Source organism: Flavobacterium soli DSM 19725 (genome assembly GCF_000422705.1).
In the GTDB taxonomy this organism is placed as follows: Bacteria; Bacteroidota; Bacteroidia; order Flavobacteriales; family Flavobacteriaceae; genus Flavobacterium; species Flavobacterium soli.
The window spans coordinates 1-115,343 of the sequence record NZ_AUGO01000003.1; the positions used below are offsets into that span (position 1 = coordinate 1).

Sequence of the window (115,343 nt, forward strand, 5' to 3'; positions counted from 1 at the left end):
CCATTCCTTTCCTTCATGCTTAGAGGCAGAATCCTGACTGGAATTCTATGTTTGATCCTGCAGATTACGCTAATAGGATGGATTCCGGCTGCAATATGGGCGGTTCTTTCTTTGCAAAACGCTCGTGCCGAACGTAGAAACAGGGAATTGATTAGGGAACTGAGGAGAAAATAAAAAATGAAGTGCTTAAATTTAGCATCATAAATAAAAACAGCAAAATGTCTCCTATCACAATCACCAAAATAACACTTACTGCTATCGACCAACTGCAAAAGATTGGGAGACAAACTTTTTATGAAACCTTTTCGGAAGGAAACAGTGAGGAGAATATGCAGGACTATTTAGACACTGGATTTTCGCTCGAAAAACTAACTGCTGAACTCAATGACGAGCATACAAATTTCTATCTGGCTCAACTTGAAGGTGAGGTTATCGGTTATCTAAAACTGAACTTTGGAACTTCGCAAACGGAACTACAAGATGAAAAGGCAGTCGAAATTGAACGTATCTATGTATTGAAGGATTTTCATGGCAAGAAAGTGGGGCAACTACTCTATGACAAAGCCATTGAAGTGGCCCGAGAAAGAAATGCAGAGTATGTTTGGCTAGGAGTTTGGGAAGAAAACAAGAGAGCGATACAGTTCTACAAAAAAAATGGTTTTGTTGCCTTTGATCAGCATGTTTTTAAATTAGGCGATGACGAACAGATTGATATCATGATGAAATTGGAATTGAAGTAGTAATAAAAATTTATCCAACATGAAAAAAATTCTACTTATTCTTTTTTTCGCTCTCAGCAATAGTAGTTTTGCCCAAGAGCTTTTTCTTTATGAATTTGACGAAACACTTACATTAGAAATCCCAGACGATGCCGAAGAAGGCGAACTACAAGATGTAACTTTTGTTAGAGGGCTAATTGATGACGGTTATATCACTGTCACAAAAGACAAATTAACTACAGGTGTTGTTGACCTAAAAGACTTTAATAATGAGGCCTTTTTTGAAGGAATAAAAAACGGTGTTTTAAAGAAAAGCAAAGGTGCAATCCTTAAAGACGCTATAATGGAAATAGATGGTGTAAAAGTGCTACACTTAACTTTTTCCTTAGAGATGGAAAAAGAGCTAAAAGTAGTAGAAATGTTTGCTTTTGTAAAAAAGCATTCTAGCTACCTCATTCAGCTTTTAGAATTTAAAAAAGATTCTGATACATTTAAAACAACTAAAGAAAGGATTGTCAACTCCATAAACATACAATAATTTAGAACTTAATAAGACTCTCTTTTTAACTAAATATGAACCTACTAAAAAAAATTGCCGGAATCATTTTAATCCTTTTTGCTTGAATTCTTTCTCTAGCGGCTTTAGTATCTTTTATTAATGCGATTACAGCAACTATTGACACAATGGAAAAATTAGCTTCTGAAGGTATCGGTTATGCATTTGGTTCCTTATTTGGAATAGTACTAATTGGGGTTATCATTTATTTTATGTTTAAGATGGGATTGAAATTAATTAGCAAGAAAAAGATTGAAATGGAATCTATAGATAAAATGGAACTTGATGCTGCATTCTAGTAGTCACTTTTCATTGAAGCTGTTACCATTACCTCTATTAAAATTATAACCATGAATAAAAAAACACTCCATTTCATTATTGGCTTAACTTTTCTTTTTAATGCAACACATGCACAAGATTTCAAGAAAGAGTTTGATAATTTATTTCAAAAGCAAGACACCCTGGCACAACAACTTCTACTAGAAAAATGGGAGAAGGTAGCTCCTAATGATGCGGAACTATTTGTATCCAATTTTAATTTCTATGCAAATAAAAGTCGCAAAGAAGTAATAGCACTTGGACAAGATCCACAAGGTGATACTGTTTTTCAACTTATGGATCAAGATTCTACCAAAACCGATCCTGTTGGTTTTATATATGGAGAAGCCTATTATGATCAACAAGTAGTTCAAAAAGCATTTGAATGGATTAGGAAAGGAGTCAAAACACATCCTAACCGATTGGATATGCGATTTGGAGAGATTTATTTATATGGAGAACTAGAAGATTACTCCTCTTTCACTACTGCAATTATAGAAACACTAGATTACTCCAACAAAAACCAAAATAAATGGATTTGGTCGAACAACAAACCGCTCGATGATGCAAAGGATTTCATGTTAGGATCCATTCAGAGTTATCAATTACAGCTTTATAATACAGAAAACAACGATCTACTTAATAACATGAAGCAAATTGCCACAGCTGTACTAAAGTATTATCCAGACAACATTGAGAGTTTATCAAATATTTCAATTGTATTCATGATTCAAAAAGAATACGACAAAGCACTCGAATCTCTTCTAAAAGCAGAAAAATTGAATTCTAATGATCCGATTGTTCTGAGTAATATTGCACATGCTTATAAACTAAAAAATGATACTGCAAGTGCTATCAAATATTATAAAAAAACCATTGAACTAGGTGACGAACAAATGCAAGAATTTGCAAAGAGACAAATCGACTTGCTTCAAAATAAATAAATAGTAGACAAATCGATTTGATGTACTTGCCAGCATTATAAAAAAAGTTAAATCATGAATAAACTATTATTTCTATTTTGTTTCATCACAACCTTTCAAGTAAAAGCAGATTCTTGGATTGATCCGTCTTGGAAAAAAATGCTAGACGATTCAGATCAAATTGCTTTAGTAGAATATTCTTCAGATGGAGAATTTAGAGCCAATGCAAAAGTAATAACGACTTACAAAGGAACACTAAATGAAGGGGAAGAAATTTGGATTTCAGGATTTAGCAATCGCTACGGCCCGATTGACAAAATGACTAAAGGAAGCCGGTATTTAGTTTTTCTAAACTTAAACAAACCTAACAAGGAAAATCTTGATTATTGGAAAGAAAAATTAATTGAAGAGCCTGACTTGAAAAATTTTGTCAATGCCTATAAAAATAAAAAATCGTTTTATGTCTGGTCACCAACATCGGGGGATTTAAAGGTAGAGGATAAAAAAATCCAGTATGATTTAATTCAAACAACTTATTATAAGGGACAAACCTACTATTCCCTAAAAGAATTTGAGGAATTTTTAAAATTCTATTACAAAACAAAGGGCAATCAAGGGTTTTTAAAAAAACTAACTACAGCAATTGAGAATGTAAATGAATCTGATTTAAATTCTCAGTATTTGATGATGCTGTATTTATTGGAGTATACTAAATATATTGACAGCTATGAATCATATATCAAAATACAAAATCCTTCTTCAAAATATGCCCTTGTTCAGATTATGGGCAATATTAAAACAGAGCAATCAAGAAATGTATTAATAGCATTACTTGATGATGAAAATACAATCGTACAAGGAGAAGTTGTTAGACAACTTAAAAATGAAAATATAGAAATTGTAGCACCCATCTTGTTGAATAAGTTGAAGTCTTCCGCCGAAGGAAATTTTGGCCCTTCAAGCCTCATGGATCCTGTGATGAACAGAATTGACGGAGGTAAAACAGAAATCATTGCAACACTTGGAGAATGGAAATACAAACCAGCAGTTCCAGAACTGTTATTATTGCTTGACACGGATGATGAGGAACAGTTTAATCTTGTGATTGCTGCAATTAAAAAAATTGGAAGTAAGGAATACATAAAGTATATTAACAAACATCTGGATAATAAGAATGACAAATTAATTTTTCAAATATCCATGATGATTGCTGACGATAATTTGACAGAATGCTTGCCAAGCTTTAAAAACTACATTTCAACTTGCAATAGAAACAAGCATTCTAGTCCAGATTATACGATATCTATCTGCTGTGGTATTGGAAAGTTTAACGATGATGCTACAGTTTCATTTTTACTAACCGATTATGAAAAGTTTTTCACTTACAAAGATACTCTTGACAGCAGAAATCAAAAAAGCTGGCACAATCAGTACATACAAACATTTGCTACATTAAAAATCAAGGAAGCTAGACATAGTATATATAAATCTATTTTTGATTGGCATGGAATAAATGAAGATTTTGGGAAAAGTAAAATACTTTTCGAGATTAAAAAGAATTCAGAGGAAAGTTTTAAGAAAAATTTTTCTCCGAGTTTAAGCAAAAATGGATATGAACTCACTCATGTTATAGCATTTATTGAAAACACAAAAGAAGTATTGGCTGGAAAAAATCCTCAACTAAAATTTCTAATAGAGGTAAGAATCCCTTCAAATCATCAGGTGAAAATTAATTTTCAAGAAATTATCCAAGAAATTAAACTGCCAGAAGCAAACATTTCTTTTCGATATAATGATGGCGTATATCACGATGATATAGAAGATAGATTTAGCAAGAGTATCTCGTCCACACCCTTAACAAAATTCATTGAATATGCCCAACTAATGCCTAATCAAATGGATGTAGATTTTTTCCAAAATATTATAGATAGTAATTTTTACATTGGCGACCTAAAAGACGACATTGTCAAAGCAGTAACAGAAATAAAAAAACAATTAGCAAAATAGTACCTATTGCAAATTATAAAAACTATCATAGAAAATTTATAGCTTTACAATACACTAAAAATCATTAAACAACTTCAACCTATCAAATTAAAATTGGCAAACATGAATACGATTAAATTTAAGAAACAATTTATCACCTTTATTTTAGCACTAACATGTTGCTTATCATTCGGACAAAACTTTGAGGGTTGGATTACCTACAAACTAGAAGCTCTAAATCCAAACCCAGAAATGATTCCTGACAGTACTTGGCAAAAAGGCATTAAAGAGCAGTTTGGAGAACGAGGCTATATCCTTCAAAAGTATTTTTACAAAAAAGATAAATATGTATCTCAAATGGAAATAGGAACTCAAAAAGGATTTCAAGCGTTTAATCCTAAAGATAAATTACTCTACTCTTGGGGAATGAATTCAGACACAGCGGTAACCGTTGACAGTAAAATGTACCTTGACGCTTTTAAAGAAATCCTCGAGAGTGACAAGACCGAAACTATATTAGGAATACCATGCAAGTCTGTTATCGTCAAGTCAAATATGGGAGAAATGACACTCTGGTACAATCCTAATTATTTTAAAATGGATGCTGTATTATTCAAAGGACACAAATACGGACATTGGGAAGAAATCTTAAAAAAGATTGGTTGTCTACCTTTAAAAATGGAGCAGAAAGGTTTTATGGCTCATACAGTGCAAACCATATTAGAATATAAAGTAGAAACTCTCGATGACGCTTTATTTACTATTCCAAAATTCAAGGAACTCATAAAAAACCCTATGAATTAAAAGCTATATTAAACCCTCCAAAAATGGAAAACACACGAATATTTAAAATGGCTTTCGCCAAAGTATATCCGATGTATATCAACAAAGCAGAAAAAAAGGGCCGAACGAAAGAAAAAGTCGACCAGATCATTTACTGGCTGACGGGATATGATGAAAAAACCTTTCAAGAACACCTCGAAAAAGAGACTGACTTTGAAACTTTTTTTGCACAAGCACCACAACTCCATCCAAATGTATCGAAAATCACAGGTGTCATTTGTGGCTATCGTGTCGAGGATATACAAGATCCGCTGATGCAAAAAATCCGATACCTCGACAAATTGATTGACGAACTGGCTAAAGGAAAAACGATGGAGAAGATACTGAGGAGCTAAGCTTCCTTTCCTAATCAGCATTTATAGTACATAATTCAACTACACAACCGCAAAAATTCTTTGCGGTTTTTTTATTGCCACTTTCTTCCATCTCCCATCTTCCAACTTCCCTCCCCAATATTTTCTCCCAAGTATGATATATATCATATTTTACCCCGAACCTCAACCCTAACTTTGCTGAACACAAACTAGAGGTATGAGTGTCATTTATCTATTAATCTCCATCAGCATCGTTGTAGCCATAGGCTTTTTTATCGCTTTTATCACGGCGGTAAAAACAGGGCAGTATGACGACGATTATACGCCATCGGTCAGAATGCTTTTTGACGATGAGCTAAAAAAGAACAACCAAAAACAAATACAAACAACAGCAGAAAAAAAAGTTTAACCATGGAAATGCAACAATTTTATTACGACAACAAAATTGTAAAGAAGTTCATCTATGCTACGATCCTTTTCGGGGTGGTAGGGATGGCAGTTGGGCTATTATTGGCCATCCTCTTTTTATTCCCTAACCTCACCGACGGAATTTCGTGTCTGAGTTTTGGGCGATTGCGACCTTTACACACCAATGCAGTAATCTTCGCCTTCGTTGGGAATGCGATGTTTGCCGGAATCTATTATTCGCTTCAGCGATTATTAAAGGCCAGAATGTTCAGCGATTTCCTGAGCAGTCTGCACTTTTGGGGTTGGCAATTGATTATTGTAGCGGCAGCTATTTCACTTCCTTTAGGCTACACCTCATCAAAGGAATATGCCGAATTAGAATGGCCAATCGATATTGCAATCGCTCTCATCTGGGTGGTTTTTGGTATCAACATGATTGGAACCATTATCAAGAGAAGGGAACGCCACATGTATGTCGCGATCTGGTTCTACTTGGCCACTTTTGTAACCGTTGCCGTTTTGCACATCTTTAATAGTTTGGCTTTGCCTGTTTCGGCTCTAAAAAGCTACTCTGTTTATGCAGGTGTTCAGGATGCCTTGGTGCAATGGTGGTATGGTCATAATGCGGTTGCCTTTTTCCTGACCACACCCTTCCTTGGGTTGATGTATTATTTTGTTCCGAAAGCTGCCAACCGTCCGGTGTATTCTTATCGGCTTTCTATCATTCACTTCTGGTCGTTGATTTTTATTTACATCTGGGCTGGACCTCACCATCTTTTATATTCGGCTTTGCCTAACTGGGCTCAAAACCTAGGAGTGGTATTCTCAATCATGCTAATTGCTCCATCTTGGGGTGGTATGATCAACGGATTATTGACTTTGAGAGGGGTTTGGGATAAGGTTCGTGTAGAGCCTGTTTTGAAATTCTTCGTGGTAGCCATTACCGGTTATGGTATGGCGACTTTTGAAGGACCGATGCTTTCGCTTAAAAACGTAAACGCCATCGCCCACTTTACCGATTGGATCGTAGCACACGTTCACGTTGGGGCCTTGGCCTGGAATGGTTTCTTGGCTTTTGGTATGATTTATTGGTTGATTCCGAGAATGACAAAAGGACCTTTGTTTTCAACAAAACTGGCTAATTTCCACTTCTGGATCGGAACATTGGGAATCATTATTTACACCCTTCCGATGTATGTTGCCGGATTTGCTCAGGCTTCTATGTGGAAACAATTCAACCCAGACGGAACCCTGATGTATGGCAACTTCTTGGAAACCGTGACGCAAATTATGCCAATGTATTGGATGCGAATGATCGGTGGATGCATGTACATCTTCGGGATGTTTGTCTTGGTGTATAACATCATTCAAACCATGAGAGCCAATAGCACGGTAGAAGACGAATTGGCGGAAGCTCCAGCGTTGCAAAAAATCAGCAAAGGTAGAATCAAAGGCGAAAAATTCCACCCTTGGTTAGAAAGAAGACCAATCCAATTGACCATTTTAGCTACTGTTGCCATCTTGATTGGTGGTATCATTCAGATTGTTCCTACGATCATGGTCGATTCTAATATCCCTACTATTGCCAGTGTGAAACCCTATACACCGCTTGAACTGGAAGGTCGTGATTTATATATCCGTGAAGGTTGTGTGGGATGCCACTCTCAAATGGTTCGCCCTTTTAGAAGCGAGGTCGAACGTTATGGACCACAATCTAAAGCGGGAGAATTTGTATACGATCATCCTTTCCTTTGGGGTTCTAAAAGAACAGGTCCGGATTTGTTGAGAGTCGGACAAAAATACAACGACAACTGGCACTTCAACCACATGTGGGATCCACAAAGTACCTCATCAGGTTCCATAATGCCTGGTTATAAATGGTTGTTTGATAATGAGGCAATGGACATCTCGGATATCGAAACCAAGATGAAAACCATGCAAAAATTGGGTGTTCCCTATTCTGATGCTGAGGTTGCCAATGCAAAAAGCAGTATTCAGAAACAGGCAATCGCCATCGAAAAAAACTTGTACAGTGATCCTGATTTTGTAAAAAGTTATGAAAACAGCAGAAAATCGGCTGCAGCCAAAGGTGAAGCATTTGTTCCTATGCATCAAAGGGAAATCACAGCCTTGATTGCCTATTTGCAACGATTAGGTACTGATATTAAAATAAAAGACAACATTAAAAAACAATAGCTATGTTCGAAGCAATCAAACACAATATGGAAACCATAGCAGGAGTAGAAATCTATCCGATCCTTTCCTTGCTGATCTTCTTTCTGTTCTTTTTGGCACTTGGCATCTGGGTGTTCTCCTATAAGAAAGAAAAAATCGAAGAGCTGAGCCAGATTCCACTGAACCATAAATAATCAAAGTCATGAAAAAAATACTTCCAGTATATGTTAGGGTTCCCGTAATTTTCTTTGCGGTTTTCGGGGCGATGGAGTTCTTTATCGAATCTGGCGACCGACCTGCCTTTATCAAATATCCGATGCTGACACTGTTTCTGTTTGTCTTTCTGTTTATACTGATAGCGATAGAGATCACGATGAGTGCGGTAGATAATGTGACGTACAGCATCATGACCGACGAGCAACGGAAGCAATTGGACGACGCCACCAGCCTCGGCTTGACCGAAACCGAATGGTACAAAAACCTGATGAAAAGATTGACCAAATCTGAACCCATTGAAAACGAAGCCAATTTGTTATTGGATCACGATTATGATGGTATCAAGGAGTTGGACAACAACTTACCGCCGTGGTGGGTATATCTTTTCTATGGTTGTATAGGCTTTGCAGCGGTCTATTTGGTTCGCTTTGAAATCATGGGAGCTGATAATCAAGAAATGGAATTTCAGAAAGAGATGGCTCAAGCCAAAATTGATATTGAAGAATATAAAAAGACGGCTCCCGATTTGATGGACGAAAAAACCGTTATCCTCCTGACCGATGCAAGCGAATTGGCAAAAGGTAAAGCTATTTACGAAACCAATTGTGTTGCCTGTCACCGTCCAGATGGTGGAGGACAGATTGGGCCAAACCTTACGGATGACAATTGGATTCTAGGTGGAGGCATCAAAAACATCTTCCATACGATAACCAATGGAGGCCGTGACGGAAAAGGAATGGTGGCATGGAAAGGCAACTTGAAACCTACCGAAATTCAACATGTAGCAAGTTATATCATCTCGCTAAAAGGAACAAATCCCAAAGATGCAAAAGCTCCAGAAGGGGATGTTTGGGTAGATGATACAGCAAAAGAAGTAGCTCAAAAATAAAACAAAGAAATTATGTCTGACGTAGGAGATGATGAAGCGTTTAGGGATACCATCGGGACGATAGACGAGCAAGGAAAACGCAAGTTTATCTTCCCGAAAAAGCCCAGCGGAAAATTCTATGAATACCGGAAATATGTAAGCTATGTTTTGCTGGCCATTTTGGTCGCCAATCCGTTTATCAAGATCAACGGCAACCAGTTCATGATGTTCAACGTCTTGGAACGTCGTTTTAATATCTTGGGATTTCCGTTTTGGCCACAGGACTTCTATCTTTTTGTGATTTTGATGATTACCGGAATCGTGTTTGTGATTCTTTTTACGGTCGTTTATGGTAGGATTTTCTGTGGATGGATTTGTCCCCAAACGATATTTCTGGAGATGGTTTTCAGAAGAATCGAATACTGGATAGAAGGCGACCGAGGAGCTCAAATGCGTTTGCACAAACAGGAATGGAATGCCGAAAAAATCCGCAAGAAAGGAATCAAATGGACGATCTTTTTTATGGTTTCTTTTTTAATTGCAAATGTTTTTCTGGCGTATGTTGTTGGAAGCGACCAGCTCTATTTGATGATAAAGGAAGGTCCGTTACAGCAGTCGAGTAACTTTATTGCATTGTTGATTTTTACCGGAGTTTTCTATTTTATTTTTGTTTGGTTTCGCGAGCAGGTGTGCATTATCGCTTGTCCTTACGGCAGATTGCAAGGCGTTCTTTTGGACAATAAATCCATCAATGTGGCCTACGATTTTGTTCGGGGTGAAAAGGAAGAAGGTCGGGCGAAATTCAACAAAAAAGAGAACCGAAGCCTTACTGGAAAAGGAGATTGCATCGATTGCAAACAATGTGTAAATGTTTGCCCGATGGGAATCGACATCCGAAACGGAACACAACTGGAATGCACCAATTGTACGGCTTGTATCGACGAATGCGACACGATCATGGACAGTGTTGGCTTGTCAAAAGGCCTCATCCGATATGCCTCTGAAGATGAAATCGAGAAGAAAGAGCCGTTCAAGTTCACGACCAGAATGAAAGGCTACACAGCTGTTTTGCTTATCCTAATTGGAATCTTCATCGGAATGCTCTTTTTGAGAAACGACATGGAAGCTACCATTTTGCGACTTCCAGGACAATTGTTCCAGCATAAAGGAGAGAAAATCAGCAATGTTTATACCTATAAAATCGTCAACAAGACGGTAAAAGATTACAAGGATGTTTATTTTAAATTGATTTCTCACAAGGGAGAGATTAAAAAAGTAGGCGACTCACATTTCAAAGTGATGAATCAAGGAATGACACAAGGAACGTTGTTTATAGAAATCAATCAATATTTGCTGGAAAGCGACAAAACCCAACTGGAAATCGGAATTTATAATGGTGATGTGTTGCTCGAAACTACAACGACTAATTTTTTAAGTCCGAGGAGTTTTAATTAAAATAATAATAAATAATAAAGAGATGAAAATCAACTGGGGAACCTCAATCGTAATTGCCTTCGGGTTGTTTATGGCCTTTATACTGTTCTTTGTTTTCAAAGTACAATCGAATCCCGAATATGACAACGAACTTGTAGTGGAAGACTATTACAAGCACGATGCCCGTTTTCAGGAAGAGATGCAAAAGATTCAAAGTGCAGAAGATTTGACTGTGAAACCAAAAATAGAAGCTTTTGAAAAAGGTATAAAAATTACATTCCCCTCACAATTCAACCCCAAAAACATCAAAGGAAAAGTATCCCTATACCGGCCGTCTAACCAAAAATTGGATTTCGAAATTCCGATTTCGTTGTCTGATTCTACTTTGCTCATACCTGAAAACAAGTTGGTAGGCGGTCGATGGGATATTACTTTAAATTGGGAATATGAAGGGAAGGAATTTCAGTTTAAGGAAGTACTTTATTTGCAATAAGTTTGGAAGATGGAAGATGGGAGATGGAAGAAAAAAGTAATTCAGGACTCTTCTTTCCATCTTCCCGCTTCCATCTTCCCGCTTCCATCTCCCATCTTCTAGCCAAAAATAAAAACAAAATGCTCTCCACTGCTCTACTTTTCGGCCTTATCAGCAGTTTCCATTGCATCGGGATGTGTGGTCCCATCGCGATGATGTTACCTGTGGAACGAAACAATCCTGCGAAGAAAGTCACGCAGATCATCACCTATCATTTAGGGAGATTAACCGCTTATAGTTCTATCGGATTGCTTTTTGGAATGATTGGCAGAGGATTTTATTTGGCCGGAATACAGCAACAACTTTCTATTTTCATTGGGCTTTTGATGATACTCGTGGTATTGATACCCGAAAAAATTTTTGCAAAATATAATTTCTCGAAACCTATTTTCAGGTTGATTTCCAAAATAAAAACCGCACTAGGAAGCCAGTTCAAAAACCGAAGCTATAAATCCCTTTTCACCATCGGATTACTCAACGGACTATTGCCTTGCGGAATGGTCTATGTGGCCTTGTTCGGAGCTATCGCCATGCAAAATGCCGGTCTTGGCGTTTTATATATGGTTTTGTTTGGCCTGGGAACCATACCAATGATGAGTGCCGCGGTGTATGTACAATCCTTTATCACGGTTTCTTTTCGAAATAAGATCCAGAAAGCGATTCCGTATGTAGCGGTTTGTATTGGGGTTTTGTTTGTTTTAAGAGGTTTGGGACTTGGAATTCCTTATGTTTCGCCTTCGGGGATGAGTTTGTTTGTTCAGGAGAGGGGGAATTGTCATTGATGGAAAAAAGGCAAGAAGCAAGAGAAAATACTTAGTTGTGAATAATAATTTGATGTTCGGAACATCAAATTTAATGTTCAGAGCATCAATTACCATACTCGGAACTTCATCGATGAGGCAAATAACGTCGTCGATGAGGTTATTTACTTGATTTATCATATTCGGAACATCAATTACCATGCTCCGAACTTCTTCGATGAGGCAAATAACGTCGTCGTCGAGGTTATCAACGTGATCTTTTAGGTTCGGAAGGTGACCGATGAGGTAAATAACCTCTCAGTCGAAGTAATTTACATGATTTACCATGTTTGGAACATCAATTACCATACTCTAAACCTCTTCAACGAAGCAAACAACCTGACGGATGAGGTTATAGGGTGATTTATTACACTTCGAACTTTATTAAAAAGAATATTCTCAATTAATTATGGCAAGCATGACTTAAAATATTCTGGATAAAACCTAATCACACCGTCAACGAAAACAACTCCCTCTCCGGAGCCTTCCGCTTCAAGCGTAAATCAAACGCCATACAAATGTTTCGCACAAAAGGTTTTCCAGCTTCAGTAACCTTGATAGAGTTCTCATGGATACTAATAAGACCATCCTCTTTCATTTCGGCCAATTGCAACATCACTTCAGGAATCTCTTCGAAATAAGTACCTTTTTCTTCCCAGGATGTTTCAAATTTACACATCAAATTCAGGATGTGTTTTCGAATGATTAAATCTTCGTCAGTCAGGATATGACCTTTAAAAACGGGTAGTTTATCCCATTCTAATAGCTGATAATAATCCTCCAAATTCTTTACATTTTGAGCAAAACCATACCAGCTGTCGCCAATAGAGGAAACACCCAAGCCAATCATCAACTGCGTTTTGGAAGCACTGTAGCCCATGAAATTTCGGTGCAGGTTGCCGTTTTCAAAGGCTTTGTACAAGCTGTCTTTTTTCAGGGCAAAATGATCCATCCCAATTTCATGGTAGCCGTTTTTATCGAGCAAGGTCTTCCCTATTTCGTAAAGCATTCTTTTTTGTTCGTCACGGGGTAAATCTTCATCCTTAAAACCGCGTTGTCCGTTTCCTTTAATCCACGGCACATGGGCATAACTGTAAAACGCCAAACGGTCCGGAAGTAGCGATTTTGTCTTTTCGATGGTATCTACCACATCCAAAACCTCCTGAAAAGGCAACCCAAAAATAATATCGTGACCGATAGAAGTATACCCAATTTCACGAGCCTGAAACGTTACTTTCGCTACATTTTGAAAAGGCTGTACCCTATTGATGGCTTTTTGCACCTTTAGTGAATAATCCTGAACACCAAAGCTCACACGCCTGAAACCGAGATTGTAGAGTTTCTGCAAATGTTCGCGTGTTGTATTATTGGGATGGCCTTCAAAACTCATCTCACATTCAGCATGTTTTGTGGCATGCGAAAATATACCATTGATGAGGTCTTCCAAGTTTTTGACAGAAAAAAAAGTCGGGGTTCCTCCACCCAAATGCAACTCCTTCACGATGGGTTTCTCGCCTAAAATTTTGCAATACAAATGCCATTCCTTCAAAACCGCCTTGATGTAAGGATCTTCCAAAGAATGATTTTTTGTGATACGTTTGTGGCAACCACAAAAAGTGCACATGCTTTCGCAAAAAGGCAAATGGATATAAAGACTGATGCCTTCGGAAGTATTGCTTTCGGCAAAAGATTTCTTAAGTGAAGCCACCCATTTATCATAGTCAAAATCGGCTTCATTCCAATACGGAACCGTTGGATAACTGGTGTATCGAGGTCCTGGAACATTGTATTTTTGGATGAGGGAATGTTTCATAATGCATTATTTTCAGTATTCAAAAGTAAAACGGAAGGGGAAAATTTAAAATGACAATTATCATATAAGGGATAAAACTTTGCGACTTTGCGAGATATGATTTCACGCAAAGTCGCAAAGCCTAAATTTATTCTTAAGCGATACGGTTCAGTTCATTTTCGATTCTTTGTAATTCCATTGAATGCAATTCTTTTTTCAAATCATAAAAAGCCTCAAACATGCTATCTTTCTCTTTTTTGAAATAAATGCTATCCAGAAATAAATCTTCGTAATATTCGATTCCATTTAAAAGATTGGCTTTGAAATTCTGCCATTTTTTTAATTGTCCGGCAGTTGCTTCAACTGTATTTTTGATTTCCTTTTGCAGATAATCTACATACAATTGCAGTTCTTTCACGAACATATTTGGGCGGTTTTCGTTCAGCATCACATTGGCATTGCCATAAATATGTTGTGTCATTTGCAGAAACGAAACCTCCTTATCGAAATAGGCCATATTCGGTCCCGGACAAATAACAACGCCTTGAGCTTCGCCTTTTATCTTGATGTGATTTTCGATGTAAGAGGAGTTAGTTAATCCGACACAAAGACATGCTTTTTCGGTGATTTCGTTTTTCTTTTTCTCGTATAAATCGGTTGAAATTGTCAGCTTTTCTTCTTCCAAAGCTTCCAGTTTTTTCTGTTGGAATTTTCTCGAAGCCGTGCAAATTCCCTTTGCATCATATTCTCGGCTCAAGGCCAAAAACTTCTTCGGACACGAGCTTCCTGCTTTATTTTCGGCAATTCGGTGTTGCTTAATCGCTTCGTTGGTCGTGCCTTTTATCGTGTTAAACGGAATTCCAAGTGGCGAAATATGACTCAAATACAAATCTTTTTCTTCGGTTTTCGCCAATAAATCACGGGTTTGCTTATCGACACAAGTGGCTTCGGGAACCAACAAGAAAGGCGAACCCCATCCGATAGAATCGACCTTATAGTGTTCCAATAAAAAAGAATGTTCTTCGGAAGTTCCAACGCCACCTTGAACGGTTATCTTCAGATGTAAAGGTTCATTCGGAATTGGAAAACCTTTCTGTTCTAATGCTTTTACCATCAATTGATGAGCTCCAGAAATCAATTCGCCTTTCTTATTTTTAAATTCTTCCATAATCGGACCAAGAAGAAAACCATCGGTAGCAAAGGCATGACCTCCACAATTCAATCCTGATTCTATCCTATATTCTGAAACCCAAAGCCCTTTTTTCGCCAAGAAATTTCCCTGAATCATAGCCGAACGAAAATCGCTTACTTTGAGGATTATTTTCTTTTTGAGGACATTATTTTCATCTGGGAAGAAATCTGGAAAGTTTTCAAAATAGCTGTACAACCTCGGATTCATTCCAGCCGAAAGTACGACCGAAGAATTCAGATTACTTTTTGCAAAACCACGAAGAGCCGAATGAGCATCGTTGAACTCGACAGGCAAGGCTTCGTTTTTAATGAAGTTTTCCTTGTCGACTTTCGTCATAATGTTCACATCGATTTCGCCTGGAGAAAGATGCTTTTCAAGATAATGCAACACTTGTTCTTTTACCAAAGTGCCCTCTTCGATAAAGTTTTTCAGTCCTTTTTTTATAGCAGATTGATTCGGAAGCATTGCCATAAAATCAGCAATGGCTTGTTTGCTTTCAGAAAGTTCATTTTTAAAATGCTCGAATTTTTCCTTTACGATTTTATCGACCAAATTCAAATAGGAAGTAATTCTTTCCGCTCGATAATCATGGATTTTTTGAGTAATTTCCTGATACGGCAAGTCGAATTTCTTGCTGTAAAAAGCATTCATCTTTTCGATCAATTCATCATCCACAATCGAAATCACCGATGAAATTCCGAAATGGGCCACCCGAATCGGGCTGTCAATCGTATAGGCAAGTCCCATCACGGGAATATGAAAAGTGTGTAACGGTGTGTTTGCAGTCATAATTTAAAATTGAATAACTGCAAATATTAGATTTGAAATCCTGATAAAATATGATAAAAATCATGTAGAAGAAAAGTGCGATTTTAAGACACACTTCGACTCTGCAGCATCTTCGTTTCATTAATCAGATAAATATAATGGAACATGCTCCAGGCCGCGACAGCCCCGAAAACGTGCCATAGGAAATGGGTTCCGAAGTCGAGCCAATCCCATCGGTCGGCAATTCTGAAAAACAAGGCCACTACAAAAGAGAATAATCCCAAGCCAACCCAGATGCCATTTTTAAATTTGGTATACGCCAAAAAAGCAAGCACCGGAAACAGCACCAACGCTCCAAGAATTCCGTAATTGATATTGATAAAAAGATTGGCATCGATTTCATGTCGAAGGTAAAATGTGAGTCCGATATAGATGAACACCACACCTATTGCAAAATACCATCTGGTGATTTTTGCCAAGAAATAAACTCCAGCAGAGATACAGATTAGTGCAATCGGCAACCAATCCATCATGATAAAAAAGCTCCATTGGCGTAAACCGTGGTAAATTGTTCCTCCAATTCCACCAATATATAAAAGGAAAACGCAAGCCGACAAAAACAGATGTTGCCTGAATTGTCCTTTCAATTTGAAGGTCCAATAACCTGCCAAAAACAGAAAGAAAATCGAGGTAATGGCGTTTAGTGGTTCTGGAAAAATATATTCCATATTGGTTTCAGTATACGGCAAACCTCCGTCTGGCGGAGTAACATTTAAAGACATATTGGTTGGGTTAGGTATTTTATAAATTTACGAAAATAGTGTTGTGGTAGTTCGGATTTAGTAAAAATTTATAAAATTAAATCGTCCATTCTTGTAAATCCGCACTTTCCTATTGCATCCTAAATACCTATATTTGCACTCACAACAACACAATTACAATGAATTACTTTTCGTCCGATTTCAAACTCGGTATTTTAGGCGGAGGCCAATTAGGGAAAATGCTTTTGGCAGATACCCGAAAATTCGATATCCAAACGTATGTTTTAGACCCAAGTGCCGAAGCACCAAGCCGAATGGCGTGTAATAAATTCTTTCAGGGAAGTTTGATGGATTTTGACACGGTCTATAATTTTGGAAAACAAGTGGATGTTTTGACTTTCGAAATTGAACTTGTAAACCTAGAAGCTTTAGAAAAATTAGAAGCAGAAGGCATTAAAGTTTATCCTTCACCAGCCACACTTCGAGGCATTCAAAACAAAGGAAGACAAAAAGCTTTTTATAAGGACAATAACATTCCAACTTCTAATTTCAGATTGTTTGAAAACCTAAAAACATTGGTTTTAAATTGTTTGGAAGGAAAAATTCCGTTGCCATTTGTATGGAAAAGCACTGAATTTGGGTATGATGGAAATGGCGTAAAAGTCGTTCGTTCGGTTGTAGATTTGGAAAATCTTCCGGATGTGGAATGTATTGCAGAAGATATGGTGCCATTTAAGAATGAATTGGCGGTAATTGTGGTAAGAAATCCAAAAGGCGACATCAAGACCTATCCTGTTGTGGAAATGGAGTTTCATCCAGAAGCTAATCAGGTAGAATATGTGATTTGTCCTGCCAGAATCGACGATGCCGTTGCGGTAAAAGCACGAGCCATTGCACTTGAAGTTTCGGAGAAATTCAATCACGTCGGACTTTTGGCTGTGGAAATGTTTCAAACCGAAGATGATCAAATCTTGGTAAATGAAGTTGCTCCAAGACCCCATAATTCAGGACATTATTCTATTGAAGCCAGCTATACTTCGCAATTTGAAAATCATTTGAGAGCGATTCTGGATTTACCTTTAGGAAATACCGATAGCAAAGTGGCTGGGATTATGGTCAATTTGGTTGGAGCCGAAGGTTTTTCTGGTGATGTGGTCTATGAAAATATCGAAAAGATATTGGCAATTGATGGTGTGACGCCTCATATTTATGGCAAGCGTGAAACACGACCGTTTAGAAAAATGGGACATGTTACGATTGTAGATGAGGATATTGTTAAGGCTAGGAAGATTGCTGAGGAAGTGAAGGGATTGATTAGAGTGGTGAGCTCAATTAGATAATTTGAAAATTAGTCAATTTGAAAATGACAACAAAACTTATAAAATTCAGTATCTATTCAATTATACTATTTTGTACGGTTTCTTCTTTATCATTTTTATTTTCTGCTATAAGCCACAAATCAAACAATACATTTCCAAATTTTGAAATTGGGTTTCCTTTCAAAATTTATTATCAATTTCAAGTAAAAAATGAATGTGGATTTGAATTACAACACGGAAGTCACATCAACCATTTAATTTATAATTTATTGTTCTGTTTATTATTAATGATAATTCTAAGCAACTTTAAACTTTTAAACCTTAAACAACTAAACAAAAAATAATGAAAGTAGCTATAATAATGGGATCCATTTCTGACATGCCAGTAATGCAGGATGCCATCGACATATTAAAGGAATTCGGAATCGAAACAGAAGTTGATATCGTTTCGGCTCACAGAACTCCAGAAAAACTTTTTGATTTTAGTATGAATGCCCACAAAAGAGGAATTTCGGTTGTAATTGCCGGAGCTGGTGGTGCTGCACATTTACCAGGAATGGTCGCTTCGATGTCGCCACTTCCTGTGATTGGCGTTCCCGTAAAATCGAGCAATTCCATTGATGGTTGGGACAGTGTTCTCTCTATTTTGCAAATGCCAGGCGGTGTTCCTGTTGCAACTGTCGCTTTAAATGGAGCTAAGAATGCTGGGATTTTAGCTGCACAAATTATTGGAAGTGCTGATAAAGCGGTTCAGGATAAAATGATAGCCTATAAAAATGGATTGAAAGAAGCTGTTCTTAAAGCTTCAGAAGGTTTGAAATAGTTTTTTAACCACAAAGAACACATTTACGCCAAGTTCGCAAAGCTTTGTGTTCTTTGCGTTAACAACTTCGCTTCCCGAGGCTTTGGGATTGTGGTTAAATTACCGAACGTTTTCATAACGACCTTTCAATTAAATCAATATTTCTATATTTTTGATAAAAAAAAACTATGTCAGTTCTACTTCATAAATTCACTACAAAAAACGATACAGCTCCTTTTTCTCAAATCAAAACCGAAGACTATCTTCCTGCTTTTAAAGAAGGGATTGCAAGTGCTAAGGCAGAAATTGATGCTATCGTAAACAATCCAGAAGCTCCTACTTTTGAAAACACGATTGAAGCTATGGCTTTCAGTGGTGCGACTTTGGATCGAATTTCAAGTATTTTTTTCAATTTGCATTCGGCAGAAACGAATGACGAATTGCAACATATTGCACAGGAAGTTTCGCCTTTGCTTTCAGAATTTGGCAATGATGTCCGTTTGAATGCTGACTTGTTTAAACGAGTGAAATCGGTTTATGATGCCAAAGCATATTTGAATTTAACGACTGAACAACTTACATTATTGGATAAAAAATACAAGAGTTTTTCCAGAAACGGTGCCAACTTATCCGAAGAAAAGAAAAATCAATTGCGAGAAATCGATAAGGAATTATCCAAAATAAGTCTTGAATTTGGCGAAAATGTTTTGGCCGAAACCCACGCCTTTCAATTGCATATTACAGATGAAAAAGACCTTTCAGGATTACCCGAAGGAACGATTGAAGCGGCAAAAGAGATAGCGAAAAGCCAAGAAAAAGAAGGCTGGGTTTTCACTTTGGATTATCCTAGCTACGTTCCGTTTTTGACCTATGCCGATAATAGAGAGTTGCGTAAGAAAATGGCAATTGCCTTTGGAGCAAAAGGTTTTCAGAAAAACGAACACGACAACGAGCAGATTGTTTTGGATATTGCACGATTGCGTTTTGAACGTGCAAAGTTGTTAGGTTATGCTTCTCACGCTCATTTTGTTTTGGAAGAAAGAATGGCTGAAAATCCAGAAAAAGTAACGACTTTCTTGAATGATTTATTAGAAAAAGCAAAACCTGCTGCGAAAAAAGAATTTGACCAATTGTCCCAATTTGCAAAAGAGTTGGACGGAATTGAAACGCTGGAAAAATGGGACGGAGCTTATTATTCGGAAAAATTAAAACAGCAATTGTTCAATTTGGATGATGAAAAACTGAAACCTTACTTTAAATTGGAAAATATTCTGGAAGGAGCTTTTACGGTTTCAAACAAATTATTCGGATTGACTTTCGTCGAGGTAAACGACATCGAAAAGTACCATCCGGATGTAAAAACATACGAAGTAAAAGACATCAAAGGCGATTTGGTTTCGATTTTTTATGCCGATTTCTTTCCGAGAAAAAGAAAACGAAATGGTGCTTGGATGACTTCCTATAAATCGCAATATGTTTTAGGTGGAAATAATGAACGTCCTCATGTTTCGATTGTATGCAATTTTACAAAACCAACAGAAACAAAACCTTCATTATTAACTTTTAACGAAGTAACGACATTATTCCACGAATTTGGTCACGCTTTACACGGAATGTTGGCCGATACGGTTTACCCAAGTTTATCAGGAACAAGTGTTTATTGGGATTTTGTTGAATTACCAAGTCAGATTTTTGAAAACTGGTGTTATGAGCCGGAAGCTTTGGCTCTGTTTGCCCATCATTATGAAACTGGAGAAGTGATTCCAACCGAATACATCCAAAAAATTAAGGAAAGTGCAAGCTTCCAAGAAGGTTTGGCTACGATGCGACAATTGAGTTTCGGATTGCTGGATATGGGTTGGCACGGACAAGATCCAACCGGAATTACTTCGATTAAAGATTTTGAAACCGAGCAATTTGCCTCTACAAAATTATATCCTGATGTGAAGGAAAATGCGATGAGTACTTCGTTTTCGCACATCTTTCAAGGCGGATATTCTTCAGGATATTACAGCTATAAATGGGCCGAAGTTTTGGATGCTGATGCTTTTGAATATTTCAAGGAACAAGGCATTTTCAATTCGGAAGTGGCTCAGAAATTCAAAGAAAATATCCTTTCAAAAGGTGGAACCGAACATCCGATGGTTTTGTACAAACGCTTTCGCGGAAGCGAACCTAAACCAGACGCTTTGTTGAAAAGAGCAGGGTTGTTGAAGAATTAACAGACAACATACACTTCTATCTTTAGACTATAGAAAATGGATTGCTGGACTTATTCTTGGCAATCCATTTTTATTTTAAAATAACTTTCAATTATTTTTGAAACTTTAAAAATAAAGTTATATCTTTGAACTATGGAATTCAAGGAAGCAAAAAATAAATTCATTCAAACCTGGGGAGCTTTAGGTTCTCAATGGGGAATCAACAAGACGATGGCACAAATTCATGCCTTGTTAATGGTATCGCCAGAATCGCTTTCTATGGAGGATATTATGGAAGAATTGCTAATTTCCAGAGGAAACGCCAGTATGAATTTACGTGCGTTAATGGATTGGGGAATTGTGTACAAGGAATACAAATCAGGTGAACGAAAAGAGTTTTTTACGGCAGAAAAAGACTTGGATGAATTAGCCGTGAAAATTGCCCAAGAACGAAGCAAACGTGAAATCAAGCCTGCATTGAAAGTGTTGAAAGACGTTTCTTCAATCGATACAACCAAATCTGCCGAAACCAAACATTTTGTAGAACAGACTTCTAAATTATATGATTTTGTCTTGAAAGCCGATAATATGATCGACAAGGTTACCGAGTTTAAAGACAATTGGATTGGCCGTTTGGTTATGAAGATTATGAAATAATAGAATAAAAAAATTTGAATAAAAGTTTCAATTTTTTCTGAAAGTTTAAAAATTTATAGATTATGAATGCATTACAAAAAATCAATATTATTGGATTATCAATACCTTTGATTGTCTACTTAATTGGGTTTATAATCAGAGAAGATTTATTAATTCTTGCCTTATTATCAACAATGATTACAGGATTAATCCAATTAGTAATCGGATTGAAATTGTTGGAAAATTATTCAAAACACCCTTTGCTTCAATTATACTTTGTGGTAGTCGTTTTGTTTTTTATCCTATGGTTTACAACTTACTGGGATTTCCTTTGGGTATTGCCTGTAGCTTTAGCAATTTACATGACTTATATTTTACATCTTATTAATCCAAAAAATTAAAAAATGAAAACGCTTGACAACCAAACCCTCCTCTACGACGAAGATTGTCCGCTTTGCAGTCTCTACACAACTGGGTTTATAAAAGCTGGAATGCTCGACGAAAACGGAAAGAAACCTTTTTCATGTTTGACAAATGAAGAGCAAATCTTTATCGACATCAACAAAGCTTCAAATGAAATTGCTTTAGTTGATAACAAGAACAAAACCGTGATGTATGGAATTGACAGTCTCTTGAAAGTCATCGGGAATTCATTTCCTTGGATAGAAAAAATCGGAACTTTTTCTCCTATAAAATTCTTCCTTAAAAAACTATACTCTTTTGTTTCTTATAACCGAAAAGTGATTATTCCGAATAAAAAAGAGAATGGAAAAGCTTTACAATGTGTGCCAAGTTTCAATTACAAATACAGAATTTTATATATCGCTTTTGCAACGTTTATTACAAACATCACACTTTTCAATTTTTCAGAATTGATTCCAAGTTTACCTAAAGGAAATTTCAGCAGAGAATTGATTTTGGCTTTGGGACAGATCGTTTTCCAAAGTATATTTCTATTAAAACTTGATAATAAAAACATTTTGAATTATGCAGGAAACTTGATGACCGTTTCATTATTCGGTTCTTTGATTCTCACTCCGATTTTAATGCTGAACCAATTCATTAATATTCCAGAAATTATAGTTTTAGGTTGGTTTGGGATGACTGTTCTACTAATGTTTATGGAACATTTTAGAAGAATCAAACTATTGGAACTTCCATTTTATCTTTCTTATACTTGGGTACTATATCGAATAATTGCCTTAACAGTCATTTTGAATTTATAAAATAATTAGCCACAGGTTACAGCATTAAACGGATTAAAATCTGTGAAAATCATTTAATCTGTGGCAAAAAAAGCAAAACAATGAAAAAGCTAATCATCGTTGCAGGAACTGGATTTTTAGGACAAGTTTTAGTGAATCATTTCAAGGATAAATTTGAAGAAATAATAATCCTGACAAGAGGAAATTCTGAAACTAAAAACGGAATCCGATATGTAAAATGGAACGCCAAAACTTTTACAGGTTGGGAAAAGGAATTGGAAAACACCGATTTGGTCATCAATCTGGCAGGAAAATCTGTGGATTGTAGGTATACAGAAGCCAATAAAAAAGAAATCTTAGATTCTAGAATCGAAAGTACCAAGATTTTGAATCTTGCCGTTTTGAATTGTAAAAACCCTCCAAAACATTGGATGAATTCTTCTACATCAACCATCTACAGACATTCTTTAGATAAGCAAATGGATGAAACTGATGGTGAAATTGGCAATGACTTTTCTATGAATGTTGCCAAGTCTTGGGAAAAAGCATTCTTTGAAACCGAAACTCCTAACACAAAGAAAACCGCCTTGAGAACTTCAATTGTTCTAGGAAGAAATGGAGGAGCTTTTCTTCCGCTTAAAAATTTGACAAGGCTAGGTTTTGGCGGAAAACAAGGAAAAGGAAACCAATTCATCAGTTGGATTCACGAAAAAGATTTTGCTAGAGCTGTCGAGTTTATCTACAAAAAAGAAATGACGGGAGTTGTAAATATTGTATCTCCAAAACCTATTCGAAATGCTTTATTTATGCAAACGCTTCGCAAAAGTTTAGGCGTTCCAACAGGAATTCCGATTGGTGAAAAGCTATTGAAATTTGGGGCAAAAATCATCGGAACCGAAACCGAATTGGTTTTAAAAAGCAGAAATGTAATTCCGAAAAAATTAGTTGAAAACGATTTTGAATTTGAATTTAGAACCTTGGAGAAAGCTTTAGAAAATCTAAAATAAAATCGTATGAACTTCAATATCCTCGGCTATTTCATTTTCCTACTCATCACAACTTACATCATAATTGTAGTCGGAAAAATATGCTATCGAAACGGAAATGTTTTTGTTCTTGAACTAATTCCTGACCACGAAGAATTGTGTCAGCAAATCAACAAAATGTTATTGATTGCCTATTATCTTATCAATATAGGGTATTGTGCAATGACAGTGATCAGTTGGTCTACCATCACAAATTTCACTGAATTAATTGCCATCATTTCTTCAAAAACCGCACTAATTGTTGACATTCTAGCCGTTTTGCATTACTTAAATATTTTTATCCTAACGAACTACGTTCAAAAATTAATTAAATAACTTTTTAAATTCAACCTTATGGAAACTTCAAAAATTTTAATCGGTTACTGTATTTATTTGCCAATTGCCTTATTCTTGACTTACTTTGTCTCTAAAACACTTTTCAAAAACGGAAAGATATTTATGCTGGATATTTTTAGGGGCCGGGAAGAAATTGCCGAAGCCACAAACAAACTTTTCGAGACGGGTTTTTACCTTTTGAATATTGGTTTTGCACTGATGATTCTAGAAATGAATTTATACCAAGATAATTATCAAGTACTTATTGAAGCCTTGAGTTATAAAATCGGCGGATTTTCTATCTATCTTGGCGTGATGTTATTCTTCAATTTATATTTTTTCTTTAGAGGAAAAAGAAAAGCAAGAGAAGCACAAACAACAGAGAAAATTGTTTTTAAAGCTTAACTATATACAACTCCGTCAGGATTAATATTCTGACGGAGTTAATCAATATTATGACAAAAATCCAAATCACAACAACCATAAAAGCTCCAATTGAAACCGTTTTCAACCTTTCGAGAAACATTGATATTCATTTGCTTTCAACCCATCAAACTAATGAAAAGGCAATTGCGGGAAGAACTTCGGGATTGATTGAGCTAAATGAAACGGTAACTTGGAGAGGAAAACATTTTGGCCTTTATCTCAAACATAAAAGCATCATTCCAGAAATGGATTTCCCTGTTTATTTTGTGGATGAAATGGTGAAAGGAAGCTTCAAATCCTTTCGTCACGAACATTCTTTTAAATTTGAAAATGGCCAAACGATTATGACCGATGACATTTTCTACGAAACACCTTTTGGAATCTTTGGAAAGCTTTTCGATACATTAATATTAGAAAAACATATGGTTTCTTTCATCAAAAAAAGAAATCAAATTATAAAAGATCTAGCCGAAAATCCACAGCATAAATAACCAGAAAACAGGAATACTTTCAACCCAAAAAGAAGTGTAATATTTGGAACGCTTTTCATTTGCAAAAAGCATAAAAAGGGTTGTTACAATTACCAAAATAGCATTTATAAAAAGTTGGCTTGTATCAAAATTCGTTTTAAAAAATTCTAAAAAATAAAACGGAATCAATAAAATAAGCCCGAGAACTTTGGTCTTCTTTACTCCTATTTTCTGTGGAACGGTTTCCAAAGCGGGATCATCTGTCCTTAAATCGATTATTTCGAAAATTAATATTAAAATGATGACCAATAGAAACCGCTGACAACACTTGAGAATTACATCAGAAAACATATCTGTTCCAGTATTCATCAAAGGCAATAAAGTCGTCACTCCCGACCAACAGATGGCTACAATATAAATCTTAACACCACTCCAGTTTCGTATATTTTTTTTCTTTGAAAATACAGGAACGGTGTATAAAAAAGTTAATCCGAAGAAAATAATAGCGGTAATTTGAGTCACTCTTTCCAAACAAAAAAAGAAATAGGCTGAAGCCAAAAGCGAGAGGATGCTCAAAACCGCAATGGCTTTCAACTCCATCCACAATGGCCTTTTATTTCTGAAAAAGTCTTCATATTTGATAAAATTATAACCGAAAATTGTTCCGAAAAAAGCAAAGCCTGCCATTGGTAAATCAAATGGATTTCGGAACATGTGATTGGTCATCAAGACCAATGAAAGTACGGCAATAGCAACGTGAATACTTCCGTTGAGATAAAAATCAAATACTTGCCTGATACTCTTCATACTTACAAAAATAACGAATCAAACAAAAACACTTGTTAAAACTTTAAAAAATCACAAAATCACTTTAAAAAACACCTCAATTATTTATTATTTATGAGTAAATTTGTGCCTCAAAAAACAACCCACTTTTTTAATATGAAAACAGATGCTTTTGCTTTAAGACATATCGGTCCAAGAGAAAATGATTTACAACACATGTTACATACGATTGGTGCCGAATCGATAGAGCAATTAATATATGAGACGCTTCCAGATGATATCCGTTTGAAAGCGCCTTTGAATCTTGAACCTGCCTTGACTGAATATGAGTTTTTGAATCACATCCAGCAATTAGGAAATAAAAATAAGGTATTCAAATCGTATATCGGTTTGGGATACCACCCAGCAATTGTCCCTGCTGCAATTCAAAGAAATGTTTTTGAAAACCCAGGATGGTACACGGCTTATACTCCGTACCAGGCCGAAATTGCACAAGGTCGTCTTGAGGCTTTATTGAATTACCAAACCACTGTTATCGAACTTTCTGGGATGGAAATTGCAAATGCTTCGCTTCTAGACGAAGGTACTGCTGCTGCTGAAGCAATGGCGTTACTTTTTGACGTTAGAACAAGAGACCAAAAGAAAAACAACGTTAATAAATTTTTCGTTTCAGAAGAAATCTTACCACAGACTTTATCGGTTTTAGAGACACGTTCTACTCCAATTGGGGTTGAATTGGTTATTGGAAACCACGAAGAGTTTGCCTTTGGAGATGATTTCTTTGGAGCAATTCTTCAATATCCAGGAAAATTCGGTCAGGTTTATGATTATGCTGGATTTATCTCAAAAGCAAAATCAAATGACATCAAAGTTGCAGTTGCAGCTGATATTTTGAGTTTGGTTCGACTAACTTCTCCTGGAGAATTAGGAGCTGATGTAGTAGTTGGAACCACACAACGTTTCGGAATCCCTATGGGTTATGGAGGTCCTCACGCTGCATTTTTTGCAACAAAAGAAGAATACAAAAGAAGCATGCCAGGAAGAATCATCGGTGTAACGGTTGATACCAACGGAAACCGTGCACTTCGTATGGCTTTGCAAACACGTGAACAACACATCAAACGCGAAAAAGCAACTTCAAATATTTGTACGGCTCAAGTACTTTTGGCAGTTATGGCCGGAATGTATGCCGTTTACCACGGTCCTAAAGGATTGGAATATATTGCTGATAAAGTTCACGCTTCGGCTGTTACAACTTCAGAAGCTTTGAATAAATTAGGCGTTTACCAAACGAATACTGCATTTTTTGACACTATTGTTGTTAAGGCTGATGCTAAAAAAGTAAAAGCAATTGCAGAACAGAACGAAGTGAACTTCTATTATATTGACAACGAAACGATTTCGATTTCATTTAACGAAACGACTTCAATTTCAGACATCAATACAATCCTTTCTATTTTTGCGGAAGCAGTAGGAAAAGAAACCGTAAAAGTTTCTGAATTGACAAATCAAACCAATTATCCGGATGCAGTTGCCAGAACAAGCACGTTCTTGACACACGATGTTTTCAACAAACACCATTCAGAAACGGCTTTGATGCGTTATATCAAAATGTTAGAACGTAAGGATTTGGCTTTGAATCATTCAATGATTTCACTAGGTTCTTGTACGATGAAATTGAATGCTGCTGCAGAAATGTTGCCTTTGAGTATGCCAAATTGGAACAGTATTCACCCATTTGCTCCAGTAGAACAAGCTCAAGGTTACCAATTAATGCTAAAGAAATTAGAAGAGCAATTGAACGTTGTAACTGGTTTTGCAGGAACAACTTTACAGCCTAATTCTGGTGCTCAAGGCGAATATGCCGGTTTGATGGTGATTCGTGCTTATCACCATTCTCGTGGCGATTTTCACAGAAATGTATGTTTGATTCCAGCTTCGGCTCACGGAACAAACCCTGCTTCGGCAGCTTTGGCAGGAATGCAAATTATCGTGACCAAAACTATGGAAAACGGTAATATCGATGTTGAAGATTTAAGAGCAAAAGCAATCGAGCACAAAGATAATCTGTCTTGCCTGATGGTAACCTATCCTTCTACTCACGGAGTTTATGAAGCCTCTATTATTGAAATTACAAATTTGATTCACGAAAATGGTGGACAAGTTTATATGGATGGTGCCAATATGAATGCCCAAGTTGGATTGACCAATCCTGCAACAATTGGAGCTGACGTTTGCCACTTGAATTTACACAAAACATTCGCCATTCCTCACGGAGGTGGTGGACCAGGAGTTGGTCCAATTTGTGTAGCAGCACATTTAGTTCCGTTCTTGCCTACAAACCCAATTATTCCAACTGGAGGAGAAAATGCTATTTCTGCTATTTCTGCTGCACCTTGGGGTTCTGCTTTGGTTTGCTTGATTTCTTATGGATACATCACAATGCTTGGTGCAGAAGGTTTGACCGATGCTACAAGATATGCTATCCTAAATGCAAATTACATCAAAGCAAGATTGACAGGTCACTACGATACTTTATATTCTGGAGAAATGGGTCGTGCAGCTCACGAAATGATCATCGAATGCCGTCCTTTTAAAGAAAAAGGAATCGAAGTAACCGATATCGCAAAACGTTTGATGGACTATGGTTTCCATGCTCCAACGGTATCCTTCCCTGTTGCTGGAACTTTAATGATTGAACCTACAGAAAGTGAAAACCTGGAGGAACTGGATCGTTTTTGTGATGCTATGATTTCGATTAGAAAAGAAATTGAAGCATCTACTTCAAACGATAAAAACAACGTTTTGAAAAATGCTCCTCATACTTTAGCAATGTTGACAACCGACAACTGGGATTTCCCTTACACAAGAGAAGCCGCTGCATTTCCGTTGGAATATATTTCAGACAACAAATTCTGGCCATCTGTTAGAAGAGTTGATGATGCTTATGGAGACCGAAACTTGATTTGTTCTTGTGCTCCAATTGAAGCTTACATGGAAAATTAAAAAAAATAAAAAAATCTTACAAAAAAGTTCTGAATATTCAGAACTTTTTTTTTATCATTGCATTTCACAAACCAACCCCATGAAGCTTTGTATTATCAGAAATTTATAATTATTTTTTTACTTTTTAACTGTTTTTTTTGTTATTCGCAAAAAAGGAATTTTGATTATTCCCCTCGAAATAATGATTCTATTGAGTCCTATATTAAAGCGATCTCCCAAAAAAAAATACAAAAATTTCAAGGACGACATCAGAAAGAAATTACTCAGATTATTGAAGAACGGAGAGTAGATTTTTTAAAAAGTATCAAGGATAGCACTTACATTTTTGACAAGAAAATTAATTCCTACTTAAACTCAATTCTGAGACAAATCTACATATCCAATCCTCAAATCGACAAAAAAGATTTTTATTTCTTTATAAATAAATCTCCGATACCAAATGCGGCTTGTTATGGCAATGGAATTTTCACAATAAATCTAGGTCTTTTCAATATAATTGAAAGCGATGATGAGTTGGCGTTTATTATTTGTCATGAAATCGCACATTATATATTAGAACATAATGATAAAAGTTTGCTTGGATATGTTGAAACCTACAATTCTAAAGAAAATAAAAAGAAAATAAATAAGGCCAGCAATAATAGGTATGGAAGGCGTCAGGCAGTTTCTGCATTGGTAAAAGATTTGAGTTATAATTTTTTAAGAAGAAGTAGAACTGCTGAAACCCAAGCAGATTCATTGGGATTTGTTCTATTAAGTAAGACTAAATTCAATAAATCGGCTGGAATAAAAGCTTTAAAAAAGTTGGATATGTCTAATGAAATATTCTTTGCAACTGATACACAGATACGAAAACATTTTGATTTTGAAACCTATCCTTTTAAAGAAGTATGGCTCAACAAAGACGAAACACTTTTTGACCTGAAAGAAAAAGCCGATGATTTTGCATTAGACAAGGATTCTCTTAAAACACATCCAGATATGCCTATACGGGTGAAAGAACTCGAAAAATTTTATAGTACCGAAAATGCCATAAGCCCATCTTTAGACCTGAAAGAAATAAAAAATATTGTTGCTGAGAGAAGCATTGATATTTTCATCGATATATCAAGGATTGATTTAGCCCTTTATCAAGTTTTAACTTTGCACAACAACAATCAAATTGAAGAAACTGCTTATTGTAATACTGTTGTAGATATTTTAAAGAAAACCTACGATTTAAAATCAAGTCATAGATTTGGTAAATATGTAAGTCCCGTGAGTCCTTTTTCAGATGAAAAATACTTAAATGAAGTTCGCACTTTCTTACATAATATAGAACTGAAAAACATTCGGAAGATAGGATTGCAGTTTTGCATGAAATATGAAAAGCAAATGGCTCAAAATCCTGATTTCATAAAAACAACCGCTTTTTTCTATAAACTAAACCCTTAACAACAAAACATGAAAAACAAATTCCTACTAGCATTACTGTTGATGCTAACTACACAAATGTATTGCCAGACAAGTAAAATCAACGAGGTAAACACATTTGTCCTCCGAAACTCTGGTGCCATCCTAGATAAGAATAAAGATGTAGATGGCTATTACTTTTTTTATATGATGGATAAACTAAAAAAAGGAAAACGAGAATTTGCCATACAGCTTCTCGATAAAAATTTAGTCGAAGTAGCAAAGAAAACCTATATTGATGACAAGAATACCTTTTTGATGAAAAGCAGCTTTAACAATCAAGGAATGATGTTTGCCATGGCCAATTTTTCGAAGGAAAAAATTACTTTATTATCCTATGACAAACAGGCTAATTTAACAGGAACTCATGAAATTCCTTTAGAGAGCAAAGAAATAAAATACTATCAATTGCAACAAGCTTCGGGTGATTTCAATGTTCTTTTCCCTGTTGAAGACAAAGGTTTCATCTTCAACAAATTGGAAGACAACAAAAAAATAGGTTATTCCTTAAAATATTATCCTACAGACGGAGGAAAAGCTTGGACCTATAGTTCTCCAGAAAAATCAAAAGAAATACTTTCTATCAACCCTATAGAAGTTAACAAAGATGTTGTGGTTGCATTAGAATTTTCACGACCAAATTTACTTTCAAGAAAAGTTACTATAACAACCATAGTAATTGATGTAAATACAGGAAAACTTTTATTTGAAAGAGAATACAGCAAAAGCAACAATCCAAGATTAATTACTAATGCTTTCCTCAACAATGACAATTCTGTCGTTTTTATGGGTGAATATTTTAAAAACGGAGACAATATTTTTGATGATAGAAGTTTAGGACTTTTTACCGAAATAATCGATTTTTCTGGAAAAACAATCAAAGAAAATCTTATTACATGGAAAGATGATGTTGCAAAATTAATGAAGGTAAAAGAAGTTAGTAAGATAAAAGACAAAGGTTACATCTATTTTCACGACATTGTTAGAACAAATACAAACGAATATTATGCCATTGGAGAATACTATAAAAAAACAATAAGTGCTGGAGGTACAGCATTGGCTGTACTTGGTGCAATGGGTGGTGGTGTTGGTAATGTTGGAGCAACAAATCTAACAATTACAGATGCTGTCATTTTTAAATTTGATTCTGAATTTCAATTAAAAAGTATAAAAGAATTTGATAAAGGAAAATCTAAAGCTCCAAGTTACGATTTTGGAAGTCCACAATTAAGTGCCCATACGATGAGTGCTTTAGGCTACTTCGATTATGAATACACCCAAATTGACAAACAAAATGATCGTTTTTATGCTTGTTTCATTGATTATGAACGATTGAAAGGCGAAAAAAACAAAAGCGCTTTCAAAACTATCATTTATGATGAGGGAGAATTAACCGAAGATAAAATCTACCTTAGCAATAAAGATAAAACTTTCAAAGTATTGCCTGGAAAAGTAGGGAATGTATTATTGGTGGAATATGATAAAAAGAAGAAAGAAATCAATTTACATTTAGAAAAACTAAATATTAAGTAATACAATACAAAACCCGGCTCGTTCGGGTTTTATTTTTTTTTATGAATGACATCGAAAATACCGACGACCTCTACAAACTTGTGAACGAGTTCTATAAAAAATTGCTTTCCGATTCTTCCATTAGTTACATCTTTACCGATGTGGTAAAAATCAATCTAGAAGAACATTTGCCGATTCTGGTCACTTTTTGGTCACAATCACTCTTTAACACAGGTGGATATTTCAATAATCTGACGCAAATGCATTTGGATATCAGCAAAAAAGAATATTTAACACCCGAATTGTTCAAAATTTGGCTCAACCATTTCAATACTACTGTAAATGAATTATTTACAGGATCAAATGCTGAAAAAATTAAGACACAAGCCCTTAATATAGCAACGGTGCTTGAGATAAAAACCCGTCAAGAAAGGAAATAAGTTGCATTATTGTTAATTTTTTTAACAATTTTTAACAATTTCACAATTGTATGCATGCATACTAAATTTTATGTTTCAGGTTCAAATATAATTTATAAATTAGCTATACTTATACCAATTAAAATGACTGTAAAAATAACCGGAATCGGGAGTTATATACCAGAACAAAGAGTGTCCAATGCTGATTTTGAAAGTCACACCTTTTTAAATGAAGACGGAAGCTTGATCAACTCAACGAATGATATCATTATTGAGAAATTTAAAGGGATTACAGGAATTGAAGAACGGCGATATGCAACTCCAGATCTAGTCGCTTCTGATATTGCCTTCCTAGCTTCTCAAAAAGCAATTGAGAATGCTAACATCGATCCTGAAACCATTGATTATATAATCTTTGCACATAATTTTGGCGATGTTAGACATGGCGCCATCCAGTCGGATATTCTGCCAAGTTTAGCTACAAGGGTAAAACATAAATTGCAAATTAAAAACCCAAAATGTGTTGCTTTCGACATCCTTTTTGGTTGTCCAGGATGGATTGAAGGCGTACTTCAAGCCAATGCCTATATCAAATCCGGGATGGCAAAGCGTTGTTTGGTAATTGGTGCCGAAACCCTTTCGCGAGTGGTTGACGCTCACGACCGTGACAGTATGATTTATTCAGATGGTGCTGGAGCTTCCATCATAGAAGCATCCGAAAATGACAATGAAGGAATACTTTCTCACGAAAGTGCCACTTTTGCCTACGAAGAAGCTAATTATTTATTCTTCGGAAATTCCTTCAACAAAGACCTTGACCCTGATGTTCGATACATCAAAATGTATGGTCGAAAAATATATGAATTTGCCTTGACCAATGTTCCATTAGCGATGAAAAGCTGTCTTGAAAAAAGTGGTGTTGCTATTGATGATGTCAAGAAAATCCTCATCCATCAGGCAAACGAAAAAATGGACGAAGCCATCATCAACCGTTTCTACAAACTGTATGGTAAAACTGCTCCAGAAGGCATTATGCCCATGAGCATCAACTTCCTTGGGAACAGTAGTGTTGCAACCGTTCCAACGCTTTACGATTTGCTCATTCACGGAAAAATTGAAAATCAAGAACTTCACAAAGGCGATGTCGTGATCTTTGCATCAGTTGGTGCTGGAATGAACGTGAATGCATTTGTTTATCGTTACTAATTAATTTATTTTAGAAGCTAATCCAGCTTTCCACTCCAAGTCCTCGCTCAAAAATTGTGTTTTTAATGTCCTAAAAACAGCTTCCGTTGGTCGCTTTTTTAGAACACAAAACACTAATTTTTGAGCTCCGGGCTTTACACTTCAATCTGGGCTATTCTGCTGAAACTTCAACATCAGATATTACCAAAACTTATTTATCTTTGCCACTTCGAGCCAATTATCGAAAGCAAAACTATGTACGAAAAAACATTTCCAAACAAACGTTTCAAACACACTTTAGAATTTCTAAAAAAACATATTTCTACTCAAGAAACAATCTTTGATTTAGGCGTTCCAAATCCGTTTTCTAAAATAATGGAAGAGAATGGCTATACGGTAAAAAACACCAAAGGCGAGGATTTGGATAACGATCAAACTGCTTTGCAAACCGAAGCGTATTCTGTTTTTACGGCTTTTGAAATTTTCGAACATTTATTGAATCCATACACGGTTTTACAAAATGTAAAATGCGATAAATTATTAATTTCCATTCCACTACGTTTATGGTTTTCGCCAGCCTACAGAAGCAAAACCGACATGTGGGACCGACACTATCACGAATTTGAAGATTGGCAATTGGACTGGCTTTTAGAAAAAACAGGTTGGAAAATCACGGCAAGAGAGAAATTTACACATCCTGTAAAAAAGCTAGGTTTCAGACCTCTTTTGCGTTACTTTACTCCTAGATATTATATTGTTTTTGCCGAAAGGAAATAATTCAGTCTATGAAATATTACATCGTCATTCCATCACACAACGAAGAAAAACTAATTTCTTTGACCTTGCAATCCTTGGTTGAGCAAACCGTTTTGCCAACAAAAATTGTTGTTGTGAATGATAATTCCACTGATAGAACCGAAGAAAATGTTTTGGCATTCGCCGAAAAATATCCGTTCATTTCATTAGTAAACAAAACTTCCGATGCAATTCATTTACCAGGAAGCAAAGTGATTCAAGCTTTTCAAAAAGGGGTTGAAACTTTAGATGAGAATTATGATTTTATAGTAAAAGCCGATGCAGACTTGATTTTTCCTAAGAATTATTTCGAAACAATAATTAATCATTTCAAATCAGATGACAAAATTGGAATGGCAGGAGGTTTTTGCTACATCGAAAAAAATGGCGAATGGGTTTTAGAAAACCTTACCGATAAAGATCATATTCGCGGAGCATTGAAAGCTTATCGAAAAGAATGTTTCCAACAAATTGGCGGATTGAAACCTGCAATGGGTTGGGACACAGTTGATGAATTGCTTTCGAAATTCTACGGATGGAAAGTTATCACGGATACTTCTTTAAAAGTCAAACATTTAAAACCTACTGGTGCCAACTATAACAAAACCGCTCGTTACAAACAGGGAGAAGCATTTTATACCTTGGGATATGGTTTTTGGATTACAGCAATAGCTTCGGCGAAACTTGCAATGATGAAGAAAAAGCCACTATTGTTTTTAGACTACATTCATGGTTTTATTAAAGCCAAATCTGCTAAAAAAACAATGTTGGTCACTCCCGAACAAGCAAAATTCATCCGCAATTATCGTTTGAAAAAAATGAAAGAAAAGTTATTTTAAAGATAAAAAGTATCCACTCATACTCCATAACTCATAACTTCTTTTTAAATTAGCCATTATTTAATGCTATGATGTTAATCCGCTATTTATCGCAGATAGGAAGATATTTCCTGATGTGGAAAGAAATCTTCAATAAACCCACAAAATGGTCGGTAATGAAAGGCCTTCTACTCAAAGAAATCGATGATTTGATTATTGGTTCGCTTGGAATTGTTGCCTTCATTTCATTCTTTGTTGGTGGAGTTGTTGCCATTCAAACCGCTTTAAACCTTACCAATCCTTTGATTCCAAAATACCTTATTGGTTTTGCCACACGACAATCAGTAATCCTTGAATTTGCTCCAACTTTTATTTCCATCATTATGGCGGGAAAAATGGGTTCATTTATAACTTCAAGCATTGGAACGATGAGAGTTACTGAACAAATCGATGCTTTGGAAGTTATGGGTGTTAACTCATTAAACTATTTGGTTTTTCCAAAGTTAATTGCACTCCTACTCTACCCTTTTGTAATTGGAATTGCTATGTTTTTAGGGATTCTTGGAGGCTGGATGGCTGGTGTTTATGGAGGTTTCACTTCAAGTGACGAATTTATAAATGGCTTACAGATAGATTTCATTCCGTTTCATATTGCTTATGCTTTTATAAAAACATTTGTTTTCGCTCTTTTATTGGCTACCATTCCTTCTTTTCATGGTTATTATATGAAAGGTGGAGCATTGGAAGTTGGTAAAGCTAGTACAGTGGCATTTGTTTGGACATCGGTAACCATTATCTTAATCAACTATATTCTAACCCAATTACTTTTGAGCAAATGATAGAGATAAAAAATTTAGAGAAATCCTTTGGCGACAGCAAAGTTTTAAAAGGTATTTCAACCGTTTTCGAAACTGGAAAAACAAACTTGATAATTGGCCAGAGTGGTTCTGGAAAAACGGTACTTTTGAAATCACTTTTAGGAATTCACGCACCTGATTCGGGTCAGATTATTTTTGACGGACGGGTTTATTCGGATTTGACCCCAGATGAAAAGAGAGCATTGAGAACTGAAATCGGAATGGTTTTTCAAGGAAGTGCCTTATTCGACTCGATGACAGTTGCTCAAAATGTAGCTTTTCCTTTGAAAATGTTCACCAAAAACAACCGATCAGAAACAAATGATCGCGTTGATTTTGTTCTAAAAAGGGTTAACCTGATTGATGCCCATCATAAATTGCCTTCTGAAATTTCTGGAGGAATGCAAAAGCGTGTTGCCATTGCAAGAGCCATTGTAAATCATCCAAAATATCTTTTTTGTGATGAACCAAATTCAGGACTAGATCCCAATACTTCAACAATTATCGATAATTTGATTAAGGAAATTACTGAAGAATATGATATCACAACGGTCATTAACACACATGATATGAACTCGGTGATGGAGATTGGAGAAAATATTCTTTTTCTTAAAAATGGCTTGAAAGCTTGGCAAGGCAACAAAGAAGAAATATTTATTACTGATAACGAAGCTGTTGTTGACTTTGTTTATTCCTCAAATTTATTTAAAAAAGTAAGAGAGGCTTATTTGAAAGATTTGAAATAGTTAATGGGTTTTGTAAACCCAGCCCGTTCTTTGTTCTCCATCATTCATAAGGACATAATAAAAATAGGTAGCATCAGGCAATTCCCTGTTTTTAAAATCTTGACCTTTCCATTCATTTTTGTAATTTTCTTTCTCATAAACTAAACGACCATATCGGCTGTAAATTTTTAGGTTCATTATATCAAAACCTGATAAATCAAATGCATCGTTGTCACCATCATTGTTGGGGGAAATACCTTTGGGTATATGACAAACAGTGCTCAAGACATCAAAATTTGAAGCGTTTGAACATCCTTCAGTATTGGTAATTGTTAACGTATAAGTTCCAATTGGAAAATTAGTTACAGTAATGGGATTTTCATCCGAAGTGAAGCCATTTGGACCGGACCAATTATACGAAACCGTATTCTCATCAAATGAATTTTGAACCGAAAAAGCCCTTAGAATATAATTATCTTCATTGTTTTCACATCCGCCTTCAATTACAAACTGTGGAAAGTCATTTACCATCAAACTTGCTGAAACAGTTTCAGATTCGCAACCCGCCAATATAATTTTCAAACTATACACACCATCATTTATAGAAGTTGGATTTTCAATAATTGGGCTTTGTTCTGTTGATGTAAAACCATTTGGGCCAGTCCATTGATACACTCCATTTTCAATATCAGAAGCAAATAATTGAAGTGGTTCATTTGTACAAAAAACACTTTCAGCGGTAATTTCTGGAGTTTCGGGGATTTCATTAATGGTAATTGTTACTGTCGCTTCATCTGAATTAGAGCACAAATCACTCACAGTATATCTGAATTGATAAGTGCCTGAAATTATGCTTGTAGCATTCCAATTGTTTCCAGAAAGCATTCCGCTATTTGTTATCTCTTGCCAAATTCCGTTTTCATCATAATCTGACAATAATGAAAACAAATTTATTTGACCAGGCGAACCGCAATAAGTTGGATTTGTAGAAACTCCAGCTTCGGGCAAATCAGCATCCAGAAAAACATCCGCATCCGAAATAAAATTGATGCAAGAAGCTGGGTTATCGGCATAAAAAACTCTAACGTGATAAGTTCCAGAATCTGTAATGGGATCAAAAGTTGGAAAACTTAAGATATTGGAAGTGCCTAAAATTACACTTGTATCTCCATCTTTCCACCATTCATAACTTAAAAAAGGAAACGAAAGAACCGAAAGTGCCACATTTTGGCCAGAACACAAATTATCAATTTCGATAGGAAAACCATTTGAATTTCCAATTTCATAATCGGCCAAAAGCACATTTCCACAATCATCTTCTACTTCGAATCCATAGACAGCGGCTTCTACACCTAAAAAAAGACTTGAGTTGAGGTTATCGATTTCAAATGGATTACCATTTTTAGTAATAATTTTATACTCAAAAGGTGCAACTCCCGAAACATCTACAATCACATCGTAAGTTTCGTCTTGGCACGAAACACTCACCACATTATTGATTTTTGGTTGAGCCAAAAATTCGAATTCATGAACGTCAACAAAACAATTTTGGCTACTAGTTGCATTTCCAAAAATGTTGTAACGTCCTAAAACTCTAAATTGTCCATAACCAGTAATATTGTAAGTCATTACATTTGGAGGAAGCGGAATCGAATTCAAATTAGAAGGTGATATATTTTCAATATAAACCGTTCCAGTAACAGGATGCCGCCAAGTATTTGTAAGAGGATCAAATTTTTGAAGCCAATAAGACATGGGATTTGAAACATTTGTCTGAGGCACAACTTGAAGATCGAAAGAGCCACAGTTTTGCATTACATTGACAGTTGCTGTTTGCTGATAAGTACCAATTACACACGTAATTTCGAATTCATTATCACAAACATCGAGCGTTTTGAAAACATAATTTCCCTGAGGAAGTGTATTCATAAAAAAATTAAAAGAAGCACTATCGATATTAAAAGAAACATCATACGGCAATGCGAATCCTGAACCAGCAGGAGCTTGGATCATCATGACACTTGCAAAATCGCTCGGACTAATGATACTTACTGAACCAAAACCAGGTTCACAACCATTCAAAACTGTTCGAAAAGGCGGTGGAATATCGGGTGTATCAACTTCAATATTGAGAATATGTTCTACTCCACAAAAGTCGAATACGGAGAAAGAATATTCTCCATTTGGCAATACTCCTAATTCAAAACTACTTTCGCCAGTAGCTACCAAAATATGAGGAATTGTATTGGGATAAGTGCTTGGAGCAACAATCACTGTTGCACTTTCAGCATTTTTAATAGTATAAAGCAATGAATTACAACCCGTTATTTCTGAAGTAATAGAAGGATTCACAGACGGAAAAGGCATATTCCCATTGGTTATGAATAAGTTTCCGCAGCCATCTGTAACCTCCAGCGTGTAAGAAAAAGATTGATTTGGAAAAAGAGGAATATCTTGGGAAACGCTAATGAGATCATCATCACCGCTTTCTAAAATTATATCCTGAATAATGGGTAGGCCTGTTGGCGGATTTAGAACATAATGGATCGTTATCGGATATATAAAATCTTCTGTTCCGGCATTATTTAATGTTTGCGTTACTGATGCAATATTGCAATCGCTATTGTTTACTGTATTAATAACAGAAATCTGCAAATCTTCGGCAGTATCCAAAAGTGTATAAGTTTGTACTATTCCGTCACCACAATCATCAAAAACCCTCACAAGATATACCCCTGCTACCAAACCTGTAAACACATTTGAAGTTTGCAATGGCTTAATTACAGGACCGGAAATTATTTCATATTCCACTGCATTTCCTTGAAGGACATTGACAGTTATTTTATTTTCGCATAAATAACTGCCACTTGTTAAAAAATATTCAAGTTGCACAATTTGCCCTAAAATGGTGATATCTTGTTGTTGCGAATTACTTTCAGTTCCTAATGATTGGGTGGCTATCACACGATAATTTCCAGCAGACAAGCCACTGTATAAATTTCCAGTTGTAACACCAATCGCCGTTGTGGTATCCGGCAATAAATAAATGGAATAAATGAGAGTCGCTCCGGTTGTAACTCCTGTTGTTGCAAAACTTAATGTAGCATTATTTTGGCACGTTTCATTTGTTGCAGTAACAACTAAAGAAAAATCTGGAAGCTGGCAATAGGAATATTGTGTAAAAAGTATGAAAAACACAATTCTAAATTTGTAGTTCAATAAAGAATTGAGTAGGGTTTTCATGCAAATATTAAATTTTTGACTTTAAAGATATGAAAATCAATAATACAAAAACCTAATCACGAAAGAAAAAGATTATAATTTACTTTTTATCAGCTTCAATTTTGGAAACAATTGCCTTTATTTCTTGCTCTTTATCTTTTGGATAAATCAATAAAACATCGTCCTTATCCACAATAATATAATCATTTAAACCATCTACAATAATCAATTTTGAAGCATCAGTCCTAATAATATTGTTTGAAGCATTTTCCATGTAAACAACAGCATTTACAACCGCATTATTATTTGAATCTTTACCGAGTTTTTCGTGAAGCGAACCCCAAGTCCCGAGATCGTTCCAATCAAAAGTTGCAGGTAGTACAAAAACATTGTTGGCACTTTCCATCACTGCATAGTCAATCGAAATATTTTCGGCTAGACCGTAATTTTTGTTGATAAAATCAGCCTCAAACTCAGTATTATAAATTGACAAACCTTCGGAAAACAAAGCCAACATCTGCGGTTGGAATTTTTCAAAAGCCTCTAAAACCGATTTAATACTCCAGATAAAAATTCCTCCATTCCATAGAAAATTACCGCTATCCAAAAAAGACTTTGCTGTTTCATAATCTGGTTTTTCTCTAAATTGACTTACTTTTTTTACCTGATTTATATCGGATTTATTGTATTCAATATAGCCAAAGCCAGTATTAGGGAAAGTCGGTTGAATTCCCAGCGTCATCAAAGCATTTTCACTTGAACAGAAATCAAAAGAAGTTTGCAAATCCTCAATAAATGCATTTTCATCTTCAATCCAATGATCACTTGGAGCGACAACTACGAGAGCATCGGGATTTTGTTTTTGAATTTTCAAAGAAGCATATAAAATACAAGGTGCTGTATTTCGCATGGCTGGTTCTAACAAAACTTGTTCTTGTTTTACCATCGGCAATTGACTTAAAACAAGATCATTATATCTTTCATTTGTGAGAATAAGAATGTTTTCTGCCGGAATTAATTTAGCCAATCTACTGAAAGTCTTTTGAATGAGAGTTTCGCCACATCCTAACATATCGTGAAATTGTTTCGGAAATTCTGTTGTACTTACCGGCCAAAAACGAGAACCAACTCCTCCAGCCATTAATATTGCATAATAATTTTTATTCATCTCTATTTTTTCAAATGGACTTATTCAAGTAATTCAAATGTATGTATTTTCAGTCACACCACCTTAAGTAATTATCAATAAAACTATCAAAATTACCATTAAATTAATTCGGCAATAATTCTACTTCTGCATTAGGATTAAATAAATACACCCTTCCTGAGCTAACTTCTTTGCATTCATATCGTTTTACTCTCAAACTTCCTTTTTTAAAAATTTTCCCATTATGAATTCTGAAAATACTTCCAATGGGAATTTCAAAAATAAAATTCTTGTCGTTTTCTTTGTCAAAATATTTTAAAGCTAAAGCCAATTTAGCATCTGTATCGCTACTTGCCGTTGGATTTTTAAAATGTCTTGCTAAAAGGGGTAACAATTGCGAAGGAAAAATTTCAGGCCTTATAAAAGGAACCATCAACCGCTGAAACGAATATTTCCATTCTGGGCCGTGGGGTTTTATATTCCTGCCAAATTTCTCGAAAGCGACCAAATGGGCAATTTCATGAACCAAAGTAATCAGGAATTTATATTTATTTAAACTCGCATTCACCGTGATTTCGTGTTTTCCAGTAGGTCCTTTTCTATAATCGCCATGTCGTGTCACACGTTCGTTTACAATTTTCAAATGGACCTGATTCACAACAATTAAATCAAAGACAGGCTTAACAGCGTGTTCGGGTATATATTTGGCTAACGTTTCGTTCATATATTTTTAAGGCGTTGAAGAAGAAACCTGTAACACCTTTCCATTATAAAATCGATTTCCAGTCAACGTAAAATCATAAATATAATCCGCCATTTCTTCTGCCGAAAGTGGAGCTTCATATCCTGGAAAAGCTTCTGCAAGCATTTCAGTTTGAACCGATCCCAAGGCCAAAACATTGAAGGCAATTCCCTTATCTTTATATTCTTCGGATAATAATTCTGACAAAGTAATCACAGCTCCTTTGCTCGAACTATAAGCCGAAAGTCCCGCAAATTTCATACTTCCCTGAATGCCTCCCATCGAACTAATCGTCACTACATGACTTCCTTTTTCCAAATAAGGCAAACAAATTTGCGTTAATGCCGCAACCCCAAACACGTTTACCCGATATACTTTTTCAAAATCATCAACCGTAGTTTCTGAAAAAGGTTTCAAGACCAAAGCTCCTGCATTATGAACAATTGCATCAACGTTTTTCCAAGTGTTAATTAAAAAATCGGCTACTTTTTTATAATCTTCCATTTCAGATAAATCCACCGAAAGGCAAGTTATATTTGCATGATCAATTAAAACTTGAGGTGTTTTTCGCGAAAGTGCCAAAACCTGATACCCTTCATTTGCAAACTTCAAAGCCAACTCATACCCAATTCCCCTACTCGTTCCTGTAATAATTATATTTTTCATTCTTATATTTTTATCCCGAAGTTTAAGGAGCATCACTTTAGGCTTCTATTAATCCATATTCCCGCCTTCCTTCCAAAACTTTTTTTCTAAAAAAAAGAAAAAAAAGGTTTTTCCCTCCAGTCGGGGCTAATTTAAAATCTTTAGACCTTTTTTACACCTTGATTATTTCAACACTATTTCTTTTGTTGTACTATTTGCCATTTTTTCGACAACTGGCAAAACATCCTGAATAAAGCTCGTCATGTGTTTGGTATCCATCAACTCAAACTCATCATCAACATGATGATAATAAGGATAATTCTCAAAATCAAACGTACAAACTGTCTGACACGGAACACTAAATTCTTGGAAAAAAGGATAATTATCCGATCGCATAAACAGCTGATATTGAAACTCCATCGGCAAATAGCCAACCAGTTTCTTTCCTGCATATTCATTTATTTTTGTTGCCATATTCGACCTGCTAAAACCAGTGATGTAAGCCGTATAATCCGCCCTCATCGGCACACCAATCATCTCAAAATTGAGCATTGAATACAAATTAAATTTCCTCTTCTTCAATTTTTCTGCCAAATGAACAGAACCTAACAAACCAACTTCTTCGGCTGTAAAAAACACTACCAGAATACTTCTTTTATTGGTTTTATTTTTACCAAAATACTTAGCAATTTCTGCGACAGCGGTAACTCCCGAAGCATCATCATTTGCACCATTATTAATTTTATCGCCATTGATTCCACCATCTTTAGAAATCCCAATATGATCATAATGAGCTCCTAAAACGATAAACTCATTTTTCAAAACCGGATCATTTCCTTCAATATACCCTACAACGTTAAAAGTGGTATTCTTGAAATTAGACAATGTATCGCGAAAGCTTTGAAAATAGGGTTTCACTTGATATTCCACCAAAAGCTGCTCTAAAAAAGCACCTGCTTTATTGGTTCCAGCTGTTCCAGCCTCTCTTCCCTCAAAATCATCAGAAGTCAAAGTCTTTAAGGTTTGAGCCACACTTTTCTCATCTACTCTATAATTAAACGATGAGGCTGATTTTACAACTTCATTGGAAGTAGTTGCAACATCAGTAACCTTTGTGGTGGTTTTGCAACCAAAAATAAAAAGCGGAATTAAATAAAGTAATTTTCTCATTTCAGTTTTGTTTTGTATCTGCTAAAATAAACAAAAAAACCCGTCTCATTGTATGAACGAGACGGGTTTTTATCTATAATTTGTAAGCTTAATTAAGCCAACATTGTAACTGGATTTTCTAAATATTGTTTCAAAGTCTGCAAGAACTGAGCTCCTGTAGCACCATCAACCGTTCTGTGATCACAAGCCAAAGTCAATGTCATCGTGTTCCCAACAACAATTTGTCCGTTTTTCACAACTGGTTTTTCAACGATTGCACCAACAGAAAGAATGGCAGAATTTGGCTGGTTAATGATTGAAGTAAATTCAACTATACCAAACATTCCAAGGTTCGAAACTGTAAATGTACTTCCATCCATTTCGGCTGGTTGTAACTTTTTGCTTTTTGCTCTTCCTGCCAAATCTTTCACACTTGCACCAATTTGAGTCAAGCTCATCTGGTCCGTAAATTTCAATACAGGAACAACCAAACCATCTTCAACAGCAACAGCCACACCAATATTCACGTGGTGGTTGATGATTGTTACATCTTCTTTCCATTGTGAATTTACTTTTGGATGTTTTTTCAATGCCATTGCACTTGCCTTGATCACCAAGTCATTGAATGAAACTTTTGTATCAGGCAATGAATTGATTACGTTTCTAGACTGCATTGCATCATCCATTGTCACCTCAATTGTAAGGTAATAATGTGGTGCTGTGAATTTCGACTCCGACAATCTTCTCGCAATGGTTTTACGCATTTGAGAATTTTTGATTTCTTCAGCGAAAGCTTCACCAGCAGGAACAAATGGTTTTACTGGAGCTGCCTGAGCTGTTTCTGCTTTTGCAGAAGTTTCAGCTGTTGCTGGAGCAGCAGCTTGTGGCTTGAAGTTTTCAACATCGCTTTTCACGATACGGCCATTCTCACCAGAACCTTTAACTTGAGAAAGATTGATTCCTTTTTCTTCGGCAATTTTTTTAGCCAAAGGCGAAGCAAAAATTCTTTTTCCGTCGTTATTTGCAACTTCAACTGTTTTTTCTTCAGATTTCTCTTCGGCAGTTTCTGTTTTTTCTTCTTTTGAAGCAGCTGAAGCCGAAGCACCACCTTTTTTATAATTTTCTGCAACGCCTGTAACATCCGTTCCTTCTGGACCAATGATTGCCAAAACGCTGTCAACTGGAGCAGTCTGACCTTCTTCAACACCAATGAACAATAAAGTTCCAGCGTTAAAAGATTCAAACTCCATTGTTGCTTTGTCCGTTTCAATTTCAGCCAAAATATCGCCTTCGCTTACTTTATCACCTACTTTTTTCAACCAAGTTGCAACTGTTCCGTCTGTCATGGTATCGCTCAAACGAGGCATTGTTACCACTATAACTCCCTTTGGTAAAGTAGCTGGAGCTTCTTTAGTTTCAGTTGCTGGTTTTTCTTCAGTAGTTTTTTCTTCTGCTTTTGGAGCTTCTGTTTTCTCTTCCGATTTTGCTTCCGCTGGAGCCGATTTTCCGTTTAATAAATCAGAAATATCTTCACCTTCTTTTCCTATAATTGCCAAAAGCGAATCTACTGGTGCAGAATCTCCTTCCTGGATTCCAATATGCAATAAAGTCCCAGAATTGAAAGATTCAAATTCCATTGTAGCTTTATCGGTTTCAATTTCAGCGAGAATATCGCCTTCGCTGATTTTATCTCCTACTTTTTTAAGCCAAGTAGCTACAGTTCCTTCCGTCATTGTATCGCTCAAGCGAGGCATTGTGATTACTGTTGCCATATTGATTATAATTTATGTGGGATGAAAGGATAATTTTCTTGTTCGTATACTACATCATAAAGTTGCTGTACCTCTGGGAAAGCAGATTCTTCGGCGAATGTTGCACATTCTTCTACTAAATCTTTTACTCTTTCGTCAATTGCTTCAATTTCTTCGTCTGTAGCAAATTTTTGGTCTTTGATTACATCCAAAACTTGCGTAATCGGGTCAATTTTTTTGTACTCCTCAACCTCTTCTTTTGTTCTGTATAATTGAGCATCCGACATTGAGTGTCCCCTGTAACGGTATGTTTTCATTTCAAGGAAAGTTGGTCCGTCTCCACGACGTGCTCTTTCAATTGCTTCATGCATTGCTTCTGCAACTTTTACAGGATTCATTCCGTCAACTGGTCCACAAGGCATTTCATATCCTAAACCAAGTTTCCAAATATCAGTGTGATTTGCAGTTCTTTCTACAGAAGTTCCCATTGCATAACCGTTGTTTTCAACGATGAATACTACTGGAAGTTTCCAAAGCATCGCCATATTGAAAGCTTCGTGCAAAGAACCTTGACGTGCTGCACCATCACCAAAATAGGTCATTGTTACACCACCAGTTTCAAAATATTTATCTGCGAAAGCGATACCGGCACCAACAGGAATTTGAGCCCCTACGATTCCGTGACCACCATAAAAACCGTGTTCTTTAGAAAAGATATGCATCGATCCTCCCATACCTTTGGATGTTCCTGTTACTTTTCCTAGTAACTCTGCCATTACTTTTTTAGGATCAACACCCATACCAATTGGCTGAACGTGATTTCTATAAGCAGTAATCATTTTATCTTTAGACAAGTCCATAGCGTGTAAAGCACCCGCCAAAACTGCTTCCTGACCATTGTATAAGTGAAGAAATCCTCTTACTTTTTGTTGTATGTAAAGTGCTGCTAGTTTGTCTTCAAACTTTCTCCAAAGTAGCATATCTTCATACCACTTTAAATAAACCTCTTTTGTAATTTCTTTCATCTGAATTTTCCTTTTGCTAATGTTGCTTGTGAATGTATTTAATCGATTACTTCGCAAGATAGTTTCCTCACACAAATTTCGTCCCGAAGTGTCGGGAGCAAAAATAAGACATTCCGAGTAAGAAGTAAAATTTAAAACATCATTTTATAGTTTTTTTACAAGAAGTTTTTATCAAACATAAAAGGAAGTAAGTTTTTCAAAGAATCCGACTTATAAATTGCACCACTTTCTCCCATAAAATAAATTTCGATTGGATATTCTTGTTTAAACTCATATTCAGCAATTGCTTGCCTGCATGCTCCACAAGGAGGAATTGGCGAAGTAACTGACTTTTTATCGGCAGTTGCAGAAATTGCTATTTGGAGTATTTTTACATCCGGATAAATGGCCCCTGCTTGAAAAATAGCCACACGTTCTGCACAAAGTCCAGATGGATAGGCTGCATTTTCTTGATTAGAACCTAGAACAATTTTTCCGTTATCTAAAAGAATTGCCGCTCCTACTCTAAATTTAGAATAAGGTGCATAGGCTTTCTTACGAATTTCAACCGCTCTTTCCATCAATTTCTGGATGTTTCCCGGAAGTTCATTCAAACTATCAAATACCGAAAATGTTGTGGTAATATTAATCTCTTTCATTTATAAATTTTATTTCTTTTTAGGGGAAAAAAAATCCAAATCTCATTCATCTGAAATTTGGATTTTTTATAAATTTTATTTTAAATGCTAGTATTCGTCGTATTGATCTCCAAAAGCGAAACTAAGCGAAAATCTCAATGTGTTTTCTAACGGATTTCTCACTTTTGATGCTGAGAACAAATAGGAAACATCAATTTTCACTACGTTATATTTGAAACCTGCTCCAAGCGAGAAAAATTTTCTGGCTCCTTTTAATGGGCTTTCATTAAAATAACCCGCTCTCAAAGCAAATGAATCCTGGTATAAATATTCTGCACCAACTGAATAGGTGAATTCTTTTAGTTCTTCACTAAAACCATCTGGTGCATCCCCAAATGATTTAAAAATTCCTTCTACCCAACCTGTTCTTCTGTAATCTTCTCTAACTTTAGTTTCAGCAGCAACTACTTCAGCATCCTCTATTTCACCATCACCATCTAAATCTACATAATTTGGATATTGAGGTGTTGGAACTAATAATTTTGCAAGTTCAATATTTACTGCAACCTTATTATAATCGTCAAAAATAAAATCGAAACCAGTACCAATTCTCATGTTAGCTGGCAGAAAATTGGAGCTAAATTGATCATCGTCGTAACTAATTTTTGGACCAAGGTTTTGCAAGTTGAAACCCGCTCTCCATCTTCCGTTAAAATCATCATAAGCAATCTCTTCTGATTGATAAAATGCCGCAACGTCTACTGCAAATGAACTAGCTGGGGAAGCATCTGTATTTTCTGTTGCTACCCTTAGTGCAGAACGAATGTATCTTCCAGCAACTGACATGGAAAAACGCTCACTCAATTTCAAAGCATACGATCCATCTAATGCAAATTCATTAGGACTAACAACATTTACAGGTTCAGCAGGATCATCCGTTTGTCTCAATTCGATATCGCCGAAACCAAAAAATCTCAAACTTCCCGCAAAGGCGCTTTTTTCGTTAATTCTATTGAAATAATTTACTTGACCTAGCGAAATATCGTTTACCAGGCCCGTTAAATAAGGCGTATAGCTTATTGCAAAACCTTGTTTATCAAGGGAGAATGCATATTTTGCTGGATTCCATTGTTGTGAATAGGCATCGGTAGAGGTAGCAACTCCTTGATCCGCCATTCCAGCAGCTCTCGCATCTGCAGCAACCATCAAAAAGGGAACACCAGTAGTTATTGGGTTAGCATTTTCTTGTGCTTGTATAAATTGTGCTAAGAACAAACAAATTATTACTATTGAAATCTTTTTCATTCTGAATTTTTAAAAAATATAATTAAACAAATATAGTATTTTATTAAAGTATAACAAGTTTCTCGTACTTTTCTGTCTTTTTGTTGGTAAGGCTTGATTTCACGGTAAGTTTATAAATATAAACCCCTTTCCCTATTTTGTCGCCAAAGTCATCTTTTCCATCCCACGTTATCTCACGTGATAAAAATCCTTCGGTATTTACGATTTGGTTTCTTGTCCACACCACTTTTCCTGTAACCGTCATGACTTGAACCTGCACATCTAATGGTTCGAAAGGCCTGTTGTGCGTGAACCAAAATTGGGTATAACTCACGAATGGATTCGGATAATTAAGCACATTGGTTAGCGTTAATGTTTCATCACCCACAACAATAAACTGGATCTCGGCTGTAACCAAATTATTATACACATCCCAACCTTTAAACGTAATAGTATGCAACCCTTTTTCTAGATTACGAAAAGGAAATTTGATTTTGCCTTTCGTATAATCATCCAATTCGGTTTCGTAATAATCATTCAAGATATAGGGATTGTTTTCATCACCATCTAAAATCGCTATCATATCATGCCCGATTCCGCTGGCAGTGTTGAGTCCGTTTTCATCTTCCAAAAAGGCTAAAAATATCGGTGACTCATTTGTAATTCCACCCGAAACAAAACTTTCGTCATTCATGTACAGTTTTGCTCTTGGGGCGATATTATCAGCAGCGGCATTTTCATTTATACCACCAACTTTTATATCATTGTTATAACCTGTCTGATTTTCAAAAAATCCTGTTTTCTTGGCATAAAAACTCACTCTGCCATTATCTACTGGCACACGAATATCCCTTGGAACCACAAAACCGAATTCGAATTGACCATTTGCTACCGATGCATTTCCTCTAAAAATAGTTTCGCCCAAAGCTACAAAAGGCATTGTGGGACCGGTAACAGTTGGACTTACACTCACAACAGCATCAAAATTATCATTCCTTAAAGTATTTTTATTGACATTCTTATCAAAAATATTCACAGCAAGTTCTCCATTATAATTTGAAAGCAAATTATTGTTTTCATCAACAACTTGACCAGCCAATTTAACAAATCCTAATGCTTTCAAATCATCTACTGGACCTGTAATTGGCATATCATTAACTTGAGTCAACACAACTTTAGGCCTAGGAATAGCCATCATTATTGCTGGATCCCCAATACACACCACTACCCTGGTAGACATCTCATTCTTGGCTAATCGAAGTGCTTCACCAATAGAAACATATTGATTTGAACCATACGAAAATAAATATTTAGACAATACTGGATTGAATTCTTGAGCCTCAATTTGACCAATAGAACGAACCGTTGTTAACATTGAAATCGCACCGCCACTTGGGTTCAAATACATGAATTCACCACCGGCTTTTCGCAAGGGATTGTCAAATCTAGAATAAGTGCAGGTCAAGGTGATGAAAACTGGATATTTAAATCGATTGTTCAAGTTTTCACCATCGGCTTTTTCCCATATTCTTTCAACTGCCAATCCATCTTCTCCGCCATGTCCAAGATAATTGAACATCAAAGCTCCTTTTTCGAAGGCTTCAAATATCTCTTTTCGAGCTTTAGGATAACGATCACCTCCTGCAGCCGATTCTTGCTCATAAGAGTCTATATAAATTTTCTTGGCATTTATAAAAGGTTTTTCTTCTACAATTTTATCGGCAACAACATTTTGATAATATTGAAGCTGATTATCCCCAGTTCGAACTGGATCTGGATCGTCTGCAATAAACACCGTATTGTTTCGCCAATTTCCATAGGACTCTAAAGCATGATATTCTATTACCTTATTCACCATTTCATCCGCTTCTTGGACCGTACTCACAATCATTCTTCCTACAGCAACATCGAGTCCTGTTCCGTTAACATTTCCACCTTCATTATCATCCATTAAAACAAAAAAATCATCGGAACAAAATGAACTTCCTCCTTCAGAACCCCCAAACAAGGCATGATAAATAGGAACAATGTTATTATTATTTTGAATTCTATCCTTGAAATCGAATGATGTATCACCAAAAAGATTCAGATATTTTACTCTTTTATTATCCGAAGAAGCATTTTTATAAACATATTTAACCAAGTTTCGGATAGCCCCGATATCTTGTTTTCCAGAAGAAAATTCGTGGTAGATATTTTCCAGATGCACTACTTTAACATTTAGAGCCGAATAACTTCTATGAAAATTAGCCAATTTTTCTGCCGAAGCATTCAAAAAAGCAGGTGTTACAATTATATAATCAACATCTTGAAATTGGCCTTGAGCATTTTTAAAAATCGTACCTTTAATATTCTGATTGACAACCTTTGATCTGGATTCTTTTAGAGGAGTATAATAATCTTGCTTGTCGACTGCTATATATTTTCGAACCTCACCCAAACTTGCCTTGAAAGAAAATGAATTCTGATTATCATTTTGCACCGATGACACATTATAAATATCAGTTATATCCCAAACCTGACCAATTGTAGTTGCAGTTGAGAATTGAAACTCACCGAATCCCGTCATTGTTGCCGCTGCATCATATTGAAACCTGAATTGCTTTCCATAGCCGTGAAGATTTCTTTTTGCTTTTAAAATCAAAAAATCAAAATATCCTTTTGAACTTGGAACACCACCATTATTGAATTCAACATCTATTGTTACATCTGCCGAAGCATTTGCAGTAAAATTTATTTGCCCATCTCTATAAAAACCGTCAAAACCTCCGGGACCAACTGCTCCAATATTTAAAGAACCAGCTTCAACTCCATTTGCCTTGATACTAAATGAGGTCGCATTTAATGCATCCACAGCAGCTGCAAATGTTAGATTGATCGGTTCAGAAGCGACAATATTTGGAAATTCAAATTCATAACTTCTCTGATTTACAAAGCTAAATTCTTCGCCAAACCATCGTCTTCCCAATCTTCCAATGTTTACCAAATCCAATTCATGAAACTGATAGTCATCAAAAATGTTAATTGGCGTTGCATTTGACGTAATGGTTGGCATCGGGCTGATCCTTTTTCCAAAAGCTCCTTCTACATTAATATAATAATAGGACTTGTTTTCGTATAAATTGTTGTGCGAAAAATTTTCCTGACTCCAATTATCAACTCCTTCTGCATAAAAAAGAATATAATCCTGATCATTGAAAACCTGATCTTCTTCGCCCACAACCTGAATGGCGTTTTCCTCCAAATCCGATGGGTAATCGACAGCATTTCCAAGCGGAACCATCCTGCCTCCATTTCCATAAATCTTGATGCTTCTCGGATTCAATCCATTCATTTGCACTCCCAGCTGTTGCAGAAACGATTTTGAAATTCTATAAACTCCTGATTTTTCTACATAAAAACGGTACCAGCTACCAGAGGCCAAGACAGAATTTGAGATTTCATCAAAACCCCTCTTTGAAAACGACACCTCAGTACCATTCGCAACGGTATAGGTAAAGGATTTTATTTTTTTATAACCTGTTCCTTCCTTTACTATAGGAGAAAGTTTAAAATTAGCAAACTTCAAATCTCTTGCAGTAACATTATGAATTGTCGCTGTTAACTTCGCAGAAATTGCTTTTCTTGAAAGATCACCCAACTTTGATTCTGGAATGGCTTCATAAACCACATTCGAAATCACTAAAGACTTTTCGTCAATTGTAGTACCAACTGGAATATTAGAACGGAAATAAATTGCTTTCTCTACTTCATCAAAATGAAAGTGCATACCCTCAAACTGTGGTGTACTTAATTGGTAGGTTCCGAATGAAAGAGTAGTGTTTTCATTCCAATTGATTATAACATCGCCCTTCACTTGACCTTTTGCAAGCAAAGAACATAAGACTAAAATAAAAAAAAGTACTCTTTTCATCAGAATTGAAAACGTGGTATGGGTTGTTTTATTACTATACGGTAAAATTAATTTATTTAGTTTGTGTAAAAGAATAATATTTCAATTAATTTTACGTTCTAATTTCGAACAGAAAACAAATAATTTAATTTTTGTTATTATTTAAAAAAAGGTGTTGCAGTGTAAGGGTTAATTATTATATTGCGCCACGAAATTTATTACCTACTGAAAGTATGAAAGTAAACAAAATTATGGCTGTTAAATTAATGCTAACTTTAGCATTAGTGTTTGGTTTTGCTAGTTGTAGCAAGAACTCAAGCTCAAAAAACGCGTCCTCAGCGACAGGCTGGAAAATCAACGACAAGAAAGGTGGTTTTCAGCTAAACACCAAATACAAGAAGCAACAAGCGCTTCCTGGTTTAGTTTTAGTGGAAGGTGGAACGTTTACAATGGGTAAAGTACAGGATGATGTGATGCACGATTGGAACAATACTCCAAATCAACAACACGTTCAATCCTTTTACATGGATGAAACAGAGGTAACCAATGCAATGTATGCAGAATACCTATATTGGGTTAAAACGGTTTTCCCTCCAACAGACGAAAACTACAAAAACATTTATGAAGGAGCTTTGCCAGACACATTGGTTTGGAGAAGTAGATTAGGTTATAATGAAACTATGACCAACAACTACCTTCGTCACCCAGCTTATGCATACTACCCAGTTGTAGGTGTAAACTGGATTCAAGCTGCTGAATTTGCTAAATGGAGAACTGATCGTGTAAACGAGGCTACATTAGAGAAAGAAGGTTACTTGAAAAAAGATGCTAAAACTAAAGATGTAAGTGCTGAGGAAAGCTTCAGTACTGAAACATACATCAATGCTCCAACAAAAGCGTTTGGCGGAAACGAAGAAGTAGTCCTAAAAGGAAAAAGAGGGAAATCTAAAGATAGTGTTAACCTTTATGCAACAAGAAGTTCAGGATTAATTAGCCCTGAGTACAGACTTCCAACTGAAGCAGAATGGGAATATGCAGCTGCATCTGATGTAGGAAATAGAGAATACAACTCTTATAAAGGACAAAAGAAATATCCTTGGAAAGGTTCTTATACTAGAAATGGTAAAAGACAAGTTAAAGGTGATCAATTGGCCAACTTTAAACAAGGAAAAGGAGATTACGGTGGTTTAGCAGGATGGTCTGATGACGGTGCTGATATCACTAACATAGTAAAATCTTATCCTCCAAATGATTTTGGATTGTATGACATGGCGGGTAACGTTGCAGAATGGGTTGCTGATGTTTACAGACCTATCGTTGATGATGAAGCTAATGATTTCAACTACTATAGAGGTAACGTATTCTACAAAAACAAAATTGGAGAAGATGGAACTGTTGAATTAGTAACTTCTGACAACATTGCTTATGACACTTTAAGCAACGGTAGAATCATGGCTAAAAACTTCCCTGGACAAATTGCTCAGGTGCCAATTGATGAGAAAGAAACTTATTTAAGACAAAACTTCTCTCAAAGTGACAACAGAAACTACAGAGATGGTGACAAACAATCTACTAGATATTTTGATTTTGGATCAGAAGAAGATTCAGATAAAGGAAAAGAATCTAAAAGAATGTATGACTCTCCAGTTCACAACGTAACTAAAGACAGTTTGGACAACATGGTTAGAGCTTATGACAAATCTAACAAAAGAACAACTTTAGTAAACGACAACGTAAGAGTTTACAAAGGTGGTTCTTGGAGAGACAGAGCTTACTGGTTGGATCCTGCACAAAGAAGATACTTCCCGCAAGATATGGCAACTGACTACATCGGATTTAGATGTGCAATGTCAAGCGTTGGACCAAAATCTACTAAGAAAAAAGCAAGAAACTAATTTCTTCAAAATATAGCATGTAATAAAAGCCCTTTCATTAGGGCTTTTATTTTTTAAACTCATTTTAAATGGAAATCAAAGACATCCACAGCCTCTTCCTAAAATGCAATTCGGTTTCAATAGACACCCGAAAGATTGAGAACAACAGTATGTTTGTTGCAATAAAAGGCGAACGCTTTGACGCCAATACTTTTGCAAAAGAAGCTTTAGAAAAAGGAGCTTCATACGTTATCATCGACAATGCTGATTATTTCATCAGCGAACAAACTATTCTAGTAGAAGACAGTTTGACTACACTGCAAGAACTCGCAAAATACCACCGCGATTATTTAAAATTACCTATAATTGCCCTAACAGGAAGCAACGGAAAAACCACCACAAAGGAACTCATCAATGTGGTGCTTTCTAAAAAGTATAATGTAAAAGCAACTCTTGGCAACCTCAATAACCATATTGGGGTGCCACTCACCTTACTCTCTTTTACTTCTAATACAGAGATCGGAATCGTAGAAATGGGTGCCAATCATCAAAAAGAAATCGAATTCCTGTGTAATATTGCCCAACCTGATTTTGGCTACATTACCAATTTTGGCAAGGCTCACTTGGAAGGTTTCGGTGGATTTGAAGGTGTCATCAAAGGAAAAAGCGAGATGTATACCTATCTTTCGCAACATAAAAAAATCGTTTTTGTGAACTTGGATGATGCCATTCAGGTTGAAAAAACACATGGAATCGAACGCTATACTTTCGGACAAAAAACAGCCGACACCAATGTAATCATCGATGCTGTAAAAGCTGATCCTTTCGTATCCATCAAGACCCAGGGAACCGAAATCAAATCTCACCTAATTGGGATCTACAATGCGAACAACATCAATGCAGCTGTAACAATCGGGACTTATTTTAAAGTGGAACTCGATGTCATCAAGGAAGCAATTGAAGATTATGTCCCTGAAAACAACCGTTCACAAATGCTGAAAAAAAACAGCAACGAGATCATTTTGGATGCTTATAACGCTAACCCAAGTAGCATGACGGTAGCTTTAGAGAATTTCATGCAGTTGGAACTTCCAAAAAAAATAGCCATCCTTGGCGACATGTTTGAGCTAGGAAACGAAAGCCTTGCCGAACATAAAAGCATTGTTGAACTTGCTTCAAAAGACCAAAACACTCAATTTTATTTTATTGGAAAAGATTTTTATGCCAATAAAACACAACAAGAAAACTTCTATTTCTTTGAAAATTTTGAAGACCTATCAAAAGAATTAACGGAGCATAAAATAGAGAATGCTACCCTACTCATAAAAGGTTCCAGGGGAATGGCACTCGAAAGAAGCTTGGAATTTTTGCCTTGAGCAACATTATAAACTAAAAATGCCGAAGACTATCCTCGGCATTCTTTTTTATAATTTATTCCTTCTTTGTAATATTGAGATTATCGAAGCTTGAAACGTCGATCACTTCTTCCATATCGACATCATAGGAAATTTTAACGCTGTCACCAACGATAGTAACCGGCAATTCATTTGATAATTGGGATGAACCAACAAACACATTCGGGTACTCCTTCACCATGAAATAATAGAAACTATTGCCGTTCTTGACATCATTTGAAATTCTGGTCACTACCGATGAAACGCTTTTCTTTGGTGTCACACTTTCGGCATCGATGCCATTATCAGCCATATTGTAGACATTTTTATAGGCCATGAGCGTTTCACGCATCGTGTTCCCCACTCCAACAATCGTATAATCCTCAATGGAAACCATAGCAAACATTTTCACCAAGCCACCATCATCTTTTAGTGTCATGACATAGGTTGGAATATTATTGATGATATATGGAATTGGCAACGAAGTATGATAGCCTTTCTCCTGCACTTTACCTTCGGCAGAACTCTGAGCGGCAAACTCAGTCGCACCACTTTGTTTATAATAGGTCGCTTCTTTGGTTCTTGTATCTACCAAAACAAAACCTACTGTAGATTCTTCTTTTCCTACAGATGAAAGGCCTGTGTACCAATAGGATTTGTGATTCTCACCATACACCAAAGTCAATCCTTCGGTAATCATCAACTTGTTCTCATTCGACCAGTTCCAGTAGCCGTGTACATATTCACCCCAATCGTTCAATTGATCTTCAATAAAACTGATAGGCTGCATACGATCGACCCAAAGTGGTGTTTCGTTAAGGCTATACTCCTTGATTTCACCCGTTTGAGCATTGATGGTCAAGACACCCGTTGCATCATTTCCTGCAAAACCAATCTTCTTGGCATACTTCGTAACGATCCAAAACGGCTCACCTTTATCATCGATTTCAAAATTATAATCGGCCAAACCAGCAGTCATATATCCACTAAAATAGACATGTCGCTCAATTTTAGAACCAAAAAAAGCTTCTGGCTGATATTTGATTTTCAAAGCCTTCCCGTTGATGTTTTGCACCAATTTTACATCCCTTTCATTGGTTGCCGATACCATCACATATCCAGGAGTTCCCTCAGAATTGCTGAACCATTTGAAAAAACCGGTATGCAACAATGGAGCTACCCAGTAGAGTTCGTTGTTTACTTTTTGAATCGTAAAATCACCAATTTCCGTTTGTGAACCCAATGAAGGCTGAGAACCGATGATTTTTTCGCCCAAAAGCATTGCCAAACTTTCATCGACTACACGAATCTTGTCAAGCGAAATCGGTGCGATGTGATTTTTTAGATTTTGTCCGTCTTCTACCTTCCCTATTAGTTCTCTATAAGCTTGACTACGAAACATTGGTAAGCTTGTCAACAGCGGTCCCAATGTCACATAGGCTATGACAACGGTAGCTAATATAAAAAATAATTTATGTGGCTTAGCCAAAATTGTAACTTTGCTCGTGACAGGAGCCACTTTTAGCTTGGTATACAATATGATTCCTGCAATTAGGATAATCAACAAGAAAAGTGGCAATTTCATGAAGCCAAAATTCAAGACGGGCAAGCCAAAATAGAAGAGCAAAAAACCGATAAAAAGCAGTAGTACAATCGAAGTAATTTTTTTCATGACTGGTGTTTTGATTTGCTTCATTAGTCTGAAATTATCTAAAATGTTACAGCCTATTTTTTTGCCTTAGCGGAAAATAAACTACAAAATAAGGATTCTAAAAAAAAAGCTATTTTTGTGGTCAAGTTTTAATACTACAAACCTAAAACAGAAAGATATGAAAGCATACGTTTTCCCAGGTCAGGGAGCTCAATTTACAGGAATGGGGAAAGAATTATACGAACAGTCTCCGTTGGCAAAAGAATTATTTGAAAAGGCAAACGAGATTTTAGGTTTCCGCATCACCGATATTATGTTTGAAGGAACCGCTGAAGAGTTGAAGGAAACGAAGGTTACACAACCAGCAGTTTTCTTGCACTCGGTAATATTGGCAAAAACTCTGGGTGATGATTTCAATCCCGAGATGGTTGCTGGACATTCATTAGGCGAATTTTCGGCTTTGGTAGCTAATGGTGCTTTATCATTTGAAGACGGACTGAAACTGGTTTCACAGCGAGCTTTGGCGATGCAAAAAGCGTGCGAAATCACTCCTTCTACAATGGCAGCGGTTTTGGGGTTAGAAGATAGCGTGGTGGAAGATGTTTGTGCCTCGATTGATGGTATTGTGGTGGCGGCTAATTATAATTGTCCTGGACAGTTGGTAATTTCTGGCGAAACATCGGCAGTTGAAAAAGCATGTGAAGCGATGAAAGCTGCTGGAGCAAAAAGAGCCTTGTTATTGCCTGTTGGTGGTGCTTTTCATTCTCCAATGATGGAGCCTGCCCGAGAAGAATTAGCGGCAGCGATAGAAGCTACAACTTTTTCTACACCAATTTGCCCTGTTTATCAAAACGTAACAGCAAGTGCCGTTTCGGATCCAGAAGAGATCAAGAAAAATTTAATCATCCAATTGACAGCTCCCGTAAGATGGACACAATCTGTACAGCAAATGATTAAAGATGGAGCTAGTATTTTTACAGAAGTTGGCCCTGGAAAAGTATTGATTGGCTTGGTTGGAAAAATTGATAGAGAAGTTGCAGTTGCAAGTGCTTAATTTGGTTTTCTGTTATACTTAAAAAAAGTCCCAAATCAATAATGATTTGGGACTTTTTTATACTTAAATAATCTATTAAACTTCCGAAACGCCTACGTTTAATTCCAGCAACTGTTCTACATAATTTCGCTGGTTGGACAATCTTGGAATTTTGTTTTGACCTCCGAGTTTATCCTGATGCTTGAGCCAATCGTAAAAAAGATTGAATCGGGCGACATTAACCACTGGAGGATTGAGGGTCATATTATTGTAACGTTTGGCTTCGTAATCCGAATTTAGCATTTGAAGCGTTTCGTCTAAAACTCTATTGAAGAGATGTATATCATCAGGATTTCTTCTGAATTCGATGATCCATTCATGGGCTCCTTTTTCTTTTCCTTGCATAAAAACAGGTGCAACCGTATAATCAATTACTTCTGTATTAGTGACCTGACACGCTTTTGCAATAGCATTATCTGAGTTTTCGATGATTAACTCTTCCCCAAAGACATTAATGTGGTGCTTGGTTCTTCCAGTAACACGAATTCGATAAGGATTTAGCGAAGTGAAACGAACTGTATCGCCAATTTGATAACGCCAAAGTCCAGAATTGGTAGTGATGACGATGGCATAATTCTTATTGAGTTCTACCTCTGATAATCGGATCGCTCTTTGTTCAGTAGTTCCATAGGCATCCATTGGAATAAATTCATAAAAAATACCGTAGTCCAACATCAGTAACAAATCATTCGAATTATTCAAATCTTGAATGGCGAAGAATCCTTCGGAGGCATTGTAAATTTCATAATATTGAAAGCTGGAACTCGGGAAAATCTTTTTGTATTGTTCCCTGTAAGGATCAAAACTTACACCTCCATGAAAATATACTTCGGCATTTGGCCAAACTTCCAAGAGGCTTTCTTTTCCGGTTTCTTCCAAAACTTTATTGAGCAACACCATCATCCACGAAGGAACTCCTGCAAGACTCGTGACGTTTTCATATCGCGTTTCATTGACAATCGCCCCTAGTTTTGTTTCCCAATCGTTCATCAAGGAAACCTTGTTACTTGGAGTGCTGCTGAATTCGGCCCACATGGGCATATTTTCGATCAAAATTGCCGATAAATCTCCAAAAAAAGTATTGTTGTCGGCATACAATTGCTTGCTTCCGCCAAGACGCAAACTCTTTCCTGTAAACAATTGTGAGTCTTCGTTATTGTTCAAATAAAGCGAAAGTAGATCCTTTGTCGCTTTATAATGGCAGTTTTCCAATGCCTCGCTGCTAACGGGAATAAACTTGCTTTTTGCATTCGTTGTTCCGCTTGATTTTGCAAACCATTTGATAGAAGTTGGCCAAAAAATGTTTTGTTCGCCTTTTCGGGTTTGCTCAATCAAAGGCTCGAGATCTTCATAGGTAGAAATTGGAACTCTTTCTGTAAAAGCTTGATAGGACTTTAAAGAATCAAAGCCATATTGTTCTCCAATATAGGTTCTTTCGGCTGTTCGAATTAAATTTAAAAGCAATTCTTCCTGAACTTCGTTTGGATATTTCAGGAACAATTCAATCTGATGAATCCTTTTTTTAAGGATCCAAGAAGCAACCGAATTGATTATAGGTATTGCCATTTAATTTAGATTTAGGTTTAGAGAATTTAGATTTGGGATTTGATTCAATTTAGTAACTTTACAACTTCATCAAAAATAGCAAAAAATTGCAATATCATAGCACATAACTTGATTATTGCTAAAATCTGAAACCTACAATCAAAAATGACATACGAAGGCGTTCTTGCAAAAATGCAAACCGAGTTTGGAAATCCCATTCAATATTACCTAGTTTTTGAAAACAGTTTCCTAAATGTAAATCAATTACTGCACAAGGAAATTGAGATCACATTCCAGGGGTATCAATGTTTAAATTGCAATAAGAAGAAAAAAATATTCCGTCAAGGATTTTGTTATGATTGTTTTTACAGCAGTCCAGCTGTTGGCGATTGGATCATGCGACCTGAACTGAGCACGGCCCATTTGGGAATTGCCGATAGGGATTTGGAGTATGAAACCCGAGTACAACTACAACCTCACGTAGTGTATTTGGCCAGTTCAAGCGAAGTGAAAGTTGGCGTTACCCGAAAAACTCAAGTTCCAACCCGCTGGATCGACCAAGGTGCTGAACAAGCAATTGCGATTGTAGAAGTTCCAAATCGTTATCTGGCTGGAATTACGGAGGTCGCGTTGAAAAATCATTTTTCGGATAAAACCAATTGGCGAAAAATGCTCACAAACGATATTGTTTCCATCGATTTATTGGCAGAAAAATTAAAAATCGAGCGTTTACTTCCTCAAGAAGTTCAGGAATATTTTCATTTGGATAAAAATGATTTATATGAAATGCATTATCCTGTTGCAGCCTATCCGAAAAAAATAAACAGCTTGAGCCTGGACAAAACACCAAACTATGTTGGAAAATTGATGGGGATTAAAGGCCAATACCTGCTTTTTGAGGATGGAACTGTCTTTAATATTCGAGGTTCTGAAGGCTATATTGTTTCGATAAATGTATAAAAAGCAAAAGCCTGTAGTTTTAAATTACAGGCTTTTCTCTTAGTGCTAATTTTATTATTTCTTCTTTCCGAAGATATCTTTTATCGCATTCGTAACCTTTTCTTTGGTTTCTTCTTTTTTCGTTTGCGTTTTAGTGGTATCTTTTTTAGTAGTATTGTTGATGATATTTTCCAAGGCTTTTGTTCCTTGATTGACCAATTTTTCTTTTTGTTGCTGTACCAATTGGTTAGCTAAATTTGTAACTGCCGCTTGCATATCTGTAGAAACTTTTGGGCTTTTAAAATTACCCGAAAGAACCGCATTAATTGGCACATTCTCTAGTTTTGCTGCATCTGCTGGAGATAATTTAGCAATCAATTTATTAGCTTCTGTTCCTAAATATTTTGCAGGAACATCAAATTTCAAGTTATAATTCATGGATTGGTCAAAGCCATGAGAACCTCCAACATTCACTTTGATATCTTGGTATTTTAAATCGAATGGCTTCACATTTACTTTTCCATTTTCAAAAGAAAGAGCCGCTTTCAAATCATTTAGATTTAGCTTTTTCAAATCTAAAAACTTCACATTTGAACTCAAGGCACTCAACAACTTTGAGTTGCTTGGATTTACTGTTGTAGAAAGCAATTGTCCTATCAAATCTCCAGTTAAAGTTTTCAAGTCAGGCGTCATTTCCTTAGGATCTAAATTTCCTGAAAGCTTGATGGTAGAGTTTAATTTTCCGTTGATAATTCCAGCAATTGGAGCAATATTTTTCAGCATTTCCAACTGGGTGAATGTTTGCTGAATATCTACCGTATTCAATCCTAAATCCATATTAAAAACAGGAACTTTCCCTTTAGTAGAAACATCACCAGTTGCCGTAATAACTCCACCAAAAATAGAAGTTTTAAGGTTTTGAATCGCTACTTTTTCGTCTTTAACCACTAATTTTCCAGTTACATTTTTCAAATTCAAATTGTCATAAACAACTGAATTTGCCGAAGCATTTAGTGTCACATTGATCAATTTTGGAATCTTAATTTCTTCTTTAGTTGTCGTTTTATTGTTAACAGTTGTTTCGGTTTCCGTCATAAAATCGCTAACTAGAAGTTGGTTCGAATTCATATTGAAATTCCCTTTCAACTCTTGGTTTTTGAAAGCATAACCTAAGAAATTCTCAACCGTACCATTAAGTTTAATATCCGTTTTTCCAGTTGTCATATCCAACTGTTGCAGGTTGATTTTCTGATTATTAAATAAGGCCGAAGCCGAATTAATCGTATAGGTTTTACGATCGGCATCTACATATTTGAAACCTGTAATGGTAGCATTTCCAGAAGCCAAAATTTTATCATAATTATTGGTTTCTACTGATTTCATATCAAAATTGGTCTTGATATCAGCTTTTAGAATTCCTGTCAATGGTGTTTCTAATTTGATTGGATAAGCTTTTGAAATGTTAGCCAAATTGATCGTTCCTTTCAAAGCAGCATCAATCAAAGGATTTTCAGTAATGTTTCTGATATTTGCTTTAGCATCAAAAACATCTTGATCAATTTTAAAAGAAAGTTTGTCAAGATTCACGTAGGTATCATTCAGAATTCCTGTTTCGTTGATGATTTTAGTATCAATCACGATATTCTGCACTGATTTTGGTAAATCTGGATATTGAAACGAAGCATTATTTGAAGCAATTGCCAAGTTGAATTTCGGAATAGTTGTATCCGATTGTAATCCTTTTGCAAAACCTACAATCGAGAAATCTCCTGTTGTTTTCACATTTTCTAGACTCCCCGAATAAGCAGAAGGAATCAACCCCAAGAAATTCTGGAAGCTAGATGTTGGCGTTTTAAATTTTAAATCATATTCCTGACCCGCTTCAACAAGCTGGATAAATCCGTCGAATTCTAAAGGAAGCTTGTTGATTAGAGCTTTGTTGTCCTTAAATGTATATTTGCTATTCTCTAAATCAATCCCCAAAACCGCATCCAATGTCAAAGCGACATTGTTCATATAATTGGTTTTGTCCATATCCAACGAAACTTTTGCCGTAGTTTTCGTGTCCAAATCAAGTTTTGAAGCGGCAAAATTTCCAGTTCCCGTGTGGTTCAGGCTATCAATCACCATCTTGATTTTTGAACGGTCATCGAAATATTTGAAACGAAGATTTTCAATTTCATAATTTTGGATGTTCATTGCAAATGGTTTGCTTTCGGAAGTATCGGGTTTATCTTCTTCATCCTTAATTGCGATGTCAAAATTACCAACACCGTTCTTATCAAATAGAATATTCACGACACCATTTGTAGAAGAAAAGGATTCGATATTCATCGCTTCGCCATCACCTTTAAAAAGTTCCTTGATAGACATTTTCAAGTTCACTTCGCCCGAATAAAACAAAGTATCTCCTTCAAATGGTGCTTTGTTAATGATGCTCAATTTGTCAATAGAAACATTCGCCTGCGGAAAACTTTTTAGTAAACTCAAGTCAACATCTTCGAAAGCGACAGTTGCATCAACATTTTCATTGATGGCCTTCACAATCATTTCCTTTATTTTGTCCTTGAACAAATAAGGAATCGAAACCAAAGCGATCAATAGTACAACAATAAAAATCGCTAAACCTTTTAAAATTTTCTTTATCATATTAAATCTTTTAGAGGCAAAATTATCAAATAGTAAGCCAACTTATCTAATTAATTTAGATAAGTTGGCTTAAATATAACTTTTTTCTTTTTTATTTAATATTCATCTGGAAAGACATCTTTGTTTGTATGCCTTTTTTCAGCTTCATATTTTTAAGTTCTTCCAAAATCATGTAGTTTTCTTCCCCAATTTCTTCCTTGATCAAACTTTCCTTTGTCTTAGCAAAAGGGAAACCAGCAAACATTTCTCCAAATGTTTTTTCATATTCTGGAAAATTCTCAGTTTTGTAATCCTTGATTTTTGCTAGTATTGAAGCTTCTTTCAAAGCCGCATCCAAACCTCCAATTTTATCCACAAGACCAATTTTCACAGCCTCTGAACCTGACCAAACACGACCTTGAGCAATGGCATCAACTTGATCAAACGTCATTTTTCTTCCTGCAGCAACACGTTGTACAAACGTTGTATAAACCTCTTCAACACCTTCTTGTGTCACTTTTCTGAAGTTTTCACTCAAAGGGACAAAGGGACTATATTCTGCAGCATTTTTATGAGTACTCACTTGTTCTACGTTGATACCGATTCGGTTCGTTAATGTCGTAAAATTTGGTAACATCCCAAAAACTCCAATCGAACCTGTAATGGTATTCTCTTCGGCAAAAATCGTATTCGCATTGCAAGCGATATAATATCCGCCAGAAGCTGCAACATTACCCATCGAAACCACAACTGGCTTTACTTTTTTAGTCAATTCAATTTCCCTCCAAATTAACTCAGAAGTCAAGGCACTTCCTCCCGGACTGTCAACTCTAAGCACGATTGCTTTAACATTTTTGTCCTTTCGGGCTTCCTGCAAAGAACGACGCATTGAACCTTCACCAATGTAATTTACATCCCCTTCTCCGCCCGTGATTTCGCCTTGAGCATAAATAATGGCAATTTTATCTTTCGAGCTCGATTTTTTTCCAGTGGTCATGTTCTTGAAAGCATAATCAGCAATTGAAACCGAGTTGTAGTCTTCATCTTTTTCTACTTTCAAAGCCTTGCGAATTCCAGCATGATACTGATCTTCGTATGCAATCTTATCAATCAGTTTTTGTGATTTTGCCATTTCTGGAGTCCTGGCCAGAAGTCCATCAGCAATTATATTCAATTGTTCAAGCGAAATATTTCTTGATTTTGAAATATCGGTTGCAACCGAGTTCCAAACTGAGTTTAACAACGTTGAAACCTGTTCACGATTAGCTTCACTCATTTTATCTTCTAAAAAGGGTTCAACGGCACTTTTATACTTTCCATGACGGATAACTTCCATTTTCACACCCGATTTTTCCTGCAAATCCTTGAAGAACATAATTTCTGATGAAAAACCTTTGAAATCCATTGCACCAACCGGATTTAGATAAATCGTATCGGCTACAGAATTCATATAATATTCTTTTTGGGTATAATAATCCGCATAAGCTACAACAAACTTGCCTGATTTTTTAAAGTCTTCCAAAGCATCTCTCAATGCTTTACTTTGAGCCATTCCTGGTGTAAAATGGTTATTAAGAATCGAAATTCCTTTGATATCATCATCTTCTTTTGCTTGATGAATTGCATCAATTACATCCGAAATCCCGATATTTTTTCCTTCCGAAAATAAATTGATCAATGGATCGGTGTATTTTCCAGCATAATCATTTGATATATTTTCTAAATCAAGCTCAATAACCGAATTACTTTTGACCGTTACTGTTTCAGAATCGCCTCCAAAAAGAGCTCCGATAATAATTATTCCGAAGAAAAATAGCATTATAAATACAAACAACCCGACAATGGTTGCCAAAACATTTCCTAAAAATTTCATGTGAAGTTACTTTTCGAGATTAGTATACAAAAAGCAAAAAATGTTACACAAAAAAGTGATTTATAACTACCGTTTCATACCTCTTAATTAAAATTGTTTTCCTTAATTTGTAACTATGAAGAGGCAAAATCAAGTCATTTTATCGATTGGAAGTAATCAAGGCGAAAAGCTTTCAACTATTCAAAAATGTATCCATTTGATACATAATAAAATAGGAACAATTATTAGAACATCAAAGCTATATGAGTCACCGGCTTGGGGTTTTGAGAGTGCTAATTTTTATAATTGTGCGGTTTTAATTCATTCTGAAAAATCTGCAGCACTCCTTTTATCCGAAATTTTAGCGCTTGAAAATAGATTAGGCCGAATTCGAAACAATCAAGAAGGTTATCAAGCCAGAACAATAGATATTGATATTATCGCATTCAATAATGAAGTAATTGAAACCGAAGATTTAAAAATTCCGCATCCTGAAATGCAAAACAGATTGTTTGTTTTGTTGCCAATGCACGATTTGAATTCTGATTTTTTGCATCCAATCTTAAATCAAAACACAAAAGAATTATTGGCTACTACAAATGATAAAAGCGAATGCAAAATCATTCAGGAACTGGATTCGCCTTTGCAATACTTCAATCTGAATCAATTTAATTATATAGCAATCGAAGGTAATATTGGTGCTGGAAAAACAACCTTAACCAATAGAATTGCCGAAGATTTTAATGCCAAAACGGTGTTGGAACGTTTTGCAGACAATCCGTTTTTGCCTAAATTTTATCAAGACCAAAGTCGATATGCCTTTTCGCTGGAAATGTCTTTTCTGGCCGACAGGTACCAACAATTATCGGATGATTTGGCCCAATTTGACTTGTTCAAGGATTTCATCATAGCCGATTATCACATTTTCAAATCGCTTATTTTTTCAAAAGTTACCTTGACCGAAGATGAATATCGATTGTACAGAAAGCTTTTCGACATCATTTACAAGGAAATGCAAAAGCCCGATTTATACATCTATCTCTATCAGAATACCGAAAGATTATTGCAAAATATAAAAACGAGAGGCCGAAGCTATGAACAAGATATTCAAGCGGATTATCTTGAAAAAATAAACCGTGGATATTTAGAATACATAAAATCACAACCCGATTTAAACGTACTCATTATTGATGTTTCCGATAAAGATTTCGTAAACAATCAAGAAGATTATATTTTTGTATTGGAGGAAATTCAAAGCAAAATCAAAAAATAATTCCAATTAAAAATTAATCGGAACTATTGATTTTTTTAAATAAATCCCACACTACTATTCCAGCACTTACGGATATGTTTAATGAGTGTTTTGTACCGAGTTGGGGAATTTCTATACAGCCATCACACAATGCTACTGCTTCTTGCGAAACACCATAAACTTCATTTCCGAAAACCAGAGCGTATTTTTTTCCAGCTTCGATTTCAAAATTTTGTAGAAAAATAGCACTTTCAACTTGTTCTACAGCAAAAACTTTTACGCCTTCGTTTTTTACCTCTTCTATAACTTCCAAAACACTCTTGTGATGTTCCCAAGCTACAGTCTCGGTAGCTCCAAGTGCTGTTTTATGAATCTCTTTATTTGGAGGAGTTGCAGTAATCCCACACAAATATATTTTTTCAATCAAAAAAGCATCTGCTGTTCTAAAAACCGACCCAATATTATGCAGACTTCGGATATCGTCTAAGATAATGATGACAGGAGTTTTTTCAGCAGTTTTAAAATCTTCAACAGATTTTCGTTCAAGTTCGTTATTTTCAAGCTTTCGCATAATCGATAGTTTTTTTAAACACAAAAAAAGCTCCCAGAATGGAAGCTTTTTGATTTATTTTTAGCTTAGAATTTAGCTTTTTGGAGCATCAGCTTTTGCTGGAGCATCTGGATTAGCCAAAACATTTCCTTTGATTGTTAACACTTTTGTTGGGTTTGCAGCATTTGTAGTCAAAGTGATTGACTTTGTAAAAGCTTGACCACCTCTTGCAGTGTCATATTTCACACCAATAACAGCTTTAGCACCTGGAGCGATTGGCTCTTTTGGCCATGTTGGAACTGTACAACCACAAGATCCTTGAGCATTTTTAATGATTAATGGCTCAGTTCCATTGTTTGTAAAAACGAATTCACGTTTTCCATCTGCTTTGTAAGGAATTGTTCCATAATCGATCGTTTCGCTTTCAAAAAGAATTCCAGGACCTGTAACCTTTGGAGCTTCAACTTTAGTAGCTGTAGCTTTTGCTTTAGGCTTTACTTTTTTAGATGATTCTTGAGCAAATGAACCGCTGAAAGATAATAAAGCGATTGTTGAAAATAATACTATACCTTTTTTCATTTTATGTAGATTTTAAAATTTTAATTTATATAAGCAAATTTAGGAAAAAATAAAGTTCCTGTTGTTAACGACATGTTAACGACTTGCAAATGCAAATTCATTAGGGTTTACAAACATAAAATTCATAAATTCGTAACCTGTAATTTTAAAATAGTAGCACCTTGTCATCAAAAGAAAAAAGCCCCAAAGAAACTCCGCTAATGAAGCAATACAACGAAATCAAAAGGAAATATCCTGATGCATGTTTGTTGTTTAGAGTAGGAGATTTTTATGAAACTTTTGGTGAAGATGCCGTTCGTGCTTCTAAAATTCTGGGAATTACACTAACCAAGAGAGGTGCAGGATCAGAAACAGAAACCGCTTTGGCTGGATTTCCACACCATTCTTTGAATACCTATTTGCCTAAATTGGTAAAAGCAGGACTTCGTGTTGCCATTTGTGATCAACTCGAAGATCCAAAAATGACCAAAACGATTGTAAAACGTGGTGTTACAGAATTGGTAACTCCCGGAGTTTCGATGAATGACGAGGTTTTGCAATCCAAATCCAATAATTTCTTGGCATCGATTTATTTTGGAAAAAAAACCATCGGAATTTCTTTTTTAGATGTTTCAACTGGTGAGTTCTTGACAGCTCAAGGAAACGATGAATATATTGACAAGCTATTACAGAATTTTAATCCGAGTGAAGTTTTAGTTCCAAAACATAATAAAGGTGATTTCAAGGAAATTTTCGGAGAAGATTTTCATAGTTTTTATCTAGAAGATTGGATTTACAAAGAAGATTATGCTTTTGAAACGTTGACCAATCATTTCCAAACCGTCTCGTTAAAAGGTTTCGGAATCGAAGAATTACAGGAAGGAATTATTGCTTCGGGAGCTATTTTGTATTATTTATCCGAAACACAACACAATAGAGTCCAACACATTACTTCTATTCAAAGAATTGCCGAAGATGCTTATGTTTGGATGGATCGTTTTACCATTCGGAACTTAGAATTGTATCAAAGTTACAATCCAAATGCAGTGACACTTTTGGATGTAATTGACAGAACGCTTTCGCCAATGGGCGGTCGTTTGTTAAAAAGATGGCTGGCTTTGCCTTTGAAAGACATTAATAAGATTAGAAACCGTCACGAAGTTGTTTCGTATTTAAATGAAAATCAAGAAGTTTTAAAAAGCATTCAATACCAAATCAAACAAATTTCAGATTTGGAACGTTTGATTTCAAAAATTGCAGCAGGAAAAGTCAGTCCAAGAGAAGTCGTGTATTTGAAAGAATCTTTGGATGCCATTATTCCTATCAAAAATTTGGCGCTTGAAAGCAAAAATGAAGCAGTCAAGATTATTGGCGACAGCCTTCACAGTTGCGATTTATTGAGAGAAAAAATTAAAACTACACTAAACCAAGATGCTCCAGTTGCGATTGCAAAAGGAAATGCAATTGCGAAAGGTGTGAATGCCGAATTGGATGATTTAAGAGCCATTTCAACTTCTGGAAAAGAATATTTGGAAGGAATTGAAAGAAGAGAGTCTGAAAAAACAGGAATATCTTCCTTGAAAATTTCATTCAACAATGTTTTCGGATATTATATAGAAGTTCGAAATACACACAAAGATAAAGTTCCAACGGAATGGATCCGAAAGCAGACCCTTGTAAATGCTGAAAGATACATCACGGAAGAATTGAAAGAATATGAAACTAAAATTCTAGGTGCCGAAGAAAAAATCTACAAGCTTGAAGTAGACCTTTTCGAACAATTGGTAGGTTGGATTGCAACCTATATAAAACCTGTTCAGTTAAATGCAAACTTGGTAGCACAATTAGATTGCTTGACTTCATTCACGCAACTTGCCATCGAAAATAAATATGTATGTCCAGAATTAGACGACACATTTGAACTAGAAATTAAAAATGGCCGTCATCCCGTTATTGAAAAGCAATTGCCCGTTGGCGTTCCCTATATCGCAAATGATGTTTATTTAGACCGAGAGACCCAACAGTTGATTATGATTACAGGTCCGAATATGTCGGGTAAATCAGCCATTTTAAGACAAACCGCATTGATTGTACTTCTGGCTCAAATGGGAAGTTTTGTTCCAGCCGATTCTGTCAGAATGGGTGTTGTGGATAAAATTTTCACCAGAGTTGGAGCCTCGGATAATATCTCGATGGGAGAATCTACTTTTATGGTGGAGATGAACGAAACGGCTTCAATTTTGAACAATATTTCGGATAGAAGCTTGGTTCTTTTGGATGAAATCGGAAGAGGAACAAGTACGTATGACGGAATTTCGATTGCTTGGGCTATTGCAGAATATTTGCATGAACATCCTTCAAAACCAAAGACCTTATTTGCGACACATTATCACGAGCTGAATGAAATGACCGATATTTTACCCCGTATTCAAAATTTTAATGTCTCGGTAAAGGAATTAAAAGATACAGTGCTATTTATCAGAAAGCTGGTAAAAGGAGGAAGTGCTCATAGTTTCGGAATTCATGTTGCAAAAATGGCCGGAATGCCACAAACTGTAATCTTGAAAGCCCAAAAACTTTTGAAGAAATTAGAAAAAGATCATTCAGGGGAAGCCTTAAACGGAATAAAACAAGCGAAAGACGAAATGCAAATGAGTTTTTTCAATCTAGATGACCCTCTATTAGAAGAAATAAAGGACGAAATTCTAAATTTGGACATCAATACCCTAACCCCAGTTGAAGCCTTGATGAAGCTCAATGAAATCAAAAGGATGCTGACTAAAAAATAGTCAGACAAACCGGAATAAGTAAAAACTACGTTATCAGAAAGTTATGTATTTTATATTATTTTTTTCAAAAAAACGTTTGCATAAGTAAATAAATGTACTACATTTGCATCCGCAATACAGAACAAGTATTGTAGTTCTTTTAGAATTTGAAATGCGAAAATAGCTCAGTTGGTAGAGCGCGACCTTGCCAAGGTCGAGGTCGCGGGTTCGAGCCCCGTTTTTCGCTCAAAACCATACATGCTCGGATGGTGAAATTGGTAGACACGCTGGACTTAAAATCCAGTGAACAGCAATGTTCGTGCGGGTTCAAGTCCCGCTCTGAGTACACGAGAAAACCGTAAACTTTTAATTATTAATTGTTTGCGGTTTTTTTATTTCACTCCTGCCCGACTATTGCCCGACAATCGCAATTTCATACAAATTCTCTTAAGTTTTCCTAAAGTTCACTTAATATATAAAGCTTTATATAGGTTTTGTCTTTTCATAACTAAATATTTAAATAAGTTAAATATAGTAGGATCTAAATTTAGAAGACAGCTATAGAGTATTCCCCCAAAGTGTTTTAATTTCTTCAAGATCATCTATATCGAAATCATTGTCCCACTTGTCTTCTATTGTAAAGGGAGTATTTGTTAACATATACCAAATTATAAATACTTCAGGCTGAGTTAACAATAATATTTCGTAAAAACGACCACGATATGTATCAAAAATCCCTGTTATTTTTTCCTTATGACTCGAAATGAATTTTTCAATATTTTCAATTAAATCTTTTTTGTCATTTTCATCATCAAAATAATTGAGAATAATCTTAATAGACCTTAGAGATGTATCTCTGTCAAAATCAAATTTGGCGAACTTATAAAATTTACCCTCAAGTTTCCTTAATAACTTGTATACTAAGTCATTTTCACTATCTTTTAGAGCTGTATTTACACTTGAAAATTCATCATCCGCCAGTTCATATAATGATAATAAACGATATACTTTCCTTTTTAAATTAGGAGGCATATTTGCTTCCTGCTTATATGATAAGGAATGTGACGTATTTGACCAAGCGTGTTGATTTAGGGTTCTTACTTGGATTTCAAAAATCAAATCTTTGAATTCTTCAGAATCTTTGAATTCTTTTATTAAGCAATTAATTTTTGAATCATAGTGATTTGAAATATAGTCAAGTTTATTAAAGTCTAGATGTTCATGCTTATATTCAGGATTGATAACATTAAAATTCGCTTTTAAAAATGTGTCGATTATTTCCATTTCTTCCTGAAATTTACAAATAATTCTAATGCCTAATTTATCATTTAAGTGATTATAAGTGTATTCTTTTTCAAGTTTTTTTTTCTTTACTTTCTTGATTATACTTATGAGATCCTTAGTCCTATAATGGACTTCGGGTATTATCTCATGATCGGTAATTTTGTCTTGAATAAAAGAAAATATTAATTTACCCAAACTCTCATATTTAGGTTTATCCTTATTCCATAATTCAACTATTTCTTGAACATCGTTCATTAACGCACTGTTTTTACTTTTGAAATAATTTCAGCTTTAGTTGTGCCGTCTTCTTGATTTTCTAATTTTACATTTTTTTCGAATGTTCCTTTTTTACCAGTTATTGTTATATCATTTGTAAATGTCATTGTAATCGTTTTTATCTTAGCCTCGATATAGTCATTATCTTTTGGAAATTCGGACATTCTAAAATTCTTTTCTCCTAGGTATTTACCATATTTTTCTTTATCTGTAGTTTCCATATAGTCATTGGCAAACTCTTTGGCACTAATGTTATGAGAATTTTTCTGTAAATATGAATTGAGGTCTTGAGTATATTTTACTTTTTTTACTGGGTCTTCTATAGCTTGAATATAGGTTGTTGTATAGTCATAAAATTTTTTTGTTGTAGTTTTTGGGTTTTCAACGGGTTTGCATCCTAGGAATTTTTCAATGAACCATGTGGTAACGACTTTTTTGCTTTTTGGGTCAATCTGTAAATCTGCCGTGCTCCCGTCAAACTTAGCTTTGAAAGCTAATTTATTAATAAACAATCCAACTTTATAAATCTTTGTCTTTTTTGTTAGCATTAGGTCTTTTACATTCTTAATATTAAAAGATTTTGTAATCGGGTCTAATTCTAATTGTGCTCCCTCATCTCGCTCAAGTTTAATTATGATACAAGTGCTTTTGTCATTTATTTTCCCATAAATAATAACTAAAATACCTGAAGCATTTTGACCATCCTGAATCTTATAAAGATATTCTGCCATCGATTTTGATTGGGAAATGAAATCTTTACCATCTGAATCGATTATTTTATTAATATGTGTAGATAAAGGAGAAACACTTTCTGTATCATAGCATACTCTCAATTCTTTATTACTTCCAAGCGATTGAACAACTTTCTCTTTAAAAAACACCCGTAAATCATCAGGAAGTGAGCTTTCCTGCTCACTATACTGCGGTTCTAGTGTAAAATCATCTTTTTTATGCTTCGGAATGCTGTGAACAATTATTTTTTCAATTGTAATTGTACCTGTATCTATTGTAATTGCCATCTATAAAGGTTGTTAATTATCACTTATGCTATTTTCCCCAAATAATTCTATTTGATTCTTACTTGGAGCTTTTCCAAATACATGTTTTAATATAGCTAAACTCCAAGGTTCGAAATCATTCGCAAAATCAAGAGTAACTTCTTCAATGCTCAATGTATGACCACTTTTCGAAGTACCTGTCTTTTTTACTAATTCCTCGGATACAATTTTAAAATTTTTAAATTCAAAATCTTTCAACTTGATAGTAAAGCATATAGCTAGATGTTTTTTACTCTTGGGATTATCGCTATTATAAATTAAAAATGGATTAATTTCTTTCGGATAAATTGATTCTCCAATTTCTTCAAAAATTTCTCGATTTAAAGTGTTTTTAAAAACATCTAATAATGAGTTTTCATCGTTGTGTTTGTCTTCCTGACGAATATGTCCTCCCATATAAAGTAAATATCTATTCCGTTCAGGTGAGCCTTTTTCAGCTTTCTTTTCCGATTTTTTCACTATTAAAACTTTGGATTTATCCTCATTTGTTATGACAGCAATAGGAATAGGTTGAATATTATTTGTTTTTTCGACAGAATCTCTGTCGTTAAATTGCAGTATTTCGGCACTTAAAACTGAAAAATCATTTACGCCTTCTTTTAATCTATTTGCTAATTCTTGCGGTAAATAACCTATATCTTCTTTTATTAAATTCAACAATGAATCTAAAGTTTTTTCTGTCACATCTCTGTTAACCTCTTCGGGCTTTTCCTCATCTGAAGTGTCAAAAACTACTATTTCATTAAATTTGTTTTTATATTTAGATAAGCAATTATCTATTGATTTATTAAATGAAGATAAAACATGTTTATTCATTATTGAGCCCGCCTTGTCTGTGAGTAAAAAAGAAAACTCCCTCTTTATGCATATATCAGGGTTAGCTTTAAAAACTAGAGTTAGGCTGAATAAACTTGATATTATTTTACTGCCAATAAGTAAGTTTTCGTAAGAGAGAAAGGTTTGATCGTCAAGATAAGGTGACTCATCGTTAGAAGTATTAAGCCAATCAAACCAACATAAAGCATCAAAAATTGATCTATCTACTAATATAAAATCAATATTGTTATTAGAATAGTGCTTAATTAATTCCGTTAAGGATGAAAATAATGTCCATGTATTAAAATGTGGATGAGTTTTATTTGTTATAGGACAAAAAATTGCCATTTCATGGATTAGTTCTGTATTAAATCCATTTCTCTTTAAGAATATATTTAAAGCGGATATAGAAGTGGTTTTTCCTGATTTTGGAGTGCCACAAAACTCAATCAAAACAGGGCGTCTTTTGCCATGTTTATCTTTTAATATTTTAAGCTGTCGAGCTTTTTCCTCTAATAACTTTATGGATTCCTTGTTTACCGCCATTGTTAATTGTCTATTGTTGAATCAAAACTTTTTCTAACTATATTTTTACCTACTTTTTCTAATTTATCGATAACATCGCCTGATGAATAGCCTATGAAAAATGAAAAAAACATACAAGAATAAACAAACCCATCATTTAACTCGGGAGATTTAACCATTGCGGAAACCCCAATTTTAAATGATAAAAACAAAAGAAGACCTAATCCTATTGAAAAAATTGGTCTAAGAACAAAATAAAATATGATTCCAATTTGTCGAATTTGATCCTCATTATTTGAAGGCTCAACTATATCAAGATTTATAGAGGCTTTATATAGTTTTCTAATATAGAATATGCTACTTCCTAGAAGAGGAAAAACAATACACCCTAAAATTGAGAGTTTTTCTATTTTTAATATTTCAATTATTTCTGCTTTTAAAAATATTAACACTCCTGATGATATGAGTGAAAAGAGTAATAAAATGGTAAGATAGGTATACAAAAAATTGCGACTTCCTTTGTTAAGCTTAAACCATTCATTTTTTGCATTCATTGTGATAGTTTTTCATTATAAGTATGTTTCAAATATATACATATTATTTTATGTATAAGCATTTACAGATTTTTATCACTAATTACATTTAATAGATTGTCAGTTTTGAAAGTGTCAGTTTTGTCAGTTTTGTTTATAATGATTAATATTTATTTATCATTATCTGATCACTTTTAAGCACTTTTAAGCGTTTTAAGCATTTCGCTTAAATTCTGTATTCTCACAATTATAAAAAAAAGCAAAAATTTACATTTGATTGTGAATTATTCATTGTGGTTTTCTAAAAGCTGTCATATTGTGTCCGTTTTGTCCAGTTAAATTTTAAAAATTATAAATAATACAATAAGGCTCTTTAATAAAAGCCTAAATTCAACTATATAAATGCTTTAGTAATGTTTAAAAGCTTTCAAACAAGTAATTACTTATTAGTCTTCTGAGTTTTGCATAGTTGCTTTTATAAGTCATTAAAATCTCATTAAGCTACTGTTTTGGACTTTCGCCAATCTTATAAAGCCCGATAGGGAAGCGAGTGCCTATGACATGAACTTCAAAATAATCTTTGTTTATGCCTTCGTCTAATATTACTGCAAACGACTTAAATCGGCTATCTTCTTTTGTTTTAAATAGTAGAGTGTCATTTTGTATTTTATACTCAAACTGTTGGCTTTCTATCATTTTTTGTGTCATATACTTGTTTTTGCCATTATCAAGAAAACCAACTCCTTTGCTATTTCCGTAAAATGTCATATCTAAGTTTATGTTATCCACTACAGCTTTTTTCGTTATGTAATCACGTCCTTTCTTGCTTGGGTTGTTTTTGTCTTCCATTGTTAAATCAAAAATAAATTGCCCGTTTAATTTGGCTTCATTTGTAGGTTTTGGAAGTATTACTTCTTGTTTGGTTTCGGTCTTTTGTATGGCTTCTTTACCTTCCTTATCTTGACAACTTGAAAGTATAATGCTAATCGCAAACAATGCGAATGAATAGTTTGTTTGTTTCTGTGGGTATTTTTTAAAAATCATATTCAGCCTGTCTAATAAGTTCTTGCACAACGTCCTTTTGATTTCCGCCTTTTTTTAAAATTTCCATCATCTTTAGGACTGTTTCTTTTACCTCTGTTGTCTTTGAGCCATATCCCATAGTTAAATATCTGCTCATATAATAGTCGATATTATAGAAGTGCTTTTTTTTGAGATCAAAAAAGCCATAATTACCATCACTATTTGTACCAACAATATATTTATCGGTCTTTTTTGTAATAGTAAAAGTGTTTAGATCAGAAAAGATTTTGCCGTTAGCTGTCTTAAACTTCAAATTGTCCTTATCGTAAACGACCGTTAAAGTATATTCCCTTTCAGTTGCTGTTATACCATATTTTTGACTACAACTAAAATCAATCGTGCATTTAGAAGTAATCGTAGTTTGTGAGAATGAGAAAGCTGTAAAAGCTAATAAAAGGTAGGTAAACAATAATTTTTTCATAAGATGTTTTCACGTTATGTTTTTCTACTCGTCCCAAAGTAAAAATTAGACAAATTAAAAAGCGTGGAACTAACAAATGATGTACGCTTTTTTTTGATGCTTACAATAAAATGTCCCAAGCTAATTACAGTTTTTTAATAAACTTTACGGAAAGCCGTATTGTTCAATAAAAAAAGCGTGGAACTATAATCTATCTGCTTTGGAGGTACTGGTATACCTGTATACAAAATAGAAAAAGCCCACGCCGTAACGTGAGCATTAATTCTATTATTCTTGTATACTTTTTAAAATTACCAGTTTTCCAAAGCAAGAATAAAGACTAACGCTTTATCAATATTTTAAAATCTTATTTTTATTTCATTCTTTTTTGAATTGTTTGTAGACAAATTTACAATCTTTTTTATGAAATGATGGTATTGTAGGTTTTTATGTAGTTAAGCTTTAATTTTGTGAACTTTAAATCCTACCCTTTTTAAACCTTTATGTGTTTTTTGTTTTTTAGTGTAGAATTTATGAAATGTAAATGTGCTTTTTGTAAAATCCTACCCTTTTTAAAGCTATACGTTTATATTTAATTCGGGTAGTGTTTGTAATAATTCATTGCTTTTTTCTTGAATGGCTTTGGCAATGTAGTCTTTTGTGCTTTTGCCAAATTTTGCAATCTTTTTATCCATTTCTTTTCTGTGGTATTTGAAATTGTCGGGGTTTAACTCTTCCCAAAAATTGACATTATTGTACTTGTATTCATATTTAGTATTTTCAAATATTTCTTTTTCAAAAAAAATAACTTCTTCCCATTTTTCAATTAAAAGAGTTACAAAATTTTCTAACCCAAAAGTTAAAAAGTCTTCTAAGGTATAAATTTTGTATTTTGTTCTCAAATCTTCCATATTTCGATACTTAATTTCAAGTCGTAAAATTTCATTATCAATTGAGTAATTTTGATTTTTATATTGCGTTGCTTTATCATACAGCTTGAAAATATATCGTTGGTATTCAGCTAAAATAAAGTGACCTTTCCCGTTTGTTTTGCACCATTTAAACCTTGATTTTTTATGCATTATGCAATTTGATAAAAATACATATACGCAAAAAGGAACAATCAAATTAATCCCAAATTCGATTTGATTTATACGACAGTTTTCGGGAGTTATACCAAATTTGTTTTTCAAAATTTTAAGGACTTCAAGCAAAGCGTTTATTCCAAAATCATTGTAGTTGTGCTTGCCATTGTTCCAAAACTTGTGTAAACTTCCTTCGAGTGTTATCCTGCCGTACCAGTTATTGCCCTCGTTTCCATAATAAATTTTAAAAAGCAAACCGTTATATTTTGATTGTTGGTATTTTCCTAGCTCGCCCGTTTTTCGCTCTATCTTGTCAAAGAAGTTTAATAAAGGATTATCCAGTAATTTGTTTGGATTAGTTCCAATTATTACAAGCTTTGCGTAATCAATCATTGCTTACAATTCAATGATTGAATTTTCAACCTCATCACGTTTATAGTAAACACGACCACCGATGCCGTATGCTTTTAGCTTTCCTTTTTTTGTCCAGTTATGAACACTCGAAAGGTCGATTTTTAGCATTTCTGCAACATTATTTCGGGTCAAATACTCGCTTGGTTGCTTTGGTTGAAAGTCTTTTTTAAGTTGTTCTAATTCTTGTTTAATCCCTTTAAGGATTTCGTTTTGTAGTTGCTCAGGTGTTACCTGAATAAATTGAACTGTTCCCATAACTTCTGTGTTTTATTGTTATGGGGCAAATCAACATTAGGGGAATTTTAGGGTTTCCCTAAAAAGTTTAAATGAGTTTATTTTGCAGGATTGAAACCGATATTTAGCAATTTAACTTCAACCTTTTCAACTGCTTTAGAGCTGTCTAAAGGGTTGTTTTTCTGAATTACGTTAGGATTGTTTATTGGATTTATATATGATTGTACAGTAGTGGTATTTACCCCTGTTATTCCGCTTATTACACTTGCCAAAGAGTTTGTTGAGGATTTAAACGGAGATTTTGTTTTTAGAAAATCTAATATACCTAACTTATAAAGCATAATTATTTTTTCTATTCCGCTCGAATCGCTTAAGTCTATTTCTTCTGAAATCTCTTTCGTTGGGATAGTTAAATCTTCGTTTTTAATCTTTTCTTTTTTTGAATTAATAAACTGTATTATTTTTTTAAAACTTCTATACAATTTGTCAATCATTTCATAGTCATACATCCTTGGAGAGATTTCATCTTGTTTATAAATTTTATCTTCCAGTTCCTTAATCATAGAATATCCCCGTAGTATATATTCAGGAAGTTTTACATCTCCACCATACTCAAGTAGTGTAACGTGTTGAACATATGTATTGTAATTTTCTAATTGAATTGCCAAAAAATCTAATTCACTATTATCTTCATATTCATTTATGAACTTATCCAATAGACTTTGATATGCCTGCTCATATTCTTTAAAAGTATAATGTATATTCATTTGCATATTATGTTTTGTTGAAGCACTTGTTGAGCGTAATATTCTTATTAAACGTTCTGTTGTTGAAATGGGTTTTCTTATAAACGTTGCGTTGTTTCTATTTCTTCTATTACCTCTATTGCTTCTATTGTTTGTGTTGTTTGTGTTGTTTGTGTTGTTTGTTGAAATGGGTTTTCTTATAAACGTTCTGTTGGTCGTTTATAGGAAATTGTGTTGCTTATAAACATGTGTTGTTTGTGTTGTTGTTTATATTAAATAGCGTTTTCTTATAAACGTTCTGTTGGTCGTTTATAAGAAATTGTGTTTCTTATAAACGTTGTGTTGCTTGTGTTGTTTGTGTTGTTTATGTTGTTGTTTATATTAAATAGCGTTTTCTTATAAACGTTCTGTTGGTCGTTTATAGGAAATTGTGTTTCTTATAACGTTGTGTTGCTTCTATTGTTTGTGTTGTTTGTGTTGTTGAAATGGACTTTCTTATAAACGTTCTGTTGGTTGTGCTGTTTGTATGGTTCCTATTTGTGCTAATGTCGTTTATTTAATTGTTGTATAGTTATTTATAAGCGAAACACTCTGTTGTTAATGCTTAATAGATATTATTCCTTAGTAAATGTATTTAGTAGTGGTTCGTTGATGTAATAACTTGATTTCCCTATTTGCACTTTAAGTAAAAAGCCTTTGTCTGCTAATATTTGCAAATACTTTCGAGCAGTCAAATAGCTTACTCCTAAATCCTTCTGTAAGAAATCAATTTTCGTGTATGGGTTTTTAAATAGATTATTGATTAAATCCTGACTATAAATTTTAGGTAATTCCTTTCTAATTCGATTTTTGTATTCCTGCATCAGGTTCTTGATGGCTGTAACTAAGTCAATAGTTTGTTTTGCAGTAACTTCAACGCCATTTAATAAATACAAAATCATACTTTCCCAATCATTTTTGGTTCTGACTTCTTGTAACACTTTATAATACTCGGCCTTATTTTGTGTAATATATCGGCTCAAATATAAAATAGGTATATCTAACAATCCTTGTAATACTAAATACAAAATATTAATTATTCTGCCTGTACGACCGTTTCCGTCATAAAAGGGGTGGATGCTTTCAAATTGATAATGTATGATTGCCATCTTTGTAAGCGGGTCTAAATCTGAAAAATCATTATCATTAATAAATTTTTCAAGATTTGCCATTAAGTTCAAAATGTCGTCAGGATGTTGAGGAGGTGTGTAAACAATCTCGCCTTTTTGATTTTTTAATGTTGTTCCTGCTTGCGTTCTGAAACCTGCTTTGTTTTCTTCTAAAATTTGCTGTATGCCAATAATATGTTTGTTCAACAATAGACTTTGTTTCCGTACAATTTCAAAACCTTGTTTCAATCCTTGTGCATAATTATAGACTTCTTTGGTTGCAGGATTGTGGGTGTCAATCAAAATGTTTTCTTTGTACAAGTCGTCGTGAGTGGTAACGATGTTTTCTATTTCGCTACTGTCTTTCGCTTCCTGCAAAGTCAAGGTATTAATTAGAATATTCTCGTTGGGAATCGTTTTTACAGTTCCTTTGAGTTCCGCCAAATATCTATGCGCCTTTGAAAGTTGCTTTAAAATTTTGGCGGTTTCTATTTCGGTTTGTGGAGGTAAAAATGGTAATATGAAATTTTGATTTAGATCCTGCATAGCATACGTTTATTGGTTACTTGCATTTTTAATTATCCTTAGTTGAGGTTCTTTGTAATTGGTCAGCTTTTCTGAAAGTTCCATAAACAAATCAGCGTTTGCGTCTTTATCTTCACTTTTATTTATATATTTCAAAAAAATACTTTCTTTAGAATGTCCAGTAATGTTCATTAAAATCGGTGTTGGTATTTTTTTATAGTAATTTGTAGCGAAAGAGCGTCTAAAACAATGACTCGCTATTAATTCGTGTTTTGGGTAAAAGCCTAATTTTTTTCTTTTAGTGTCTTTATCGATTTTTTTCCCTTCTATGACCTCATCAATTTTAGCAATTTTGCAAACTTCTTTAATATATTGATTTAGTTTTTGACTGCTGATTTTATACGGGAAATCATTTTCTATAATATCAATGATGTGGTTTTTTATGATTCCAACAGTAATGTGCTTTTTGGTTTTTTTCTGCACTATATCTAAATAAATCCCCTTAGTGTTATTTCTAAAATTATCTTTTGTAATTGAAAGTAAATCGATACTCCGTTGCCCTGTTTCGCACCCTATTAGAATCCATTTTCTCGCATTTATATGGGCTACATTCTCAAGTTCAGCCTTTCTAATTGTTTCTAATTCCTCAAATGATAATGTTGCAATAAAGCGGTCTTCATCATTTTCGCTAAAACTTTCAATAAGCTTAATTTGATTGTTTATAGGGATTTCCAACTTTTCAGCGTCCAAACAAACTGTTTTTAAATTGTCTATTTGCTTTCCTGCATAGTTTGTAGAATAATGTTGTACATTGATTAGCCAGTTTGTGAATTTTTCAACAAAAAGCCTATTCACATCTAATAAATGGATTTGCTTTTTGATTACTTCTTGGTAGTTTTTGATAAGATTTTTAAAAGTGATGTAGCCTTTTATTCTGTTTTCCGAAAGTCCAATTTTGCTACTTCCTTTTATTTTTCTTGTGTTTGCATTGTCAATAATATGTTGAATATGATTTACTAACAATCCAGTATCAACTTTTTCAATTCTATTGAAACAGTCGTTTATTTTGTTTTCGAGCCAATATTTGTCAATAATTACGCTATCAGCCAAATCATTGTTTAGGTTATCGAAAAGATAGGTTTCTAATTTTTTAAGGTCGTTAAATAGACGTTTGTTTTCAGCGGTGTTTTGTTTCGGTTTGTTGGTTGCTTCGCTCCATTCTTTAGGATTAATTGTAAACCCTGTGTTTGCTTCAACGTCTTTGTTTCTTCCAATGATTAAACGAACCTTAATTGAAACGTTTTTATTAGCATTACTTCTTAATCTAAATTGTACGGATGCCATAACTTACACTTTTGAAAACCAAAAGTATAAAATATAGTAATAGGTTTTAAAAGTTGCCCGACATTTGCCCGACATTTTTAAACAGCATTCAATTTTATTAAATTATTTTAAATTCTTAAGTTTACTATTTTATCCCTTGCATGTGTTGAATTTATTGCTATTTTTGTCCAAAAAGCAGGGCTTTTTGTACAAAGGTCAATTTGAAGAAATTGATGGGGTTTGCGTCCCGCTCTGAGTACAAAAGCTCGTAATGAAAATTACGAGCTTTTTTTATTGATATAATTCAGTAATTTTCTACAGTTTTAATTGGAATTTGTATTTTCAATAATTGATATTTAAAAAACATGGGGGCATTCGTTATCACGAAAAAAGATGAAGATCACTATAAATTCGTCTATACATCCAGAAAAGGCAAGATTGTCTTTTCGAGTGCTACCTATGAATTAAAAATGGACATCGAAGACGATATCGAATTAATTAAAACAAATGCGGAAACAGCCTTTTGCATGAAATTTAAAACATCAAGAGGGCAGTTTTTCTACAGGCTCATCATTAATGATAAGGTATATGCGACAAGCAGAAAATTTAATACGGTTTTAAGGCTTGAAAAAGGAATTGCGGAAGTAAAACTTTACGTTCCAAAAGCTGAAACACTTGATTTTTCTGGAGCAGATATTTTTGCAGATCAAGAATAAAAAATCAAAGCAAAAAAAAATCCCGCTTTTAGCGGGATTAATTTTTTTTACTAGAATCTAGAATTACTCAGCTGTAGTAGTTGTAGTAGTTGTAGTTGTAGTGTCAACTGCAGTAGTATCAACAGCAGGAGCTTCAACTTCTGGAGTTACAACTTCTTCAGTTGTAGTTTCAACTGTAGTTTCTTCTTTTGCAGTTTCTTTACAAGATACGAAAGATACGCTTAATGCTACTACTAATGCTAAACTTAAAAATGCTTTTTTCATCTTACTTAATTATAAAAGGTTAATTATTAATTCGAGGCAAAGATATAAATTTTTTATTATGATTATTTTTTTTTGAAAATATTTTTTAAAAAATAAATTCCCTTGCAACGTCAAATCATTTTACAATTACTGTGCCAAAAATACAAAACACTAAGAAAAAGTTAAGAGATGTTAAATAAAATTTCAAAGAAGCTGTAAACAATTGTTTTTAAGGGGATTATTTTTTCTTTTTAGGGTGAACTAATTTCATTTCATCGATCAAATTTTTTGCTCCGGCATATTTATCAATGATAAAAAGTACATATCGCATATCCACCATGATGTTTCTACAGATCGCTGGGTCGTAATAGATGTCGCTCATTGTCCCTTCCCAAACTCTATCGAAGTTCAAACCAATCAAATTTCCCTTCGCATCAAGAGCCGGACTTCCTGAATTCCCTCCAGTTGTATGGTTTGTACCGATAAAACAAACAGGCATTTTTCCTTTTTCACCATATTGACCGTAATCCTTCTTTTTATATAGATCAATCAATTTTGCAGGAACGTCAAATTCATAATCGCCTGGAATGTATTTTTCCATCACACCATCTAAATAGGTTACAGGAGTATATAAAGTAGCATCTTTTGGCTCATAGCCTTTCACTTTTCCGTATGTTACCCTCAAAGTACTGTTTGCATCAGGAAAAATCCTAGAATCTTTGTTCAATTCCAATTGAGCTTTCATATAGGTTCTTTGCAAAGCCGTAATCTTTAAATTGATTTCTTCATACTTAGGATTTACCTCTTTCACAAATATATCAGCCATTGCTTTTACAACTTGGAAGCCCTTATCGTTATTCAAGTTTTCCAAAACTGTTTTAGAATCGCCTTTTAGTAATTCCTTCACACCGTCATAAGTAGTCAATCGAGATTGTCCATAAACTTCCGTAGCTAATTTCGAAGCGTCAATATTGTTCAAGCTCTGTGGTAAAAACTGTTTTGGAGATTTTGTTGCATACAAATCAATCAATTGCTCGAAGACCTTTTCATCCACTTTTGCATTAAAGTCCTTGTAGAAAGCTCCCAATCCTTCAACCAAATTGTTTCTTCGGTCATTAAACGATTGTTCGCCTCTCAAGTTATAAATTTGCTCTAGTTGATACATTTTATAGGCCAAGCTGAGCATTTCTGTGTTTCTCAAAACCGTTTCCATAAAATAATCCCTGCTCAAAGCATAAGGTAAAATCTCGTTGTAATTACTTTCAAAATCAGACAATAAATTGCCATACTCAGCTTGTTTTCCTGATTTTACAACCTTCTCTTGAAATGCTTTTTCTTGCTGTTTTTTTACCGCAACCGCATTCGATTTAATCAAACCTTGCGTTTCACCCATCCATTTTTTCCAATAATTGGCAATACTGGCATATTTTGAGGCATATTGAATCTTGATGGCCTTGTCTTTTCGCATAAAACCATCGGCAACTTTCAAAGCACGGTCACGAATTTCCACCTTTGCAGGATTCAATTCCTTCACAATTTGCTCTATGGCAACCGCTGGCAAATACTCTGAAGTCCTTCCTGGATAACCAAAAACCAATGTAAAATCATCTTCAGCAACACCATCTAACGAAATTGGCAAAAAGTGTTTAGGTGTATACGGAACATTGTCTTTTGAATATTCTGCAGGACGATTGTTCTTATCTGCGTAAATTCTGAAGAGCGAAAAATCTCCCGTATGACGTGGCCAAACCCAGTTATCAGTATCAGAACCAAACTTTCCAACGGAACTTGGTGGAGCTCCAACCAACCTCACATCTTTATAGGTTTCCGTCAAGAAAAGCATATATTGATTCCCGTCATAAAACGTACGGATTTTATTTTCTTGCCAACTTTCTTTCGGTAAAGAGCTACTAAGCGAAGAAATATTTTGCTGAATTTTCTTCTGTTTATCTGCTTCCGAAAGTCCTTGAGTTCCTTCCAAAACCTGAGTCGTCACGTCTTCAATCTTAACGATAAATGTCACCACCAAATCCTTGTTTGGCAACTCATCTTCCATTTTCATTGCCCAAAAACCATCCGTAATATAATCGTTTTCAAGTGACGAATGCGATTGGATTTCATCAAAACCACAATGGTGATTCGTCAATAAAAGTCCTTTTGGAGAAATCACTTCCGACGTACAACCTCCATTAAAATGCGGAACAGCATCCTTCAAGCTCGACTTGTTCACGTCATAAATATCCGAAGCCGACATCTTCATGCCAAGGCTTTTCATCTCTTTCTCATTCATCCCTTTCAGCAACGAAGGAATCCACATTCCGCCCTGTTGGGCCTGAACTGACACAACAAATAAAAGGAGTAATACTCTTAAAAACTTCATACAATAATAATTAGGTTAAAAAACAATCCGCAAATTGCGAAATCTTCGGCAATATAGGATTTTCAGTTAAAAAAAATACAGAATTAACATTTTGATAAGTCTAGGAGCGAATCGCTTGGGTTTTTGAGGTAATCCATATTCCTGCCTTCCTTCCAAATCTTTTTGTTTTTAAAGAAAAAACAAAAAGGATTTTCCCTCCAGTCAGGGCTATCCCGAAGCTTCAGGAGAAAACTTTAGGCAATTTTACAACCGCAGTTGCCAATATTGTGGCTACAATAACTTCGGAACCAGCTTCATCAACTTACGATTATGGACCACGAAGTCTTTAGCTAAATATAATTTTTGAGCCATTTCGTTATGGCCTTCCACTTCCAAATAAATAATTTTCAAAGAAAGTAAAATCGCTTGCTCGTGTATAAAATCGACAACCTGTTTGCCAATTCCCTTTCCTCGGGATTTTTCATTCAGATACAATTCATCTAAAAAAGCAATCGTTCCCTTATATTCAAAACTAAAAACAAACGTCAGGATTACATAGCCAACGATTTCATTTTCAAAATAAATCAGCCAAGCTCTTCCAAGTTTTTCATCGGCTATAAATTTTTCAAACAACTTTCGAGACACTTCAACATCAATAGGATAACTGTCGATGGCATAAAAATCCTCCATCATCGGGAGAATGATGTCAATATCAGAAGATTGTAAAGATTTGAAATTTATCATATTCAAAATAAATGTGTGCTAATCTGTATTTAAATTCTTCAAAATAGTTTCGGTAGCATTTTTATTCATCTGAACAAAAGTGCTGCAAATATGTCCTTTTTCATACCGGATATCTTCATTCTGAATCAAATTCTCAAAAGCTTCATTCAGCTCTTTCTGATTCGAAATCGAGACACAACCTTCCATATTTACTAAAGCAATCGCTTCCGCAAAATGCGTGAAATTTGGGCCAATCACAATCGGAACACCAAATGTAGCAGGTTCCAAAATATTATGAACACCAGGATTTCCAAAACCACCACCAACGTATGCGATATCAGCATAACTGTAAATTTTCGTCAAAATCCCAATGGTGTCAATAATAAAGACATCAAAATCAGCTAGATTTTTACCTTCTTTTTCGGAAAACAAAACAGTTTTTTTAGAGATATTATTTTTCAGTTGCTGGATTTGGTCTTCCTTGATGTTGTGTGGAGCAATAATAAACTTCACATTATAATTATTCGAATTGATAAAGTCAACCAACAAAGTTTCATCTTTTGGCCAAGAACTCCCCACAACAATTGTCAAAGTATCATTCTTAAAATCCGAAATAAAATCAAGCGAGTTGTCTTTCTCCAAGATCGAAGCCACACGGTCAAATCGGGTATCGCCTGAAACCGTAACATTCGTCTTTCCAATTTTCAACAAAAGTTCTTTTGATTTTGCATTCTGAACAAAAAAATGTTCAAAAGTATCCAAAGCCTTTCTATAAAATCCACCATACCATTTAAAGAAAACTTGGTTCTCTCTAAAAATCCCCGAAATAAGATAGACTGGGATTTGCTGTTTTTTTAATTCATTCAAATAATTCGGCCAATATTCATATTTGATAAAGAAAACCAAATCCGGATGAACAGATTTCAAGAATTCTTGGGCGTTGCTTTTAGTGTCCAAAGGCAAATAAATAATCACATCCACCACTTTAGAATTCTTTCGAACCTCATAACCCGAAGGAGAAAAAAAAGTCACCACAATCTTATGATTCGGATATTTTTCCTTGATTTTTTCAATCACTGGCAAACCTTGTTCAAACTCGCCTAACGATGCTGCGTGAAACCAAATCGTTTTGTCTGTTAGTTTTATTTCATTTGCCAAAGTCGGAAAAACAATCTTCCTTCCCTCAACAAAAAGTTTAATTTTAGCACTGAACAATGCCACGATTTTTAGTAAAAATGAAGCGACCTGAACAACAAGATTATAGAGAAAAAACATATCGACTTATTTGAATGGCTAAAATAAGGATTCTTGCATTAATTTGATGAAGGAATATCATTAATGACTATTTTTGTACGTCGTTTAAGAAATCTACGTTTTTTAAACATAATATTAAATTCAGATATAATGAAAAAAATCCAGATGGTGGACCTTAAAGGTCAATATGAAAAAATAAAAGAAACCGTAAACAATTCAATCCAAGAAGTTTTAGACACCAATACTTATATCAATGGGCCACAGGTTAGCACGCTCCAGAAAAATCTTGAGCAATATCTTGATGTAAAGCATGTAATTCCCTGTGCAAATGGTACTGATGCCTTGCAGATTGCAATGATGGGTTTGGATTTAAAGCCAGGAGATGAAGTTATCACAGCCGATTTTACCTTTGCCGCAACCGTTGAAGTTATTGCCTTATTGCAGTTGACTCCGGTTTTGGTAGATGTTGAAATCGATTCTTTTAATATTTCTATTGATGCCATCAAGAAAGCCATAACTCCAAAAACAAAAGCAATTGTTCCAGTACATTTGTTTGGTCAAGCAGCCAATATGGAGGCGATTATGGCCTTGGCTAAAGAGCATAATTTATATGTAATTGAAGATAATGCTCAAGCAATTGGAGCTAATTATACGTTTGCTGATGGTTCTAAGAAAAAAGTTGGAACTATGGGTCACGTTGCTTCAACTTCGTTTTTTCCATCAAAAAATTTAGGCTGTTATGGAGATGGTGGTGCCATTTTCACAAACGATGACAAACTTGCACATCAACTTCGAGGGATTGTAAATCACGGAATGTATGTTCGTTACCATCATGATGTTGTGGGTGTAAATTCACGTTTGGACAGTATTCAAGCTGCCGTCTTGAATGCTAAATTACCAAACCTCGATACTTATAATACTGAACGTCGTGCAGCAGCAAACAAATACAATATTGCACTTTCGGGACACAAAAATATCGTAGTTCCATCTTTTGATTTGAATGGAGACGACCACGTTTTCCACCAATATACTTTAAGAATCATCGATGCCGACAGAGATGCCTTAATGCAACATTTGCAAAGCAAAGAAATTCCTTGTGCTATCTATTATCCAATTCCGCTACACAGCCAAAAGGCCTATTTAGATTCGCGTTATAAGGAAGAAGATTTTCCAGTTACAAACCAGTTGGTCAAAGAAGTGATTTCGCTTCCAATGCATACGGAACTAGATGACGATCAAATCAAGTTTATAACTGACAGTGTTTTGGAATTTTTCAACTAAATTTTAATGCAAAACACTCCAAAAAAGAACATCTATCCGATAGTAGTTTTTGTCATAGTGTTTATTATTGCATTTTTTGCAACACGTTATTTCTTAAATTAATAATATGAAAATACTGGTAACAGGAGGTTTGGGCTTTATTGGTTCGCACACGGTTGTTGAACTGCAAAATGAAGGCTTTGAGGTTGTAATTATCGACAATTTATCCAATTCATCCGAAGAAGTTTTGAATGGAATTTTCAATATAACGCGAAAAAAACCTGTTTTTGAAAAATTAGATTTAAGAGAGAAAATAGCGGTTCGGGAGTTTTTTGCAAAACATACTGATATTGTTGGAGTGATTCATTTTGCAGCTTCTAAAGCAGTTGGCGAAAGTGTAGAAAATCCGCTTCTTTACTATGAAAACAACCTCAACACTTTAATTTATTTGTTACAGGAATTGCAACAAAAACCAGAAGCAAGCTTTATTTTTAGTTCATCTTGTACAGTTTACGGTCAAGCCGAATTGATGCCCATTACCGAAAATGCACCCGTTCAGCAGGCCATGTCACCTTATGGAAACACCAAGCAAATTGGTGAAGAAATCATTATCGATGTAGCCAAAGTTTCCAATATCAATGCTATTCTTTTAAGATACTTCAATCCAATTGGAGCTCATCCAACTGCTGAATTAGGTGAATTGCCAATTGGTGTTCCACAAAATCTTGTTCCCTTTATTACCCAAACTGCTATCGGTTTGAGAAAAGAACTTTCGGTTTTTGGTTCAGATTATCCAACTTCTGATGGAACATGCATTCGGGATTATATTCACGTAGTTGATTTGGCGAAAGCCCATGTGGTTGCCTTGCAAAGATTGCTGGACAAGAAAAATCAAGAAAAAGTGGAAACCTTCAATTTAGGGACTGGAACCGGAAGCTCGGTTTTGGAAGTCATCAATGCTTTTGAAAAAGTGAGTGGTCAAAAATTAAATTATAAAATCGTAGCACGAAGAGAAGGCGATGTTGTTGAGGCTTTCGCCAATACCACAAAGGCTAATGAAACTTTAGGATGGAATGCACAATCTACCTTAGAAGAAGCTTTGGAATCTGCCTGGAAATGGGAGAAGAAAATCAGAAGCTAGTTATTCATCTGCTAAAAAAAAAAATAAAAATCCCGTCGTGAAAAAATTCAGACGGGATTTTTTTATTGTATAGTAAGTATTTAGATTAGATGATCAACATCGCATCTCCATAAGAATAGAATTTATACTCTTCTTTGATCGCTTCTTCATAGGCTTTCTTCATTAAATCATGACCGCAAAATGCCGAGATCATCATCAATAAAGTTGATTTTGGTGTATGAAAATTAGTAATCATACAATCTGCAATACTAAAATCGTGTGGAGGAAAAATAAATTTATTCGTCCATCCATCATAAGGATTTAGTGTTCTTCCTGAAGAAACCGAGCTCTCAATGGCTCTCATAGAAGTCGTTCCAACGGCACAAATTCGTTTCTTTTTCGCTTTAGCGTTATTCACAATATCACAAGCTTCCTGAGTGATTTTCAACTCTTCAGAATCCATCTTGTGTTTAGACAAATCCTCAACTTCAACTGGATTAAAAGTTCCTAGACCTACATGAAGCGTTACTTCTGCAAAATCTACACCTTTAATTTCCAGTCTTTTTAGCAAATGTCTTGAAAAGTGCAAACCAGCAGTTGGTGCTGCAACAGCTCCTTCTTCTTTTGCATAAATCGTTTGGTAACGTTCAGCATCATCAGGAGTTACTTCGCGGTTGATGTATTTTGGGATTGGAGTTTCTCCAAGTTCAGTCAATTTATTTCTGAATTCTTCATAAGATCCATCATAAAGAAAACGCAACGTTCTTCCACGAGAAGTTGTATTGTCGATTACTTCGGCAACCAATGAATCATCGTCTCCAAAATATAATTTGTTACCAATTCTAATTTTACGAGCTGGATCGACCAAAACATCCCATAATCTTTGTTCCGCATTTAGTTCTCTCAATAAAAAAACTTCGATTCTTGCACCTGTTTTTTCTTTGTTTCCGTATAAACGAGCTGGAAAAACTTTGGTGTTATTCAGAATCAGCACATCTCCTTCATCGAAATAATCAATAACATCTTTAAACATTTTATGCTCGATGGTTTTCTTTTCACGGTTGATCACCATTAAACGTGATTCATCTCTATTTTCGGCTGGGTATTCTGCAAGAAGTTCTTTTGGTAAATTAAAATTGAAGTGTGATAATTTCATAATACATTTTAGATTTTAGATTTCAGATTTTTAGATTGGATTACCTAAAATTTGAATCGTGTGCAAATATACGATTGTGAGACAGGCGTTGTCAAGTGTTTTGGAGTTTATTTTTAAGATTGCCCAAAACACGCCAATTCACAAAGGTTTTTGATTTAACTTATTTGAAATCCGATGCTTTTCAAATCTTCCCAAAAATCAGGAAACGACTTCGAAACTACTTCTGCATCTTTGATTATAATGTCCGTTTTTAAAGCCAAAGGAGCAAATGCCATTGCCATTCGATGATCATTATAGGTCGAGATTTCTATATTTGAGATTATATCATCTGATGCTTCTAAAGTCAGACTGTCGTTTGTAACCTCAATACTTGCCCCAAGTTTTGACAATTCAGTTTTTAAAGCTTCTAATCGATCTGTCTCTTTTATTTTCAGCGTATGAAGTCCGGTTAAATGACATCCAATTCCTAGTCCGAAGCAAGTTACAGCAATAGTTTGGGCGATATCTGGAGCATCATTAAGATTGAAGATTGCAGATTCTTGATTTTTGGTTATCGCTTTTTTAATTGTAATTGATTTATCATCATTGAAAACTGTTTCTATTCCAAAATTTTTATAGATTTCCACTAAGGCGGAATCGCCTTGAAGGCTGTCTTTCTTATAACTTGAAAGTGTAATTTCGGTTCCACTTTCTGATAAAGCAACGATAGAATAGAAGTAGGAAGCCGAACTCCAGTCAGACTCTACGGTTATGAGTTGTGAGTTATGAGTTATGAGTTTTTTTACGGTAATTGTATTTCCTGTAAAAGAAGTTACCACCCCAATTTCGTTTAGCAAGGCCAAGGTCATTTTTATGTAAGGAACTGAGGTTATTTCACCTTCGAGCGTTAATTCTAGTCCGTTTTCAAGTTGGGGGGCGATTAATAAAAGTGCCGAAATATATTGGCTGCTAGTATTGGCTAGAAGCGAAACTTTATGATTCGTTAGTCTTTTTCCTTTGATTTTTATTGGCGGAAAGCCTTCATTTTCTTCATACGAAATTTCGGCTCCTAGCTGTATTAATGCATCGACCAAAATCTTGATGGGACGTTCTTTCATTCGGGATGAACCCGTCAATACCACTTCTCTATTTTCTTGAATGGCGAAAAATGCAGTCAAAAATCGCATGGCTGTTCCCGCATGATGAATATCGTAGAATTGGGAGTTGGATTCCGAAGTTTCGGTAGAAAGTTGGAAGTTTTGCAACACATTTAGCATGACTTCTGAATCATCAGAATTAGAGGTGTTTTCTAAACTTAGTTGTGAATACAACGCTCGAAGTAGCAACATGCGATTGGTTTCAGATTTGGAACCTGTTATTTTTATGGAGGATTGAAGTTTAACTTTTGAACAATACAAGCTTAAATTCATATGATTAGGAAAAAATGCTAAGGATTTGGTACTAATTGGAATAGTAATTTGAAAAAATCACAAATTGAATTGTGCGGTTAGATTTAATGAGTAATTATTTTGAACTTTATTAAAAAATGCTTTTGGAATGATACCTATTCCAAACTTTCTACTTTCATAAAATAGTAATTTAACTTGAATGGGCAAACCAATAGCATTTTGTGGTTCTTCCTGAAAATGATTAGTATAATGTAAAAAACCGACTCCAATTTGTGGCATGACCGAAGCTTTTGGTAGAACTTTATATTTTTTGCCTACAAACAAGTCTACCTCTGCTAATCCCTGAAAATAAGCATCCCTGCTGAATTTATTGACACTAACACCGATTCCTGCTGTAAATACAGCACTGTAGTATAAATTATTTTTTTTATATGCTAGTTCAAAACCAAAGTTAATTCCATTTTCTTTCCAGTCTCCAAAATTTGAATAACCGCCCCATTGTATTCCTAAGCAAAAGTGATCATCTTTCGTATCTTGCGAGTAAACCATCAGGGGAACAAGAAAAAAAATCCATAAAAGTTTTTTCATACCATTAAAATATAACTTTTTGTTTCGACTTTTATAAAACACAATCTGCATTACTTTAATTTCTCATTGTTCTTATGACGATCCTTATCCCGATTTGACTTCAAGTCAAGCTTTTTATCGAAGGCTTCCTGCAAGTTAATTCCGGTTTGATTCGCCAAGCACAAAACTACAAAAACAACATCGGCTAACTCCTCTCCAAGGTCTTTATTTTTATCGGATTCTTTCTCTGATTGTTCTCCATATCGTCGCGCTATAATTCGAGCCACTTCGCCAACTTCTTCGGTAAGCTGGGCCATATTAGTTAGTTCATTAAAATACCGAACACCGTGATCTTTTATCCAATTATCAACTTCTAGTTGGGCGTTTTCTAAGTTCATTTTATACTTTTTTGAGGACTATTTTTTCGTTTTGTTTTTCGATCATTTTTTTGTAAAAATCCTTTAGTGATAAATAATAATCTGAAGGAATATTAGAATAGTTCATGTCAAAAATTATGGCTAGTTGAATTTGACTTCCTGAATTTGTAATATTATATTTAAAAAGAGCAATATTTTCTTCCATTGCTATGGATAATGGCGTTGGAACTGATTCAACCACATAACCTTCTGGAATACTGATTGTAAAGGTATATTTATCTTGGTAAGGAAAAATAAAATCAACAGGAAACTGTCTTACTTCTTCTTTAAAAGGATTTTCCTTTCGAACGTAATATAGCATGGGTGAAAAATAAATCTTATCTCCAATTTTTTCTACAAGATTTGAATTTGTAAAATCAAAGGTTTCTACAATTGGTTTTGACAATTCTTTTTCATTGGCTACACTATATTCACCAATTTCCAAACCATCATACCGTTTTTCTAAACTTTCAATATAGCTATCTTTGGCTACCGACAAGTAGTTTTCTCTAAAGATATAACTATTATAATCAAAATATTGATCTCTAGCTTTACCTGAAACGTTTCCTTCTGCATCAATTGAAGCCAAAACATTAATCACTTCTTTAGAATTAATTTTAGGCATCAAATCTACTTCTTCTGATGTTTTATTTTCTCGAATCAATCGACCATTCCAGTTTAAAACTCTTATTGGCAATAAATTAGGCAAAGCATTTTTAGTTGTTGCATCTAGAAATATTTGCTTGTTATTTTCTAATTCTACTGCTGCAATAACATAATTATAAGCTCCTCGATTGGGATACAAAGCTATTCCATTAGAACGCGTGCTAACTAACACTGGATTTGCATTTATTTGGGCATGACGCAACATCGCGACAAGCATCAAATTTATTTCGGCCACATTTCCTACTTTCTCGGCATATGCTTTTTTAACTCCTGCATCACAATAATAGCTGTTTTTTTCGTTCCAATTCATCCTTGATTTTACGTAATCAAAAATAATATTTATTTTTTCGTCTCTTGCTACTACACCCTTTACAAGTGCGTCAATATCTTCTTCGAAATAGGATTTTCGATTCAATTCATCTCCAAAATCTTCGTGTTCATAAATAGTTTTCGCAACAGATTGCCAATCGGTTGCATAATTGGTAATACCTGAGTTTGGAAAACTTGTGGAAGCTAGCTCGTATTGCAACATGGAAGTATAGTTCTCCATATTATTAACATAAGGCTCAGCTTTTAAAGCCTTTACATTATCAACAGTATAAATCACTTTTGATTCATTATATCTTCTAGACATTCCCATCACCACTTCTTCCTTTGATGCCTTGACATCTGAAAAGCCTTTTAAAAATCTTCGATATGTAAAATATTGTGGTATCCTAACATCATATTCTACGTGATTTACTGGAATAGAATATTGAAAATACCAATCTGGAAAAAAAGAATAATACGGAGTTCTCAGTGTGTATTTATATTCAATAACGCTTCCTTCTTTGACATTTGGCAATGTTATTTTTTTAATGTTATAGTCTTCATTGAACTTTTCTTCAAATTCTCCGTCACTTTTCAGTTTTGTTTTTTCTATTTTATCCCCTACAAGGTTATATGTTACTGCATCATCAAACCTCAGCCTAACTTGTTTTCCTCCTTTATAATATGGCATTTCGACTGTAGAATATTCGTAGCCTTCTTTTTTGTAGATTTTAACTCTAAATTTTACTTCATTAATTAAAACAAAATAGCCTTCTGGATCAATATCAAAATATGTTTTTCCTGTTTTAAATAATATAGCTGCTGCAGCCGAACTATCTAGAGGGTGTTTTTTTTCTTGTAATTCTTCGATAGAAACTTTTCCTAAGTCATAGTTTTGAGCCCAAGAATTTATTGAAAGAAAGAATACGAAAATTAAAAGGACATTTTTTTTCATCTGTAAATTATTAATTTTTAACCAATACGATTTTTGCATTATCGCTTTTTGCAATTTGCTCTCTAAATTTTCTAAAACTTTCGTAATCCTTTTTATCATAATAACCTGGATTGGCAGTGTAGGTTCGCTTGTAGAGTAATTGTCGCTCATTTACAACAACATATTCAGTTTTATAATGACCAAATACATCTTTAACTTCGAAGTTTTCAGGTTTGGCTTCAATAGCGAATCCTTCTGGAAAATCGATTACAATTTCATCATAATCTGAAAATCCTCTTGAAATTTCAAATGGATTATTTCTGGTTCTATAACGTGACGGAATTCCAGAAATCGGATTATACGCATTTACAGCAAACATCAATCTTTGTCCTGTGATATTTGCATATTCTGAAGCATCTAGAGCAACTTCTTCAGAAAATTCGATTGCCTCTTTATCGTTGGAGAAATTAATTTTTTTTAATTTTAAGTTATTGATATGACTAAAATAACTTTTGTAAAACTTATTTAAATCATCAGAAGACTTATTTTCGTTCATGAATTTATTGTCATATTGTGTTCCTTTTGATTTTATTGATACACTTCCAGTAAGATGTCCTTTTTCATCAATCGAGTAGTTCCCTTTGGAAATTTGGGTATTTTCATTTGTAGTATATTCATGTGTTTTAACGATTTCTCCACCTTCGGGTTTCAACATCAAAGCAAGTCTATCATCGGTAAACTTGCCTTGAAATCCAAAAGGGGTTATTTGGTTAGTACATTCAAGCCAGATATAGTTTTCTTGATTAGGAATCGCTAAAATCACGTGATTACTTTGCATGGAAACAAAATCTTCAACTACACTCTTCTTATTCCTATCCCCATAAAGCCTAACATAATGTGAGGGAACACCAACGGTCTCTAACAATGCTTTAGTATAATTTGTTAGAGCCTTACAATCTCCATATCCCAAACGATCAACATCCTTAGCATTCATTGGCTTCCAACCACCAATTCCCTCTTGAATACTTATATATCTAGTTTTTTCTTGAACAAAATTGTAAACTATTTTTGCCTTCTTTATAGGATCTTTTTCATCACTCACTAAGTGTTTGATTTTTGTTTTTGATTCCTCAGATAATTCTCTAGTACCTGATAAAATTTCGTCTGAAAACCATTTTCCCATTTCTTGCCAGGATTTAGCATTTCCATCAACTCCCTCTAAATGAAAATAATCTAATCCCATCATAACATTTGGAGCATAAGTAGAAAGCGAAGGAGAATAATCTTCATTTTTTAATGCTTTCAAATTCGAAGCTGCGAAAGAAACTACATTACCACTAATTTCTTTTTTAATAGTAGGGTATTCGGCAAAATTATTTTCTTTAAACTTAAATCCTAATTCAGGAATACAATTAATTGTTATTATTGACTTTTCAACACTTATATTATGATCTTGAATTGGATACCATGTCTTTATAAAGGCAGTATTTGAAGTTTCAACTTCACTTTCAAAAATTAGAGTAAACGGATATTGGATTGCTGTATAATCCAAATAAAGCACCCTATTATCAGTAATTATCGAACCTTCAGATATCGAATTCTCTTTAAAATCTTTTCGCTTAATTTTTTTAATTTCTTTTCCTGATTCATTTAATATAGTAGCTTCAATCGATTTAATTTTAGTCGATTTATCAAAATATTCTGAAGCATCCATGTGTTCCAAACCATTTTCATTCAAAATAGTAACTACGGTTTTTGTCGTTACAGTCATCGATTTTCTTGAGATGATCTTTACATCTATTTGACTCAAACGTACAACAGCATTTGCATTTTCCTTCATTTCCGAAGGTATATCAGAAATGGAATAACTAATGTCTTGAGAATATAAAGCCGTAGTTATCAACAGCCATATCATAGAATTGAAAAATTTCATACAATTTGGATTTCTCCAAAAATATAAAATTTTTAGAAATAATTAACAAAATTATTCTCTGTTTTTAGTATCGATGATAATTGTCACTGGGCCATCATTTAAAAGTGCCACTTTCATGTCGGCCCCAAACTTTCCGGTTTGGATTTTTTTGCCGAATTCAGATTCTAGTTTGGCAACAAATTTTTCATATAATGGAATGGCAATATCCGGTTTTGAAGCCTTGATATAAGAAGGACGATTTCCTTTTTTTGTTGATGCATGAAGGGTAAACTGGCTCACAACGATAATATCTCCGTTTACATCTTGAACTGACAGATTCATCACCTCGTTTTCATCACCAAAAATCCGCATGTTGATGATTTTTCCAACAAGCCAATTGATGTCATCGTCTGAATCTGCATCTTCAATTCCGACCAAAACCAGAAGCCCTGTTTTTATTTCGGCAGAAATTGCTCCTTCGATAGTTACCGAAGCTTGGGAAACTCTTTGTATGACGGCTTTCAATTATAATTGTAGATTTAGATTGCAGATTTTAGAAGTATCTAAAAAACTGAATACTGTTACTGAACACTGCTAACTTTTCCTCGTTTCATCACTTGCAATACGGTCATCATTATAGATATCCGTTCGATAGTGTTCGTCATCACCTTCCAAGATTTTAAGGTAACTTCTATAGCGTGACCAAGCAATTTCGTCTTTTTCTAGTGCTTTTTTAATGGCACAATGTGGTTCTTCCTTGTGCAAACAATTGTTGAATTTGCATTGGTCCTGCAACTTGAAAAATTCAGGGAAATAACCGCTGATTTCTGCCGGATCCATATCCACCATCCCGAAACCTTTGATTCCAGGTGTATCAATAATTCGTGCATCAAAACTCAAATCATACATTTCTGCAAAAGTCGTTGTATGTTGACCTTGTTTGCTTTGTTCGGAAATTTCAGTTGTTTTTAAATGCAATGTTGGTTCCATAGCATTGACCAAGGTGGATTTTCCAACACCGGAATGACCCGAAAACATACTCACTTTTCCAATCATTAGTTCCTTTAATTTATCTACACCTTTCATCTCAGTCGATGAAACTCGCAGACATTGGTAGCCAATTTCCTGATAGACGTGTTGCATATACAATTGTTCGTCTAAAGTGGTTTCGTCAAGCGTGTCAATTTTATTGAAAACTAAAATCGCCTCGATTCCATAAGCTTCGGCTGTTACCAAAAAGCGGTCTATAAAATTAAAAGTCGTTGGCGGATTATTGACTGTTACCAATAAAAAAACCCGATCAATATTAGAAGCAATAATATGCATCTGATGGGACAAATTCACTGATTTTCGAACGATATAATTTTTCCTATCATGAATTTTATGAATCGTTCCCGTGATTTTATCTGACGTTTCATCCAATTCAAAATCTACAATATCGCCAACGGCAATAGGATTGGTACTTTTTATTCCTTTCATGCGGAATTTTCCCTTGATACGGCACTCGATAAAATCTCCTTCTTCAGATTTCACGGTGTACCAACTTCCTGTAGATTTATAAACGGTTCCTGTCATTCAGATTTTAGATTTTAGATTTCAGACTTAAAACTGAAAATTTAAAGAGGACAAAATTACGCTATTTACTTGTGAACAGCGTAATTTTGCCCTCTAAAAATTAAAATTCTAAACTGAATTTGAAAAGTTTACCACACGATTTCTGCTAAAATATCATTCTCTTTGACTTTCCCCAATTGAATTGTTTTTAAGGTTTTAGTTGTTTTACCGGCTTTCGTGATATAAATTTCAACCATAACTGTCGCAGGACCACTTTCTGTCAATTCGCTTTCGCCATAATAATCTGTCTTGATTTGATATTTACCTTTTACGGCATTTCGAATCATATATTGTTCAGGACCATAACCTTCTGTAAAATCTTTTGAAAATCTCGCACCTGCTTGTGTATCACGATGACCATAATAACATTCTTCGTTGGTTGGTTCAATGATGTGCAAATCTAAATCGACATCCATCAAGTTCCAGTTCATAATAATCCTGATGTCAACGGGCATTTTTTCAAAGTATTTCTTGTCTAACTTACCCGAATCCAATCTTTTGTTTTCAGCCATTAAACGGTTGATGTCCATCAAAATAATATCTTCCACGCCTTCATATTGGCCACTCATTTCACCATAATAATTTACTTCCAAAGCCTTAATTAATTGATCGAAAGCTTCTTGATTTTTTCCAGCATCTTCCAAAGCTAAAGCATAATCTCTCAAACTTTGTGGTTCATGAGCCCGCCATTTTACAATCTGTTGTGCTGTAAATAAAGCATCATCAAAAGACGACCATTGACGCAAAGTGTAGGTCAAGGTTTTATAAAGTTGGTGATTTTCCAATCCTAGATCGGCAATATTGCTGATTACTTGCAATGCCTTTTTTACATCGCCTTGATTGTAGAAAAAATGAGCTACATCAAAATAAAAACTCGGATTTCGTTCCTGTGATTTTCGCAATTCAAAATACAAATCATACTGTTTCTCTTTTGGAGCAGAAGCCAACGCTTTCAAATACAATCTATCTGGATTCCAAGATTTTGGTTGGTCTTGTTCGATGATTTGATTGTTGGCTCCATTTTTTGAAACCATAACAATCACGCCATTTGCTCCACGATTTCCATAAAGTGATGTTGCTGAAGCATCTTTTAGAACAGTGATACTTTCAATATCATTTGAGTTTATATTCTTAAAAGTTTCTGCATTAACTGGGACACCATCTAAAATATACAACGGATCTTTAGTTGCTGTTAAAGACGAAAAACCACGAACTCTAACAGTTGTATTTTGACCAGGCTGTCCAGCAGCTGACGAAATGTTAACTCCCGCAACTTCTCCTTGTAAACTTTGAATAGCATCTTCCCTCTTATTGCTTGATATTTCTTCCGAAGAAATAGTTTGAACAGAATAGGACATCGATTTTTTAGCTACAGATTCGTATTTATCTTCTGAAATTTCAGAATCACTTTCCTCTACTGATTCCATTTTCTGAGTTCCGTAACCAACTACAACCACTTCTTCTAAATTTGAAGAACTAGCCTCCATTTCCACATTCACTTCATTGTTTCGTCCCACATTCACAGTTATTGACTTTAATCCTATATAATCAAATCTAAGTCTTCCGTTTTCAGGTACTTTAATTGAATATTTTCCGTCAAAATCGGTTTGGGTGCCTTCATTTCCTGATGTGACACTAACTCCTGGCAATGGCATACCACTTTCAATAACGACTCCTGAAATAAATCCTTCTGGAGTAGTTGAATTTCTGCTGGAATTTACTCCCGAATTTGCGTTTGTGGCATTCCTTCTGTCTACTTTTTTTGGTTTTGGAGCAGGTTTTGGCTTCACAAATCGGATGTCTTTTTTCCACCACGAATTCAATTCTGCGAAATAACGTTCTACATTTTGCCAATTGCTCTTTTGTTCGGCCAATCGGCTTTCTTGTTCCTGCTTTTTAATTCTGTCAAATTCAGCCCGTAATTCTGTTGGAGGAACAATATCATAAGCAATATAATCACGTATGTCTTCCAAAACAATCAGCGACGTGTTTTTGGTGATAATTCCGTATTTCTTGCCCAAAAGTTCAATTTCTTCGGCATTTTTAGCATATTGCAAATCAAGATTGGCGATTTTTTTCTGGGCCCAAAGTTTCTCAATATTCACCTCATCAGTTTTCTGAACCGAAGCATCTAATGTGATTTTTCGTTCCAAAATCGCTCCGTTTTCATATCCAAACAACAGTGTGATTTCATTTTTTGGATTCAAGGAAATTCCCGAAAATGAAAAGCTTCCCGAAACCGAACTTCCTGTCATCGGAAACAAATTGGTCACGGTATAATTTTCTTTTATGCCAAGAAATTTTAAAGTATTGTTGGTTAATTTGTCCAAAGCCGTTTCCAAATTCAACTGGTTCAAATTGATAAAATTGCCACCTGTTTGCATTGAAGAAAAATTCAGAAAAGCAAAATCTGCCGAAACCGAAGATGTAATGGTGTAAACCGATTTTTTAGTTTTAGGCAAATTATTTTCACTCAACGAAGACAATCCATCAGAGAAAAGCAAGTATTCATCGTGGTTCGGAAGGTTTATCTGTGAAAAACGCGTTCCGCCGTCATACTTTGTATTTTGTAAAACGGATTTTAATTCAGTCCAATTTCCGTTTGAAATCACAAACTCTTTTTGTTTTTCAAAAGTGTAATTTAAAAAGTATAAAGTGACTTTCGTGTTTTTTATTTGGTTGAAATAAACTTCCAATAAATTCAATTCTTTATTCAAATCACGTGTTTTGGCACTCAAGGAATTATCCCAAATTAATCCGATGGAATTGGGCTGTTTTTTGGCAATTTTATTTCCTTCAATGAAAGTATTTCCATAAAAATAATGCTGGCCACCCACGTTTTGTATCACCACACTCGGCACATTTTCCTGTATTGGAATTTTGAAAAGTAATTGTTCTGATGGCTGATAATTTTCTTTTTTTACCGATGCCTGAAACGATTGGTTCCATTTTGAAAACGAAATTTCATCTACCGAATTCTCGGCAAGAATTGGCGAAGAAGCACTTCCAAAAACCACAATATTGATTTCAAATTTATCCAATTTTGTCGGATAACGGCTCACCAATTTATACGCCAAATTATTTTTATCGAAAGCAGAAAGTTCTTCCTCATAACCAATAACCACAATACGTTCGCCATTTGGCATCAACGGATAAATTCGGGTCCTGAAATTATTCCCATCCACTTTTTCTAATAATCCTGGGTCAACACGACGGTGTTCAATTGCTTCAAAAACCTGTTTCCCTTTATTTTTATTTACCGGAACCGCTTCTCGCATTTTGCCATTAATATCAATCGCATATCGTGAAACCGAAACGTTTTCGGGCAATGGAAAAATCAATTCTGCTTCCATTTGTCGGTTGCTCGAATTAAAAAAGTGCATTTCGGCAGTTGTATAAGCTATGTTTCCAACGACTTTCACATTTACCAATAATTGACTCATTCGCACTTTTTCAGAACCTTCGCCCTTGACCGTAAACTCCGGACTTTGAGCAAAAGTTTTAGTTCCGAAAAACAATAAAAAATAAAATAAAAATTTCAAATTCGATTGAAAATTTCTGGCTTCGGATAAATTCATTCTTGATTTCATAACACGAAAGTTAAGGTTGTATTTTTATAGAGCATAAAAATTTATAAAAGGTTGGGACGATGCTTATTTTTTTTCAAAAAAAAGCCTGCAGGTATAAAACTGCAGGCTATTCATTATATTTTGACTTTTAAAAATCATCCATTTATCACCTTTTCCTGATGGCTAATACTTTCCTGATGAATCGCCTTGAATAATTTCAAAACAAATTCCTCGCTCAAACCCTTTTGTTCGCCTTCCAGAATCATTTTTCCTAATATTTCGTTCCAACGTTTATTTTGAAGGACTGCTACATTTTTAGCCTTCTTCAAAGCCCCAATCTGGTCGGCAACTTTCATTCTGTTACCCAGAATTTCCAGAATCTTGCTATCGGCGATATCAATATTGGCTCGAAGTTTTGCCATTTCGTTATTAAAATCATCTTCCTCAGATGTCATTTTCTTCACCTTCAAATCGGCAAATATCTGCTTCAAAACCGTTGGCGTAACCTGTTGAGCTGCATCGCTCCAAGCATTATCGGGATCAATATGCGTTTCAATAATCAAACCGTCATAATTCAAATCCAAGGCCTGTTGCGAAACTTCCTGAATCATATCACGCTTTCCTGTAATGTGTGAAGGATCACAAATCAAAGGCAAATCCGGGAAACGGCTCTGCAATTCAATCGCAATCTGCCATTCCGGAATGTTGCGGTATTTCGTTTTTTCATACGTCGAAAATCCTCTGTGAATAACGCCTAATTTTTTAATTCCGGCATTATACAAACGCTCCACACCACCAATCCACAAAGCCAAATCAGGATTTACAGGATTTTTTACCAACACAATCTTATCTGTATTTTCCAATGCATCGGCAATCTCCTGAACCGCAAACGGGTTTACAGTCGTTCTTGCTCCAATCCACAACACATCAATATCATGCTCCAACGCCAATTTCACGTGGGTGGCATTTGCTACTTCGGTCGCCATCAGCAAGCCGGTTTCCGCTTTTGCTTTTTGCAACCATTTTAATCCAATGGCTCCAACACCTTCAAAACCACCCGGACGCGTTCGTGGTTTCCAGATTCCGGCACGGTAAATACTCACATCCGAATCCTTCAATTCGTGGGCTATTTTCAACACCTGTTCTTCGGTTTCTGCACTGCAAGGTCCCGCTATTACTAATGGATGTGACAATTTAAAATCATCCAACCACGTCCTCATTGCTTTATTATTTTCCATAATCAATTTTACTAGTACAAATTTATGTTATTTTCTTTAGGAGCTCTACTTCTGGCTTCCTTTAATCCATGTTCCCGCCATCCTTCCAAATCTTTTTATTTTTTTAAAGAAAAAAAATAAAAAGGATTTTCCCTCCTGTCGGGGCTACTTTAAAATCTTTTGGCACTTTTTAATCTTTTAGCTACAGACCCGACAGGTTTTAAAAACCTGTCAGGTCTTCATGAAACTTAATTCCTTAATGGTTTGAAAAAACCTAACAGTCCCGACGCTTCGGGATGAAAACCTGTTAGGATGGATACTCGAAACGTTTTATCGCTTCCCGAATCTTCTCCTCTTTCACACACAACGAAAACCTAATATAACCCTCGCCATTGCTTCCGAAAATAGTTCCTGGTGTAATGAAAACATGTTTTTCAAGCAAAATTTCATCAATAAAATCTTCCGCTGATGTAACATTTGAAGGCAATTTCGCCCAAACAAACATCCCAACACTATTCCTATCATAACTGCATCCAAGCTTATCAGCCAATTCGAAAATCAAGTTTCTTCGTCTGCTGTAGATTTCATTTTGAGCATCAAACCACTCTTTTCCCAACTTCAACGCTTCAACTGCACCTTTCTGGATGCCATAGAACATCCCGCTGTCCATATTGCTTTTAACTTTCAAAATTGCCTCAATAAATGCTGCTTTTCCCGAAACCATCCCGACACGCCAACCTGCCATATTAAAGGTCTTACTCAGCGAATTCAATTCCAAAGCCACTTCTTTAGCTCCTTCGATCTCCAAAATCGACATTGGTTTCTCGTTCAAGACAAAACTATAGGGATTGTCGTTTATCAAAAGGATCTGATGCTTTTTGGCGAAAGCCACCAACTTTTCAAGCAGTTCTTTCGAAGCATTTGCACCCGTCGGCATATTCGGATAATTCACCCACATCAATTTTACTTTAGACAAATCCTGTTGTTCCAAAACTTCAAAATCGGGTTCCCAATTATTTTCTGCTTTCAAATCATACAAAACTGCCTTCGCTTGAACCAGATTCGTAACTGATTCATAAGTGGGATATCCGGGATTCGGAATCAAAACCTCATCACCTTCGTTCAGAAACGCCATCGAAATATGCATAATTCCTTCCTTGGAACCCATCAATGGCAAGATTTCTGAATTATAATCAAGCGTTACGCCAAATTGTTTCTTATAAAAAGTCGCAATGCCTTGTCGCAACTCGGGCAATCCTTGATAACTCTGGTATTCGTGGGCTTTATCATCGTTCATCGTATTTTGAATGGCTTCAATCACATTTTTGGATGGTGCCAAATCCGGACTACCAATCCCCATATTGATGATGGGCTTTCCATCCGCCATCAATTGCCGAACCTGTCGCAACTTGTGCGAAAAATAATATTCCTGGACTGTATCTAATCGTTTGGCTGTAGTAATCATATTTTTCCGTTTTTATATTCACCCAAAACCTTGAAATGGGTCGTCATCAATTGCAAAATATTCTTGGCTTTTTCATAATGCTTGTATTTTTCAAAAACCACATCCACAAAAAAGGAATACTGGAAAGGCGTTTCAATTATAGGCATCGACTGGATTTTGGTCAAATTCAGTTTGCAGTTGTTCATCACATTCAAAATGGTTGCAAGACTTCCCGGCATGTCATCCAACTCAAATTTTATCGAAGCCTTGTTGATTTGCTCCTTTGGCAATTCCTTGTTTTGGGTCTTTACAATCACAAAGCGAGTCTTGTTGCTTTTTATCGTATGAATGCCAGAAGCCAGAATCTCCAAATCGTACATTTTGGCTGCTATGGGGCTTGCAACGGCTCCAATTCCCATCAGGTTTTGTTCCTGAATCCTTCTTGCAGTTTCGGCAGTATCACCACTTTCTATCAATTTAATATGCGGATAATTTGCAAAGAAAACGGCACATTGCAACAAGGCTATTGGGTGTGAATGCACTTCCTTGATGTCCTCAATCTTTTGTCCGTTGAGTGCCATCAAGTTCATGTGGATGTCCAGATAGTGTTCGCCAATGATGTGCAGATTGTTTCGGTCGATCAAGGCATAATTCGGAATAATCGAACCTGCGATAGAATTCTCCAACGCCATGATGCCCTTTTGAGCCTCATTGTTTAGAAGGCTTTTTACCAAGATATCGAACGACATACATTCGTCCAGTGGCATATTTTTGTTGAAATATTCCTCGGCTACCTGATGGTGAAACGATCCTTTTATTCCCTGAATTGCGATTTTTGTATCCATTTTTGAGCAAAAAAAAATCCCGATTTGCATCGGGATTGTTTATAAATAGGTGAAATTATTTTTTCATCAAATCATTATACAACAATCCCTTTCTTCGTCCAAAAGAAATAAAAACTGTTGTAAAAAAAATTGAATGTAGTGTTCATTTGAAATTTTATGTTTGGCTAAAGTAGAAAATTATTTTATAGCGTGATGATTTGTTTTGCCTTTTTTTCTAAAAAATCTACTAAAACGTTATCGCTTTGCGTTATTGAGTTAATGCGTTTTAGAAATTGCACATTTAATTATTACATTTGCTTCAAATCATCCACTATGTCAATAGAAGTCAACAATATCTCTAAAAATTATGGTGCACAAAAGGCACTGGACAATATTTCTTTCTCTGTAAAAAAAGGAGAAATCGTAGGTTTTCTTGGTCCAAATGGTGCCGGAAAATCAACCTTGATGAAAATCCTTACCACTTATATCAATGCTGATTCTGGTACAGCTTCGGTGAATGGAAGCGACGTGAATGCACATCCAAAAGCCGTTCAGCAGTCGGTTGGCTATTTGCCAGAGCATAATCCGTTGTATTTGGATTTGTATGTAAAGGAATATTTGGCTTTTAATGCCGATGTATATAAGGTCGCGAAATCCCGAATCGATGAAGTCATCGCCCTAACCGGTTTGACACCTGAAAGCCATAAAAAAATTGGGCAACTTTCTAAAGGTTACCGTCAGCGTGTTGGTTTGGCGAATGCCTTGTTGCATAACCCTGATGTATTGATTTTGGATGAACCAACAACAGGATTAGACCCGAACCAGCTAGTAGAAATCCGCCAGTTGATCAAGAATGTTGGCAAGGACAAGACGGTTTTTCTTTCCACACATATCATGCAGGAAGTTGAAGCCATTTGTGATCGTGTGATCATCATCAACAACGGAAAAATCGTGACCGACAAGCAACTAGACAACCTGATGACCGAGAAAGAGCAAGTACTAGAAGTGGAATTTGATTTTAAGATAGAAGAACAACTGATTGCCCAAATCCCAAATTTGGTTTCCTATAAAAACATCCACGACATGACCTGGGAACTGGTTTTTGTTGCCGAAGGCGATATGCGACCTATTGTTTTTGATTTTGCCAATACGAATGGTTTAAGGACTTTGCAACTGAACCAAAAGAATAAGAACCTTGAGGCGGTGTTTAGGGAAATGACAAAGAAGTAAGTTTTTTCAACACAGATTTAATTCGTCGATTTGACCTTTGGTCTCGGGTCACGGATTTTTCACGGATTAAAAGAGTCAGTAATATCCTTTTAATGTTTTTATCAATTGTTGGGTGCTATTTTAACGCAAATCGTATAAATTCAAATTTTTGACAGACTTCTATGAAAAATCTATTTTACATATTTGTGCTTTTTACTTCTATTTGTTATTCGCAGCAAACAAACAAAAAATATTGGATAGGAAAAGAAATAAAAAGCGAAAGCGGATTTTTATTAGAAAAAGGCAATTTTGACACAGATTTTGGTGTTGCATTTTCTCATTATGAAACTAAAATTTTCCTGTTATTTTTCAAAGTAGAAAATTCACAAAAAATTATAATTGATATTGTAGAAATTAACAAGAAAGAATTGCAAGGAAACAAACTAACAGAATATTGTCATACAAATAAAGGTGTTGATAATGAAATTATTGCCCTTATAAAAGACACAAACAATGGCAATGAATTTTACACCAAAATTAAAAAAGCGTGGCGTGCGAATAGAAAAATTGGTAAATTTGAAAAAATAGCCAAACGAAAAGTAAAAAAATGCAGTAACGAAAATTACGGAATTTAACCTTTGAAAAAACTCATTTACATATTTATTATTCTACTTGTAGCAAGTTGTAAAAATGCTGTACAAAATAATTCCCCTATGGAAAAAGTTGTTGTTGCTGATACTGTTGCTACCGAAGAACTACCCGAATACAAAGCCGATACGCTTTCTAAAATAAGTACCCCATTTTTATTAAATAAACTTTTATGTTATTGGGAACATTTTTTTGTTATTTACCATTATGGTGGACTTGAAATTACAATGAAATTGTACGATTATAAAACAAAAAAACTACTTTTAGAATATGAGTATCAGCCAAAATATGAAGAAAACTATGATTACAAATCTGAAACCTATTTTGACAGCATAAACAAACGCCATTTTGATGATTTTAATTTTGACGGGTATAAAGATTTTACCCTTTATGAATATGGCAGTATGCCAATGACAAGTGCAACTATTATTATGCTTTTCAACGATGAAACCAAAACTTTTGAACATTCTGAATTATCTGCCCCAGTTATTGACGAAATAGATAGTATCAATAAAATTTTGACAACACACGAATGGGATATGGAAAACGTATATTATAAAAAACACCATTTCGACAAAAACGGAAAAATAAAATTTAGAGAAGAAATAACCGAAAGGGATTACTACCCTAATGACACAACCGGAATGAGGATTATATATTACCAAAAAATAATAAACGAAAAAATTGTAGAACAAAGAACCGACACACTAAAAGAATAAAAAAACAGCACACAACAGCCGTTGCAAAAGCGTAGGTTTCGTGATTCTATGACAGAGAAGTGCTAAATTTAAGTTTTGTGCATCTAATGAAGTTTAGTGCTGAAAATCCCGCCTTCGCAAAGCGGCAAAACGTTATTTACAAGATAAAAACCCTTCTAAAAATCTAAAAACAATTTCAGAAGGGTTTTTGAATTTAAATTAGAGGTAATTTAAAATGCTTATCTTTAAAAAACTGCCTTGGCAATTGCCTTTATATTTTCAGCTTTTCCCATAGAATAATAATGTAAAACGGGGATTCCCGCCTGCATTAATTCCTTACTTTGGTTGATGCACCACTCGATTCCTATTTGTTTTACGGCTTCGGCATCACTTGCACGAACGACTTCCATGATCAAATCGTCAGGCAAATCGACCTTGAAGCGATGTGGGATCAAATTTAGTTGTTTCTTGGTTGCAATGGGTTTTAATCCCGGAATAATTGGCACCGTGATGCCTTCTTTCCTGCATTTGGCTACAAAATCGAAGAATTTCTTGTTGTCAAAAAACATTTGCGTGATGATATAAGTCGCTCCGTTTTTTATTTTTTGTTTTAAAAAATGGATGTCGCTGTCCATACTTGGAGCTTCCATGTGCTTTTCTGGATAACCTGCAACACCAATGCAAAAATTGGTACAGGACGAATTTTGCAACTCTTCGTCCAGATAGATTCCCTTATTCAAATTGCTGATTTGAGTAACCAGTTCGGATGCATATTGGTTACCTTCTTTTTCGGGCTTGAAGTAAATTTCGTTTTTCAAAGCATCACCTCGCAGTGCCACCACGTTATCAATTCCAAGGAAATCCAAATCGATCAAAAGGTTCTCGGTATCTTCCTTCGTGAAACCACCACAAAGGATATGCGGAATGGCATCTACGTCATATTTATTTTGGATTCCTGCACAAATCCCCACTGTTCCCGGACGTTTCTTGACGATTTTCTTTTGCAACAAACCGCTCGGCAATTCCTTGAATTCATATTCCTCCCGATGATAGGTCACATCAATAAACGGCGGATTGAATTCCATCAAAGGATCGATGCTATCAAAAATAGATTGGATGTTTTGGCCTTTTAACGGAGGTAATATTTCGAAAGAAAATAAAGATTTCCCGTTGGCATTTTCTATGTGTTCTGTTACTTTCATATTTTAGGTGTTGGGTACTAGGTGTTGGGTGTTGGCAACCTTATACCTTACACCCTAAACCCATTACCTATATTAATCTGCTATATTCGGCGAAAGCCATTTCATTGCCATTTCGGTAGAAATTCCTCTACGTTTGGCATAATCTATCACTTGATCTTCTTTTATTTTTCCGAGTCCGAAATACTTGCTTTCCGGATGTCCAAAATAATATCCCGAAACGGATGAAGCGGGCCACATTGCCATAATTTCGGTCAGGGTTACTCCTATTTCTTGTTCTACATTTAATAATTTCCAGATGGTTGGTTTTTCTAAATGGTCAGGACAAGCTGGATAGCCTGGTGCTGGTCGGATTCCTTTGTACTCTTCTTTGATTAATTCCTGATTGGATAGATTTTCATCTGATGCATAACCCCAAATTTCTTTTCTCACTTTCAAGTGTAGATATTCGGCAAACGCTTCCGCAAAACGATCACCGAGTGCTTTCACGAGAATCGAATTATAATCGTCTAATTGTTTTTCAAACTCTGCTGCTTTTTCATCTACACCAAAGCCTGTTGTTACGCAAAAACAACCGATGTAATCTTGTTTTCCAGAATCTTTTGGAGCTATGAAATCTGACAATGCGATGTTTGGAGCACCAGCGGTTTTCTGGGATTGTTGCCTCAACGTCAGGAAAGTTGTCAGTTGTCGGTTGTCGGTTGTCAGTTCTATATCATCATCGTTGATTGTATTCGCTGGAAAAATCCCTAGAATTCCTTTGGCGGTAAGCCATTTTTCCGAAACTATTTTTTGTAGCATTTCTTGAGCATCGGCAAATAAACTCGTTGCTTGTTCGCCCACAACCTCATCGGTTAGGATGGCGGGATATTTTCCATACAATTCCCATGATTGGAAAAAGGGAGTCCAGTCTATAAAATCTACCAGTTCCAAAAGTTCCACTTCGATAGTTTTTATTCCGATGAAATTTGGTTTTACGGGTGTGAAATTATCCCAATCGAGTTTCAATTTATTCTTTCGGGCTTCTTCAATCGAATGGAAATTCTTGTCACGGCTTCTGTTCAGATAACCGTCACGTAACTTGTCATATTCCTCTCGAATGGCTTTCACATAACCTTCTTTGGTTTCGGCCTGCAACAAATTACTTGCTACTGTTACGGCACGCGAAGCATCGTTTACATGAACCACAGTTTCCTTATATTCTGGTGCAATTTTCACGGCAGTATGAGCCCTTGAAGTGGTTGCACCACCAATCATGATTGGAATTTTTATGTTTAATTTATCCAATTCTTTCGCCAGATAGACCATTTCGTCGAGCGAAGGCGTGATCAATCCGCTCAATCCGATAATATCGACATTATGTTCAACGGCTGCTTGGATGATTTTTTCCGGTGGTACCATCACACCTAAATCGATAATCTCGAAATTATTACAGCCTAAAACTACAGCTACAATATTTTTTCCGATATCGTGTACGTCACCTTTTACGGTTGCCATCAAGACTTTTCCAGCCGAAGAAGATTTTCCTTCTTTTTGGGCTTCGATGAATGGAAGTAAATAAGCCACCGCTTTTTTCATTACACGAGCCGATTTTACAACCTGTGGCAGAAACATTTTTCCGCTTCCGAATAAATCTCCAACAACATTCATTCCCGCCATCAAGTTAACCTCGATCACTTCTATCGCTTTCGCGGAATTTACCCTGGCTTCTTCAACATCGATTTCGATAAACTCATCGATTCCTTTTACCAATGAATGCGTCAATCGTTCTTGAACCGAGCCATTTCGCCATTCGGCAATCGCTTTTTCGTTTACCTTGAAATCACCTTTGAAGGTTTCGGCTAAATCTAGAAGTCGTTCAGTGGCATCGTCTCTCCTATTTAAAAGAACATCTTCAACATGCTCTAAAAGTGTTTTGTCAATTTCGTCGTAAATCTCAAGCATCTCTGGATTTACGATTCCCATTGTCATTCCGTTTAAAATGGCGTGATACAAGAAAGCCGAATGCATCGCCTCCCGAACGGTATCATTGCCTCGGAACGAGAACGAAACATTACTCACACCACCCGAAATATTGGCATACGGAAGATTTTCACGGATCCATTTTGTAGCCCTGAAAAAATCCAAAGCGTTCAATTTATGTTCGTCCATTCCGGTTGCAACCGGAAAGATATTTGGATCAAAAATGATGTCTTGTGCCGGAAAATGAACTTCATTTACCAAAATATCATAACTCCTCTTGCAGATTTCGATTCGTCTTTCGTAGGTATCGGCTTGACCATCTTCGTCGAAAGCCATAACAATTACCGCAGCACCATATCGTTTGATTAATTTGGCATGATGGATGAAGGTTTCTTTTCCTTCTTTGAGCGAAATGGAATTTACAACGGCTTTTCCTTGCACCACTTTTAGTCCCGCTTCAATGATTTCCCATTTGGAACTGTCGATCATTATGGGAACTCGGGCAATATCTGGTTCGGCGGCGATTAGGTTTAGGAATTTGGTCATGGCATAAACACCGTCGAGCATTCCTTCGTCCATATTGACATCGATGATTTGTGCACCACCTTCTACTTGTTCTCTCGCAACGGAAAGTGCTTCGTTGTATTTTTCTTCCTTAATCAATCGGAGAAATTTACGCGAACCAGTTACATTGGTACGTTCGCCAACATTCACGAAAATAGATTCTTCTGTAATGAAGAGCGGTTCTAAGCCTGAAAGTTGTAAATTTATTTTGTTTGTTCTTGACATATTTTTATTTGAACACAGATTTATCTCACTTATTTTTATTTTTATTTGAGTTCGATGATTTTCAATTCACAAATTGACACAGATTTAATTTGTGCTAATTTGTGAAATCTGTGTCTGAATTTTTCTAGGTTTAAATTGAGATGCTACTTCAGCGATTAATTTTATATGTTCAGGAGTTGTGCCACAACAGCCTCCTATTATATTGATCAAATTATCCTGCAAATATTCTTTGATTAAGGCTTGCATTTCTTCTGGCGTTTGGTCGTATTGACCGAAAGCGTTTGGTAAACCTGCATTTGGATGTGCTGAAATATTTAATTGTGTATTATGTGCCAATCTCTTCAAATACGGTTTTAACTGATCGGCTCCAAGAGCACAATTGAAACCAATGCTTAACAATGGAATATGTTGGATAGAAATCAGAAAGGCTTCTACGGTTTGCCCAGAAAGTGTTCGTCCAGAAGCATCAGTGATGGTTCCAGAAACCATGACCGGAATGTCCAAATTTCGTTCTTCTTTTACTTCTTCAATCGCGAAAAGTGCGGCTTTTGCATTCAAGGTATCGAATATGGTTTCTACCAATAAGACATCGCTTCCACCGTCAATCAAGGCTTCTACTTGTTGCTTATAAGCAATTCGTAAGTCGTCGAATGTTACGGCTCGATAACCCGGATCGTTTACGTCAGGAGACATGGATGCTGTTCTGTTTGTTGGTCCGATTGAACCTGCAACGAAACGTGGCTTGTCTGTAAATTCATCGGCAACTTGACGGGCTATTTTTGCAGATTCATAGTTGAGTTCGTAAACCAGATCTTCGAGGTGATAATCGGCCATACCGATTGTGGTTCCGGAGAAGGTGTTGGTTTCTACGATATCGGCTCCGGCTTGGAAGTATTTTCGGTGTACTTCTTTTACGGCTTCGGGTTGTGTGATGGATAGCAAATCGTTGTTGCCTTTCAATGGATGTGGAAAATCCTTGAAGCGCTCGCCACGGAAATCTTCTTCGGAGAAGTTATAGCGTTGCAACATGGTTCCCATTGCTCCATCTAGGATAAGGATTCTTTCTTGTATTGCTTGGTTTATAAGCCCCCTAGCCCCCGAAGGGGGACCTCCTGTATTATGGTTTGATTGTGTTGACATATATTTTTCTTTCAAAGAAATTATCTTTTTTTTTACACGAATTGCACGAATTTTCACTAACTGTGAATCGTTTTTATTGCACAAATTTTAAAGCTTCGCTTTTGGTTGTCTTTTATTTAAACCATTAAGAAATTAAGATTCATTAAGGGTTCTTGTGAAAAAGATTATTTTGTGAAAATGGATTCCTAAATAGCCCCGATTGAGGTGTTATCCTTTTATTTTTTTTTTTTTAAAAATAAAAGATATAGCCGAAAGCGGGAACATGGATTGTCCAAATTCGCAAGCGATTTGCTTCAAAAAATAGTAAATGTCATCAAGGAAAGTTGAGAGAATTTCTCCGAGTTATCTGTTTCGCCATGGCGAATAGAATGTAGCACCTTCTACGAGAGTAGGGTTGCTAAGCTGTCATTGGGTCTATTCCCTCGAGCTTTCGTGATAACAATCAATATGTTTATGAACGGTGCAAAGTAATGCAATAGATTTGGAATTTGCAACTGGTTTTCAAAAAAATAAACCTACAACGTTGTAGGTTTGGGGATTAGGCAATTTGGAGGTTTTGTGTTTTGTAACTCTCTGCGATTTGAATAATGTGATTGAGCAGATTTGTTGGTGTAACTACAACTTGCTGACCGATAACATTGTGGTTGACGGAAAGAATATCAAAATTATTTTCAAGGAGCAAATCGTATGAATTTACTATCTCTGCACTTGTTGTGGCATCGATGGCAATGAGATTTTCGAGCTCAGCTTCTGTTGCATAATCTATGATGTTTTGTATGGTGAAAGGTGCTGGCGATTTTGTAAAATCGGCATCCCATCTGTTTTTGTGTCCTTCTCTTTCAAAGAATGCAAGGGTTGAATTGGTTATTATGGCAAAAACCAGTTCGATATTTTTTTCTTCGAGCAGGGTTAGCTGTTGTTCGATGACTTGATTGATTAAGGCACTTCCGATGTTTCCGATTCCGAAGAGGACGAGATTTATTTTTTTTGGGTTCATTTTTTTTGGATTTAAAGTTTAAGTTTTAACGTTAAAAAACTGCCTCTGACCAATGTCAAAAGCCAAAGACAGCTTTAACAAACAAACAAAAAACAACTTTATTAATATTGAGAGCTTTGTAAATCTTTATAAAAAAAGCCCTTTTGGATGGCTTACCAAAAGGGCTTAGAGTTGAACTATAATAAAGATCAGATCTTTCGCTTTTGGGAACAGCACGACAAAATACGACGCATGGAAATCGTACAACGAATGGACATTTTATTTGCTATTGGATTCATTTGAATTATTTTTTACTTTTTATTATTGAGACTTTTTCATAAAAAAACCCCTGCGGTTTGCAGAGGTTTGATTGTATATTTTAAAATTTAAAATTATGCAATACTTCGCTCTGCGGAAATCTTCCACATCATACGACGAATATTGCAAATAGTTAAATTCATTTTTCTTGTTTATTGAAGTAGCAAACTTCTGAACTATTTTTGAACTGACCAAATTGCAACTAAAACTTTAACATTTAAAAAATTGTTATATATCTTTAGCTGCTACGCATTTAGATTTTTAAAAAACAGTTCATGATGCTGGATGTTTCCAAAAAAAGGTTAAGATTAATTTGCAATTCAAAATGGTTTCATACATTTGCAAACGAAATCAAGAGGAAAAATTTGAACTGATTGCAACCTCTTATCCCAGTTATTTTCTGGAATAAAAAAAATGCTAAAGCAGAAACACTCTCCTTTAGTTTTTCGTTGCAATTTTTTTTCTTCTGCTTAATTTAAACTATTATTATGGCTTATTTATTTACGTCAGAATCTGTTAGCGAAGGACATCCTGATAAAATTGCAGATCAAATTTCAGATGCATTAATTGATAATTTCTTGGCTTTTGATGCTGAATCGAAAGTGGCTTGCGAAACTTTGGTTACGACTGGACAAGTAATCCTTGCTGGTGAAGTAAAATCGAATACTTATCTTGACGTTCAACACATTGCTAGAGAAGTGATCAGAAAAATTGGTTACACAAAAAGCGAATATATGTTTGAGGCTAATTCTTGTGGGATTCTTTCTGCCATCCACGAGCAATCTGCCGATATCAATCAAGGTGTTGATCGTGCTAGCAAAGAAGAACAAGGGGCTGGAGATCAAGGAATGATGTTTGGTTATGCCACTAACGAAACGGAAAACTACATGCCTTTGGCGTTAGATTTATCGCATGCTTTGTTAAAAGAATTGGCCAACTTGAGAAGAGAAAACTCAGAAATTACGTATCTACGTCCTGATGCAAAATCGCAGGTAACTTTGGAATACTCTGACGATAATAAACCGCAACGAATTGATGCCATTGTAATTTCTACTCAACACGACGATTTTGATGAAGAAGCAAAAATGTTGGCAAAAATCAAATC

97 protein-coding genes, 2 tRNA genes and 1 riboswitch (1 of these 100 running past the window's edge) are annotated in these 115,343 nt (G+C 35.2%); of the genes, 48 read left to right on the forward strand and 51 right to left on the reverse strand.

Translation table 11 applies throughout. The annotated features are described in order from the left end of the window. Positions 1 to 218: 218 nt before the first annotated feature. The 14 genes from G508_RS0105460 to G508_RS0105530 all read left to right on the forward strand — a co-directional run bounded on the left by G508_RS0105460 (position 219) and on the right by G508_RS0105530 (position 12,074). Positions 219 to 740, forward strand: coding sequence for a GNAT family N-acetyltransferase (locus G508_RS0105460; RefSeq protein WP_026704365.1), 522 nt, complete (start codon positions 219 to 221; stop codon positions 738 to 740). Positions 741 to 759: 19 nt separating this feature from the next. Beyond that, positions 760 to 1,257, forward strand: coding sequence for a hypothetical protein (locus tag G508_RS0105465; RefSeq protein WP_026704366.1), 498 nt, complete (start codon positions 760 to 762; stop codon positions 1,255 to 1,257). A gap of 146 nt (positions 1,258 to 1,403) precedes the next feature. Beyond that, a complete protein-coding gene (locus G508_RS19995) occupies positions 1,404 to 1,574 on the forward strand; it encodes a hypothetical protein (protein WP_157485885.1) in 171 nt (56 codons plus the stop codon). Between the two features lie 51 nt (positions 1,575 to 1,625). After that, positions 1,626 to 2,537, forward strand: a complete 912-nt coding sequence (locus G508_RS0105475; RefSeq protein WP_026704367.1) for a tetratricopeptide repeat protein — start codon at positions 1,626 to 1,628, stop codon at positions 2,535 to 2,537. Positions 2,538 to 2,591: 54 nt separating this feature from the next. After that, the gene (locus G508_RS0105480; RefSeq protein WP_026704368.1) at positions 2,592 to 4,523 is read left to right on the forward strand and encodes a HEAT repeat domain-containing protein; all 1,932 of its coding nucleotides are present in this window, start codon (positions 2,592 to 2,594) and stop codon (positions 4,521 to 4,523) included. 102 nt (positions 4,524 to 4,625) lie between these two features. Continuing rightward, positions 4,626 to 5,306 carry a hypothetical protein gene (locus tag G508_RS0105485; protein ID WP_026704369.1) on the forward strand — a complete coding sequence of 227 codons (681 nt, stop codon included), beginning with the start codon at positions 4,626 to 4,628 and terminating at the stop codon, positions 5,304 to 5,306. Positions 5,307 to 5,329: 23 nt separating this feature from the next. Further along, entirely contained in the window at positions 5,330 to 5,680 is a 351-nt protein-coding gene (locus G508_RS0105490) for a DUF2200 domain-containing protein (RefSeq protein WP_026704370.1), read from the forward strand. A 196-nt stretch (positions 5,681 to 5,876) separates the two neighbouring features. After that, a complete protein-coding gene (ccoS, locus tag G508_RS0105500) occupies positions 5,877 to 6,068 on the forward strand; it encodes a cbb3-type cytochrome oxidase assembly protein CcoS (protein WP_026704371.1) in 192 nt (63 codons plus the stop codon). A gap of 2 nt (positions 6,069 to 6,070) precedes the next feature. Then, entirely contained in the window at positions 6,071 to 8,263 is a 2,193-nt protein-coding gene (gene ccoN, locus G508_RS0105505) for a cytochrome-c oxidase, cbb3-type subunit I (protein WP_026704372.1), read from the forward strand. 2 nt (positions 8,264 to 8,265) lie between these two features. Next, positions 8,266 to 8,436: a CcoQ/FixQ family Cbb3-type cytochrome c oxidase assembly chaperone gene (locus tag G508_RS0105510; RefSeq protein ID WP_026704373.1), complete on the forward strand. Its 171-nt coding sequence runs from the start codon at positions 8,266 to 8,268 to the stop codon at positions 8,434 to 8,436. 8 nt (positions 8,437 to 8,444) lie between these two features. Further along, the gene (locus G508_RS0105515) at positions 8,445 to 9,347 is read left to right on the forward strand and encodes a cbb3-type cytochrome c oxidase N-terminal domain-containing protein (RefSeq protein WP_026704374.1); all 903 of its coding nucleotides are present in this window, start codon (positions 8,445 to 8,447) and stop codon (positions 9,345 to 9,347) included. A 12-nt stretch (positions 9,348 to 9,359) separates the two neighbouring features. After that, a complete protein-coding gene (gene ccoG / locus G508_RS0105520; RefSeq protein ID WP_026704375.1) occupies positions 9,360 to 10,781 on the forward strand; it encodes a cytochrome c oxidase accessory protein CcoG in 1,422 nt (473 codons plus the stop codon). 22 nt (positions 10,782 to 10,803) lie between these two features. Continuing rightward, a complete protein-coding gene (locus tag G508_RS0105525; RefSeq protein WP_026704376.1) occupies positions 10,804 to 11,253 on the forward strand; it encodes a FixH family protein in 450 nt (149 codons plus the stop codon). A gap of 119 nt (positions 11,254 to 11,372) precedes the next feature. After that, positions 11,373 to 12,074, forward strand: a complete 702-nt coding sequence (locus tag G508_RS0105530; RefSeq protein ID WP_026704377.1) for a sulfite exporter TauE/SafE family protein — start codon at positions 11,373 to 11,375, stop codon at positions 12,072 to 12,074. A gap of 466 nt (positions 12,075 to 12,540) precedes the next feature. On the opposite strand, the gene hemN is transcribed toward G508_RS0105530, so the two are convergent. The 3 genes from hemN to G508_RS0105545 all read right to left on the reverse strand — a co-directional run bounded on the left by hemN (position 12,541) and on the right by G508_RS0105545 (position 16,626). After that, complete coding sequence (gene hemN, locus G508_RS0105535; protein ID WP_026704378.1) at positions 12,541 to 13,905, reverse strand: oxygen-independent coproporphyrinogen III oxidase; 1,365 nt, start codon at positions 13,903 to 13,905, stop codon at positions 12,541 to 12,543. Between the two features lie 133 nt (positions 13,906 to 14,038). After that, positions 14,039 to 15,865: a hypothetical protein gene (locus G508_RS0105540; RefSeq protein WP_026704379.1), complete on the reverse strand. Its 1,827-nt coding sequence runs from the start codon at positions 15,863 to 15,865 to the stop codon at positions 14,039 to 14,041. 83 nt (positions 15,866 to 15,948) lie between these two features. After that, positions 15,949 to 16,626 carry a hypothetical protein gene (locus G508_RS0105545; protein ID WP_026704380.1) on the reverse strand — a complete coding sequence of 226 codons (678 nt, stop codon included), beginning with the start codon at positions 16,624 to 16,626 and terminating at the stop codon, positions 15,949 to 15,951. Between the two features lie 158 nt (positions 16,627 to 16,784). Here G508_RS0105545 and G508_RS0105550 point away from each other — a divergent pair, with 158 nt between their 5' ends. The 10 genes from G508_RS0105550 to G508_RS0105600 all read left to right on the forward strand — a co-directional run bounded on the left by G508_RS0105550 (position 16,785) and on the right by G508_RS0105600 (position 25,046). After that, positions 16,785 to 17,945 carry a 5-(carboxyamino)imidazole ribonucleotide synthase gene (locus G508_RS0105550; RefSeq protein WP_026704381.1) on the forward strand — a complete coding sequence of 387 codons (1,161 nt, stop codon included), beginning with the start codon at positions 16,785 to 16,787 and terminating at the stop codon, positions 17,943 to 17,945. A gap of 322 nt (positions 17,946 to 18,267) precedes the next feature. Next, entirely contained in the window at positions 18,268 to 18,747 is a 480-nt protein-coding gene (gene purE, locus G508_RS0105560) for a 5-(carboxyamino)imidazole ribonucleotide mutase (protein WP_026704382.1), read from the forward strand. A gap of 167 nt (positions 18,748 to 18,914) precedes the next feature. Continuing rightward, positions 18,915 to 20,948: a M3 family metallopeptidase gene (locus G508_RS0105565; RefSeq protein WP_026704383.1), complete on the forward strand. Its 2,034-nt coding sequence runs from the start codon at positions 18,915 to 18,917 to the stop codon at positions 20,946 to 20,948. 132 nt (positions 20,949 to 21,080) lie between these two features. Continuing rightward, entirely contained in the window at positions 21,081 to 21,584 is a 504-nt protein-coding gene (locus tag G508_RS0105570) for a GbsR/MarR family transcriptional regulator (RefSeq protein ID WP_026704384.1), read from the forward strand. Between the two features lie 62 nt (positions 21,585 to 21,646). Then, positions 21,647 to 21,964: a hypothetical protein gene (locus G508_RS0105575; protein ID WP_026704385.1), complete on the forward strand. Its 318-nt coding sequence runs from the start codon at positions 21,647 to 21,649 to the stop codon at positions 21,962 to 21,964. A 3-nt stretch (positions 21,965 to 21,967) separates the two neighbouring features. Further along, complete coding sequence (locus tag G508_RS0105580) at positions 21,968 to 22,789, forward strand: thiol-disulfide oxidoreductase DCC family protein (RefSeq protein WP_026704386.1); 822 nt, start codon at positions 21,968 to 21,970, stop codon at positions 22,787 to 22,789. Positions 22,790 to 22,869: 80 nt separating this feature from the next. Beyond that, the gene (locus tag G508_RS0105585; protein ID WP_026704387.1) at positions 22,870 to 23,775 is read left to right on the forward strand and encodes a TIGR01777 family oxidoreductase; all 906 of its coding nucleotides are present in this window, start codon (positions 22,870 to 22,872) and stop codon (positions 23,773 to 23,775) included. A gap of 6 nt (positions 23,776 to 23,781) precedes the next feature. After that, positions 23,782 to 24,129: a hypothetical protein gene (locus tag G508_RS0105590; protein ID WP_026704388.1), complete on the forward strand. Its 348-nt coding sequence runs from the start codon at positions 23,782 to 23,784 to the stop codon at positions 24,127 to 24,129. Between the two features lie 18 nt (positions 24,130 to 24,147). Further along, positions 24,148 to 24,534 (forward strand): hypothetical protein, encoded by a 387-nt coding sequence (locus G508_RS0105595; RefSeq protein ID WP_026704389.1) that lies wholly within the window; start codon positions 24,148 to 24,150, stop codon positions 24,532 to 24,534. A gap of 50 nt (positions 24,535 to 24,584) precedes the next feature. Beyond that, complete coding sequence (locus G508_RS0105600) at positions 24,585 to 25,046, forward strand: SRPBCC family protein (RefSeq protein ID WP_026704390.1); 462 nt, start codon at positions 24,585 to 24,587, stop codon at positions 25,044 to 25,046. Here the strand turns inward: G508_RS0105600 and G508_RS0105605 are convergent. After that, a complete protein-coding gene (locus G508_RS0105605; protein WP_026704391.1) occupies positions 25,020 to 25,832 on the reverse strand; it encodes a hypothetical protein in 813 nt (270 codons plus the stop codon). The genes G508_RS0105600 and G508_RS0105605 overlap by 27 nt on opposite strands. A gap of 135 nt (positions 25,833 to 25,967) precedes the next feature. Here G508_RS0105605 and gcvP point away from each other — a divergent pair, with 135 nt between their 5' ends. From gcvP to G508_RS0105650, 9 genes are all read left to right on the forward strand, one after another. Next, the gene (gene gcvP / locus G508_RS0105610; protein ID WP_026704392.1) at positions 25,968 to 28,817 is read left to right on the forward strand and encodes an aminomethyl-transferring glycine dehydrogenase; all 2,850 of its coding nucleotides are present in this window, start codon (positions 25,968 to 25,970) and stop codon (positions 28,815 to 28,817) included. Between the two features lie 57 nt (positions 28,818 to 28,874). Continuing rightward, on the forward strand, positions 28,875 to 30,251 hold the full coding sequence (locus tag G508_RS0105615) for a M48 family metallopeptidase (protein WP_026704393.1): 1,377 nt from the start codon (positions 28,875 to 28,877) through the stop codon (positions 30,249 to 30,251). Positions 30,252 to 30,260: 9 nt separating this feature from the next. Next, the gene (locus G508_RS0105620) at positions 30,261 to 31,802 is read left to right on the forward strand and encodes a DUF6770 family protein (protein ID WP_026704394.1); all 1,542 of its coding nucleotides are present in this window, start codon (positions 30,261 to 30,263) and stop codon (positions 31,800 to 31,802) included. A 41-nt stretch (positions 31,803 to 31,843) separates the two neighbouring features. After that, positions 31,844 to 32,221, forward strand: coding sequence for a group III truncated hemoglobin (locus G508_RS0105625; RefSeq protein WP_026704395.1), 378 nt, complete (start codon positions 31,844 to 31,846; stop codon positions 32,219 to 32,221). A 123-nt stretch (positions 32,222 to 32,344) separates the two neighbouring features. Then, positions 32,345 to 33,406 (forward strand): 3-oxoacyl-ACP synthase III family protein, encoded by a 1,062-nt coding sequence (locus G508_RS0105630; RefSeq protein ID WP_026704396.1) that lies wholly within the window; start codon positions 32,345 to 32,347, stop codon positions 33,404 to 33,406. Positions 33,407 to 33,640: 234 nt separating this feature from the next. Beyond that, positions 33,641 to 34,162, forward strand: coding sequence for a methyltransferase (locus tag G508_RS0105635; protein WP_026704397.1), 522 nt, complete (start codon positions 33,641 to 33,643; stop codon positions 34,160 to 34,162). Between the two features lie 8 nt (positions 34,163 to 34,170). Beyond that, positions 34,171 to 35,019, forward strand: coding sequence for a glycosyltransferase (locus G508_RS0105640; RefSeq protein WP_026704398.1), 849 nt, complete (start codon positions 34,171 to 34,173; stop codon positions 35,017 to 35,019). A 68-nt stretch (positions 35,020 to 35,087) separates the two neighbouring features. Further along, positions 35,088 to 35,837 carry an MlaE family ABC transporter permease gene (locus tag G508_RS0105645; RefSeq protein ID WP_026704399.1) on the forward strand — a complete coding sequence of 250 codons (750 nt, stop codon included), beginning with the start codon at positions 35,088 to 35,090 and terminating at the stop codon, positions 35,835 to 35,837. Continuing rightward, positions 35,834 to 36,601, forward strand: coding sequence for an ABC transporter ATP-binding protein (locus G508_RS0105650; RefSeq protein ID WP_026704400.1), 768 nt, complete (start codon positions 35,834 to 35,836; stop codon positions 36,599 to 36,601). The genes G508_RS0105645 and G508_RS0105650 overlap by 4 nt, the downstream gene beginning before the upstream one ends. On the opposite strand, the gene G508_RS0105655 is transcribed toward G508_RS0105650, so the two are convergent. The 10 genes from G508_RS0105655 to porU form a co-directional block, all read right to left on the reverse strand. Next, the gene (locus tag G508_RS0105655) at positions 36,602 to 39,823 is read right to left on the reverse strand and encodes a gliding motility-associated C-terminal domain-containing protein (protein ID WP_026704401.1); all 3,222 of its coding nucleotides are present in this window, start codon (positions 39,821 to 39,823) and stop codon (positions 36,602 to 36,604) included. 79 nt (positions 39,824 to 39,902) lie between these two features. Continuing rightward, a complete protein-coding gene (locus G508_RS0105660; protein ID WP_026704402.1) occupies positions 39,903 to 40,970 on the reverse strand; it encodes a mannose-1-phosphate guanylyltransferase in 1,068 nt (355 codons plus the stop codon). Between the two features lie 103 nt (positions 40,971 to 41,073). After that, positions 41,074 to 41,673, reverse strand: a complete 600-nt coding sequence (locus G508_RS0105665; RefSeq protein WP_026704403.1) for a SprT-like domain-containing protein — start codon at positions 41,671 to 41,673, stop codon at positions 41,074 to 41,076. 6 nt (positions 41,674 to 41,679) lie between these two features. After that, on the reverse strand, positions 41,680 to 42,357 hold the full coding sequence (locus tag G508_RS0105670; protein ID WP_026704404.1) for an SDR family NAD(P)-dependent oxidoreductase: 678 nt from the start codon (positions 42,355 to 42,357) through the stop codon (positions 41,680 to 41,682). Between the two features lie 162 nt (positions 42,358 to 42,519). Further along, positions 42,520 to 43,506 (reverse strand): M28 family metallopeptidase, encoded by a 987-nt coding sequence (locus G508_RS0105675; protein WP_026704405.1) that lies wholly within the window; start codon positions 43,504 to 43,506, stop codon positions 42,520 to 42,522. Positions 43,507 to 43,598: 92 nt separating this feature from the next. Further along, complete coding sequence (locus G508_RS0105680) at positions 43,599 to 45,257, reverse strand: pyruvate dehydrogenase complex dihydrolipoamide acetyltransferase (protein WP_026704406.1); 1,659 nt, start codon at positions 45,255 to 45,257, stop codon at positions 43,599 to 43,601. Between the two features lie 5 nt (positions 45,258 to 45,262). Beyond that, a complete protein-coding gene (gene pdhA, locus G508_RS0105685) occupies positions 45,263 to 46,261 on the reverse strand; it encodes a pyruvate dehydrogenase (acetyl-transferring) E1 component subunit alpha (protein WP_026704407.1) in 999 nt (332 codons plus the stop codon). Between the two features lie 155 nt (positions 46,262 to 46,416). Then, entirely contained in the window at positions 46,417 to 46,899 is a 483-nt protein-coding gene (gene cdd / locus G508_RS0105690; protein WP_026704408.1) for a cytidine deaminase, read from the reverse strand. 87 nt (positions 46,900 to 46,986) lie between these two features. Beyond that, complete coding sequence (gene porV, locus G508_RS0105695; protein WP_026704409.1) at positions 46,987 to 48,183, reverse strand: type IX secretion system outer membrane channel protein PorV; 1,197 nt, start codon at positions 48,181 to 48,183, stop codon at positions 46,987 to 46,989. A 43-nt stretch (positions 48,184 to 48,226) separates the two neighbouring features. Beyond that, positions 48,227 to 52,075, reverse strand: a complete 3,849-nt coding sequence (gene porU, locus G508_RS0105700; protein ID WP_026704410.1) for a type IX secretion system sortase PorU — start codon at positions 52,073 to 52,075, stop codon at positions 48,227 to 48,229. Positions 52,076 to 52,287: 212 nt separating this feature from the next. Between porU and gldJ the strand changes: the two genes are divergently transcribed. Together gldJ and G508_RS0105710 are read left to right on the forward strand one after the other, a co-directional pair. Further along, complete coding sequence (gene gldJ, locus G508_RS0105705; protein ID WP_026704411.1) at positions 52,288 to 53,949, forward strand: gliding motility lipoprotein GldJ; 1,662 nt, start codon at positions 52,288 to 52,290, stop codon at positions 53,947 to 53,949. Positions 53,950 to 54,017: 68 nt separating this feature from the next. Beyond that, positions 54,018 to 55,304: a UDP-N-acetylmuramoyl-tripeptide--D-alanyl-D-alanine ligase gene (locus tag G508_RS0105710; RefSeq protein WP_026704412.1), complete on the forward strand. Its 1,287-nt coding sequence runs from the start codon at positions 54,018 to 54,020 to the stop codon at positions 55,302 to 55,304. A gap of 55 nt (positions 55,305 to 55,359) precedes the next feature. Here G508_RS0105710 and G508_RS18645 read toward each other — a convergent pair whose 3' ends face one another. Further along, entirely contained in the window at positions 55,360 to 56,994 is a 1,635-nt protein-coding gene (locus G508_RS18645; protein WP_035694333.1) for a hypothetical protein, read from the reverse strand. 157 nt (positions 56,995 to 57,151) lie between these two features. Between G508_RS18645 and fabD the strand changes: the two genes are divergently transcribed. Further along, the gene (gene fabD, locus G508_RS0105720) at positions 57,152 to 58,027 is read left to right on the forward strand and encodes an ACP S-malonyltransferase (protein ID WP_026704413.1); all 876 of its coding nucleotides are present in this window, start codon (positions 57,152 to 57,154) and stop codon (positions 58,025 to 58,027) included. A 75-nt stretch (positions 58,028 to 58,102) separates the two neighbouring features. On the opposite strand, the gene G508_RS0105725 is transcribed toward fabD, so the two are convergent. Next, positions 58,103 to 59,632 (reverse strand): GH3 auxin-responsive promoter family protein, encoded by a 1,530-nt coding sequence (locus tag G508_RS0105725; RefSeq protein ID WP_026704414.1) that lies wholly within the window; start codon positions 59,630 to 59,632, stop codon positions 58,103 to 58,105. 144 nt (positions 59,633 to 59,776) lie between these two features. Here G508_RS0105725 and G508_RS0105730 point away from each other — a divergent pair, with 144 nt between their 5' ends. Beyond that, the gene (locus G508_RS0105730; protein WP_026704415.1) at positions 59,777 to 60,571 is read left to right on the forward strand and encodes a DUF2797 domain-containing protein; all 795 of its coding nucleotides are present in this window, start codon (positions 59,777 to 59,779) and stop codon (positions 60,569 to 60,571) included. Between the two features lie 54 nt (positions 60,572 to 60,625). Here the strand turns inward: G508_RS0105730 and G508_RS0105735 are convergent, their stop codons facing one another. Both G508_RS0105735 and sppA read right to left on the reverse strand, forming a co-directional pair. Next, the gene (locus tag G508_RS0105735) at positions 60,626 to 63,199 is read right to left on the reverse strand and encodes an AsmA-like C-terminal region-containing protein (RefSeq protein ID WP_026704416.1); all 2,574 of its coding nucleotides are present in this window, start codon (positions 63,197 to 63,199) and stop codon (positions 60,626 to 60,628) included. A 91-nt stretch (positions 63,200 to 63,290) separates the two neighbouring features. Next, the gene (sppA, locus tag G508_RS0105740; RefSeq protein ID WP_026704417.1) at positions 63,291 to 65,051 is read right to left on the reverse strand and encodes a signal peptide peptidase SppA; all 1,761 of its coding nucleotides are present in this window, start codon (positions 65,049 to 65,051) and stop codon (positions 63,291 to 63,293) included. Between the two features lie 115 nt (positions 65,052 to 65,166). Between sppA and folK the strand changes: the two genes are divergently transcribed. Next, complete coding sequence (folK, locus tag G508_RS0105745; RefSeq protein WP_026704418.1) at positions 65,167 to 66,303, forward strand: 2-amino-4-hydroxy-6-hydroxymethyldihydropteridine diphosphokinase; 1,137 nt, start codon at positions 65,167 to 65,169, stop codon at positions 66,301 to 66,303. Between the two features lie 13 nt (positions 66,304 to 66,316). Here the strand turns inward: folK and G508_RS0105750 are convergent, their stop codons facing one another. Next, on the reverse strand, positions 66,317 to 66,853 hold the full coding sequence (locus tag G508_RS0105750) for an RNA methyltransferase (protein ID WP_026704419.1): 537 nt from the start codon (positions 66,851 to 66,853) through the stop codon (positions 66,317 to 66,319). Positions 66,854 to 66,925: 72 nt separating this feature from the next. Further along, on the reverse strand, positions 66,926 to 67,411 hold the full coding sequence (locus G508_RS0105755; protein WP_026704420.1) for a DUF1573 domain-containing protein: 486 nt from the start codon (positions 67,409 to 67,411) through the stop codon (positions 66,926 to 66,928). Between the two features lie 161 nt (positions 67,412 to 67,572). Between G508_RS0105755 and mutS the strand changes: the two genes are divergently transcribed. The 3 genes from mutS to G508_RS0105770 all read left to right on the forward strand — a co-directional run bounded on the left by mutS (position 67,573) and on the right by G508_RS0105770 (position 70,504). Then, positions 67,573 to 70,179, forward strand: coding sequence for a DNA mismatch repair protein MutS (mutS, locus tag G508_RS0105760; RefSeq protein WP_026704421.1), 2,607 nt, complete (start codon positions 67,573 to 67,575; stop codon positions 70,177 to 70,179). Between the two features lie 153 nt (positions 70,180 to 70,332). After that, positions 70,333 to 70,405, forward strand: a tRNA-Gly gene (locus G508_RS0105765). Positions 70,406 to 70,418: 13 nt separating this feature from the next. Then, positions 70,419 to 70,504 (forward strand) — tRNA-Leu (locus tag G508_RS0105770). A 212-nt stretch (positions 70,505 to 70,716) separates the two neighbouring features. On the opposite strand, the gene G508_RS0105775 is transcribed toward G508_RS0105770, so the two are convergent. The 11 genes from G508_RS0105775 to G508_RS0105825 form a co-directional block, all read right to left on the reverse strand. Beyond that, positions 70,717 to 71,697, reverse strand: a complete 981-nt coding sequence (locus tag G508_RS0105775; protein WP_026704422.1) for a RelA/SpoT domain-containing protein — start codon at positions 71,695 to 71,697, stop codon at positions 70,717 to 70,719. Further along, on the reverse strand, positions 71,697 to 72,737 hold the full coding sequence (locus G508_RS0105780; RefSeq protein WP_026704423.1) for a nucleoid-associated protein: 1,041 nt from the start codon (positions 72,735 to 72,737) through the stop codon (positions 71,697 to 71,699). The genes G508_RS0105775 and G508_RS0105780 overlap by 1 nt, the downstream gene beginning before the upstream one ends. A 12-nt stretch (positions 72,738 to 72,749) precedes the next feature. Beyond that, a complete protein-coding gene (locus tag G508_RS0105785; RefSeq protein ID WP_026704424.1) occupies positions 72,750 to 74,138 on the reverse strand; it encodes an NUDIX hydrolase in 1,389 nt (462 codons plus the stop codon). 2 nt (positions 74,139 to 74,140) lie between these two features. Beyond that, positions 74,141 to 74,671 (reverse strand): hypothetical protein, encoded by a 531-nt coding sequence (locus tag G508_RS0105790; protein WP_026704425.1) that lies wholly within the window; start codon positions 74,669 to 74,671, stop codon positions 74,141 to 74,143. Between the two features lie 480 nt (positions 74,672 to 75,151). Further along, the gene (locus G508_RS0105795) at positions 75,152 to 75,694 is read right to left on the reverse strand and encodes a hypothetical protein (RefSeq protein ID WP_026704426.1); all 543 of its coding nucleotides are present in this window, start codon (positions 75,692 to 75,694) and stop codon (positions 75,152 to 75,154) included. After that, on the reverse strand, positions 75,684 to 76,154 hold the full coding sequence (locus tag G508_RS0105800; RefSeq protein ID WP_026704427.1) for a hypothetical protein: 471 nt from the start codon (positions 76,152 to 76,154) through the stop codon (positions 75,684 to 75,686). Before G508_RS0105800 ends, G508_RS0105795 begins: the two co-directional genes overlap by 11 nt. 557 nt (positions 76,155 to 76,711) lie before the next feature. Beyond that, complete coding sequence (locus G508_RS0105805) at positions 76,712 to 77,326, reverse strand: hypothetical protein (protein WP_157485886.1); 615 nt, start codon at positions 77,324 to 77,326, stop codon at positions 76,712 to 76,714. A gap of 288 nt (positions 77,327 to 77,614) precedes the next feature. Continuing rightward, a complete protein-coding gene (locus G508_RS0105810; RefSeq protein WP_026704429.1) occupies positions 77,615 to 77,887 on the reverse strand; it encodes a helix-turn-helix domain-containing protein in 273 nt (90 codons plus the stop codon). A 77-nt stretch (positions 77,888 to 77,964) separates the two neighbouring features. Continuing rightward, complete coding sequence (locus G508_RS0105815) at positions 77,965 to 78,633, reverse strand: hypothetical protein (protein WP_157485887.1); 669 nt, start codon at positions 78,631 to 78,633, stop codon at positions 77,965 to 77,967. Positions 78,634 to 79,226: 593 nt separating this feature from the next. Then, entirely contained in the window at positions 79,227 to 80,306 is a 1,080-nt protein-coding gene (locus G508_RS0105820) for a Fic family protein (protein ID WP_035694300.1), read from the reverse strand. A gap of 9 nt (positions 80,307 to 80,315) precedes the next feature. Beyond that, complete coding sequence (locus tag G508_RS0105825; protein WP_026704432.1) at positions 80,316 to 81,629, reverse strand: tyrosine-type recombinase/integrase; 1,314 nt, start codon at positions 81,627 to 81,629, stop codon at positions 80,316 to 80,318. A 344-nt stretch (positions 81,630 to 81,973) separates the two neighbouring features. Between G508_RS0105825 and G508_RS0105830 the strand changes: the two genes are divergently transcribed. Continuing rightward, positions 81,974 to 82,324 carry a hypothetical protein gene (locus tag G508_RS0105830; RefSeq protein WP_026704433.1) on the forward strand — a complete coding sequence of 117 codons (351 nt, stop codon included), beginning with the start codon at positions 81,974 to 81,976 and terminating at the stop codon, positions 82,322 to 82,324. A 63-nt stretch (positions 82,325 to 82,387) separates the two neighbouring features. Here G508_RS0105830 and G508_RS0105835 read toward each other — a convergent pair whose 3' ends face one another. The 4 genes from G508_RS0105835 to G508_RS0105850 all read right to left on the reverse strand — a co-directional run bounded on the left by G508_RS0105835 (position 82,388) and on the right by G508_RS0105850 (position 86,924). Further along, on the reverse strand, positions 82,388 to 82,588 hold the full coding sequence (locus G508_RS0105835) for a hypothetical protein (RefSeq protein WP_026704434.1): 201 nt from the start codon (positions 82,586 to 82,588) through the stop codon (positions 82,388 to 82,390). Between the two features lie 217 nt (positions 82,589 to 82,805). Continuing rightward, positions 82,806 to 84,947: a S46 family peptidase gene (locus G508_RS0105840; protein ID WP_026704435.1), complete on the reverse strand. Its 2,142-nt coding sequence runs from the start codon at positions 84,945 to 84,947 to the stop codon at positions 82,806 to 82,808. 270 nt (positions 84,948 to 85,217) lie between these two features. Next, the gene (locus G508_RS0105845) at positions 85,218 to 85,670 is read right to left on the reverse strand and encodes a GNAT family N-acetyltransferase (RefSeq protein WP_026704436.1); all 453 of its coding nucleotides are present in this window, start codon (positions 85,668 to 85,670) and stop codon (positions 85,218 to 85,220) included. Between the two features lie 18 nt (positions 85,671 to 85,688). Further along, a complete protein-coding gene (locus G508_RS0105850) occupies positions 85,689 to 86,924 on the reverse strand; it encodes a 3-deoxy-D-manno-octulosonic acid transferase (RefSeq protein ID WP_026704437.1) in 1,236 nt (411 codons plus the stop codon). Between the two features lie 129 nt (positions 86,925 to 87,053). Here G508_RS0105850 and G508_RS0105855 point away from each other — a divergent pair, with 129 nt between their 5' ends. Together G508_RS0105855 and galE are read left to right on the forward strand one after the other, a co-directional pair. Continuing rightward, positions 87,054 to 88,184, forward strand: a complete 1,131-nt coding sequence (locus G508_RS0105855; protein ID WP_026704438.1) for a DegT/DnrJ/EryC1/StrS family aminotransferase — start codon at positions 87,054 to 87,056, stop codon at positions 88,182 to 88,184. Positions 88,185 to 88,290: 106 nt separating this feature from the next. Then, positions 88,291 to 89,304: a UDP-glucose 4-epimerase GalE gene (gene galE / locus G508_RS0105860; protein WP_026704439.1), complete on the forward strand. Its 1,014-nt coding sequence runs from the start codon at positions 88,291 to 88,293 to the stop codon at positions 89,302 to 89,304. Positions 89,305 to 89,389: 85 nt separating this feature from the next. Here the strand turns inward: galE and queA are convergent, their stop codons facing one another. The 12 genes from queA to G508_RS0105920 form a co-directional block, all read right to left on the reverse strand. After that, positions 89,390 to 90,439: a tRNA preQ1(34) S-adenosylmethionine ribosyltransferase-isomerase QueA gene (queA, locus tag G508_RS0105865; protein ID WP_026704440.1), complete on the reverse strand. Its 1,050-nt coding sequence runs from the start codon at positions 90,437 to 90,439 to the stop codon at positions 89,390 to 89,392. A 155-nt stretch (positions 90,440 to 90,594) separates the two neighbouring features. After that, complete coding sequence (gene aroA / locus G508_RS0105870; RefSeq protein ID WP_026704441.1) at positions 90,595 to 91,848, reverse strand: 3-phosphoshikimate 1-carboxyvinyltransferase; 1,254 nt, start codon at positions 91,846 to 91,848, stop codon at positions 90,595 to 90,597. 57 nt (positions 91,849 to 91,905) lie between these two features. Further along, positions 91,906 to 92,415 (reverse strand): hypothetical protein, encoded by a 510-nt coding sequence (locus tag G508_RS0105875; RefSeq protein ID WP_026704442.1) that lies wholly within the window; start codon positions 92,413 to 92,415, stop codon positions 91,906 to 91,908. Between the two features lie 50 nt (positions 92,416 to 92,465). Continuing rightward, positions 92,466 to 92,792, reverse strand: coding sequence for a nucleotide pyrophosphohydrolase (locus G508_RS0105880; protein ID WP_026704443.1), 327 nt, complete (start codon positions 92,790 to 92,792; stop codon positions 92,466 to 92,468). Between the two features lies 1 nt (position 92,793). Beyond that, positions 92,794 to 94,740 carry a DUF3857 domain-containing protein gene (locus G508_RS0105885; protein ID WP_026704444.1) on the reverse strand — a complete coding sequence of 649 codons (1,947 nt, stop codon included), beginning with the start codon at positions 94,738 to 94,740 and terminating at the stop codon, positions 92,794 to 92,796. Positions 94,741 to 94,750: 10 nt separating this feature from the next. Continuing rightward, complete coding sequence (locus G508_RS0105890) at positions 94,751 to 96,652, reverse strand: DUF3857 domain-containing protein (RefSeq protein WP_026704445.1); 1,902 nt, start codon at positions 96,650 to 96,652, stop codon at positions 94,751 to 94,753. Between the two features lie 51 nt (positions 96,653 to 96,703). Then, positions 96,704 to 97,156, reverse strand: a complete 453-nt coding sequence (gene dtd, locus G508_RS0105895; RefSeq protein ID WP_026704446.1) for a D-aminoacyl-tRNA deacylase — start codon at positions 97,154 to 97,156, stop codon at positions 96,704 to 96,706. A 69-nt stretch (positions 97,157 to 97,225) separates the two neighbouring features. Then, on the reverse strand, positions 97,226 to 98,206 hold the full coding sequence (rsgA, locus tag G508_RS0105900) for a ribosome small subunit-dependent GTPase A (protein WP_026704447.1): 981 nt from the start codon (positions 98,204 to 98,206) through the stop codon (positions 97,226 to 97,228). A gap of 128 nt (positions 98,207 to 98,334) precedes the next feature. Next, complete coding sequence (locus G508_RS20220) at positions 98,335 to 101,835, reverse strand: VIT domain-containing protein (RefSeq protein ID WP_026704448.1); 3,501 nt, start codon at positions 101,833 to 101,835, stop codon at positions 98,335 to 98,337. 134 nt (positions 101,836 to 101,969) lie between these two features. Continuing rightward, positions 101,970 to 103,052: a bifunctional 3-deoxy-7-phosphoheptulonate synthase/chorismate mutase type II gene (locus tag G508_RS0105910; RefSeq protein ID WP_026704449.1), complete on the reverse strand. Its 1,083-nt coding sequence runs from the start codon at positions 103,050 to 103,052 to the stop codon at positions 101,970 to 101,972. Between the two features lie 286 nt (positions 103,053 to 103,338). Then, positions 103,339 to 104,496 (reverse strand): pyridoxal phosphate-dependent aminotransferase, encoded by a 1,158-nt coding sequence (locus G508_RS0105915; protein WP_026704450.1) that lies wholly within the window; start codon positions 104,494 to 104,496, stop codon positions 103,339 to 103,341. Then, positions 104,493 to 105,320: a prephenate dehydratase gene (locus G508_RS0105920; RefSeq protein ID WP_026704451.1), complete on the reverse strand. Its 828-nt coding sequence runs from the start codon at positions 105,318 to 105,320 to the stop codon at positions 104,493 to 104,495. The genes G508_RS0105915 and G508_RS0105920 overlap by 4 nt, the downstream gene beginning before the upstream one ends. 312 nt (positions 105,321 to 105,632) lie before the next feature. Between G508_RS0105920 and gldA the strand changes: the two genes are divergently transcribed. The 3 genes from gldA (at position 105,633) to G508_RS0105935 (ending at position 107,875) form a co-directional block, all read left to right on the forward strand. Then, positions 105,633 to 106,529, forward strand: a complete 897-nt coding sequence (gene gldA / locus G508_RS0105925) for a gliding motility-associated ABC transporter ATP-binding subunit GldA (protein ID WP_026704452.1) — start codon at positions 105,633 to 105,635, stop codon at positions 106,527 to 106,529. A 161-nt stretch (positions 106,530 to 106,690) separates the two neighbouring features. Further along, complete coding sequence (locus tag G508_RS0105930; RefSeq protein WP_026704453.1) at positions 106,691 to 107,143, forward strand: hypothetical protein; 453 nt, start codon at positions 106,691 to 106,693, stop codon at positions 107,141 to 107,143. 78 nt (positions 107,144 to 107,221) lie between these two features. Beyond that, a complete protein-coding gene (locus G508_RS0105935) occupies positions 107,222 to 107,875 on the forward strand; it encodes an XAC2610-related protein (RefSeq protein WP_026704454.1) in 654 nt (217 codons plus the stop codon). 224 nt (positions 107,876 to 108,099) lie between these two features. Here G508_RS0105935 and metF read toward each other — a convergent pair whose 3' ends face one another. From metF to G508_RS0105955, 4 genes are all read right to left on the reverse strand, one after another. After that, positions 108,100 to 109,056: a methylenetetrahydrofolate reductase [NAD(P)H] gene (gene metF / locus G508_RS0105940; RefSeq protein WP_026704455.1), complete on the reverse strand. Its 957-nt coding sequence runs from the start codon at positions 109,054 to 109,056 to the stop codon at positions 108,100 to 108,102. Positions 109,057 to 109,128: 72 nt separating this feature from the next. Beyond that, a complete protein-coding gene (gene metH, locus G508_RS0105945) occupies positions 109,129 to 111,804 on the reverse strand; it encodes a methionine synthase (RefSeq protein WP_026704456.1) in 2,676 nt (891 codons plus the stop codon). 84 nt (positions 111,805 to 111,888) lie between these two features. Next, positions 111,889 to 112,842 (reverse strand): homocysteine S-methyltransferase family protein, encoded by a 954-nt coding sequence (locus G508_RS0105950; protein ID WP_051197503.1) that lies wholly within the window; start codon positions 112,840 to 112,842, stop codon positions 111,889 to 111,891. 441 nt (positions 112,843 to 113,283) lie between these two features. Then, positions 113,284 to 113,386, reverse strand: a riboswitch (SAM riboswitch). Between the two features lie 96 nt (positions 113,387 to 113,482). After that, positions 113,483 to 113,941: a hypothetical protein gene (locus tag G508_RS0105955; protein WP_026704458.1), complete on the reverse strand. Its 459-nt coding sequence runs from the start codon at positions 113,939 to 113,941 to the stop codon at positions 113,483 to 113,485. Positions 113,942 to 114,726: 785 nt separating this feature from the next. Here G508_RS0105955 and metK point away from each other — a divergent pair. After that, positions 114,727 to 115,343: the 5' portion of a methionine adenosyltransferase gene (gene metK / locus G508_RS0105965; protein WP_026704459.1), read on the forward strand. 634 nt of this gene lie beyond the right edge of the window; the window shows 617 of its 1,251 coding nt (coding positions 1-617); its start codon is at positions 114,727 to 114,729; its stop codon lies off the right edge, out of view.

What these genes read in the sequence shown, in the direction of transcription:
- G508_RS0105460 (WP_026704365.1), top strand. Translation starts at nt 219, where the DNA reads ATGTCTCCTATCACAATCACCAAAATAACACTTACTGCTATCGACCAA.
- G508_RS0105465 (WP_026704366.1), top strand. Translation starts at nt 760, where the DNA reads ATGAAAAAAATTCTACTTATTCTTTTTTTCGCTCTCAGCAATAGTAGT.
- G508_RS19995 (WP_157485885.1), top strand. Translation starts at nt 1,404, where the DNA reads ATGGAAAAATTAGCTTCTGAAGGTATCGGTTATGCATTTGGTTCCTTA.
- G508_RS0105475 (WP_026704367.1), top strand. Translation starts at nt 1,626, where the DNA reads ATGAATAAAAAAACACTCCATTTCATTATTGGCTTAACTTTTCTTTTT.
- G508_RS0105480 (WP_026704368.1), top strand. Translation starts at nt 2,592, where the DNA reads ATGAATAAACTATTATTTCTATTTTGTTTCATCACAACCTTTCAAGTA.
- G508_RS0105485 (WP_026704369.1), top strand. Translation starts at nt 4,626, where the DNA reads ATGAATACGATTAAATTTAAGAAACAATTTATCACCTTTATTTTAGCA.
- G508_RS0105490 (WP_026704370.1), top strand. Translation starts at nt 5,330, where the DNA reads ATGGAAAACACACGAATATTTAAAATGGCTTTCGCCAAAGTATATCCG.
- ccoS (WP_026704371.1), top strand. Translation starts at nt 5,877, where the DNA reads ATGAGTGTCATTTATCTATTAATCTCCATCAGCATCGTTGTAGCCATA.
- ccoN (WP_026704372.1), top strand. Translation starts at nt 6,071, where the DNA reads ATGGAAATGCAACAATTTTATTACGACAACAAAATTGTAAAGAAGTTC.
- G508_RS0105510 (WP_026704373.1), top strand. Translation starts at nt 8,266, where the DNA reads ATGTTCGAAGCAATCAAACACAATATGGAAACCATAGCAGGAGTAGAA.
- G508_RS0105515 (WP_026704374.1), top strand. Translation starts at nt 8,445, where the DNA reads ATGAAAAAAATACTTCCAGTATATGTTAGGGTTCCCGTAATTTTCTTT.
- ccoG (WP_026704375.1), top strand. Translation starts at nt 9,360, where the DNA reads ATGTCTGACGTAGGAGATGATGAAGCGTTTAGGGATACCATCGGGACG.
- G508_RS0105525 (WP_026704376.1), top strand. Translation starts at nt 10,804, where the DNA reads ATGAAAATCAACTGGGGAACCTCAATCGTAATTGCCTTCGGGTTGTTT.
- G508_RS0105530 (WP_026704377.1), top strand. Translation starts at nt 11,373, where the DNA reads ATGCTCTCCACTGCTCTACTTTTCGGCCTTATCAGCAGTTTCCATTGC.
- hemN (WP_026704378.1), bottom strand. Translation starts at nt 13,905, where the DNA reads ATGAAACATTCCCTCATCCAAAAATACAATGTTCCAGGACCTCGATAC.
- G508_RS0105540 (WP_026704379.1), bottom strand. Translation starts at nt 15,865, where the DNA reads ATGACTGCAAACACACCGTTACACACTTTTCATATTCCCGTGATGGGA.
- G508_RS0105545 (WP_026704380.1), bottom strand. Translation starts at nt 16,626, where the DNA reads ATGTCTTTAAATGTTACTCCGCCAGACGGAGGTTTGCCGTATACTGAA.
- G508_RS0105550 (WP_026704381.1), top strand. Translation starts at nt 16,785, where the DNA reads ATGAATTACTTTTCGTCCGATTTCAAACTCGGTATTTTAGGCGGAGGC.
- purE (WP_026704382.1), top strand. Translation starts at nt 18,268, where the DNA reads ATGAAAGTAGCTATAATAATGGGATCCATTTCTGACATGCCAGTAATG.
- G508_RS0105565 (WP_026704383.1), top strand. Translation starts at nt 18,915, where the DNA reads ATGTCAGTTCTACTTCATAAATTCACTACAAAAAACGATACAGCTCCT.
- G508_RS0105570 (WP_026704384.1), top strand. Translation starts at nt 21,081, where the DNA reads ATGGAATTCAAGGAAGCAAAAAATAAATTCATTCAAACCTGGGGAGCT.
- G508_RS0105575 (WP_026704385.1), top strand. Translation starts at nt 21,647, where the DNA reads ATGAATGCATTACAAAAAATCAATATTATTGGATTATCAATACCTTTG.
- G508_RS0105580 (WP_026704386.1), top strand. Translation starts at nt 21,968, where the DNA reads ATGAAAACGCTTGACAACCAAACCCTCCTCTACGACGAAGATTGTCCG.
- G508_RS0105585 (WP_026704387.1), top strand. Translation starts at nt 22,870, where the DNA reads ATGAAAAAGCTAATCATCGTTGCAGGAACTGGATTTTTAGGACAAGTT.
- G508_RS0105590 (WP_026704388.1), top strand. Translation starts at nt 23,782, where the DNA reads ATGAACTTCAATATCCTCGGCTATTTCATTTTCCTACTCATCACAACT.
- G508_RS0105595 (WP_026704389.1), top strand. Translation starts at nt 24,148, where the DNA reads ATGGAAACTTCAAAAATTTTAATCGGTTACTGTATTTATTTGCCAATT.
- G508_RS0105600 (WP_026704390.1), top strand. Translation starts at nt 24,585, where the DNA reads ATGACAAAAATCCAAATCACAACAACCATAAAAGCTCCAATTGAAACC.
- G508_RS0105605 (WP_026704391.1), bottom strand. Translation starts at nt 25,832, where the DNA reads ATGAAGAGTATCAGGCAAGTATTTGATTTTTATCTCAACGGAAGTATT.
- gcvP (WP_026704392.1), top strand. Translation starts at nt 25,968, where the DNA reads ATGAAAACAGATGCTTTTGCTTTAAGACATATCGGTCCAAGAGAAAAT.
- G508_RS0105620 (WP_026704394.1), top strand. Translation starts at nt 30,261, where the DNA reads ATGAAAAACAAATTCCTACTAGCATTACTGTTGATGCTAACTACACAA.
- G508_RS0105625 (WP_026704395.1), top strand. Translation starts at nt 31,844, where the DNA reads ATGAATGACATCGAAAATACCGACGACCTCTACAAACTTGTGAACGAG.
- G508_RS0105630 (WP_026704396.1), top strand. Translation starts at nt 32,345, where the DNA reads ATGACTGTAAAAATAACCGGAATCGGGAGTTATATACCAGAACAAAGA.
- G508_RS0105635 (WP_026704397.1), top strand. Translation starts at nt 33,641, where the DNA reads ATGTACGAAAAAACATTTCCAAACAAACGTTTCAAACACACTTTAGAA.
- G508_RS0105640 (WP_026704398.1), top strand. Translation starts at nt 34,171, where the DNA reads ATGAAATATTACATCGTCATTCCATCACACAACGAAGAAAAACTAATT.
- G508_RS0105645 (WP_026704399.1), top strand. Translation starts at nt 35,088, where the DNA reads ATGATGTTAATCCGCTATTTATCGCAGATAGGAAGATATTTCCTGATG.
- G508_RS0105650 (WP_026704400.1), top strand. Translation starts at nt 35,834, where the DNA reads ATGATAGAGATAAAAAATTTAGAGAAATCCTTTGGCGACAGCAAAGTT.
- G508_RS0105655 (WP_026704401.1), bottom strand. Translation starts at nt 39,823, where the DNA reads ATGAAAACCCTACTCAATTCTTTATTGAACTACAAATTTAGAATTGTG.
- G508_RS0105660 (WP_026704402.1), bottom strand. Translation starts at nt 40,970, where the DNA reads ATGAATAAAAATTATTATGCAATATTAATGGCTGGAGGAGTTGGTTCT.
- G508_RS0105665 (WP_026704403.1), bottom strand. Translation starts at nt 41,673, where the DNA reads ATGAACGAAACGTTAGCCAAATATATACCCGAACACGCTGTTAAGCCT.
- G508_RS0105670 (WP_026704404.1), bottom strand. Translation starts at nt 42,357, where the DNA reads ATGAAAAATATAATTATTACAGGAACGAGTAGGGGAATTGGGTATGAG.
- G508_RS0105675 (WP_026704405.1), bottom strand. Translation starts at nt 43,506, where the DNA reads ATGAGAAAATTACTTTATTTAATTCCGCTTTTTATTTTTGGTTGCAAA.
- G508_RS0105680 (WP_026704406.1), bottom strand. Translation starts at nt 45,257, where the DNA reads ATGGCAACAGTAATCACAATGCCTCGCTTGAGCGATACAATGACGGAA.
- pdhA (WP_026704407.1), bottom strand. Translation starts at nt 46,261, where the DNA reads ATGAAAGAAATTACAAAAGAGGTTTATTTAAAGTGGTATGAAGATATG.
- cdd (WP_026704408.1), bottom strand. Translation starts at nt 46,899, where the DNA reads ATGAAAGAGATTAATATTACCACAACATTTTCGGTATTTGATAGTTTG.
- porV (WP_026704409.1), bottom strand. Translation starts at nt 48,183, where the DNA reads ATGAAAAAGATTTCAATAGTAATAATTTGTTTGTTCTTAGCACAATTT.
- porU (WP_026704410.1), bottom strand. Translation starts at nt 52,075, where the DNA reads ATGAAAAGAGTACTTTTTTTTATTTTAGTCTTATGTTCTTTGCTTGCA.
- gldJ (WP_026704411.1), top strand. Translation starts at nt 52,288, where the DNA reads ATGAAAGTAAACAAAATTATGGCTGTTAAATTAATGCTAACTTTAGCA.
- G508_RS0105710 (WP_026704412.1), top strand. Translation starts at nt 54,018, where the DNA reads ATGGAAATCAAAGACATCCACAGCCTCTTCCTAAAATGCAATTCGGTT.
- G508_RS18645 (WP_035694333.1), bottom strand. Translation starts at nt 56,994, where the DNA reads ATGAAAAAAATTACTTCGATTGTACTACTGCTTTTTATCGGTTTTTTG.
- fabD (WP_026704413.1), top strand. Translation starts at nt 57,152, where the DNA reads ATGAAAGCATACGTTTTCCCAGGTCAGGGAGCTCAATTTACAGGAATG.
- G508_RS0105725 (WP_026704414.1), bottom strand. Translation starts at nt 59,632, where the DNA reads ATGGCAATACCTATAATCAATTCGGTTGCTTCTTGGATCCTTAAAAAA.
- G508_RS0105730 (WP_026704415.1), top strand. Translation starts at nt 59,777, where the DNA reads ATGACATACGAAGGCGTTCTTGCAAAAATGCAAACCGAGTTTGGAAAT.
- G508_RS0105735 (WP_026704416.1), bottom strand. Translation starts at nt 63,199, where the DNA reads ATGATAAAGAAAATTTTAAAAGGTTTAGCGATTTTTATTGTTGTACTA.
- sppA (WP_026704417.1), bottom strand. Translation starts at nt 65,051, where the DNA reads ATGAAATTTTTAGGAAATGTTTTGGCAACCATTGTCGGGTTGTTTGTA.
- folK (WP_026704418.1), top strand. Translation starts at nt 65,167, where the DNA reads ATGAAGAGGCAAAATCAAGTCATTTTATCGATTGGAAGTAATCAAGGC.
- G508_RS0105750 (WP_026704419.1), bottom strand. Translation starts at nt 66,853, where the DNA reads ATGCGAAAGCTTGAAAATAACGAACTTGAACGAAAATCTGTTGAAGAT.
- G508_RS0105755 (WP_026704420.1), bottom strand. Translation starts at nt 67,411, where the DNA reads ATGAAAAAAGGTATAGTATTATTTTCAACAATCGCTTTATTATCTTTC.
- G508_RS0105775 (WP_026704422.1), bottom strand. Translation starts at nt 71,697, where the DNA reads ATGAACGATGTTCAAGAAATAGTTGAATTATGGAATAAGGATAAACCT.
- G508_RS0105780 (WP_026704423.1), bottom strand. Translation starts at nt 72,737, where the DNA reads ATGGCAATTACAATAGATACAGGTACAATTACAATTGAAAAAATAATT.
- G508_RS0105785 (WP_026704424.1), bottom strand. Translation starts at nt 74,138, where the DNA reads ATGGCGGTAAACAAGGAATCCATAAAGTTATTAGAGGAAAAAGCTCGA.
- G508_RS0105790 (WP_026704425.1), bottom strand. Translation starts at nt 74,671, where the DNA reads ATGAATGCAAAAAATGAATGGTTTAAGCTTAACAAAGGAAGTCGCAAT.
- G508_RS0105795 (WP_026704426.1), bottom strand. Translation starts at nt 75,694, where the DNA reads ATGATTTTTAAAAAATACCCACAGAAACAAACAAACTATTCATTCGCA.
- G508_RS0105800 (WP_026704427.1), bottom strand. Translation starts at nt 76,154, where the DNA reads ATGAAAAAATTATTGTTTACCTACCTTTTATTAGCTTTTACAGCTTTC.
- G508_RS0105810 (WP_026704429.1), bottom strand. Translation starts at nt 77,887, where the DNA reads ATGGGAACAGTTCAATTTATTCAGGTAACACCTGAGCAACTACAAAAC.
- G508_RS0105815 (WP_157485887.1), bottom strand. Translation starts at nt 78,633, where the DNA reads ATGAATATACATTATACTTTTAAAGAATATGAGCAGGCATATCAAAGT.
- G508_RS0105820 (WP_035694300.1), bottom strand. Translation starts at nt 80,306, where the DNA reads ATGCAGGATCTAAATCAAAATTTCATATTACCATTTTTACCTCCACAA.
- G508_RS0105825 (WP_026704432.1), bottom strand. Translation starts at nt 81,629, where the DNA reads ATGGCATCCGTACAATTTAGATTAAGAAGTAATGCTAATAAAAACGTT.
- G508_RS0105830 (WP_026704433.1), top strand. Translation starts at nt 81,974, where the DNA reads ATGGGGGCATTCGTTATCACGAAAAAAGATGAAGATCACTATAAATTC.
- G508_RS0105835 (WP_026704434.1), bottom strand. Translation starts at nt 82,588, where the DNA reads ATGAAAAAAGCATTTTTAAGTTTAGCATTAGTAGTAGCATTAAGCGTA.
- G508_RS0105840 (WP_026704435.1), bottom strand. Translation starts at nt 84,947, where the DNA reads ATGAAGTTTTTAAGAGTATTACTCCTTTTATTTGTTGTGTCAGTTCAG.
- G508_RS0105845 (WP_026704436.1), bottom strand. Translation starts at nt 85,670, where the DNA reads ATGATAAATTTCAAATCTTTACAATCTTCTGATATTGACATCATTCTC.
- G508_RS0105850 (WP_026704437.1), bottom strand. Translation starts at nt 86,924, where the DNA reads ATGTTTTTTCTCTATAATCTTGTTGTTCAGGTCGCTTCATTTTTACTA.
- G508_RS0105855 (WP_026704438.1), top strand. Translation starts at nt 87,054, where the DNA reads ATGAAAAAAATCCAGATGGTGGACCTTAAAGGTCAATATGAAAAAATA.
- galE (WP_026704439.1), top strand. Translation starts at nt 88,291, where the DNA reads ATGAAAATACTGGTAACAGGAGGTTTGGGCTTTATTGGTTCGCACACG.
- queA (WP_026704440.1), bottom strand. Translation starts at nt 90,439, where the DNA reads ATGAAATTATCACACTTCAATTTTAATTTACCAAAAGAACTTCTTGCA.
- aroA (WP_026704441.1), bottom strand. Translation starts at nt 91,848, where the DNA reads ATGAATTTAAGCTTGTATTGTTCAAAAGTTAAACTTCAATCCTCCATA.
- G508_RS0105875 (WP_026704442.1), bottom strand. Translation starts at nt 92,415, where the DNA reads ATGAAAAAACTTTTATGGATTTTTTTTCTTGTTCCCCTGATGGTTTAC.
- G508_RS0105880 (WP_026704443.1), bottom strand. Translation starts at nt 92,792, where the DNA reads ATGAACTTAGAAAACGCCCAACTAGAAGTTGATAATTGGATAAAAGAT.
- G508_RS0105885 (WP_026704444.1), bottom strand. Translation starts at nt 94,740, where the DNA reads ATGAAAAAAAATGTCCTTTTAATTTTCGTATTCTTTCTTTCAATAAAT.
- G508_RS0105890 (WP_026704445.1), bottom strand. Translation starts at nt 96,652, where the DNA reads ATGAAATTTTTCAATTCTATGATATGGCTGTTGATAACTACGGCTTTA.
- rsgA (WP_026704447.1), bottom strand. Translation starts at nt 98,206, where the DNA reads ATGACAGGAACCGTTTATAAATCTACAGGAAGTTGGTACACCGTGAAA.
- G508_RS20220 (WP_026704448.1), bottom strand. Translation starts at nt 101,835, where the DNA reads ATGAAATCAAGAATGAATTTATCCGAAGCCAGAAATTTTCAATCGAAT.
- G508_RS0105910 (WP_026704449.1), bottom strand. Translation starts at nt 103,052, where the DNA reads ATGGAAAATAATAAAGCAATGAGGACGTGGTTGGATGATTTTAAATTG.
- G508_RS0105915 (WP_026704450.1), bottom strand. Translation starts at nt 104,496, where the DNA reads ATGATTACTACAGCCAAACGATTAGATACAGTCCAGGAATATTATTTT.
- G508_RS0105920 (WP_026704451.1), bottom strand. Translation starts at nt 105,320, where the DNA reads ATGGATACAAAAATCGCAATTCAGGGAATAAAAGGATCGTTTCACCAT.
- gldA (WP_026704452.1), top strand. Translation starts at nt 105,633, where the DNA reads ATGTCAATAGAAGTCAACAATATCTCTAAAAATTATGGTGCACAAAAG.
- G508_RS0105930 (WP_026704453.1), top strand. Translation starts at nt 106,691, where the DNA reads ATGAAAAATCTATTTTACATATTTGTGCTTTTTACTTCTATTTGTTAT.
- G508_RS0105935 (WP_026704454.1), top strand. Translation starts at nt 107,222, where the DNA reads ATGGAAAAAGTTGTTGTTGCTGATACTGTTGCTACCGAAGAACTACCC.
- metF (WP_026704455.1), bottom strand. Translation starts at nt 109,056, where the DNA reads ATGAAAGTAACAGAACACATAGAAAATGCCAACGGGAAATCTTTATTT.
- metH (WP_026704456.1), bottom strand. Translation starts at nt 111,804, where the DNA reads ATGTCAAGAACAAACAAAATAAATTTACAACTTTCAGGCTTAGAACCG.
- G508_RS0105950 (WP_051197503.1), bottom strand. Translation starts at nt 112,842, where the DNA reads ATGGGAACCATGTTGCAACGCTATAACTTCTCCGAAGAAGATTTCCGT.
- G508_RS0105955 (WP_026704458.1), bottom strand. Translation starts at nt 113,941, where the DNA reads ATGAACCCAAAAAAAATAAATCTCGTCCTCTTCGGAATCGGAAACATC.